The 115,343-nt window shown below is 67.5% G+C and carries 86 protein-coding genes and 3 tRNA genes (1 of these 89 running past the window's edge); 24 read left to right on the forward strand and 65 right to left on the reverse strand.

Annotation, left to right across the window (positions count from 1 at the left end):
* From ABIC94_RS14670 to trpE, 12 genes are all read right to left on the reverse strand, one after another.
* Positions 1 to 90: GTP-binding protein (locus ABIC94_RS14670; RefSeq protein ID WP_038111923.1), on the reverse strand; the 90-nt coding region annotated here is incomplete at its 3' end.
* A 73-nt stretch (positions 91 to 163) separates the two neighbouring features.
* Positions 164 to 238: transfer RNA gene (locus ABIC94_RS14675), tRNA-Thr, on the reverse strand.
* Between the two features lie 39 nt (positions 239 to 277).
* Positions 278 to 351, reverse strand: a tRNA-Gly gene (locus tag ABIC94_RS14680).
* 66 nt (positions 352 to 417) lie between these two features.
* Positions 418 to 503 (reverse strand) — tRNA-Tyr (locus ABIC94_RS14685).
* A gap of 105 nt (positions 504 to 608) precedes the next feature.
* Positions 609 to 1,316, reverse strand: coding sequence for a uracil-DNA glycosylase (locus tag ABIC94_RS14690; RefSeq protein ID WP_354373737.1), 708 nt, complete (start codon positions 1,314 to 1,316; stop codon positions 609 to 611).
* The gene (gene trpC, locus ABIC94_RS14695) at positions 1,313 to 2,113 is read right to left on the reverse strand and encodes an indole-3-glycerol phosphate synthase TrpC (RefSeq protein ID WP_354373738.1); all 801 of its coding nucleotides are present in this window, start codon (positions 2,111 to 2,113) and stop codon (positions 1,313 to 1,315) included. The genes ABIC94_RS14690 and trpC overlap by 4 nt, the downstream gene beginning before the upstream one ends.
* A 36-nt stretch (positions 2,114 to 2,149) precedes the next feature.
* Positions 2,150 to 3,172, reverse strand: coding sequence for an anthranilate phosphoribosyltransferase (trpD, locus tag ABIC94_RS14700; RefSeq protein WP_354373739.1), 1,023 nt, complete (start codon positions 3,170 to 3,172; stop codon positions 2,150 to 2,152).
* A gap of 20 nt (positions 3,173 to 3,192) precedes the next feature.
* Positions 3,193 to 3,852, reverse strand: a complete 660-nt coding sequence (locus ABIC94_RS14705; RefSeq protein WP_354373740.1) for a LysE family translocator — start codon at positions 3,850 to 3,852, stop codon at positions 3,193 to 3,195.
* 16 nt (positions 3,853 to 3,868) lie between these two features.
* Positions 3,869 to 4,927 (reverse strand): low-specificity L-threonine aldolase, encoded by a 1,059-nt coding sequence (gene ltaE, locus ABIC94_RS14710; protein ID WP_354373741.1) that lies wholly within the window; start codon positions 4,925 to 4,927, stop codon positions 3,869 to 3,871.
* Positions 4,928 to 4,933: 6 nt separating this feature from the next.
* On the reverse strand, positions 4,934 to 5,518 hold the full coding sequence (locus ABIC94_RS14715) for an aminodeoxychorismate/anthranilate synthase component II (protein ID WP_354373742.1): 585 nt from the start codon (positions 5,516 to 5,518) through the stop codon (positions 4,934 to 4,936).
* Positions 5,515 to 5,907 carry a GxxExxY protein gene (locus ABIC94_RS14720; protein ID WP_354373743.1) on the reverse strand — a complete coding sequence of 131 codons (393 nt, stop codon included), beginning with the start codon at positions 5,905 to 5,907 and terminating at the stop codon, positions 5,515 to 5,517. The genes ABIC94_RS14715 and ABIC94_RS14720 overlap by 4 nt, the downstream gene beginning before the upstream one ends.
* The gene (trpE, locus tag ABIC94_RS14725) at positions 5,904 to 7,406 is read right to left on the reverse strand and encodes an anthranilate synthase component I (protein WP_354373744.1); all 1,503 of its coding nucleotides are present in this window, start codon (positions 7,404 to 7,406) and stop codon (positions 5,904 to 5,906) included. The genes ABIC94_RS14720 and trpE overlap by 4 nt, the downstream gene beginning before the upstream one ends.
* A gap of 325 nt (positions 7,407 to 7,731) precedes the next feature.
* Between trpE and ABIC94_RS14730 the strand changes: the two genes are divergently transcribed.
* Positions 7,732 to 8,331 (forward strand): chalcone isomerase family protein, encoded by a 600-nt coding sequence (locus ABIC94_RS14730; protein ID WP_354373745.1) that lies wholly within the window; start codon positions 7,732 to 7,734, stop codon positions 8,329 to 8,331.
* Between the two features lie 42 nt (positions 8,332 to 8,373).
* On the opposite strand, the gene gph is transcribed toward ABIC94_RS14730, so the two are convergent.
* The 3 genes from gph to ABIC94_RS14745 form a co-directional block, all read right to left on the reverse strand.
* Positions 8,374 to 9,102 carry a phosphoglycolate phosphatase gene (gene gph, locus ABIC94_RS14735; RefSeq protein ID WP_354373746.1) on the reverse strand — a complete coding sequence of 243 codons (729 nt, stop codon included), beginning with the start codon at positions 9,100 to 9,102 and terminating at the stop codon, positions 8,374 to 8,376.
* A gap of 208 nt (positions 9,103 to 9,310) precedes the next feature.
* On the reverse strand, positions 9,311 to 13,600 hold the full coding sequence (locus ABIC94_RS14740; protein WP_354373747.1) for an OmpA family protein: 4,290 nt from the start codon (positions 13,598 to 13,600) through the stop codon (positions 9,311 to 9,313).
* 20 nt (positions 13,601 to 13,620) lie between these two features.
* Positions 13,621 to 21,666 carry an SdrD B-like domain-containing protein gene (locus ABIC94_RS14745; protein ID WP_354373748.1) on the reverse strand — a complete coding sequence of 2,682 codons (8,046 nt, stop codon included), beginning with the start codon at positions 21,664 to 21,666 and terminating at the stop codon, positions 13,621 to 13,623.
* Between the two features lie 222 nt (positions 21,667 to 21,888).
* Between ABIC94_RS14745 and ABIC94_RS14750 the strand changes: the two genes are divergently transcribed.
* Both ABIC94_RS14750 and ABIC94_RS14755 read left to right on the forward strand, forming a co-directional pair.
* The gene (locus tag ABIC94_RS14750) at positions 21,889 to 22,728 is read left to right on the forward strand and encodes a helix-turn-helix domain-containing protein (protein ID WP_354373749.1); all 840 of its coding nucleotides are present in this window, start codon (positions 21,889 to 21,891) and stop codon (positions 22,726 to 22,728) included.
* A gap of 10 nt (positions 22,729 to 22,738) precedes the next feature.
* A complete protein-coding gene (locus ABIC94_RS14755) occupies positions 22,739 to 25,048 on the forward strand; it encodes a sensor histidine kinase (RefSeq protein WP_354373750.1) in 2,310 nt (769 codons plus the stop codon).
* A 99-nt stretch (positions 25,049 to 25,147) separates the two neighbouring features.
* On the opposite strand, the gene ABIC94_RS14760 is transcribed toward ABIC94_RS14755, so the two are convergent.
* Positions 25,148 to 25,630, reverse strand: coding sequence for a ferritin-like domain-containing protein (locus ABIC94_RS14760; protein WP_354373751.1), 483 nt, complete (start codon positions 25,628 to 25,630; stop codon positions 25,148 to 25,150).
* A 290-nt stretch (positions 25,631 to 25,920) separates the two neighbouring features.
* Here ABIC94_RS14760 and ABIC94_RS14765 point away from each other — a divergent pair, with 290 nt between their 5' ends.
* Positions 25,921 to 26,148 (forward strand): hypothetical protein, encoded by a 228-nt coding sequence (locus tag ABIC94_RS14765; protein WP_354373752.1) that lies wholly within the window; start codon positions 25,921 to 25,923, stop codon positions 26,146 to 26,148.
* Positions 26,149 to 26,179: 31 nt separating this feature from the next.
* Here ABIC94_RS14765 and ABIC94_RS14770 read toward each other — a convergent pair whose 3' ends face one another.
* Positions 26,180 to 26,632, reverse strand: coding sequence for a hypothetical protein (locus ABIC94_RS14770; protein WP_354373753.1), 453 nt, complete (start codon positions 26,630 to 26,632; stop codon positions 26,180 to 26,182).
* A 23-nt stretch (positions 26,633 to 26,655) separates the two neighbouring features.
* Complete coding sequence (locus ABIC94_RS14775; RefSeq protein ID WP_354373754.1) at positions 26,656 to 27,006, reverse strand: hypothetical protein; 351 nt, start codon at positions 27,004 to 27,006, stop codon at positions 26,656 to 26,658.
* Between the two features lie 279 nt (positions 27,007 to 27,285).
* On the opposite strand from ABIC94_RS14775, the gene ABIC94_RS14780 reads away from it, so the two are divergent.
* Positions 27,286 to 27,591 (forward strand): hypothetical protein, encoded by a 306-nt coding sequence (locus tag ABIC94_RS14780; protein WP_354373755.1) that lies wholly within the window; start codon positions 27,286 to 27,288, stop codon positions 27,589 to 27,591.
* A gap of 30 nt (positions 27,592 to 27,621) precedes the next feature.
* On the opposite strand, the gene ABIC94_RS14785 is transcribed toward ABIC94_RS14780, so the two are convergent.
* A complete protein-coding gene (locus ABIC94_RS14785) occupies positions 27,622 to 28,293 on the reverse strand; it encodes a response regulator transcription factor (RefSeq protein WP_354373756.1) in 672 nt (223 codons plus the stop codon).
* 247 nt (positions 28,294 to 28,540) lie between these two features.
* Here ABIC94_RS14785 and ABIC94_RS14790 point away from each other — a divergent pair, with 247 nt between their 5' ends.
* Both ABIC94_RS14790 and ABIC94_RS14795 read left to right on the forward strand, forming a co-directional pair.
* Entirely contained in the window at positions 28,541 to 29,881 is a 1,341-nt protein-coding gene (locus ABIC94_RS14790; RefSeq protein WP_354373757.1) for a DotU family type IV/VI secretion system protein, read from the forward strand.
* A 19-nt stretch (positions 29,882 to 29,900) separates the two neighbouring features.
* Positions 29,901 to 31,007 carry a type VI secretion system protein gene (locus ABIC94_RS14795; RefSeq protein ID WP_354373758.1) on the forward strand — a complete coding sequence of 369 codons (1,107 nt, stop codon included), beginning with the start codon at positions 29,901 to 29,903 and terminating at the stop codon, positions 31,005 to 31,007.
* A 17-nt stretch (positions 31,008 to 31,024) separates the two neighbouring features.
* Here ABIC94_RS14795 and tssJ read toward each other — a convergent pair whose 3' ends face one another.
* Positions 31,025 to 31,537, reverse strand: a complete 513-nt coding sequence (gene tssJ, locus ABIC94_RS14800; RefSeq protein ID WP_354373759.1) for a type VI secretion system lipoprotein TssJ — start codon at positions 31,535 to 31,537, stop codon at positions 31,025 to 31,027.
* Between the two features lie 71 nt (positions 31,538 to 31,608).
* Between tssJ and tssA the strand changes: the two genes are divergently transcribed.
* The 5 genes from tssA (at position 31,609) to ABIC94_RS14825 (ending at position 35,981) form a co-directional block, all read left to right on the forward strand.
* Positions 31,609 to 32,646 carry a type VI secretion system protein TssA gene (tssA, locus tag ABIC94_RS14805; RefSeq protein WP_354373760.1) on the forward strand — a complete coding sequence of 346 codons (1,038 nt, stop codon included), beginning with the start codon at positions 31,609 to 31,611 and terminating at the stop codon, positions 32,644 to 32,646.
* Positions 32,647 to 32,705: 59 nt separating this feature from the next.
* Complete coding sequence (gene tssB, locus ABIC94_RS14810) at positions 32,706 to 33,218, forward strand: type VI secretion system contractile sheath small subunit (protein ID WP_354373761.1); 513 nt, start codon at positions 32,706 to 32,708, stop codon at positions 33,216 to 33,218.
* A gap of 40 nt (positions 33,219 to 33,258) precedes the next feature.
* The gene (gene tssC, locus ABIC94_RS14815; RefSeq protein WP_354373762.1) at positions 33,259 to 34,755 is read left to right on the forward strand and encodes a type VI secretion system contractile sheath large subunit; all 1,497 of its coding nucleotides are present in this window, start codon (positions 33,259 to 33,261) and stop codon (positions 34,753 to 34,755) included.
* Between the two features lie 151 nt (positions 34,756 to 34,906).
* Positions 34,907 to 35,386 carry an Hcp family type VI secretion system effector gene (locus tag ABIC94_RS14820; RefSeq protein ID WP_157611803.1) on the forward strand — a complete coding sequence of 160 codons (480 nt, stop codon included), beginning with the start codon at positions 34,907 to 34,909 and terminating at the stop codon, positions 35,384 to 35,386.
* An 82-nt stretch (positions 35,387 to 35,468) separates the two neighbouring features.
* A complete protein-coding gene (locus ABIC94_RS14825; RefSeq protein WP_354373763.1) occupies positions 35,469 to 35,981 on the forward strand; it encodes a peptidoglycan-binding protein in 513 nt (170 codons plus the stop codon).
* A gap of 119 nt (positions 35,982 to 36,100) precedes the next feature.
* Here ABIC94_RS14825 and ABIC94_RS14830 read toward each other — a convergent pair whose 3' ends face one another.
* From ABIC94_RS14830 to phnD (ABIC94_RS15000), 35 genes are all read right to left on the reverse strand, one after another.
* Positions 36,101 to 36,895: a PP2C family protein-serine/threonine phosphatase gene (locus tag ABIC94_RS14830; protein ID WP_354373764.1), complete on the reverse strand. Its 795-nt coding sequence runs from the start codon at positions 36,893 to 36,895 to the stop codon at positions 36,101 to 36,103.
* A gap of 36 nt (positions 36,896 to 36,931) precedes the next feature.
* The gene (tagH, locus tag ABIC94_RS14835) at positions 36,932 to 38,653 is read right to left on the reverse strand and encodes a type VI secretion system-associated FHA domain protein TagH (RefSeq protein WP_354373765.1); all 1,722 of its coding nucleotides are present in this window, start codon (positions 38,651 to 38,653) and stop codon (positions 36,932 to 36,934) included.
* A gap of 132 nt (positions 38,654 to 38,785) precedes the next feature.
* Positions 38,786 to 40,039 (reverse strand): TIGR02270 family protein, encoded by a 1,254-nt coding sequence (locus ABIC94_RS14840; protein ID WP_354373766.1) that lies wholly within the window; start codon positions 40,037 to 40,039, stop codon positions 38,786 to 38,788.
* 11 nt (positions 40,040 to 40,050) lie between these two features.
* Positions 40,051 to 40,761, reverse strand: a complete 711-nt coding sequence (locus ABIC94_RS14845; protein ID WP_354373767.1) for a hypothetical protein — start codon at positions 40,759 to 40,761, stop codon at positions 40,051 to 40,053.
* Positions 40,733 to 41,647 carry a type VI immunity family protein gene (locus tag ABIC94_RS14850; protein WP_354373768.1) on the reverse strand — a complete coding sequence of 305 codons (915 nt, stop codon included), beginning with the start codon at positions 41,645 to 41,647 and terminating at the stop codon, positions 40,733 to 40,735. Before ABIC94_RS14850 ends, ABIC94_RS14845 begins: the two co-directional genes overlap by 29 nt.
* Positions 41,648 to 41,658: 11 nt before the next feature.
* Positions 41,659 to 42,561 (reverse strand): DUF4150 domain-containing protein, encoded by a 903-nt coding sequence (locus tag ABIC94_RS14855; protein ID WP_354373769.1) that lies wholly within the window; start codon positions 42,559 to 42,561, stop codon positions 41,659 to 41,661.
* Between the two features lie 3 nt (positions 42,562 to 42,564).
* Positions 42,565 to 43,632, reverse strand: a complete 1,068-nt coding sequence (locus tag ABIC94_RS14860) for a hypothetical protein (RefSeq protein ID WP_354373770.1) — start codon at positions 43,630 to 43,632, stop codon at positions 42,565 to 42,567.
* A gap of 2 nt (positions 43,633 to 43,634) precedes the next feature.
* Entirely contained in the window at positions 43,635 to 44,687 is a 1,053-nt protein-coding gene (locus ABIC94_RS14865) for a DUF2169 family type VI secretion system accessory protein (RefSeq protein WP_354373771.1), read from the reverse strand.
* Between the two features lie 13 nt (positions 44,688 to 44,700).
* Entirely contained in the window at positions 44,701 to 45,192 is a 492-nt protein-coding gene (locus tag ABIC94_RS14870; protein ID WP_354373772.1) for a DUF6484 domain-containing protein, read from the reverse strand.
* Between the two features lie 3 nt (positions 45,193 to 45,195).
* Positions 45,196 to 47,541 (reverse strand): type VI secretion system Vgr family protein, encoded by a 2,346-nt coding sequence (locus tag ABIC94_RS14875; RefSeq protein WP_354373773.1) that lies wholly within the window; start codon positions 47,539 to 47,541, stop codon positions 45,196 to 45,198.
* Positions 47,542 to 47,607: 66 nt separating this feature from the next.
* On the reverse strand, positions 47,608 to 48,003 hold the full coding sequence (locus ABIC94_RS14880; RefSeq protein ID WP_157611791.1) for a DUF4150 domain-containing protein: 396 nt from the start codon (positions 48,001 to 48,003) through the stop codon (positions 47,608 to 47,610).
* A 10-nt stretch (positions 48,004 to 48,013) separates the two neighbouring features.
* A complete protein-coding gene (locus tag ABIC94_RS14885; RefSeq protein WP_354373774.1) occupies positions 48,014 to 48,667 on the reverse strand; it encodes a DUF3540 domain-containing protein in 654 nt (217 codons plus the stop codon).
* 36 nt (positions 48,668 to 48,703) lie between these two features.
* On the reverse strand, positions 48,704 to 49,756 hold the full coding sequence (locus tag ABIC94_RS14890; RefSeq protein ID WP_354373775.1) for a pentapeptide repeat-containing protein: 1,053 nt from the start codon (positions 49,754 to 49,756) through the stop codon (positions 48,704 to 48,706).
* On the reverse strand, positions 49,753 to 52,407 hold the full coding sequence (locus ABIC94_RS14895; protein WP_354373776.1) for a DUF2169 family type VI secretion system accessory protein: 2,655 nt from the start codon (positions 52,405 to 52,407) through the stop codon (positions 49,753 to 49,755). The genes ABIC94_RS14890 and ABIC94_RS14895 overlap by 4 nt, the downstream gene beginning before the upstream one ends.
* Before the next feature lie 43 nt (positions 52,408 to 52,450).
* Positions 52,451 to 55,312 (reverse strand): type VI secretion system Vgr family protein, encoded by a 2,862-nt coding sequence (locus tag ABIC94_RS14900; RefSeq protein WP_354373777.1) that lies wholly within the window; start codon positions 55,310 to 55,312, stop codon positions 52,451 to 52,453.
* A gap of 41 nt (positions 55,313 to 55,353) precedes the next feature.
* The gene (gene tssH / locus ABIC94_RS14905; protein WP_354373778.1) at positions 55,354 to 58,059 is read right to left on the reverse strand and encodes a type VI secretion system ATPase TssH; all 2,706 of its coding nucleotides are present in this window, start codon (positions 58,057 to 58,059) and stop codon (positions 55,354 to 55,356) included.
* A 39-nt stretch (positions 58,060 to 58,098) separates the two neighbouring features.
* On the reverse strand, positions 58,099 to 59,250 hold the full coding sequence (tssG, locus tag ABIC94_RS14910) for a type VI secretion system baseplate subunit TssG (protein WP_354373779.1): 1,152 nt from the start codon (positions 59,248 to 59,250) through the stop codon (positions 58,099 to 58,101).
* Positions 59,247 to 61,139, reverse strand: coding sequence for a type VI secretion system baseplate subunit TssF (tssF, locus tag ABIC94_RS14915; protein ID WP_354373780.1), 1,893 nt, complete (start codon positions 61,137 to 61,139; stop codon positions 59,247 to 59,249). Before tssF ends, tssG begins: the two co-directional genes overlap by 4 nt.
* A gap of 10 nt (positions 61,140 to 61,149) precedes the next feature.
* A complete protein-coding gene (gene tssE, locus ABIC94_RS14920) occupies positions 61,150 to 61,665 on the reverse strand; it encodes a type VI secretion system baseplate subunit TssE (RefSeq protein ID WP_354373781.1) in 516 nt (171 codons plus the stop codon).
* Positions 61,658 to 62,500, reverse strand: coding sequence for a type VI secretion system accessory protein TagJ (locus ABIC94_RS14925; protein WP_354373782.1), 843 nt, complete (start codon positions 62,498 to 62,500; stop codon positions 61,658 to 61,660). Before ABIC94_RS14925 ends, tssE begins: the two co-directional genes overlap by 8 nt.
* 25 nt (positions 62,501 to 62,525) lie before the next feature.
* Positions 62,526 to 63,092, reverse strand: coding sequence for a type VI secretion system tube protein Hcp (locus tag ABIC94_RS14930; RefSeq protein WP_354373783.1), 567 nt, complete (start codon positions 63,090 to 63,092; stop codon positions 62,526 to 62,528).
* Between the two features lie 45 nt (positions 63,093 to 63,137).
* Entirely contained in the window at positions 63,138 to 65,162 is a 2,025-nt protein-coding gene (locus ABIC94_RS14935; protein WP_354373784.1) for a caspase family protein, read from the reverse strand.
* A 125-nt stretch (positions 65,163 to 65,287) separates the two neighbouring features.
* Positions 65,288 to 66,460, reverse strand: coding sequence for a hypothetical protein (locus tag ABIC94_RS14940; RefSeq protein ID WP_354373785.1), 1,173 nt, complete (start codon positions 66,458 to 66,460; stop codon positions 65,288 to 65,290).
* A gap of 28 nt (positions 66,461 to 66,488) precedes the next feature.
* Complete coding sequence (locus ABIC94_RS14945) at positions 66,489 to 67,238, reverse strand: hypothetical protein (protein WP_354373786.1); 750 nt, start codon at positions 67,236 to 67,238, stop codon at positions 66,489 to 66,491.
* A 30-nt stretch (positions 67,239 to 67,268) separates the two neighbouring features.
* Positions 67,269 to 68,891: a murein transglycosylase A gene (gene mltA, locus ABIC94_RS14950; protein WP_354373787.1), complete on the reverse strand. Its 1,623-nt coding sequence runs from the start codon at positions 68,889 to 68,891 to the stop codon at positions 67,269 to 67,271.
* Positions 68,892 to 68,944: 53 nt separating this feature from the next.
* Positions 68,945 to 70,852: a serine/threonine-protein kinase gene (locus ABIC94_RS14955; RefSeq protein WP_354373788.1), complete on the reverse strand. Its 1,908-nt coding sequence runs from the start codon at positions 70,850 to 70,852 to the stop codon at positions 68,945 to 68,947.
* Positions 70,853 to 71,483: 631 nt separating this feature from the next.
* Positions 71,484 to 72,116 (reverse strand): type VI secretion system-associated protein TagF, encoded by a 633-nt coding sequence (tagF, locus tag ABIC94_RS14960; RefSeq protein ID WP_354373789.1) that lies wholly within the window; start codon positions 72,114 to 72,116, stop codon positions 71,484 to 71,486.
* Positions 72,113 to 75,712, reverse strand: a complete 3,600-nt coding sequence (gene tssM, locus ABIC94_RS14965) for a type VI secretion system membrane subunit TssM (protein WP_354373790.1) — start codon at positions 75,710 to 75,712, stop codon at positions 72,113 to 72,115. Before tssM ends, tagF begins: the two co-directional genes overlap by 4 nt.
* On the reverse strand, positions 75,709 to 77,061 hold the full coding sequence (locus ABIC94_RS14970) for a DotU family type VI secretion system protein (protein WP_354373791.1): 1,353 nt from the start codon (positions 77,059 to 77,061) through the stop codon (positions 75,709 to 75,711). The genes tssM and ABIC94_RS14970 overlap by 4 nt, the downstream gene beginning before the upstream one ends.
* Before the next feature lie 32 nt (positions 77,062 to 77,093).
* Entirely contained in the window at positions 77,094 to 78,425 is a 1,332-nt protein-coding gene (tssK, locus tag ABIC94_RS14975) for a type VI secretion system baseplate subunit TssK (protein WP_354373792.1), read from the reverse strand.
* A 136-nt stretch (positions 78,426 to 78,561) separates the two neighbouring features.
* A complete protein-coding gene (locus tag ABIC94_RS14980; protein ID WP_354373793.1) occupies positions 78,562 to 81,168 on the reverse strand; it encodes an XVIPCD domain-containing protein in 2,607 nt (868 codons plus the stop codon).
* A gap of 15 nt (positions 81,169 to 81,183) precedes the next feature.
* Entirely contained in the window at positions 81,184 to 81,804 is a 621-nt protein-coding gene (locus ABIC94_RS14985; protein ID WP_354373794.1) for a hypothetical protein, read from the reverse strand.
* A gap of 45 nt (positions 81,805 to 81,849) precedes the next feature.
* Positions 81,850 to 82,452 carry an AAA family ATPase gene (locus ABIC94_RS14990; protein WP_354373795.1) on the reverse strand — a complete coding sequence of 201 codons (603 nt, stop codon included), beginning with the start codon at positions 82,450 to 82,452 and terminating at the stop codon, positions 81,850 to 81,852.
* 344 nt (positions 82,453 to 82,796) lie between these two features.
* A complete protein-coding gene (phnD, locus tag ABIC94_RS14995; protein WP_354373796.1) occupies positions 82,797 to 83,855 on the reverse strand; it encodes a phosphate/phosphite/phosphonate ABC transporter substrate-binding protein in 1,059 nt (352 codons plus the stop codon).
* Between the two features lies 1 nt (position 83,856).
* Positions 83,857 to 84,957 (reverse strand): phosphate/phosphite/phosphonate ABC transporter substrate-binding protein, encoded by a 1,101-nt coding sequence (phnD, locus tag ABIC94_RS15000; RefSeq protein WP_436318017.1) that lies wholly within the window; start codon positions 84,955 to 84,957, stop codon positions 83,857 to 83,859.
* Between the two features lie 162 nt (positions 84,958 to 85,119).
* On the opposite strand from phnD (ABIC94_RS15000), the gene ABIC94_RS15005 reads away from it, so the two are divergent.
* The 4 genes from ABIC94_RS15005 (at position 85,120) to ABIC94_RS15020 (ending at position 91,067) form a co-directional block, all read left to right on the forward strand.
* Positions 85,120 to 87,012 (forward strand): ATP-binding response regulator, encoded by a 1,893-nt coding sequence (locus tag ABIC94_RS15005; protein WP_354373797.1) that lies wholly within the window; start codon positions 85,120 to 85,122, stop codon positions 87,010 to 87,012.
* Between the two features lie 191 nt (positions 87,013 to 87,203).
* Complete coding sequence (locus ABIC94_RS15010) at positions 87,204 to 88,271, forward strand: ABC transporter substrate-binding protein (protein ID WP_354373798.1); 1,068 nt, start codon at positions 87,204 to 87,206, stop codon at positions 88,269 to 88,271.
* Positions 88,268 to 90,262, forward strand: coding sequence for an ATP-binding response regulator (locus tag ABIC94_RS15015; RefSeq protein WP_354373799.1), 1,995 nt, complete (start codon positions 88,268 to 88,270; stop codon positions 90,260 to 90,262). The genes ABIC94_RS15010 and ABIC94_RS15015 overlap by 4 nt, the downstream gene beginning before the upstream one ends.
* 34 nt (positions 90,263 to 90,296) lie before the next feature.
* A complete protein-coding gene (locus ABIC94_RS15020) occupies positions 90,297 to 91,067 on the forward strand; it encodes a hypothetical protein (RefSeq protein ID WP_354373800.1) in 771 nt (256 codons plus the stop codon).
* Between the two features lie 10 nt (positions 91,068 to 91,077).
* Here the strand turns inward: ABIC94_RS15020 and ABIC94_RS15025 are convergent, their stop codons facing one another.
* From ABIC94_RS15025 to ABIC94_RS15045, 5 genes are all read right to left on the reverse strand, one after another.
* Entirely contained in the window at positions 91,078 to 94,893 is a 3,816-nt protein-coding gene (locus ABIC94_RS15025; RefSeq protein ID WP_354373801.1) for a beta strand repeat-containing protein, read from the reverse strand.
* A gap of 1 nt (position 94,894) precedes the next feature.
* A complete protein-coding gene (locus tag ABIC94_RS15030) occupies positions 94,895 to 96,643 on the reverse strand; it encodes a ShlB/FhaC/HecB family hemolysin secretion/activation protein (protein ID WP_354373802.1) in 1,749 nt (582 codons plus the stop codon).
* Positions 96,640 to 98,790: a CHAT domain-containing protein gene (locus tag ABIC94_RS15035; protein ID WP_354373804.1), complete on the reverse strand. Its 2,151-nt coding sequence runs from the start codon at positions 98,788 to 98,790 to the stop codon at positions 96,640 to 96,642. The genes ABIC94_RS15030 and ABIC94_RS15035 overlap by 4 nt, the downstream gene beginning before the upstream one ends.
* Positions 98,791 to 98,934: 144 nt before the next feature.
* Complete coding sequence (gene katE / locus ABIC94_RS15040) at positions 98,935 to 101,121, reverse strand: catalase HPII (protein WP_354373805.1); 2,187 nt, start codon at positions 101,119 to 101,121, stop codon at positions 98,935 to 98,937.
* A complete protein-coding gene (locus tag ABIC94_RS15045; RefSeq protein ID WP_354373806.1) occupies positions 101,118 to 101,285 on the reverse strand; it encodes a hypothetical protein in 168 nt (55 codons plus the stop codon). Before ABIC94_RS15045 ends, katE begins: the two co-directional genes overlap by 4 nt.
* A 329-nt stretch (positions 101,286 to 101,614) precedes the next feature.
* Here ABIC94_RS15045 and ABIC94_RS15050 point away from each other — a divergent pair, with 329 nt between their 5' ends.
* On the forward strand, positions 101,615 to 102,433 hold the full coding sequence (locus ABIC94_RS15050; protein ID WP_354373807.1) for a transglutaminase-like domain-containing protein: 819 nt from the start codon (positions 101,615 to 101,617) through the stop codon (positions 102,431 to 102,433).
* A gap of 21 nt (positions 102,434 to 102,454) precedes the next feature.
* Here the strand turns inward: ABIC94_RS15050 and ligD are convergent, their stop codons facing one another.
* The 3 genes from ligD to ABIC94_RS15065 all read right to left on the reverse strand — a co-directional run bounded on the left by ligD (position 102,455) and on the right by ABIC94_RS15065 (position 105,502).
* Positions 102,455 to 103,357, reverse strand: a complete 903-nt coding sequence (gene ligD / locus ABIC94_RS15055; protein ID WP_436318019.1) for a non-homologous end-joining DNA ligase — start codon at positions 103,355 to 103,357, stop codon at positions 102,455 to 102,457.
* An 8-nt stretch (positions 103,358 to 103,365) separates the two neighbouring features.
* On the reverse strand, positions 103,366 to 104,412 hold the full coding sequence (locus ABIC94_RS15060) for a Ku protein (RefSeq protein WP_354373808.1): 1,047 nt from the start codon (positions 104,410 to 104,412) through the stop codon (positions 103,366 to 103,368).
* Between the two features lie 97 nt (positions 104,413 to 104,509).
* Positions 104,510 to 105,502 carry a succinylglutamate desuccinylase/aspartoacylase domain-containing protein gene (locus ABIC94_RS15065; protein ID WP_354373809.1) on the reverse strand — a complete coding sequence of 331 codons (993 nt, stop codon included), beginning with the start codon at positions 105,500 to 105,502 and terminating at the stop codon, positions 104,510 to 104,512.
* 158 nt (positions 105,503 to 105,660) lie between these two features.
* On the opposite strand from ABIC94_RS15065, the gene ABIC94_RS15070 reads away from it, so the two are divergent.
* A complete protein-coding gene (locus ABIC94_RS15070) occupies positions 105,661 to 105,933 on the forward strand; it encodes a hypothetical protein (protein WP_354373810.1) in 273 nt (90 codons plus the stop codon).
* Between the two features lie 7 nt (positions 105,934 to 105,940).
* Here the strand turns inward: ABIC94_RS15070 and rpe are convergent, their stop codons facing one another.
* Complete coding sequence (gene rpe / locus ABIC94_RS15075; RefSeq protein WP_354373811.1) at positions 105,941 to 106,636, reverse strand: ribulose-phosphate 3-epimerase; 696 nt, start codon at positions 106,634 to 106,636, stop codon at positions 105,941 to 105,943.
* Positions 106,637 to 106,707: 71 nt separating this feature from the next.
* Here rpe and apaG point away from each other — a divergent pair, with 71 nt between their 5' ends.
* The 4 genes from apaG (at position 106,708) to ABIC94_RS15095 (ending at position 111,724) form a co-directional block, all read left to right on the forward strand.
* The gene (gene apaG / locus ABIC94_RS15080; protein ID WP_354373812.1) at positions 106,708 to 107,103 is read left to right on the forward strand and encodes a Co2+/Mg2+ efflux protein ApaG; all 396 of its coding nucleotides are present in this window, start codon (positions 106,708 to 106,710) and stop codon (positions 107,101 to 107,103) included.
* Between the two features lie 138 nt (positions 107,104 to 107,241).
* Positions 107,242 to 109,224, forward strand: coding sequence for a site-specific recombinase (locus tag ABIC94_RS15085; protein WP_354373813.1), 1,983 nt, complete (start codon positions 107,242 to 107,244; stop codon positions 109,222 to 109,224).
* Positions 109,221 to 110,492, forward strand: coding sequence for a cation:proton antiporter (locus tag ABIC94_RS15090; RefSeq protein ID WP_354373814.1), 1,272 nt, complete (start codon positions 109,221 to 109,223; stop codon positions 110,490 to 110,492). Before ABIC94_RS15085 ends, ABIC94_RS15090 begins: the two co-directional genes overlap by 4 nt.
* Positions 110,489 to 111,724 carry a YbdK family carboxylate-amine ligase gene (locus ABIC94_RS15095; RefSeq protein ID WP_354373815.1) on the forward strand — a complete coding sequence of 412 codons (1,236 nt, stop codon included), beginning with the start codon at positions 110,489 to 110,491 and terminating at the stop codon, positions 111,722 to 111,724. Before ABIC94_RS15090 ends, ABIC94_RS15095 begins: the two co-directional genes overlap by 4 nt.
* Before the next feature lie 21 nt (positions 111,725 to 111,745).
* Here the strand turns inward: ABIC94_RS15095 and ABIC94_RS15100 are convergent, their stop codons facing one another.
* Positions 111,746 to 112,723, reverse strand: coding sequence for a GlxA family transcriptional regulator (locus ABIC94_RS15100; protein ID WP_354373816.1), 978 nt, complete (start codon positions 112,721 to 112,723; stop codon positions 111,746 to 111,748).
* 104 nt (positions 112,724 to 112,827) lie between these two features.
* On the opposite strand from ABIC94_RS15100, the gene ABIC94_RS15105 reads away from it, so the two are divergent.
* Together ABIC94_RS15105 and ABIC94_RS15110 are read left to right on the forward strand one after the other, a co-directional pair.
* Positions 112,828 to 113,454: an isochorismatase family protein gene (locus ABIC94_RS15105; protein WP_354373817.1), complete on the forward strand. Its 627-nt coding sequence runs from the start codon at positions 112,828 to 112,830 to the stop codon at positions 113,452 to 113,454.
* A gap of 585 nt (positions 113,455 to 114,039) precedes the next feature.
* Positions 114,040 to 115,343: the 5' end (the start) of a two-partner secretion domain-containing protein gene (locus tag ABIC94_RS15110; protein ID WP_354373818.1), read on the forward strand. Its footprint extends 7,693 nt past the window's final position; 1,304 of the gene's 8,997 nt are visible here — the first part of the coding sequence; the start codon lies at positions 114,040 to 114,042; the stop codon falls past the right edge of the window.

The following is a 115,343-nucleotide window of genomic DNA, read 5'->3' on the forward strand; positions in this document are numbered from 1 at the left end:
CGCCGTCAGCGTGGTCTTGCCGTGGTCAACGTGACCGATCGTGCCCACGTTCACGTGCGGCTTGGTGCGGGTGAATTTACCTTTTGCCATTTTTCGACTCCGAAAAAAACGATTTCAACGTATGCAGATGGGTTGCAAACCTGCCGTTGCAACCCCCAAAAACTGGTGCCCTTTGCGGGAATCGGACCCGCGACCTCTCCCTTACCAAGGGAGTGCTCTACCACTGAGCCAAAAGGGCTTTGTCTAACCAATCGCTTCCGGCGTCGAACCGGGTCTCTGGAGCGGGAGACGGGAATCGAACCCGCGTCATCAGCTTGGAAGGCTGGGGTTCTACCATTGAACTACTCCCGCATTCGGGGGCACTCAAAGGCACCCAAAGCGCTAGATCCAATCGCTCTTAGAAACCAAATTCATCGCTGGTGGAGAGGGCTGGATTCGAACCAGCGTACTCGTAAGAGGGCAGATTTACAGTCTGCTGCCATTAACCACTCGGCCACCTCTCCGGCGAACCTCGAAATATAGCACGGTTTTGTGACTTCACAGAACCTCCAGCACCAAGAAGACGCGGGAAATGCACGAGGCGAGGACCTCGCGCATTATCCGCGAATTCAGCCGCCCGACTGGTACGCCTCCCGCCAGGCACGGGCCTCGCCGAAATGCCCGCAGCCGATGAAGGGCACGGGCGGGCGCAACGCGGAAAGCGGCGACGGATGATTCGACATCAGCACCTTGTGGCGCTTAACGTCGATCAACGCGCGCTTACTTTGGGCATGCGAGCCCCAAAGCATAAAAACAACAGGTTTTGCACCGTCGGATACGTGGCGGATGACCGCATCGGTCAGTACTTCCCAGCCGCGTCCCGAATGGCTGGCCGGCTGCCCCTCTTCCACCGTGAGGCAGGTGTTGAGCAGCAGCACGCCGTGGGTTGCCCATTTCACCAAGCTGCCGCCCGGGTTCGGAAACGGAGGCGGAGGCGTTCCAAGGTCGCGCTGGAGCTCCTTGAAGATGTTGCGCAGCGACGGCGGCAGCGCCACGCCGGGAGCGACGGAGAAAGCGAGCCCCTCCGCCTGGCCGCGCCCGTGGTACGGGTCCTGGCCGAGGATCACGACGCGCACGTCTTCGGGCGGCGTCAATTCCAGTGCCCGCAGCGGTTGCGGCGGAAAGATCACGGCACCCGCGTCAAGGCGCTCGCGCAGGAAACTCAGCAGCTTCTGCCCCACGATGCCGCCGAAAAATTCGTCGACCAGCGGCTGCCAGCCCGGCGCCACAGGCCAGTCGGCGGGATCGCCGCTCGACAACTGATCCGGCCGGCTCATTTGAACAATGCAGCGAGCGCCTCGCCGGGTTCCTTGGCACGCATGAAGGCCTCGCCGACCAGAAAGGCATGAACGCCCGCCGCGCGCAGGGTGGCCACGTCTTCGCGCGTGGCAATGCCCGACTCGGTAACGGCCAACCGGTCGGCCGGCAAGCGGGGCAGCAGATCGATGGTGGCCTGGATCGACACCTCGAAGTTGCGCAAATTGCGGTTGTTCACACCGATGAGCGGCGTCTTGAGCTTGAGCGCGCGGTCGAGTTCTGCCTCGTCGTGCACTTCGACCAGCACCGCCATGCCCAGCCCACGCGCAATGGCTTCATAGTCTTTCATCTGCGCATCGTCGAGGCATGCCGCAATCAACAGGATGGCATCGGCGCCCATCGCACGCGATTCGTACACCTGGTAGGGGTCGACGATGAAGTCCTTGCGCAGCACCGGCAGCTCGCACGACGCGCGTGCCTGCTTGAGGTAGTCGACACCGCCCTGGAAAAACTGCTTGTCGGTCAGCACCGACAGACAGGCGGCGCTGATTTCGCCGTCACCCTCCGCATAGCTCTGCGCGATATCGGCCGGAATGAAGTCTTCGCGCAGCACGCCCTTGCTCGGGCTGGCCTTCTTGACCTCGGCAATCACCGCGGCCTGGCCGGCGGCGATCTTGGCGCGCAGGGCGCCTTCGAAATCGCGCGTCAGCACGCGGCTCTCGGCGTCGAAGCGCACGGTTTCGAGCGGGCTTTTTTTCTGCGCCGCAGCAATTTCCTGCCGCTTGACCGCAATGATCTTGTCGAGGATGTCGGACATGTTCTGTTTTCCTGCCTGTCTGTCTTTAGCGGTTCTTCAAACCGTTGTGGAGGCCTTGACCAGTTCGGCCAGCTTGGCCCGCGCCGCGCCCGATGCAACGGCTTCGCGCGCGCGCTCGATGCCCACGGCTATCGAATCGACCACATTGGCGGCATACAAGGCCGCGCCAGCGTTGAGCAGCACGATGTCCAGCGCCGCGCCGGCCTGATTGTCGAGCACCCCCAGCAGCATGGCCTTCGACTGCTCGGGCGTTTCCACGCGCAGCACGCGGTTGCTCGACATGGCAAAGCCGAAATCTTCGGGGTGCAGTTCGTACTCGCGGATTTCGCCATCCTTGAGCTCGCCCACCATCGTGGCCGCGCCGAGCGAGATTTCGTCCATGCCGTCGCGGCCGTACACCACCATGGCGTGCTCGGTGCCCAGCCGCTGCAGCGCGCGCACCTGGATGCCCACGAGGTCGGGGTGGAACACGCCCATCAAGATGTTCGGCGCGCCCGCCGGATTGGTCAGCGGGCCGAGGATGTTGAAGATCGTCTTGATGCCGAGCTCCTTGCGCACCGGCGCGACATTCTTCATGGCCGGATGATGGTTCGGCGCGAACATGAAGCCGATGCCCACCTGCTCGATGGAGCGCGCGATCTGCTCCGGCTGCAGGTTGATGTTGACGCCCAGCGACTCCAGCACGTCGGCGCTGCCCGACTTGCTCGACACGCTGCGCCCGCCGTGCTTGCTCACCTTGGCGCCCGCCGCGGCCGCGACGAACATCGAGCAGGTCGAGATGTTGAAGGTGTGCGAACCGTCGCCGCCGGTGCCGACGATGTCGACCAGGTGCGTGGTGTCCTTCACCGGCACCTTGGTCGATACCTCGCGCATCACCTGCGCAGCCGCGGTGATCTCGCCGATGGTTTCCTTCTTGACGCGCAAACCGGTAATCAGCGCCGCCATCATCACCGGCGAGCACTCGCCGCTCATGATCAGCCGCACGATGTGGAGCATCTCGTCGTGGAACACCTCGCGGTGCTCGATGGTGCGCTGCAGCGCTTCCTGGGGGGTGATCATGGAAAGTCTCCTCGGTGTTTTCAGTGGCCGGCGCGGCCGACCGGCGCGTCCGTGAATGCAAGCTTGAGGCCGAAGCCGATGAACAGCACGCCTGCCGCGCGATCGAGCCAGTGCATGCCCTTCTGCACGGCACTGCGCCGCGCCATCCAGCCCGCGAACGCAGCCCATCCCACGATGACGGGAATGGAATTGAGATTGAACAGCACGCCCAGCAGAACGAAGTACAGGCTCTTGTTGTCGGCGCCGGGCGCGATGAACTGCGGCACGAAGGCCAGGAAGAACAAGGCCACCTTGGGGTTCAGCACATTGGTCCAGAAACCGCCCAGAAAGATGTCCTTGAGCCGGCGCTCACCGGACGCCGCGGCGACCTCTTGCAGATCGGCTGGCGGCCTGGCGCGCGACAGCACCATGCGCACGCCGAGGTACAGCAGGTAGGCCGCGCCGACATACTTGAGCACGGCAAAGGCCGCCGCCGAGGTGGCCAGCAGCGTGCCGACGCCGATGGCGGCCGCGAAGATATGAACGAAGCAGCCGGTGAGAACGCCGAACCCGCCCACGATGCCGGCGCGTACGCCCGACCGCAGCGAATTCGTCACGATGTAGAGCACATCGGGCCCCGGCGTCAGGTTCAGCAGCCAGCCTGCGGCAATGAAAGCGAGCAGATGCGGAAGATCGGGCATCGCGGGCTCCTCTGCCTCAGGCGTTGAAGAGGCCGCGGATGGCGGCGACGGCGCGGTCCACGCCCGCTGCATCCACATCGAGATGCGTCACGAAGCGCAGCCGATACAGCCCCGTTGCGAGAATGCCCTGCTGGTTCAGGTGCGCCAGCAGCTCCGGCGAACGCGCCTGCGCCGCACCGTTCAGATCGACGAACACGATGTTGGTGTGCGGTGCCTCGACCTTCAGCCCCTCGATGCCCTCGAGCCCCTGCGCGAGGCGCTGGGCCAGTGCGTGGTCGTCGGCAAGCCGGTCGATGTGATGGTCGAGCGCGTGCGATGCGGCCGCCGCAAGAAGCCCCGCCTGACGCATGCCGCCGCCCGCCATCTTGCGGATGCGATGCGCCCGCGCGATGAACTCGCGCGAGCCGGCCAGTGCCGAACCGACGGGCGCACCCAGGCCCTTGCTGAAGCAGACCGACACGCTGTCGAAGCACTGCGCGATGCGGCGCGCCTCGGCACGGATGTCGCTGCGCTTGTTCAACGCAGCCTGTGCGGTGGCGGCATTGAAGAGACGCGCCCCGTCCAGATGCCGCTGCAGCCCCTTGCTCTTTGCCAGGTCGGTCGCAGCCTGCACGTACTCGAAAGGCAGCAGCTTGCCGCCCAGCGTGTTCTCCAGCGCCAGCAACTTCGTACGCGCGAAGTGCGCGTCGTCGGGCTTGATGGCCGCCTCGATCTGCGCGAGCGGCAGCGTGCCGTCGGGCGCGTGGTCGAGAGGCTGCGGCTGCACGCTGCCGAACACCGCGGCACCGCCGCCCTCCCAGCGGTAGCAATGCGCCTGCTGGCCGACAATGTATTCGTCACCCCGCCCGCAGTGCGAAAGAATGGCGCACAGATTGCTCTGCGTGCCGGTCGGCACGAACAGCGCCGCCTCGAAACCCAGCAGCGCGGCGATCTTTTCCTGCAACGCGTTCACGGTCGGATCGGTGCCGAAGACGTCGTCGCCGAGCGGCGCTGCCATCATGGCCTCGCGCATTGCCGGGGTGGGTTGCGTGACGGTGTCGCTGCGCAGATCGACGATGGAGGAGCGGTCTGTCATGGCGGGTCAGTCCAGGAAGTTCTTGAGCATCGCGTGGCCATGCTCGGTGAGGATCGATTCCGGGTGGAACTGCACGCCTTCGATGCGCACGTCATGCGCAAAACCGGTGTGCCGCACGCCCATGATCTCGCCGTCGTCGGTCCACGCGGTGATGGCCAATTCCTTCGGGCAGCTCTCGCGCTCGATCGAGAGCGAGTGATACCGGTTGACGATGAATTTCTCCGGCAGCCCCGCGAACACGCCCTCCTGGGTCGTCGTGATCTCGCTGGTCTTGCCATGCATGAGTTGTTGCGCGCGAATGATCTTGCCGCCGAAGGCTGCGCCGATGGCTTGGTGGCCGAGGCACACGCCAAGAATCGGCAGCTTGCCCGCGAAGGCCTCGATGGCCGCCACCGACACGCCCGCCTCCGCCGGCGAGCAAGGCCCCGGCGACACCACGAGCCGCGTCACGCCCGAGGCGATCAGCTCGCCGATCTGCGCCACGGTGATCTCGTCGTTGCGGTGTACCTGCACATCCGCACCCAGCTCGCCCAGGTACTGGACGATGTTGTAGGTGAACGAATCGTAGTTGTCGATCATCAGCAGTTTCATGGCTTGCTCACAATCCGGTGCACGCCCTTGACGACGGGGAACACGTTGAAGTTGATCAGAAGGCCCAGCTTGAGGCCCGAGAGCCGCAGCGCGGCGAGCACCTGCGCGCGGTGCAGGTCGGTCAGCACGTCAACCGCCTTGAGCTCCACGATGACCGACTGCTCGACCACGAAGCCCGCGCGGTACACCTCGCCGAGCGAACGGCCCTTGTAGCTGGCCGACAGCGCCACGCCCTGCGTGAAGCCGATCTCGCGCTCGGCGAGTTCGATGGCCAGCGCCGCGGCGTAGGCGTCTTCGCTCAGGCCCGTGCCGAGCACGCGCTGAACCTCGACGGCGGCACCGATGATTTCATGCGAAAAATCGTTCTGAATGTCGGGTACGTTGCTCATTCCAGGCCTTCCTCGACCAGTTCGGCGGCGCGCAGCAGTGCGCGCGCCTTGGCCTCTGTTTCTTTCCATTCCAGCTCGGGCACCGAGTCGGCGACCACGCCGGCCGCGGCCTGCACGTGCAGCATCTGGTCTTTCACGATGCCGGTGCGAATGGCAATGGCCACGTCCATGTCGCCCGCGTAGCTGATGTAGCCGCAGGCGCCGCCGTAAAGGCCGCGCTTGGTGGGCTCCAGCTGGTCGATGAGCTCCATCGCATGCACCTTGGGCGCGCCGGTGAGCGTGCCGGCCGGGAATGTGGCCTTGAGCACGTCGATGGCGGTCATGCCGTCTTTCAGCGTGCCTTCGACATTGCTCACGATGTGCATCACGTGGCTGTAGCGCTCCACCGCGAAGGCCTCGGTCACCTTCACGGTACCGGTCTTGGCGATGCGGCCGATGTCGTTGCGCGCAAGGTCGATCAGCATCACGTGCTCGGCGCGCTCCTTCGGGTCGTTGATGAGTTCTTCCTCGGCCGCCTTGTCGAGCTCCAGCGAAGCGCCGCGCGGGCGCGTGCCGGCCAGCGGGCGGATGGTGATCTTCTGCTCGCCATCGCCCGTGTTTTCCTGGCGCACCAGGATTTCCGGCGAAGCGCCCACCACATGGAAATCGCCCAGGTGGTAGTAATACATGTAGGGCGACGGGTTGAGCGAGCGCAGCGCGCGGTACAGCGACAGCGGCGACTCGGTATACCGCTTGCTGATGCGCTGCCCCACCTGCACCTGCATGAAGTCGCCGGCGGCGATCATTTCCTTGGCGCGCTCCACGGCCGCGAGGTAGTCGGCCTTGGCAAAACTGCGCTCGGGCGGATGCGGCTGCGTGGGCTTCACGACGGGCGCGCTCACCGAGTACTTGAGCTTTTCCTTCAGCTCGCGCAGGCGGCGCTTGCCTGCCGCATAGGCCTCGGGCTGCTTCGGATCGGCATAGACAATGAGGTACAGCTTGCCCGACAGGTTGTCGATGACGGCGAGCTCTTCGCACTGCAGCAGCAGGATGTCGGGGCAGCCCAGCGTGTCGGGCGGGCAGCTTTTTTCGAGCTTGCGCTCGATGTGGCGCACCGTGTCGTAGCCGAAGTAGCCCGCAAGGCCGCCGCAGAAGCGCGGCAGGCCCGGCCGCAGCGCCACCTTGAAGCGCTTCTGGTATTCGGCAATGAAGTCGAGCGGGTTGCCGGAAGCGGTCTCCACCACTTGCCCGTCGGTCACCACTTCGGTCACCGCATCGGCACCGAAACCGCTGGCGCGCAGCAGCGTGCGGGCAGGCAGGCCGATGAAGCTGTAGCGCCCGAAGCGCTCGCCGCCCACCACCGATTCGAGCAGGAAGCTGTGCTTGCCGCCGCCTTGCGAATGAGCCAGCTTGAGATAGAGGGAAAGAGGCGTTTCGAGGTCTGCAAAGGCCTCGGCCATCAGCGGAATGCGGTTGTAGCCCTGGGCGCTGAGGCTCTTGAATTCAAGTTCGGTGATCACGGATTCGTTCTCCAGTTGCCTGCCGGCGCTTCTTGGGCCGGTGGCAAGGTCATTCACTGGTGGTCCGGAGTCTGCAGCGATCCGGTACCGCGGGCGCACGGCGTGCGCCGTGCAATCAAACAGTCAGCGATGTATGGCTACGCCAGGGCCAGGCTCCCCGGCTGCCTTCACCTGTTTGAATGATGTGATGAACGAACATGGAGCGTGGAGTTTAGCCCACGAAAACGCCGCCGCGTGCAACGCACGGCTTCAGGGTTCCCCCGAGGGCCGGGAGTAAAACGAAAAGATACATTCGAACGATCGTTCGCAAATCGAGGAGATCCACTTGCCTGCCCTTTCGCTCCCGTCCCTGCTCTCCCGCCTTGCCGTGCTGGCCTGCGCCGCCACCGCACTCGGTGCTTCGGCCGCACAGGTCGACGTTGCCGGCGTCAAGCTGAACGACACCCTCGACCTGCGCGGCAGCACCCTGCAGCTCAACGGCGCGGGGGTGCGCTACAAGGCCGTCTTCAAGGTGTACACCGCCGGCTTCTACGTGGGAAAGAAAGTCTCCACGCCGGAAGAGGCGCTGGCGGCGCCGGGTCCCAAGCGCGTGGCCATCACGATGCTGCGCGACATCGAGGCCAACGAACTCGGCAAGCTCTTCACCAAGGGCGTGGAAGAAAACTCGCCCAAGACCGAAATGGTCAATCTCATTCCGGGGCTGCTGCGCATGGGGCAGATGTTTTCCGACCAGAAGCAGCTCAAGGCCGGCGACACCTTCACCATCGACTGGCTGCCCGGCACCGGCACGCTGATTACCGTGCGCGGCGTGCCGCAGCCCGACCCGATCAAGGAGCAGGCGTTCTTCAACGCGCTGCTGCGCATCTGGCTCGGCCCGGTGCCGGCGGACTGGAAACTCAAGGACGCGCTGCTCGGGAAGCAGTAAGCCGGCAAGCGCCCCGCCCTTCTCCCTTCTTTCTCTCGGGCCTCAGGCAGCCGTGCGATCCAGTTCGGCCAGCGAGTCCAGGAAGCCGTCGGCATCGACGCCGCGCACCGGCTCGCCGTGGTTGTAGCCGTAGGTCACGAGCACCACCGGACAGCCGGCGGCGCGCGCGGCCTTGGCGTCGTTGCTCGAATCGCCAATCATCAGCGTGCGTGCGGGAGCGGTACCAAGCGCCTCGCAGGTCTTCCATAGCGGCAGCGGGTCCGGTTTCTTGCGCGCGAAAGCATCGCCGCCGAATGCGAATTCGAAGAATCCATCGAGCCCTTTCGCGGCCAGCAGCGGCTTCGCGAACGAGGTCGGTTTGTTGGTAAGGCAAGCCAGGCGCAGGCCGCGCGCCCGCAGCGCCTTCAGCCCCCCGTCCACGCCGGGATAGACCGCCGAGTGCTGCCCGTTGATGGCCAGGTAGTGATGCTGGTAGCGCTCCCAGGCCCGGTCGAAAAGCGCTTGCGCCCGTGCGTGCAGCGCATCCGCCCCGGCGGCCGAAGCTGCGCCGCCGACCGGCGCCATCACATGCACGAGCGCGGAAAGAATCAGGTGCTCCGAGCCCTTGCCCACCATTTTTTCGATGGCGGCTGACGGCACCGCCGGCAGCGAAAGGTCGTCGAGCATGTGGTTCAGCGACACGGCGAAGTCGCCGAGCGTATCGACCATGGTGCCGTCGAGATCGACGATGGCGGCATCGAAGCGGGTGAGGTCGAGGCGGGTGGAGTTCAAAACAAACTAATAGAGTTGCGAAAACTGCCCATCACTTTACAGAGCATCAAAGATAGAGTTCAAAACACCTCCAAGACCCTAGATGGAAGGAGAAGGTGTCAGCAAGTGGCCTCGTGTGACGAGCGCCTCTGCGATGCCGACCAAGAGCACGATCAGGTCGGATTCATGTCGTTCGCGCATGCATCGTTCTTCCGTGCTCTCGTCCGCTTCAGAACTTTCCGAGCACGTTCAGGAACCACCCCTTGCTGCGATAGCTCATGTCGGTCAGGTTGTCGGAGTAGTCGGTGAAGTTGTAGCCCACGCCCACCTTGAGGTTCTCGTTCACGTGGTAGTAGGCGGCCGTGACCCAGCCGCTCTTGCGGTCCTTGAGTTCCTTGGCGCGCAGCGAGCGCCACTCGACCATCCAGTCCCAGTTGCGCACCAGCTTCCAGTCGACGCGCAGCACCGCCAGTTCGGCCGAGCTCTTGAACCACGGCGACGAGTTGTCGCGGCTCGCGCGCAGTTCGCCACGGCGCCATGCGTACTTGCCGCCGACGGTCCAGCGCTCGTTGATGTCGTAGGTGGCGTCGATCGCGAAGACGTGGCTGCGCTGCTGGTAGTCGATGCCCGTGGTCGACACGGCGCCCAGGCTCGAATCGAGCCCACCCGCCGACACCACCTGGCCCGGCGAAGACAAGTCGTACAGGTAGGTGTACTTGAAGAGCAGGTTGAGACGGTCGTCCAGCGCCGGGCGCAGTGCGTAGCCGAGCATCGCCTCCGTGTACTTGGCCGCGGCCAATGCACCGGTGCTGCTGTCGCTGTCGGCCCAGTTGAACTTGCCGACCCAGCGCGCGTCGTCGTTCACCTTCCACGAGAACGAGTTCTTCACGAGCCAGCTGGTGCGCGCTTCCGCCGTGGTTCGGTCCTTGCGGTACTCGAGGCCGCCGCTGTACTTGAGGCGCTCGCTCGAATAGCCGGCGGTGAGCGCCACTGCTTCGCGGCGCGTGGCGCCCAGCGTTTCGGCGCCGACCCAGCCGTTCTCGAAGTTGACGCCCAGCGTCCAGTTGGTGTCGGGCGCGTACTGCACGCCGTAGGCATGCGTAAGGCCCGGCTGCGTGCCGGTGGCATGGCGGTGCTCGGTGAACATGGTGAGCCCGTCGGCCACGCGCGAGCGCACGCCGGTTACCAGGCTACCGCCGCGGCCGATGAGGTTCTCGTCGGTGCGGCCGGTGTCCGCCACATAGGTCATGTAGAGGTTGGAACGGTCGTCGAACTGGTAGTCGACACCGGCCTTGCCCGCCAGCCCGCCGTCACCGGTCGAGAGTTCGCCGCGCAGTGCGAGCTTGTCGCTGACGCGGTAGCGCCCGCCAAAGCCCAGCCGGTCGTTCTCCAGCCGCGTGCCGGTGCGCCGCAGCGTCTTCTGCGCAAAGCCGTAGAGGCTCCAGCGGTCGTTGCCGGTGTATTCCAGCTGCACGGCAGCATCGGCGCGCTCGCCCGAAACCGCTTGCGTGCTGGGCAGCGAAGGGCTGGTGATGAGCGAGTCGCCGGTCTTGTCGTCGTAGCGCATGCCAAGGCCCAGCTTCCAGTCGGGCGACAGGCGCAGGCCGTATTGGGCATCGAGCACGCTGCTGTTGTAGCCGTCGCGTTCATCGCGTCGGTCGGCCTTCAGGCGCAGCTCGCCGCCCTCGCCCTTCTCGCCGAAAGGCACCGCGGCCGACAAGCCGACCTGGCGCGTGGCGTTGCTGGCGTACTGGCCCGGTGCCGAGAAGCCGGCATCGCGCGACTGTGCATAGGCGCTGATGCGGCCGCCGCCCTTCATTTCGAAGTCGGCCAGGTCGGCCTGGCCTTCGAGGCGCCATGCGTTCGCATTGCCGGTGGGACCGTTGCCCAAGGTCGTGCCCAGGGCGCCGCTGCGACCGCTGAAGCTGAAGCCGCCATCGAGCGAGTCGAGTTGGGCGGTGCCCGGGCCCTTGCTGCGCGCGAACTCGCCCTTGAGGTAGGTGGTCTCGGTCTTTCGCAGCGTGATGTCCGCACCCGCCAGCCGCTGGTCCGCGCCGATCTGGTCTTGCCGCGACGCGGTCACGCCGACGCCCACGTGGTCGTTGGCCCACCACGACACGCGTCCGCCAATGGCGAGCGTGTCCAGCGAGCTTGCGATCGGCGTGTATTCGTAGTCCACCACCAGGAAGGTCGGCATGCCCGTGAGGCCGCCGGCACGCACCAGCGAGCCGTCGTCCGACAGGCTGGGCAGCGGCGCGGAGAGCAGCACGCGGCCCTGCAGGTAGTCGATCTCGTAGTCGGAGCTGGGCACGAGCTGCGTGCGCTTGAGCACAAAGCCGGAGTCGCGGTCGCGGATTTCGATGTTCACGCGCTCGGCGCCGCGCGTGATGTCCTGGTTGCGCAGGTAGTACAGCGAGCCGCCGGTGCCGCGGAATTCCTCGCGCGCCGCCAGCGTGCCCGGCTCAGCCGCGAAGGTATCGACCTTCAGGCGCGCCTCGCCGAACGAGGTCGACTCGTCGCCCAGGTACCGGCCATGGAAACCATAGAGGCCGCGGCTTACGCGGGTGAGTTCGGTGTCGCCGAAGTTGAGCTTGAAGTTGCCCCACATCGCCTGCGAGCGGCCGTCGTCCACGCGCAGGTAGAAGCGGCCCTGCGTAGGCGCATCCTCGATGGTGGTGGAGTCGTCGCCGAAAGTGGTCCACGAATCCTCGGGGTCGAAGCGGCGGAACAGCGAGGTCGGGTCCTTGCGGTCGAGGTTGCGGAACAGGTCCTTGAGCGGACGCTCCTCGGTGTCGACGCTGGCCGTGAGCGTCCAGCGGTCGTTGAGCTGGCCCTTGGCATAGCCCGCGATGCGGCCTTCGCTCCAGCCGCCACCGCCGTAGCGGTTCTTGTCGTTGGTCATGATCGCGGCCGGGCCGCTCACGCTGTTGCTTCCGACAGTCAGGTCGGCCTGCCCCACGAAGAACCAGTCGCTTGCGGGCAGGTCGAAGTCGCGGCGGTAAGAGCGCGTGGCGCCCTGTGCATCGGTGACAGCAATCTCGCCGGTCTGCACGCGGCGCGGCACGAGCTGCTGAAACACGAAGCGGCCGCTGTCGTCCACCGGCACCGCAAAGCCGAGCGCGCGCACTTTCTCGCCGGGGCGAATGGCCGCGCCGCTGGCGGTGACGGTGCCGGCCGCCAGCGGAATGTTGGCAATGGCGATGTTGTTCTGGCCGTAGGCACGCAGCAGCTCACGCGCCGGGTCGGGCGTGGTCGTTTCGGGCGCGTGACGCTCGGCCACGGTGAGCGAAAGATCGTCGGTCTCGTCGAACCGCCCTTGCCTGTCGTACACGCGCAAGCGGTAGTAGAGCTTGCCGCTCGCGCCGTCCGCCAGGCGGTCGAGCAGGCCCGCGGGCACCTGCCATTCGCCGCGCATCGCGGTGTCGAGCGGCAACGTGGCGAGCAGGCGGCGCTGCATCACGTCGTTAGCCGTGAAGATGCGCAGCTCGGCCTTGGCGGTAAACAGCAGGTAGTTGCTGTAGCCCGCAAAACGCACGGTGTCGCCGGCCACCACGGTGGTGGGCCAGGCGGATGCGCTCAGGCGGCGCGGTTGCGAAAGGTTGTCGTATTGCAGGCGCAGCTGGTTGCGCTCGAGCTGCACGTCCACGCAGCGCTGGCGGTCGGCGCTGGTGGCGCCTTCCCCGCCCGGCGCCGCGGCGCCCTTGCCGTCGAGCAACTGTCCGTCCACGCTCAGGCGCAGCGGCGCATCGTCGGTGCCGATGGCGGTGAAGGTGCGGCACACGCCGGGCTCGGCCGGCGCCGCGGCGGGAGCACTCGCTGCAACGGGCGCCGCATCGGTCCAGTACACGCGCACTTCGACGCGCCGGTTGGCGGGCCAGTTGACGGGATCGGAGGCAGGCGCTGCAACGGGTTCGTCAGGGCCGCGGGAGCTTGCCGCCGCAGCCAACTCGGGCAGGCCGAGGCGCTGCGTGAGATAGCGCGCCACCTGCTGCGCACGTGCCAGGCCCAGCGCGTGGTTGTCGGCAAAGCGCTCGCGAGACCTGGCGCTCAGCGGCTGTGCGTCGGTATGGCCCACGATCTCGAAGCGCAGCCTATCGCGGCCCTTGACCTGCTTGGCGATGCGGTCGAGCTCGGCCCGGTCCGCTGCGGCCAGAAGATCGGAGCCCGATGCGAACTGCGGGGTCTCGGCTTCGCTGCGCTCCGTGGCTGCAGCTGCGGCCGATGCGGCAACGGCCGCCGGGGTTGCCGTCGGCTCGCGTACATCGCCGAGCAAGAAGGTCGCCTTGGGCAGTTCGCGCTCGCCGCTGCGCGGCAGGTGACGCGCGCCGTCGATATCCACGGCGCGCGGGTCGGCTGCTGCATGGTCGAGCATGCGGCCGCGCACGGCGGTTTCCTGGGCCGCGGCAAGACCCACGGCCATGCAGGCGGCGGTGACAGCGCCCGCAAGGGCGAGACGCTTCGGAAGCTTTCTCATATCGGCTCGCTTGAACGGGTTCTTCGGTGTCAGGGGGCTTTTCATGGCGTTCACTCGTTCTCGCGTCATGGCTTCACCGCGGGCGTGGCAGCGGGCACCAGCTCGACTTCGATGTCCAGGTTGAAAAGCGGCGGCTCTTTGCGGCTCTCGCGCTGCTCGCCCAACTGCTTCCAGCGCGAGAGCACGGCGGCCTTCACCGCATCAGTGCGCTGGCGGCCGAGCGCTTCGGCTTCGCCGGGCGCGGCCTTGTAGGCCAGGCGCAGCACCGAGGCCTTCTCGGCCAGCACGCTCACCATGCGGTCGAGCTCGGGCACGAAGCCGGCGCGCAGCGCGGCGCTGCCGTCTTCGAATGCAGTGCCCTGCAGCGCGAGACGCACGACGCGGTGCACCGTGGCGCCGAAGTTCACCTTCAGCACCTTGCCGCGGGTGGCGCGCTCGGCGGCCGGGTTCTCGCTGGTGGTGCGGTAGCCCGAAGGCAGCGTACGGTCGTCGAGCTTGAGCACCAGGTTGCTGCCGGTGCCTTCCTTCGGAATGGCGGCGCAGGCAATGTGGTAGCGGCCCTCGGCGTCGGTGGTCACCAGCACGCCGTTCACGGTGGCGATGCGCACGTTGGCGAGGCCTGGTTCGCCTTCGTCCTGGTAGCCGTTGGCGTTCTTGTCGTCGTAGACCTTGCCGATCACGTCGGTGCAGTCGAACAGCGCGTCAGGCACCACGCGCACGGTGGCGGTGGCCAGGTTCGACAGCACGCGGCCGCCCACGCCCTGCGTGGCGATGACCTGGTTGACGAACTCGCCTTCGCCCACGCCGACCCCCACGCCCGCGACCATCAGGTATTCCTTGGTCTCGTTGGGCGCGAAGTTCTGGCCGGGCACCACGACCTGGCGGCCGTTGATTTGCGGCACCACCGGCAGCGCGACGCCACCGGGCATGGTGCGCACGGTGAGCGAGCCCTGCACATAGCGGAAGCCCGGCGGCAGCGTGTCGACCACGGCCACGCCCGGCACGGGGTTGCCGCGGGTGTTGCGCGCCGTGATGCGGTACGGCAGCAGTTCACCCTTCTTCACCGTCAGCTTCGAGCTGGTCTTGCGCAGCTCGATGAGCGTGGCGTCCGACGGGTCGAGCGGAATGTTGTTGGCCACCACGTGCTGGCCGCCGCCGCCCGGCATCTGGAACGCCAGGTAGTAGCCGGCGCCGGGCACCAGCCCCGCGCCCGGGCTCACCACGCACGGGTTGCTCTGCGCGGGTGCGGGTCCGTTCGCCGGAGCGGAACACGACTGCGTGCCGAGTCCGCCAGCCGCCGGCGGGTAGATGGACGACGGCAGGTAGCTGCCCGGCGGCGTAACCGCCAGGCGGTACTCGCCCGCCGGAGCGCCCGGCAGCACGAAGAAGTCGTAGTAGCCGCCGGGGCCGGTGGTGTAGGTGTCGCGGCCGTCGAGCAGATGCTGCGCCGGATCGAAGCCGGGCGGGCCGACCAGGCGCACCACGGCGCCGGGCACGGGCGTGCCGCTCACGCTGTCGTACACCACGCCACCCGGGTCGTACGGCAGGTCTTGCCGCTGCACGTTGGCGCCGGGGTCCACGCGCACTTTTATGGAGAAGCGCGGATCGCTCGCGGCGGGCGTGGGATATGGCCCATTGGCACCGTTCTGCCCAGCATCGGTAGGCCACACGCCGCCGACGGTGCGGCCGTCGGGTGAGCGGAAGCGCACGCGGTATTCGCCGGGCGTGAGGTCGCCGAAGCGGTAGCTGCCGTCCGCGCCCGTGGTCACGGTGTAGAGCACGGTGGCCGCGGTTTCGGGGCAGGCGTTGCCGCCATCGGCACAGCGCATCAGCTCCACGGTCCAGCCTTCGCCCTGGCCTTCGCCGCTTTCGCGGCCGCGGTTGTGGTTCTGGTCGAACCACACGGTGCCGGTCAGCGAAGCAGGCAGGTTGTTGTGCTCGTTGAAGTCGTAGCCCGTGCCGTTGGCCGCCAGCGTGGTGAAGTTCACGCGGATCTGGTTGGTGCCCTGCGCCGAGCCGCCGAGCGTGCCGGGAATGGCAATGCCCTCGTCGTAGCCGCTGGGCTGCGTCTCGGTGACGGTGTAGCCGCCGGTGCCGGGTAGCGGCAGGCCGGCCAGCTCGTAGCGGCCGTCGGGGCCTGTGACGGCGGTGCGCGTCACAGGATTGCCCGCTGCGTCGGTGCCGGTGAGCGTGATGGTCACGCCGGCAATCGGAAGGTCTTGCGGTTCGCGCGTTCCGTTGCGGTTCGCGTCGTTGTAGACGGTGCCCGCAAGGGATGCGCCGCGCTCGCCGAAGTTGTAGTCGTCGCCGTTGCCGCCGCGGTACATGATGCCGGAGAGCACGTCGTTGCCGGGCTTGCCGACGGCAGTGCCGTCGAGCGAGCCGACCGAGTCCAGGCCGTCAGCAAACGTCACGGGTTGCGTCTCGCGCACGGTGTAGCCGGTGGCGTCGGCCGGCAGCAGGCCGGTAAAGACATAGCGGCCGTTCGCATCGGTCACCACGGTGGCATTCACCGCCAGCCCGCTGGCCGAGCGGCCGGTGAGCGTGAGGGTGACGCCCGGAATACCCGGCTCGCCCGCCTGGCGGATGCCGTCGTTGTTGGTGTCGACATACACCCAGCCCGCGATCTGCCCGCCGCGCTCGCCGAAGTTGTAGTCGATGCCGGCGTCTTCCGATGCGAGCACCAGGGAGCCGAAGCGGTCGTTGACGCTGCCGGGGTTCAATGTGCCGCGCGGCGCGCCGCCCACGGTGCCGAGCGACTCGGGGCCGTCGGCCACACCGTCGGGTTGCGTCTCGTCCACCTGGTAGGTGCCAGGCAACAGCTTGTCGACCAGGTAGCGGCCATCGGCCGCGGCCTGCACCGTGTGCGTGACCGCATTGCCGAGAAAGTCGGTGCCGGTCACGCGCACGGTAGTGCCCGCAATGCCGGGCTCCGCGGTGTCGCGGGTGCCGTTCGAAGGAGCGACGTCGGCATACACGTAGCCGGACACGCTGGCCGGACGCACGGCCGAGAAGTTGTTGGCGGCCGAACCCGCACCCGCCGCGGCGAGCACGATGTTCTGGATGACGTTGGCGTTGGAGCCGTTGGGCCCGTTCAGCACGCCGTTGCCGGCCGTGGGCACGGAGCCCGGCGTGCTGCCGGCGCCGCTCACGTTGCCGGCGCGCGTGATGCCCGGTTCGTAGCCCGTGGGCCGCGTCTCCGTCACGGTGTAGGTGCCGGGGGCGAGGTTCGCGAAGTTGTAGTCGCCGCTGGCGTCGGTGGTGGTGGTGCGCGTCACCGGCTGGCCGTTGACGTCCGTGCCCGTGAGCGTGATGGCCACGCCCGCAATGCCGGGCTCGGTGGCCGGCGCCCCCTGCGCGCCGTTGCCGTCGCGGTCGTAGTACACGCGGCCCGAGATGCCCGCGGGCAGCAGCTCCCCGAAGTAGTACTCGCCCTGCGTGAGCGGCGGGTTGGTGCCGGCCACGGTCACGCCCGTGATGCTGTTGCCGCCGCCCTGCGCCGCGCCCGGTTGGCCGTTCGCGTTGGCCTTGCCCGGTGCGTAGTTGGTGGGCTGCGTTTCGGTGATGGTGTAGCCGCCGGGCGCCGAGGGCGGCACGTTGCGGAACTCGTAGCCGCCGGCCGGGCCCGAGGGCACGGCGACGATGTTGACGGGGTTGCCCGCGGCATCGGTGCCCGTGAGACGCAACTCCACGTTGGGAATGCCGGTGTCGCCCGCCTGCGGCACGCCGTCGTTGTTGGCGTCGACAAACACGCGCACCGGAATGCGGGTCAGCAGTTCACCGAAGTCGTAGCCGGTACCGTTCACGTCCGAGCGCAAGGCAATGGCGCTCACCACGTCATTGCCTGCGGTGCCTCCGGCCGTGCCGGCCGCATCGCTGCCGTCCGCGAAGGCGGCAGGCTGCGTCTCGGTCAGCACATAGCTGCCGGGCAGGAGGTTGTTGAACGCGTAGTTGCCGGTGCCGCTGGCCGTGGTGGCCGTGGTCGACACGGCGTTGCCGAACATGTCGGTCCCGGTGAGCGTGACCGTCACGCCCGCGATGCCCGGGTCACCCGCGCTCGCGGCGTTGTTGTAGTCGGCATCGCGGTACACGCGGCCGGCAAGGCTCGCGGGGCGCACTTCGCCGAAGTTGTTGTTGGTCGAAGTGCCGCCCGCGCCAAGCACGATGGTGTCGATGCGGTTGGCATTGGAGCCGTTGGGCCCGTTCGAGGTGCCCGCCGGCACGGTGCCGGCGGTGCTGCCCGCGCCGGTCACGCCGCCTGCGCGGGTGATGCCCGGCTGGTAGGCGGCGGGCTGGTCCTCGGCAACGCTGTAGGTGCCCGCGGGCACGGTGAAGCCCCAGCTGCCGTCGGTGGCCGTGGTGGTGGTCAGCGAGACGGCGTTGCCCAGGCTGTCGGTGCCGGTCAGGCGCATCGTGACGCCGGCGATGCCGGGCTCGCCGGTGTCGATCTGGCCGTCGCCGTCCAGGTCTTCATACACGCGGCCGCTCAGCGCGCTGCTCTGCACGGTGATGCTGCCCTGGTTGAAGTTGTTGCCCGCGTTCGGATCGGCACCCCCATCGGTGTCGCCCGAGCCGGTGGTGACCAGGTGCGCACGGTTGGTGAACTGCGTGCCGTTGACGGGCGTGGTGCCCGCGGTGGTGCGCACCGGAATGCGCACAGTGGCCGTGCCGTTGGCCGGCATGGAAGTGATGGCGCAGCTCACGCTGTTGCCGCCGGCCGCGCCGATGCAGGTGGGCGCAGCGGGTGTGAAGCTGCCGCCGGTCACGGTGAACACCGGCGTGCCTGTCAGCGTCAGGCCCGTAGGCAGCGTGTCGGTGAAGCTCGTGGTCTCGGCGCTGTCGGGGCCGTTGTTGCGCAGCTGCACGAGCCAGTCGAAGCCCTGGCCGGTGGCCACGGTGGTGAGCGGCGTGGCGGTGCCGGTGGAGACGGCCGTCTTGGAGACCACCTGCACGTCGGCCTTGAAGCGGAAGGTGGTGTTCTCGGCGACGGTGTTGTTGCCTTGGCTCGTGTCGAAGGCATTGCGCGACGCATCCACGAAGTCGACCGCCGCGCGGTTCTGGAACGTGCCGCGCGAAACGCCGCGCAGAACCACCTGGAACTGCAGCATGCTGGGTTCGCCGGTCGCTCCGGAGCCGGTGCCTCCGATGGCGGGGATGGTGAACACGATCTGTCCGCCGGACGAACCGGCCGCGGGTGTCGTGACGCCGACGCCTGCGGGGGCGCTTGCCGACACGAACGTCGGCGCCGGTTCACCGTTGGTTCCCGCGGTCGGCAGGTTGTCCACCAGCCGAACCCCCTCGGCGGTCGAGGCGCTGTTGTTCGAGACCGTGATCGTGTAGGTGACGTCGTCGCCCACGTTCACCGGATCGACGTCGTCGCGCTTGGTCACCACCAAGTCGTACACGGGGGCGATCACGCTGGTACCTGCCGTCGCCTGGTTGTTGGCGGCGTTGCCTTCCGGCGTGGTGGTTGCGACGGCGACGTTGTTGGTAATGGTGGTGCCGTTGATCGCGTAGAGCGGACGCACCTGCACCGTCACCGTCTGCTGCTCGTTGCGCACGAGCGAACCCCAGGAGCACACGAGCTGGTTGTTGCCGGGGCCGGTCGGCTGCGCGGCATTGGGTGGGGGGGTACAGCTGCCACCGTTCGAGGCCACGGCGCTGATGAACATGAGGCCTGCCGGCAGGGTGTCGGTCACCTGCACGTTGTAGGCGCGGCTGAAGCTGTCCTCCTGAACGGACCGGTTGCGCGCGGTAAGGGTGTAGGTGAGCACCTGGCCGACGGGCACCGAGCCCGGGCTTGCGGTCTTGGTCACCGTCACGTCGGCCACGGCGTTGAAGAAGCCGGTGGCGGAGCCGCTGTTGGTCACGCCCGCGTCGTCGAGCACGGGGTCGGCCGGCATGGCGGCGATGGCGCTCGCCTTGTTGGCGATCTGGAAGGTGTGGTCGGAAGCCGAAGCGCCGTCGCCGTAATGCCGGGCCTGCACGCTGATCACCGGGCACAGCGGCACCGCCGTCACGGGGTCGGTGCTCGCGCGGCACACCGGAAGCTGGGAGATGTTGCAGTTCGAAAGCGATGTGTTACCCGCGCCGCCCGATGGTGCGGGCACGGTGCAGGCGCCGGCAAAGGTCGCGGCATTGGCGGTCTGCGACACCACGGGCGTGCCCACCACCTGCAGGAAGAGGTCGCTGACCGCGACACTCTGCGCCACCGAGGGCCCGCTGTTGACCACCTCGATCTCCCAGGTGATCGCCTGGCCCGCCGTCTGCCGGTTGCCCGCGCTGTTGCCGATGCCCACCACGCGCTTCAAGACCTTGACGTCGGCATAGTTGGCACTGTCGTCCACGCCGGTGCCCAGGTTCACGCAGTCGTTGCCGGTGTTGGCGTCGGGGTCGGAGCCTGAAGTGGGTGTGCTTGCGGGCAACGCCACGTTCACGCACATGCTGTTGACGATGGGGGCGTTGCCCGCCGGCACCGCGGGGATCGTGACATTCACCGTCACGAAGCCGGCATTGCGCGCACTGCCGCCGCTCGAGGTGTCCACCGGGATGTCGGAAGCCAGCGTGCGCGTGCAATTCACCGTGGCAGGCCCATCGACCGGAACCGTAACGGTGGAACCGCCCTTGGTGATCGTGCAGGTATAGCTCCCCGCCCCGAGGCCGTTGATGCGCACGCCGGCCGGCAGATCGTCGACCAGGTTGACGGTGCTGCCCGCCAGCAGGCGCGTGCCGCCCAGGTTGGTAGCGCCCACCTGGTAGTCGAACGGCTGGTTGATCGGTACGTTGTTCTGCGGCCAGCCACGGCGCTTGTCGGCGCGGAAGTCGGTGGCGGAATTCGCCACGTCGGCGGGCACGCTGCCAGTGGCCGATGTCGCTACCGGGCCGGCGGCATTCACGGTCGCTTCATTGACCACGCCCGTGCCGGCGGTTATGGCAGTGACGGGAACGACGATGTTGCCGAGCGACTGGTTGGCACCGCCTGCGCCACCGAAGTCGGTGCGCGTACAGCTCACCGTCTGGCCCGAGACCGAGCAGGTCCACCCCGGGTCCGCGGTCACCGGGGGATTGATCTGGAAGTTGGCCGGCAACGTATCGGTCACCGTCACGCCCGTGGGCGCGCTGCCGCTGAAACGCGGCGTCAGCGTGAAGTTGAAGCGCTGGCCCACGAGCAGCTGGCCGCCGTTGTGGGTCTTGGTCATCGAGAGCAGGGTGCCCGCGGTAACCGTGGTGTTGGCGGTTGCGTTGTTGTTCGTGGGCACGCCGTCGCCGATCGAGCCTGCGGGTGCAATCGCCGGCTGGTGGGTGATGGTGGAGCCCGCGGCCCCGGTGACCACGCCGTTGACGGTGATCGTGCGACTGCCGTTGAGCGAAAGGACGCCGACGTTGCAAGTCAGCTGGCTGCCGGCAATCGAGCATCCCGAAGGCAGGCCGCTGCCCGAGACTGAAAGGCCCGTGGGAATGTTGTAGGTCAGGGTCGAACCTGAACTCGCATCGGGCCCATTGTTGGTGAGTGTGAAGACGATCGGCACCGTCGCGCCGCTGGAGGCCGTGGCAGGCGCCGTGATGGCCAGCGCCACATCGGCCCCCTGGTTCACGGTGATCGTCTTGGTTTCGCTCGCGCCCCCGCCCGCCGGAGCGGCCGTGACGCTCAGCGTGCCTTGCGCAACCGTGCGCAGCCGCAGCTCGAAATCGCGGGTCTGGTTGGCCGCGAGCGTGATGCCCGAGCAGGTGACTGTGCCGGGCCCGGCCTCGCCTACGTTGACCGTCGAGCTGCAACTGCCCACCGGCACCGCGCCCGTGCCCATGTATATGCTGTTGGCCGGGATCTCGTAGGTGAACGAGGTGCCCGGCGCGCCGATCGGCAGGCTGTCGGTCTCGGCGATGGTCACGGTGCTGGTGACCGTGCCGCCGGCCGGAACGATGTTGGGCACATGCACCAGGCTGGAAACCTGCGGTATCGCATGGGCGGCCGTGGCCAGCAGCAAGCCCGCGAGCGGAACGGCGATGAGCGCGGGCATCCGTGCCATGCGCCCGCGCATGGCCTGCCGCGCAAGCTTGAAGAAATCGCTCGGCGCTTTCGCGTCCGACAAGATCGTTGGGGTGTTGGGCATCCCGTCCCTCGTAATGGCTCTGATGGCCCCGGCACCGTGCGTTCGGGCGCCGCGGAATGCGGCGCAGGTGTCCAGGAAAGAGCGCGATTCTTCGAGGGGGCCGACTTACATACTTTTGCCGGTCAGTACGAAATGTTTCCTTAAGCAGACATCTGTTTACGATTGCAAAGGAACGTGAATTCCGTCACACGCGTTTTCCCGGGGCCGCCCTACGCTAGACGAATGTCTTACTGGTCCTCCACTCCACCCCGGCGTGCGCACATCCTCTTGGTCGACGACAACATCGACGAACTCCAGCTTCTGCTTGCGGCATTGCGGGGCGAGGGGCACCGCATCAGCATGGCTTTCGACGCCATGCAGGGCTACAGGCGGGCAACCGCCCTGAGGCCCGACCTGATCCTGCTGGACGTGCGCATGGGTGGCGCCGACGGCTTTGCCGCCTGCCGGCTGCTGAAGGCCGACCCATCCACCGCGCACATTCCGGTGATCTTCGTGACATCGTCCTGCTCGGTGGAGGAAAGGCTGACAGGCCTGCACGAAGGTGCGGTCGACTACATCCTCAAGCCGTACGAACCGGCCGAAGTACTGGCGCGCGTCTCCGTGCACCTGGTGCTCGCCAGCAGCAAGCAGGCGCGGGCAAACGGCCCCGGCGCGGAAACACCGCCCGCCCCCGAGAGGGAAGCCGGCACCGATCGAGTCATCGCGTTGGCAGCCCAGCGGATCGTGATGTCGGACCTGGCGAACGTGCCCTCGCTGCCGGAGTTGGCCATGCGCGTGGGTACGCATGAAAAGCGTCTGTCGCGCGTGTTTCGCGAGCTGACGAGCCGCACGGTGTTCGAGTTCGTGCGTGAAGCCCGGCTTTCGGAAGCACGCCGGCTGCTGGCGGAATCGGCGCTCAGCATCGAGGACGTGGCCTTGGCGGTCGGATTCTCGAGTGCCGCCAATTTTTCGACTGCATTCCGCGAGCGCTTCCAGGCAACCCCGAGCGGCTTTCGCAGCACGCTTGGCGGCAAGACCGCATCGTTGCCCCTGCCCTTGCCTCTGCCTGTCGCCGAGGCTTGAGGCGGCCGTGATGGCGGTGCGCACCGTTTCGTTGTTGTGCGTGGCCTTCTTCATCTGCCTGTGGGTTCAGCCTCTGCAGGCCGCAACGGTGCGTCTGCGCGATGCCGAGCAACTGCCGATCGCGCTGGACGACAAAGTCGAGATACTTGAAGACCGCAAAGCGGAACTCTCGCTCGAGGCCGTGGACGCGGAGAACAGCAACCTATCGGACGGCTTTGTGCCGGGAACGCGGGCACGTATGCGGCCGGGCTTCTCGAACTCGGTGTTCTGGCTGCGCTTTTCGGTAGCGAACGACAGCAGCGCCGTACGCCCGCTGCGCCTGGTGCTGAACACGACGTCGCTCCAGTACGTCGACTTTCACGTGCAGCAAGTACAGGTCGGCCAGACACCCCCGGGAACATGGGCGCATGAGGCGGCCGGTATCTCCATGCCTGGCAACCGCAAGGCCAACCGCGTGCCGACACTCGCGCTGGAACTGCAGCCGGGCGAGCATGCCACCGTGCTGGTGCGCGCGCAAAGCCGTAGCGCCGTCAAACTGGCGCCGGAGCTGCACACCTCTGACACTTGGCGCGAGTACGAGAGCAGCCACGCACTGGCCGACGGGCTGCTGATCGGCGGCCTGCTCGTGCTCGCGGTGTATTCGCTGGCGGTGTGGGGCATCTCGCGCAATGGGGCGCTGGCTTCACAGAGTCTCGGGTTCGCCCTGGTCGCACTTTATGAAGCCACCTACCGGGGCTATGCGCGTCTGCTTTTCTGGCCCGAGAGCACCGAATGGAGTTACCGCGCGGCGGGCTTCATTGCCGGATGTTGCGTGCTGAACATGGTGCTGTACCTGCATGCGCTCTCGCGCCGCGGCCCGGTGCGCCAGCCGGGACTGTACGTGCTGGCCGGGTTGACCGCGGCGCAGGCATTGGTAACGCTCGGAACCCTGGTGGGAGACTATGCGCTTTTCGCTCAGGCCGGCCTCTTGAGTGCATTGGCGCTGGTGCTGGCTCTCACGATCAGCAGCTTCGTCTACATGCGCCGTGCCGGGCCGGGCGGGCGGCTGGCTTTTCCGGTGATGGTGGCCATCAGCACGGGCGTGTGCCTGCGGCTTACTGAGCTGTCCCCGCCCGAACACGCAATTCCCGGATTCGATGCCTATGTGCTCGGCTTTCCTGGCTTGCTGATCGGCCTCGTGGCACTGGCGGCATGGACGCATCACCTCTCGCACCAGCGGCACTCCGCGCAGCGCAAGTTGGTTCAGTGGCAAGCGCGCGAGCAGCAGAGGCTGCAGAACGAAGTAGCACGCAAGACCCGCGCACTCAACGCCGCGCTGGAGCAAGCCGAACAACGCGCGCGCGAGCAAACGCGGCTCATGGCTTACATCAGCCATGACCTGCGCGCGCCGCTGGCCACCATCGTGGGCCACGCTCGCATGCTCCAGGGCAGCGTGGAGGCGTCGTCGCAGCAGCTCCAGGCCATCGAACGCAGCGCGACCTACCAACTCGCCCTGGTCAACGACCTGCTCGAATATGCCAAGGGCGAGCTGCTGCCGCTTGCACTGGACCCGAAGCCAGTCCGCCTGCCAGCGCTGATCGAGGACATCGCGCAATACGCCTCCGCGCTGGCGCAGCGCCAGAACAACCGCTTCCTGCTCGAAACCAGAGGAACGCTACCGCCTGCGGTGCACCTGGACAGCAAGCGCTTTCAGCAATTGCTGCTGAATCTGCTCTCGAACGCGGCCAAGTTCACGCACGACGGGCAAATGGGATTGCGGGTAGAGGCACACCCTGCCGACACGCAATGGCGGCTGAGCCTCGAAATATGGGACAGCGGCATCGGGATCGACCGCAAGGATCAGCGACGCGTCTTCCGGGCATTTACGCAAGCCGACCCGGCCGCCGATGGAAGCGGGCTGGGCTTGGCGATCGCACGACGGATCGTTCAGCGCATGGGTGGTGAACTGCAACTCGACAGTCGTCGGCACTTGGGCACGCGGCTCCGGTTTTCGGTCGTCGTGGACGCTGCCTTCGAAGACGAAGCTCCTCCTCCCCTTACTGGTGCTGCGATGCCCCCATCGCAAGTACCTGTCGAGACACCTCGACGCCATGCGCGGCCGGTGCCTGAAATTGCACCTCTGCCCATCAACGTGCGAAAGGAACTCGAAACGCTGGCGCGTGATGGTCGATGGTCCGACCTGCACGAATGGGCCGATCGACTTTCGGCGGACCAGCGTCATGAAGCTCTGGTGAAAGCAGTGCGGCAAGCGCTGGAGAGCCTCGATTTCGACCACATCAGCCACTTGGCAAGAGCAACGCCCCACGCGATACAGGACTGACTGCTGCCCCGGGTGTTGGATTCCGCCGGGGGCTTCCAGAAAAAAAACGCGTTCCACCCCGCCGGATGAGTCGCGGCCCGGCGAGGGCCGCGACGCGCCTTACTTGGCGGCGCGCATCTGGTCGCGCAGCTGCTTGATCTGGTCGTGGTTGCGCTTGGCGCCTTCGGCTTGCTGCTGCACGATCGCCTGCACGTCGGCAGGCAGGTCTTGCTTCAGCGCCTTGCGGTAGCGCGCCACGGCGGCGTCTTCACCCCGCTCGCACTCTTCCAGCATGGAGAGCGCACTGTTGGCGCCGACGGAACCCTTCACGTGCACCCAGCCGCGGTGCATGGCACCGGTGACCGTGCCGCCCTTGTCGGGCGAGCCGCCGAAGCGCGTGATGAGTTGAACCAGTTCTCCAGCCGCCTTGGCGCATTCCGCCGAGCGGTTCTGGAAGACCTGTTTGAGCTGCGGCGACTCGACTTCCTCCGCGCAGGCGCGGAAACCGTATTCGCCGTCGCGCGTGTTCTCGAGCAGGTCGTTCAGCACATCGACGACATCTGCGCTGTTCGCAGTTTCGGCGGTGTTCGTGTAATTGGCCATGGAATGACTCCTTGGTTGGCCTCGTGTCACCGAGGCGGGTTGAAAATAAATTAAATCACCGGCGCGTGCAGTGCCCGAAGGCGGCTGTTCCTTGCGCTGGTCTCAAGGGAAATGGTGTTCGCGCGAGTGGGGATCTGTGTCGGTTTCGCCCGACGTCCGCTGTAAGCGTTCTTCGGTGCGTGCCTGCGCTCTGGCATTCCTGCGAAAGCGCGCGGCGCCGTCCCACGCGCAGCGGCCCCGCTGCGGCCTCACGCTTGCATCGTTCTTTCAACAACAAGAGGTGCAGTGCCATGACTTCCACCACGCAGATCGACGCCCGCATCGCCGGCCCCGTCGAATTTCGCGCGGGCGACGGCCCGCAGCTGAAGATTCCGGAGGGCAACTGCCAGATCCTGATGGCAGACGACAGCGTCGTCCTCACCTGGACCGAGAACGGCCAGTCGCTGACGGCAGCCATTCCGAAGATCGAGTTCGACCGCTATATCGAAACGGGCGCCATCGTGCTGGGGCGGGCCTGAACGCGCGGGCCTGAGGCCAGCACGCCCGATCTCAATCGCGCACCTTGGCCAGCGTGTAGATCGCCTGGGCGTACGAGACGGCTTCTTCCTCGGTCATGGAGCCTTCCAGTTCAGACAGCTCCAGCTGTTCGAAATCGTAGGAAATCCATTCGAAGAGGTGGGACTTCGGCATGTCGTCAAGGTTTTCGCAGTCGCTCCATGACTGCAGCCGTGTGGGCGCGCTTTCCAGCAGCATGCGCAGATACAACGCCCGTGCAACCTTGAGTTCGGCAATCTGGCGCGGGTCGTCGAACACGACTCGCAACTGCGCCAGCGCCTGTTCGCAGTGCAGCACGCGGCGGTGGGCTTCGCCGACGAGCACGTCGGGCTCCTCGAGACCGTTCGGCCGCGCACTCCAGGCGCGGTGGAATTCGCGTGCAATGCGCGCGTAAGCGAGTTGCTGGAGACCCTGGAGCGCGCAATCGAGATGGCAGTGCATGGTCATGGCGGTATGCAACAGGTTGGGCTTCAACCGCGCCTGTCTTCGCTGTCTTCGTCATCTTCCGGGTCGATGGAGGCGGCCACGTCGGCCGCGCTGCCCGGAACAATGCCCGTGCGGTCCGGCAGGATGTCCGCGTCGAGCTCCAGCGGCGGGGCGTCGGCCGATGCACGCTCGCCGGTTCCTTCGGCGTCGCTGCTGCTGTCGTGTGGCACCGGAACGGCGCCCTCGGCGGCATCTTCGGGAATGGCGGAGCGCTCGCGCGAGGTGCGCACGTCGCTTCCGCTGTCGCTCGTATCGCTGGGGCCAAGGCTGTCGACGTCCGTTCCCTTCGGTTCCATCGGCGGGGTGTCGCCTCCCAGGATGCTGCTGGTGGCCATGGTTTCCTTCATTTCTTGAAAAGCATTGACAAGAGTGGCTGGGCCCTTCCGGACAGCGGCACTGCAGGCGCCGCTGGAGCCACTGGTTTCTTCCATGGAGACTGAACAGTCGGGGCTTGGCCGTGCGTAGGAAATGCGCGCATCCGGGGCGCAGTCATTCCCGGAGATTTCGCATCGGCGCGACGGGAGGTTGGCGCTTATTCCTACGCGACGGACAACCGGGGCCGGTAGCCTGACTTTTCACCCCCTCAACCGCCCTCGATCCGGAACCCCCAACTCATGAAGAACTTCAGCTACCTGAGCGGTGGCTGGGCCCAGTTCTATACGGGACGCAATTTTCAGGGCGACATGCTGACGCTGGTGGGGCCCGCCGAAGTGCAGAGCATGGACCGGGGCACTGCAAGGCAACTCAAGCGCGACATCGACAGCGTGAGCGTCGGCCCGCGTGCGACGCTCCAGGTTTCCGAACACGCGATGTTCAGGGACCGCACCGTCGACTTCCCGGCCAACAGCCGCGAAGGCGGCCTCATGCGCAAGCTGGGCTTTGGCGGACGAATCGAGGCGATGAAGCTCAGCTGCTCCTGAGCGCGGCCATTGCGGCCGGCATAAGAAGCCTCAGGCTTGCGCTTCGGTCAGGGCCTGCGCGGCCACCACTGCTTCGGTGCGGTTGCGCACATTGAGCGCGCGAAAGATTGCCGCGAGGTGAATCTTGACCGTGCCCTCGCTGATGCCCAGGCTGCGGCCGATGAGCTTGTTGGGCTTGCCTTGCGACAACAGCTGCAGCACCTCGACCTGGCGCTCGGTGAGCACGCTGCGCAGGTGCTCCAGCGTTGCCGATGATGCGCGTGCGTCGCCGTTCTGCGTGGGCGGCACGCCGGCCACGATGCCGGGCGGCAGCGCCGTCAGCATCATCGGCGGCACATACACGCCGCCCGCCAGCACCAGCCGCACGGCCGACAGCATCACCTCGGGCGAATAGGCCTTGGGAATGAAGCCGAGCACGCCGCGTTCGAGCGCGCTGCGCATGATGGCCGGGTCTTCATAGCCGGACAGCACGATGACCGGCACGGCCGGATGGCGGCGGCGGATTTCGTCGATGTGGGCCTGGCCGTCTGCACCAGGCATGTTGAGATCGATCAGGGCCAAATCGAGCTCGTCGGTTGCTCCGGCAAACAGTTCGTCGACGCTCATCGCCAGGACGAACTCAATGCCGGGTTCGAGCTCCGACAACTTGGATTTGACCGCCTCGATGACGAGCCGGTGGTCGTCGGCGATCAGAATTTTCATGGCATGTCCCAGTGTCCCAGCGTGCATTGAACTCAGCGGAAGCCGAAGATACCGGCGATTGCCTCGCGCAGCAAGGCCGGTTTGACCCACGAACGGCATAGACCCCAAGCGATATGGCGCCCGCCGCCTCGCGTTTGGAAGAATGAATGCTCATTCGAAGGAACCGGGGACATAGGCATGCGCCATTGCTGCAGACGCCGGTGCAAGGCATCCTTCACCATGCAAGCGCAGTGAGCGGGCTCGGTTCATGACCCGCCTGCTCGACAGTTTCTCCGCATTCGTTTCATTCGGCCTCGCCCTCGATGCGTCGATTGCGGCATCGGCTGCCGGCGGCCGCGCCGCACTTTCCCATGATGCTGCACAGCAGCAGGCCCGCAGCCTGCTCGACGCCGCGCGTGCCGATGCCGGCGCCTCGGGCACGCCCGCGGCGCAGATCGAATCGGCGGCCTTTGCCATGGTGGCCTGGATCGACGAAATCCTGGCGCGCCACCCCGGCGCCGGAGGCGATGCCGCGCCGCTGCAGATGCAGCTCTTCAACTCGAACAACGCCGCCAGCGAGTTCTTCCATCACCTGTCGGCGCTGACCGCGCAGGACGACGAGGTGCGCGAGGTCTACTGGCATGCGCTGGTGCACGGCTTCAAGGGCCAGTACTACTTCGAGAGCGGCGATCAGGGCGAACTCGCCAAGCTGAAGGAGCTGCACAGCCGGCAATTGCTGCTCCAGCCTCTGGCGCTCGGCAGCCTGGTGCAGGACCACATCACACCCCAGCCCTACCGCATGGCAGACCCGCCCGGCCCGCACGGCACTCGGCGCCGCGACCAGGCGTTGCTGCGTGCCACGGCTTCGCTCACGCTGCTGCTGCCGCTGCTCTACCTGCTGTGGTGGCAATGGCTTGCCGGCCCCTCCACCGCCGAGCCGGCCCCGGCCCAGCGCATCGAACAGCATCTGCAAAGCTATGCATGTGCCGATCTCGCCGCCACCGCCGGCAAAGACGGACGACTGCGCGTGAGCGGCTTCGTCTCGCTGCCCGAGGACCTGGAACGGGTCGAACGCGAGGTGGCCGCGATGCCCGGCGTCGAATCGCCCGCGTTCGACGTCGAGCTGCGCGTGTGGCCGCACTGCGAGGTGTCCGCCATCCTGAAGCCCTACCAGCTGCGCAACCGGGGGAAGGCCCAGGGGCTGGCCGTGGAGGCCCCCACCGCCACGAACGGCCAGCTCCGCGAAGGCGACAACGTGCGTGTGCAGGTGGCCGCACCCAACCACGACAGCTACCTGTGGATCGACTACTACACCGCCGACGGATCGGTGATGCACCTCAATGCGGGGCAGGTGGCCACGCGGCTGCGCGCCGGTGAAAGGCTCGATCTGGCCCGCGACATCCCCTCGAGCTGGCTCGTGGGCCCGCCGTTCGGACGGGTGCTGATCACGGCGATCTCGTCGCCCACGCCGCTCGGCGAAACCGCCGACCGGCCGCCCTTCGAGCTCGCATCGGCCTATCTGCTGCGGCTGCGCGAAGCGCTGGCGGCCAGCAAGGGCGGCGAGCGGCTGATTGCCGATTTCGTGTTTCTCGAAACCGTCTCGCGCTGAGAAGCGCCACGCCGCCGCCATGACCGCCGTGCTCTCGCCCTCGCATCTCTTCTGGCTCCTGCTTGCGCTGTGCCTGATCGGCTTCGCGCTGCTCTACGGCATGGTTCGCGACGCAGGCCGCGGTGCGCGCCGCCGCGCGGTGCAACGGCGCATCGACGCACTCGGACCATGGGCCGCCGAGACCGACGAAGCCGCCGTGGAAGCAATCAGGGAAGCCATGTCCCAGGCCCGCCAGGCCCTGCGCCAGCCGCCACGGCAACGCAGCGCGCCGGTGCCATGGTTTCTCTTCCTGGGCGATGCGGCGGCCAACCTGCCGGGGCTGCTGGCGGCGGCGCATGCCGAACGCCTCGCGCCCTCAGGCAGCGAGCCCTTCGGCGAACCCTATTGGCATTGGTGGCTGACGGGCTCGCTGGCCGCCATCGAACTCCATCCGGCCGCGGTGGGCGAGGCGGCCACGGTGCCGCACGCGCGCGCCCTCTGGCTCCAGGCGCTGCTGGCGCTGGCCGAGCGGCGCGACCGCCTGCCGCTCAACGGGCTGGTGGTGGGCGTCGCCGCGAGCAAGCTGCTGCGCACGGACGCTGAAACCGTGAAGCCGCTGGCAGCCAGGATGCGCCGGTTGCTCGACGAGGCCGGCGACACCCTGCGCCTGCAGCTGCCGGTTTACCTTGTCGTGACCGGGCTCGAGCAATTGCCGGGCTATGCCACGCTGCGGGGCGCGTTGCCGCCCGAGGTGCTGGCACAGGCCATCGGCCATCGCCTGGCCGAACCGGCCGCGGCCGCCGACCGGCTGGACGCCGTGTTCGACCCGATGGCGCAGCGGCTGCACGCGCTGCGCATGGCTCTGCTGCGAGAGCAGCCCGGTGCATCGGGCCGGCTCGCGATTCATGAGTTCATCGAGGCGATGTGCGCGCTGCAACCCGCGCTGCGACAGGTTGCGGATGCCCTGTTCGAAGGCCATGGGCGAGGTTCGCGCGCGCCCCGGTGGCGCGGCCTCTATTTCACGGCCGCCGCATCGGACGCAGCCGGCGGTGCGTTCGCGGCCGATCTGTTTGAACACTTCCTGCCCGCCGACCAGCCGCTCGTGCGGCCGGGGCGGCCATCGAACGGAAACGCGGTGCCCTCGTGAACAGCGCGCGGACGAGCCTACTTGCTCTCGACGCGGATCTGGCGGGCGCCGAAGGTCACCGTCATGGCCTGGGCCTTGCCGGTCTGCACGGGGCGCACTTCGCGCCAGCGCGCACGGTCGAGGTCACGGAATGCCGCCATCACACCGATGGCCTTGGCGTCGGGCGGCAGGGTGAGATCGAGCTTGCGGGTCTCGCCGGGGCGCAACAACACCTCTTCGCGCTGGACGAGCTCTGCGCCCAGCGTGGCCTGGTCTTTTTCGAAAAGCGAGAAGAAGTCTGCGCCTTCGAACGGGCCGGGCGACTTCAATGCATAGACGCGCACCGTGAGCGGCGAAGCGCGGCCGCGCGCATCGGGGTTGGCATCGGCACCCGCAACCAGCGTGACCGACACCGTCGTGACCACGGGCTTGGGTGCGCAGCCTGCGAGCAGCGCACCCGTCAACACCAGGCCGGAGGCCAGTGCAAGGCGCCGCGAGACCGCAGCGAGAGAGCGTCCATAGGACGAATGGCGTGTACCCAGCGTGCGCATGCTATTCCCTTCGTTGCATTGACCGGTTCGGCTGCATCTTTGATTATCACCAGCCAACTCGAACAGGCAACATGCTGACCAACGAACTTGTCGAAGCCCTGCTCACGCCCATCGGCGAGGCATCGCCGTGCGGTGACGATCTGGAGTACGACGCAGCCTTTACCGCGCTGGCGGCTGCTTCGCAGCGCAAGCCCGAGCAGCAGTTCGGCGACACCGTCATTCCCGCGGTGGAGCCGGAGTGGCGCGACGTGGCCGAGCAGGCCGACGCCATCCTGCGCCGCAGCAAGGACGTGCGCGCCGCGGTTCTGCTCCTGCGCGCTTCCACGCGGCTGCAGGGCGTGCCCGGCTTCGTTGCGGGCCTTCAATTGCTGATCGGCCTTTTCGACCGCTTCTGGGACGGCATACATCCAACGCTCGATGCCGACGACGACAACGACCCCACCATGCGCCTCAATGCGCTGGCACCGCTGTGGGACGAGAACATGGTGCTGCGCGACCTGTACGACGCGCAGGTGGGCATGGCGCCCGGCGTGGGGCAGATCCGGGTGCGCGACATCGCCATTGCGCACGGCGCGCTGAACGCCGTGGGCGGCGAAGCCACCTACTCGATGTCGCAGATCCAGGGCGGCCTCGAGGCGATCCAGGCGCACCAGCCCGAGCGCCTGCAGGCCGCGATGGAAGTGCCTGCGCTTGTCGAGAAGCTGCAGGCGCTGCTGGTCGATCGCACCGGTCGCTCCGACGCTATCAGCCTCGGCGTACTGCGCACCATCGGCCGCGTGCTCACGAAGGCATGCAGCTCCGCCTCCGGCGCGCCGGATGCGGGCGAAGCCGATGCGGCGGGCGAAGGCGCGGCGTCGCAGGGCACAGGCACCGGTGGTGGCCGTCCGGCGGCCATGCGCGGGGAGATCCAGAGCCGCCAGGACGCGCTGCAGATGCTCGACCGCGTGATTCGCTACCTCGAGCAGACGGAGCCCGGCAATCCGGCGCCGCTACTGATCGACCGCGCCAAGAAACTCATCGGCGTGAGCTTTCTCGAGATCATGGCCAACCTCGCGCCCAACGCGATGGACACCATCGAAAACGTGACAGGCAAGCGCCCGTCCGAATAGGCCCATCCCGTCCTTTCAGTTCACAACCCCGTCCCATTCATCCCGCAAGGAGCATCGCCATGGCCAAGAGCAGTCAGAAATTCATCGCCCGCAACCGGGCGCCACGCGTGCAGATCGAATACGACGTGGAACTCTACGGTGCCGAGAAGAAGATCCAGCTGCCGTTCGTGATGGGCGTGCTTGCCGATCTTTCAGGCAAGCCGGCCGACCCGCTCGCCTCGGTGGCAGATCGCAAGTTCCTGGAGTTCGACGTCGACAATTTCGACTCGCGCATGAAGGCCATGAAGCCGCGCGCCGCCTTCGCCGTGGAGAACTCGTTGACCGGCGAAGGCGACCTGAAGGTCGAGCTCACCTTCGACAACATGGAGGACTTCTCCCCCGCCGCCGTCGCCCGAAAAGTCGGCGCGCTCAACAAGCTGCTCGAGGCACGCACGCAGCTGTCGAATCTCGTGACGTACATGGACGGCAAGGGCGGCGCGGAAGAGCTGCTCGCCAAGGTGCTCGAGGACCCGGCGCTGCTGCAGACGCTGGCCGCCAGCAAGAAGCCCGACGACAGCGCGCCCGCCGCCTGATCCATTTCGCCAGACACACCGGACTCCGAGGAGAAACACCATGGCCGACGCACTCGAACAACAGAGCGCACTGAAAGACGTTGCCTATGCAGGGAGCGACTTCTCGTCGCTGCTGCAAAAGGAATTCAAGCCGCGCAGCGACGAAGCCAAGAGCGCCGTCGAAGCCGCGGTGCTCACGCTCGCCCAGCAGGCGCTGAGCAACAGCACCGTGATCGGCAAGGACGTGACCAAGTCGATCCAGGCCATGATCGCCGCGATCGACGCCAAGCTCACCGACCAGGTCAACAAGATCATTCACCACCCCGACTACCAGAAGCTCGAGAGTGCATGGCGCGGCCTGCACTACATGGTGAACAACACCGAGACCGACGAGAACCTGAAGATCCGCGTGATGGACATCTCCAAGCAGGAGCTGGCCAAGAACCTCAAGAAGTTCAAGGGCGCGGCCTGGGACCAGAGCCCGATATTCAAGAAGGTCTACGAACAGGAATACGGCCAGTTCGGCGGCGAGCCCTTTGGCGCGCTGGTGGGCGACTACCACTTCGACCAGAGCCCGCCCGACGTCGAGCTGCTGGGCGAGATGGCCAAGATCGCCGCATCCGCGCATGCGCCCTTCATCACCGGCGCCAGCCCCAACCTGATGCAGATGGAATCGTGGCAGGAGCTCGCCAACCCGCGCGACCTGACCAAGATCTTTCTCACGCCCGAGTACGCCGGCTGGCGCTCGCTGCGCGAATCGGACGACTCCAAGTACCTGGGCCTGTGCATGCCGCGCTTCCTCGCGCGCACGCCCTATGGCGCCAATACCAATCCGGTGGAAGAGTTCGATTTCGAGGAAGACACTGCCGGCGCCGACCACAGCAAGTACGCCTGGGCCAACGCGGCCTATGCAATGGCCACCAACATCAACCGCTCGTACAAGCTCTACGGCTGGGGTTCGCGCATCCGCGGCATCGAGTCGGGCGGCGCGGTGGAGAACCTGCCGCTGCACACCTTCCCGAGCGACGACGGCGGCGTGGACCAGAAGTGCCCCACCGAGATCGCGATCAGCGACCGGCGCGAGGCCGAGCTCTCCAAGGCCGGGCTGCTGTCGATGATCCACCGCAAGAACTCCGACTTCGCAGCCTTCATCGGCGCGCAGTCGCTTAACAAGCCCGCGGAATACGACGACCCGGACGCCACGGCCAATGCCAACCTGGCGGCGCGCCTGCCCTATCTCTTTGCCTGCAACCGCTTCGCGCATTACCTCAAGTGCATCGTGCGCGACAAGGTCGGCAGCTTCAAGGAGCGCGAGGACATGCAGCGCTGGCTCAACAAATGGATCATGAACTACGTCGACGGCGACCCGGCCAACTCGTCGGAGATCACGAAGTCGCAGAAGCCGCTGGCGGCCGCCGAAGTGGTGGTGGAAGAGGTCGAGGGCAACCCGGGCTACTACACGTCCAAGTTCTTCCTGCGCCCGCACTACCAGCTCGAAGGTCTCACGGTCTCTCTGCGGCTGGTCTCGAAGCTGCCTTCGGCCAAGGGAGCCGCCTGAAAAGTTCTCCGGATTCTCTTGAAATTCTTGATTCCGTTTCGTTCTCTCAGTAGCTGCCGCGCATCGGTCCTGTTTTCAAGTTGCCGGCAGCCTTTGTCTTCATCTCGATCATCAACCGCCCGAACGCAAACGGGCCCCAAGGAGTAGGAACATGTCATCTGACTTTCACATCAAGCTCGACGGCGTCAAGGGCGAGGCTTCCCACAAGGACCACAAGGACGAGATCGAGATTTCGTCGTGGTCCTGGAACGTGAGCAATGCATCGGGCGCAGGCTCCGGCGGCGGTTCGGGCAAGGGCAAGGCCACGCCGGGGGAATTCCACTTCACCCACGCCTACGACAAGGCATCCCCCGTGCTGGCCAAGAACTGCGTGAGCGGCAAGCACTTCAAGGACATGGTCATGACCTGCCGCAAGTCGGGTGAAGGCCAGCAGGAGTACCTCAAGGTCACGCTGAAGGAAGTCTTCATCTCCGGCGTGAGCCCCGGCGGCGCGCAAGGCGGCGATGTGCAGGAACAGGTGCTTTGCTCGTTCAAGGACATCGAGTTCGCCTACAAGGCCCAGGACGACAAGGGCGCGGGCGGCGGCGAGGTGAAATTCGGCTGGAACGTGCCGACCACCGAAACCCGCTGAAGGGCAACGGATTCGTCAAGTCCGGACTCGGGCACACCATGCCCGAACCCGGTACCCGCGTTTCCCCCAACGGAGCAATGCAATGGCATTCAGCACCCCAGTTATCGGCAGCAGCGGCAGGCTGCTCACCGCCTACAACATCGATTGGTCGGTCGGCCATATCGGCTCCAACACGCGCGAGGACGTGATGCTGGTGCAAGCCCTGTTCAAGATCTTCTATTACGAACTGATGGGCTTCAACCACGACTTCGACCCGCCTCCGGACCAGACCGAGGTGATCGTCGTGGACGGCTACAAGGGGCCGATCACCCAGAAGCACATCACGCACTTCCAGGCGCAGATGGTTGCGCGTGGGCAAAAGGTCCTGGCGGACGGCATCTTCGATCCGTTCCGGGCACCCGGCGCGTCCAGCACGGTCAGCAAGTCGCGTTACGCGCTCGACCTGCTCAACAACGGCTGCGGCAACTTCTGCGAGGAGCAGGGCATCGACAACTACAGCAACCTGCCGAACCGGCAAGACATGCCCCAGTTGCTGCGCAGCGCGTTGAAGCGGGTCAAGAAGACGGCCAGCAAGTACAGCTACGCCACCGCATGAATGTTCCCGTCGCGGGCGGCATCTGAACTGCTGCCGCCCGTCCTGGCAACAACCAGGGGCTGAAGCCTCCGTCGCGTGGACGGTGCTTCAGCCCCTGGTCTTTTTTTGCTTGGCCGCCATCAGGAATCCGTCGACACGACGCTCTCCGGCAGCAGCCGCGTCACGTCGTCGCCTTCATCCTCGATCACCCACAGCGTGAGCGCCGTGTAGTTGTCGTGGCCCGGCTTGGCGTTCGCCTTGATCTGCGCGTCGAGCAGCTCCGTCCACTGGCTGGGCGTGCGCGAAGCGTGCAGCGTGTCGACCAGGCACTCGTCGCCCAATGGTTCCCAGACGCCGTCGCTGCACAGCAGCAGCACGTCGCCAGGCAGCAGGCGCATGCGGTCCGACACCGTGATGTCGGGCGCCTCTTCCACCGAGCCGAGCGCCGACAGCAGCATGTTGCGCTGCGGATGCAGGCGCGCGCCCTCTTCGTCGAGCATGCCGCCGGCCACCATCTGCTGCACTAGGCTGTGATCGTTGGTGCGCGCCACGATGGCGCCGCCGCGAAACAGGTAGGCCCGGCTGTCGCCGCTGTGCACCCAGGCCAGGACCTGCGTTTCGAGGTCGATGGCGGCGAACACCACCGTCGAGCGCATGCCGGCCAGCTTGCCGCCTTCGGACTGGCGCGCGACCACGTCGAGATTGGCCTGCTCGACCAGCGCGCGGAGGCCGGCTTCGTCCAGGCCCGGCGCCGCCGAGAAGCCGCCCAGCATGCTGCTGCGCGCCGTGGCGGCCGCCACGTCGCCGCCGCCATGGCCGCCCGCGCCGTCGGCCACCAGGCAAGCGACATAGCGCTCGTCATGCCAGTGGCCATGCACGTCTTCGTTGTAGTTGCGGCCGCCCTGCCGGGACAGCGTGACGATTTCGATTTCCAAACGCGGTGCCTTTTGCTTTGATCGATCGTTGGAGATTCAGTGGCCGGACGGCGCATCGGATTTGAGCCGCGCCATCTGCTCTTCGTAGGCCTCGAGAAAGGCTTTGCCGAAGAGGTTGTGGAAATCGTCTTCCGCCTCGCTCGCAATGCCGCCGTAGAGCGCCACGAACTGGTCCCAGAGCTTGGCCTTGCGGTTGGCGGCAAACAGCGTGTCGAGCGCCGACTTGGCGCTGATCTTCTTCTCGAGTTCGTCGGGCTCGAAGCGCGCAATGACATGCGCCAACGCCGCGCGCATGCCCACCATCACGCCGAACTGGTGCGCACGCAGGTCGTTGAAGGCATCGCGCATCGCGGTCTCGGGCGGCATGAAGCCGCGCACGCCAGGCCCCAGCAGATGGGCCAGCGCGACCTCCACCGTGGGCGAGAACTTGAGCGGGTTGTTCGCCTGCGAAGCGATCATGGTGACCTCGGCGCGCACCTCGCGCTTGAACTCCTGGCGCGTGAGCAGCAACTGCAGCGTGCCCTCGGTGGCGCTGCGAAGAATCGTGCCGATGCGCTCCATGAGGCCCGGCGTGAGCATCTCGGGCGCCTGGTGGGTGCTGGCGAGGCCCCGCAGAAAGGCGGCAAGCAGTTCGTCGTCGGAGGCGGTGCGCTGCATTGCGGGTGCTGATGTTGCCTTGGCGACCGGTGCCGACGTGGGTTGCGGCTGTGGCCGCGACGGCGGCGGAGGTGGCGAGAGCGGCGCCAGCAACTCGAGCGGCTCGATCGATTCGCCGAGCGAAACCTCCGGTCCGCTGATGCGGATCGGTTGGCCCGTGATGTCGTCGAACTGCGGCAGCTGCGGCTTGAGCATGGCCGGCGGTGGCGGCGCGTCGATCGCCCTCGGTGGGGTGAAGCCGAACTGATCGATGGGCAAATGGTCGGCCCGCGGTACCGGCGTGGCCGGCGCGGCGCGTTGCAGTGCCGCCAGCGGATCGGCATCGGAAGCCGTGTTGGGCTGCAGCAGCGGGTCCGCCAGCGCAGAGAGCGCGAGCGGGTCGCCACCGATGCCGCCACCGCCGCCCATGCCGCCGAACAGCTCGTCGATGCCCGCAGCCTTGCCGCTCGCGGGCGGCGCACCCAGATCGGAAAAATCGTCGAGCGCGCCGAGCCCGGTTGTAGGCGCCGAAGAAGACTCGGATCCCAGCAGATTGGCAAAGGGATCGATCTGCGCGGCTTGTGCATTGCGCGAGCCGCTTTGCATCGGATCGGGGAACATCAACGAGTCGTCGGACGCTTTGGAAGCAGACGGCGATGGCCTGGCCCCGGCAGGCGACCCGGCAGCAGGCGCTGGCGGTGCAAGCCCCGCCAGCAGGTCCGCAAAGGGGTCGTCGCTCGACACCGCTGCGGTGGAAGCGGGCGCTTTCATCACGGTGTTCGGCACGGCCAGCGAAGGGGCCGCGGCGCCGGCCATCACGCGCACGCGAAGCTCGAAACTCCCCACCACGAGCTGCGTGCCATCGGTGAGCGCCGCTTCCTTGCCCGAGCCCAGCGGCACGCCGTTGCACTGCATCGGATTGCTGCCCCGGTCGATGACGAAATACTGGCCGTCGCGGCACAGCACCTGCGCATGCACGCGCGACACCGTGCGGTCCGGGTCGTCGAGCACCAGCGTATTGGTGTCCGCACGCCCGATGGTGCCCCCGTTGGGGCCGAAGTCGGCGGCAATGGCCTGCCCCGCCGGGACGCCTTGCCGGGTGATGACAGCGATATGAATCATGAATCGGCCCCCGGGGCTGCGCCCGAACATGGCTCGCGCAAGCACGAGCCCAAAAACTCAGAAGGAGTATTCATTCCGGGGGGCCGCTTGGCAATCTCGCCTTAAGAGGTATGCCTTTATTGCAGTGGTGTTTCACGCCACGCTTTCGAGCCAGCGCCGCTGCCGCCAGGCGGGCGCACTGGTGGCGAACAACGGCGCGCGGGGTTCCAGCAGGCACAGGTGCAGCGCGGCCGCCACGCGCTGCCGCTGGAAGCCCTCGCGCAGCACGTTCGTACAACCCTCGGGGGAGACCGGGTGCCCCATGAAGAGCCGCACTCCGGGCGCGAAGCGATCGCCATTCTTCCCCCACCATGCGCGAACCTTGTCGATGTCCGGCCAGGGCAAGGCGATGTCCTCGGGCAACTCGACGTTGTCGTCGTCCGGGTCTTCGGTCGGCCCGTCCTCGAAGCCATCGGGCGGTGGAACCTCCATCTGCGCGAGGTTGAAATCCACGCCGGTGATGGTCACGAAGGCCTCGGCCGCGATGCGCGCCGTGGCCGGCTGCGCCATCTGCTCGATGAGCCAGGGCACATAGCGCGCGTCGCCGATAAAGCCCGAACCGATGATGCGCAAGCGCTGCACCTCGGGCAGTCCGCCGCTATCGAGCAGCAGCGCGTGGCCCGGCACCACCTCCACTGCCTGCAGCGCCAACTGGAAGGCGCGCGGCTGGCGCGGCCCGCTCTTCAGTGCGAAAGCCGCGAGCGCATCGAGCGCCTGGGCCCGGTCGCCCAGCAGCACTGCCGCCCATGCGGCCCAGAAGCGCAGCTCGGGCTTGGCCTCGCCAAGCAGCGACTGCGCCTGCGGCAACAGGTCGGCGCGGCCCAACTCGCCGGCCGCGCGCAGCGCGCGGATGCGCACGCTGTCGGGCGCATCCACGAGCAGTTGCCCAAGCAATGCCCCCGGATCGCGCCGATGCACCGCGCAGGCCGCGACGCCAAGCTTTTGCCGCAGCGGCGAGGCGTCCTCGAACAAAGCCTTGACACGCCCGCCGAGATGCTCCGGCTCGGCCCAACCGAGCGCCGAGATCAGGCCGGGCACGACCTCGGGAACCTCCTTGGCACGCTCGACCAGATCGTCGAAGCGGCCATCGACCGCTTCGGTGGCAAGCACCGCGGCGACGAAGAAGTCTTCAGGGCCTTCGTTGTCGGTGAGCGCGAGTGCATGCTTCCAGCCCTCTTCGCCGGCGACGCGCAGACCGTCGATGTGAGCGGCAAGGCGTTCGTCGAGATCGGCGAATTGCTGGGGCGAGTAGTTGGGCGCGTGGACCGCGCTGGCGCGCTGGAGCCAGAGGAAGGAGGCTTCGTCTGCGTGTTCGGCGACGATGGAAGGCAGCGTTTCGGCGTCCACGGAACAAGCTCCTACTCGAAATGCAACCGCACGATGGGCAGCTTCTCGTGCCAGGCGCAGCAGAGGTTGACGATGAGATCCCACGCCTCGGCGTCTGCGTTGTCCCAGACCCATTCGTGATAGTGGATCGTGCGCGGATCGTTGAACATGGCCTGCGCGCCGCTGACTTCCACCGCCTCGTCGGGATCGTTGGGATACGCAAGCGTCAACGCGTCCCACAGCGCAAGGGTTTCGAGCAGGCCCTGCCGGACTTCGGGCGGCACCGGCTGCGCGAATTCGATCTCGACCAGCAATGCGTAGTTGCCGCCCATGTCCTCCGGGAACTCGACTTCGAAAGGCGGCTGCTCCGGAGCGGCCGGACGCACGCCCCTTTCGCTCAGCAAGTCAAGCTCGCGCTGGCCCAGCACGGCACGCGCCGCGCGGAAAAGGACTTCGTGTTGACGGCAATCCGCCAGCATGCCGCCCAACACATCCAGGGCCGTGACAGGGAGATCCTCGACTTGCAGCTGCGCCTGCACCGACGTGCCGGCGGCGCGAAGCTCGACCGGCGCCGAAGGAAGCCGCCTCCCCGGGAAGAAGAACCCCGCGTCGACCGCATCGAGAAAGACGCGAATGCGCCGCTCCACGAGTTCGACCGCTCCCTCGGGACCACGCTCCAGCGTGGCCTGAAGCAGAACCGGGCCGCTGTAGCGCTCAGACGAAGAAGCGTCGAAGCCAGTCATGCGCCGCCTCCTCGGACATGCCTTTGATGAATATCTGGTCCAGCGCCTCGTCGGGCGCCACCACGTCCGCGATAAGCTTGCCCACGGCGCCATAGATCGGCACGGTCTCTTGCCGATTGACGTCACCGATCTGCGGCGCATCGCCGGCGCGCAAGATCACGCCGGCCTTGCCGAGCGCAAGCGCGGACACCCCCACGGGCGCACTCCGCTCAAGGGCCGCCAGACCGCCAAGCGCCGCCGCCGCCTCGGCCCCGAGGAAGGTCAACCAATTGACGGCCGCGACACCATGCTGCGCCCCATTCGACATGCGCACGGCACCGCCATAGCCAAGGCCCGGATACCGCAGCATCAGCGGAACCGACCATTGGAGGACTTCCCGATCCACCAATGAATCCGAGTCTTCCCAGAGCAAAGAGTAGCCGGCATACCCACTGCTGAGCGGGAATTCGGCGAGCGCATCCTGGGCCAGCGCGATCACCTGATCGGGGTGATCGCCCCACTCGATGGGTAGCGCTATCCGCAGCACAAAGCACGGCGGATCCAAAGGCCCCAGTAACGTCATCTTTATCGCTGGCGACTGAATCTGGTCGGCTTTCTTCCCCGAATGCGCCCGGTAGCCCAGTATTTTGGTTGCGAGTATGTCCGGGTCCGAAAACCAGTGATTCGGTCCCTCGATCGCCGTGGCATCGTGAACGCGGAAACGCTTCATGTCGCCAGTGCGATAGAACCGCTGCTGATTGCCAAAGGCGTCCGTGTACGCGCGCAGAAATCGCGCAAGGCCCGCTCCAATGTTCTCGGGCAGCCCGTAGGCAAATGCGACGATCTCGACGCAGGGCGTCGCCACGCTCTCGCCATCGTCCGTCAGGGTGAACAGGGACTCATTCATAAATTTTTCCTTCAGGTACACAGGCAGTCGGCGCCTTTGGCGTCCTTTGCCCCTTTTTTCCTGACCTTCATCTCCGTCAGCTTCTTGTCCGTGTCCGGGTGCTTTTGTCGCAACGCTTCCTGATTGTCCGTAGGCGAGTCATTGGGAAACTTCACCTCGACGATACGGTCCACATTGGCAAGCGTCAGCGCTTTTTTCCCAACGGCTTTCGCTGCATCGACCAGCAGGATGTCCCACCTGGCATATCCCAAACCGCTGTTGATATCCATGCCATGTTTGCCGATGAGTTTCCCACTCTTTAGATCCTGCGAGACCTCCGTGAGCAGGCCTGGTTTGCCGCCACGCGGCTTGGGATCGACGATGTTGCGCATCCGACGCTGGTATTGGTCAGTGGAAGCCTTCCCTGGCGGTAGTTTGGCGTCAGCCGCCTCCTTGTCTTTCAGGGCCTGGCACGCGGCTTCGCAAAGCTCTTGCGCCAGGGCATCCCCCAGGGCATCGATCAACGGCTGCTGCGCCTCCCCGCCCAGATTCGCCGCGTTCTTCGAGTTATGGAACATCTTGTCCGTGAGCCGGGCCGCGTTCTTCCCGTCCATCTTCACGTCGAAGGAGTAGAGGATCCAGGTCGCCTCCTTCATGAAGGTGCTGGACTTCACTCCCCCGGCCACACCCGCGTTGTCGCCGTTGGAAATGGCGAACTTCGAACCCTTGTTCGCGGCCATCGCCTTGTCACCCTTGACGGTGCTGGTGCCGCTCGACAGCGTGATCGAGTTGGCAATGTTCGGATAGGGAACCGGCACGGGCCCACCGGGGCTCGGTGTCTTGCACACGTCGGGAATGGTCGCGGTGCTGATGCCGATGCTGAACTTGTGGACCAGCGTGAGACTGGTGCCGTTGACCCTGATGGTGACTGGCACGGCTCAGCCTCCCATCGATTCAGTGCAGCGCACCAGCACTGCCCCGCGTTCGCCAGACTCGGAACTGCCCCACACCATCGACAGCGGTCCCTTGGCGTAGCGCTTGCGATGGGCGATGACCGCCAACGCGACGTGCAGCAGCGAGCCCGCCGCACCCACGTCGCCCCAGCAGTCGGCTGGCGCGACAAAGTCCGACGCTGCACGAAAGTGCTCCCCGGTGCGCAGCGTGGCAAAGCCGAACTCGTCGGCCCGGTAGGGCTCGCCGTTGAGATCGCAGAACACGTTGTGCACCTGCTCGCCGGGCGCAAGGACTTGCAGCGCCGCGCGGAAGGCCTGAGTCAGGCCCTCGCCGACGCACACCTCGTCGGTCTTGATGAGCCTGGACTCCATGCCGATGCCGACCGACACCAGTTCACCCAACGGCGCGATGCCGCACAACTGCGCCAATCGGGGCGTGCCGAATAGCACCGCGCCAGCGGCCTCGCCGGGAATGAAGCCCCAGGCATTGTTGAGCGGGCCGCCGCCGTGAAGCTGATCGCAGGCTTCGACCCATTCGAGCGTCTCGGGTGCGAGGTACGAGTCGGTGCCCGCCACCACGCACGCATCGAAGGCATCACGCGCGCAACCGGCCTCGGCGGCGGCCATGGCCATGTGGCCCGCCGCATGGCCGACCTCGAAGCGCGCGATGCGGACGAATCGGTCCTCCATGCGCTCCCGGATGGCCGCCAGCACGTCATCGGCCAAGGCATCAGGCTGCCCGGGGCGCGGCGGCGGCAGCGCCAGTGCAAGGCCGATGCGCGGCGTCAGGTTTCCGCCAAGCTCCGTCAATGGTGCCAACGCCTCCTCGATGGCCGGCAGCAGCAGCGCGCCCAGGCGTGCGGCACCGTCGAGGCCCACGTCGAGCCAGGGTGCCCGCGCGATGCGCATCGACTCGCCGGCCGTGTCGACCACGTACGGATGCTCGGAGAAGCCGCACACGCCGGCCCGCGCCGCCGCGGCGCTGGCCCATGCATCGCGCCCTATCGGGGTGCTGGCGCCGAGCCCGAGGATCTGCAATGCGTTGCCGGCCATGCTCAGGCCTCCACCGCCTGCCCGGGCGCCGTCTCGCCCAGGCGCAGCAGCCGTTTCTCGACGATGCGCGTCTTCAGCAGCTTGTGAACCTTGGGATGGCAAGGCAGCGCGCTGTGCCAGACCAGCGAAACACGCATCGCTTCCGGCTCGAGGATCACGGTGTGCAAATGCGGCCGCTCATGCAGCACCTGCGTGTCATCGGAGAAGAAGGTTTCGAGGCCCAGCAGCACGCGCGGCAGCGTGAAGCGGATCTCGGGCTGCGGCGCCAGATGCACCATCAACACCGGCTCGTCGCCCGCAAGGAACTGCGGCGCCTGCTGGTCCACAGATGCGCACTGGTAGTGCCGGTCATCAAAGTCCACCGGCAGCAACGGCAACCGATCCCGCTGCCACGCCTCGCCATACGTTCCCGCGAACCCCGCGCGCGGCTGCCAGTGGTTGCACAGCGGCCCGAATCCGGCGGGCTCGGGCCGGTCGCTCCATGTCTGCACGCACTGGTCCGGATACTCGATGTTCGGCAGCCGCACGCCTTCCGCATGCGCAGCCTCCGTCACGAAGCCCGTTCCAACCGGGTTGCGTACATCGAATTGCGGCAATGGTGCATCGCGCGTCCACGGGTCGACGCCGCCATACGCCCGCTCCCACACCAGCGGCATGGCGCTGAAAGGCTCGGGCTCCGATGGCACGCCGCCGAGCCATACGCGGTCGCCGGTCACGCGCAGGCGCTTGGCGACGGGGCCGACGCGCAGGCCCACGTCGAGCTGCGTCACGGGCACGCCGCCGGGCGCATGCGCCTGGCCGATCAGCAGCACGTCGGTGGTCAGCTTGGTGCGCACCAGGTCCATCTCGTAGAGCAGGCTCGGCTGGGGCGCGGCCTCGTCGACGAAGACGGGTGCCTGCGCGACAGGCGGCTGTTCGGCCGCGACACTCGTCTCGCCTTCGGGCGAAATGTCGAAGCTGCACTTCACCGCAACCAGCCAGATCTCCGCGCCGTTGCGGTCGCGCACCCAGGTGCGTTCGGCGGCATAGGGCGTGCGGTTGTCGAGCTGCCACATGGCGCATGCCTTTTCAGTTGATGCCCACGTAGGCACCCTTCACACGGTTGGCGCCGCGCGAGCGCGAGAGCACGTAGGTGCCGTTGATCAGCACCTTGCCCGCGCGCGTGAGCACGATGCTGGCATCGCCGCAGCGCAGCTCGATGCGCTCGCGCGCCTGCAGCACCACGCGCTCGCCGTCCACGTTGGCGTCCACGCGCGCAGCATCGGCCGCCGGTGGTGCTTCGGTGTGCAGCGGCTGCACACGCCCGACGATGACGGGGTGCCGCGCCTCGCCCTTCTCGAAGGCCACGACGACGGCCGCGCCGGCATCGCCGGGCGCGAGGCCGACAGTCGACAGCGCCTGCACCGGCGCCATGCCTTCGCCCAGCGTGACAAGAAAGCGCCCCTCCGCATCGAAGCCGGCAAAGGTGGCCACCGCCACGCCCTGGCCCGACAGCTTCGACCATGCGGCCACGCTGTGCAGCAGGCTGCGCGCGCTCTGGAGATCGGTGTGGTCTTCCACGGCTCAGTCCTCCCCCAGGTTGGAGCCCTTGATCTTGATCGAGCCCCCGGCCTTGAACGATGCGCTGCCGTCGGCCTTGATGGTGATCTTGGCGCCCTTGATGGTGATGCCGCTGGCGTTCATGACGATCTTGCTGCCGCCCGCCTTGAGCATGATGGTGGGCGCCTCGACCATGCAGATGGCACCGGCCTTGATCTTGATCGGCCCCTTCGATGTTTCGGAGATCACCGCCGCCGAGAGCTTGTGCGGGCCGCCCACGGTGATGGACTGCAACGCACCCACGCTCACTTTCTGCAGGCCGCCCACGCTCACCATCTGCGCGCCGCCCACGCTCACGGTCTGCACGCCTCCCACGTTGATGGCCTCGCCCGCACCCACGCTGTGCATGCGCCCGGCGCCCACGGTGTGCGCCTCGGCCACCGAGATGGTGGTGGTCTGCACGCCGTTCACGGTATGGCTGCGTCCACCGTTGATGGTCACGGTTTCGCCGCCGTTCACGGTTTCGGTCCGGTGGCCGCCGATGGTGATGGTTTCGGTGCCGCCCACCGACTCCTCGCGGTTCGCGCCGACTGAAATGGTCTGGTTGGCCCCGATGCTCTGGGTCTGGTTGCTGCCCACGGTCTCCGAGTCGTCGACGTCGACGGCGTCGGTGCGGTTGTTGTGCACGGTGGTGGTCTGGTCGTGCTCCACCGTGGTGTTCATGTCGTACTGGCCGTGGATGGTCACCTTCTCCTTGCCCGCGGTGTCGTCCATCGACAGTTCGTTGTAGCCCTTGCCCTTGTGCGTGTTCGACTTGATGCCGCTCACCACGGCGCCCGCCGGCAGGCCGAAGGGCGCCATCGATTCGCCGTTGTAGAAGCGACCGACGATGACGGGCTGGTCGGGGTCGCCGTCCAGAAAATCGACGATCACTTCCTGGCCGATGCGCGGAATGCTGACCGCACCCCAGCCCTTGCCGGCCCAGGGGTGCGACACGCGCACCCAGCACGAGCTGTTCTCGTCGTTCTTGCCGTAGCGGTCCCAGTGGAACTGCACCTTCACGCGGCCGTGCTCCTCGGTCCAGATCTGCTCGCCGCTGCGGCCCGTGACGATGGCACTCTGGGGGCCGGGCATGGTGACGCGCGGCGTCAGGCGCGGCGGACGCCATGGAATGTTCAGCGGAATCAGCGTGAGCAGAAAGCCGCTGCTCGCACGCTGGCCGTTGCGCAGCGCCGGCGTCTCGGCGATCAGGTCGCCCACCAGCTCGCCCAGCCCGGTGTTGACGGGGTCGTCGGCCAGCGCGTCGTTCAGCACCACGTCGATGGGGCGCTGGCTCTCGGTAATGTCCGCGCCCTCGTAGCCGGGGTGGCTCGCGACGAAGGTGCAGGCTGCGATCAGGTAGTCGCCGTCGTGCTTGCCGTCGGGGTCGCCCTTGAACGCGAAGCTGCGCCCGGCCGTCACGTCGGGCCAGGCGGTCAATGCCCAGTGGCGCTGCCGCCGGCCGATGAGCTCGTCGAGCCGCAACTGCGCCAGGTTGTCGGTGTCGTCGCCCGAGGCATAGCCGCCCGGGAACTCGAACACTTCCAGGTCCGACAGCTCGTGCGTGTCGGGGTCGCCCTTGTCCGCGTACAGCTGCTTGCTGATGACCTTGAAGTCCCGGTCGCGCGATGCGAACTTGCCCGATTCGAACTGGCGCGAACTGATCCAGCGGGTGATCTCGTTGAAGCGCCCTTCCGACGCATCGCGCTCGGCATGGTGCAGCGTGTCGGCAACGGGCAGTTTCTCGTGCGCCAGCGTGCTGGTGTCCGACAGGTGCAGGGTGCCGGGTGCGTCGTGCGCGTCGAACCAGTAGTAGATGCCCTCTTCTTCCAGAAGGCGCGAAAGAAACTGGTAGTCGCTCTCCCGGTACTGCACGCAATAGCCGTGGGGCGGATGGGGGCCGACCACGCCGCCCGACTTGATCTTCTTGAGACTCCCGACGGGGCTGTCGTCCAGCACGGCGTCGATCACATCCAGCACCGGCTTGTTCTGCAGGATGCGCGCGTTGACGCGCTTGCTCAGCAACCAGAACCACGAGCGCAGGCTGATGCGGTATTCGATGAAGCGCCCGCGGTGCCCCACGCGCGTGAAGCGCACCGCGTGCCCCTGGCAATGCCGCTTGTGCGTGCCGCCGTCGGCATCGGCGAACTCGATCGCAACATCGAAAGCGCGGCCCAGCACGTCCGCGGCATCGATGCTTTCCTTGTCGGTCAGCACGGTGAGTTCGTAGGCCGACGGGCGCGCCAGCACCTCGTGGCCCACGATGCGCCAGAACATGAGCTTGTCGACGATGGGCGAGTCGCCCTGGATGCTGAACGTGTGATCGGTCATGCTTCCCATCCCTTTTTACGTTCTCCCTCCCGAACCTCGCCGCCGTTCTTCCGGCGGGCCGTGCGCCTAAGGCGCCAGCAGCAGCACCAGCGCCTGGCTCGGCACGAGCCGCACTCCCGGGCAGTTGGTGCTGTTTTGCAGCGACACGCTGGTCATGCGCGTGGCCGGCATGCCGTTGAGCAGCACGGTGAACGCGCCGGTCACATGCCGCGATGGCCCCATGACGGTGCCTGAGGCCACGCCCATGTTCACGCCCGAGTTGTCGCCGTTGGTCATGGGAATGGTGGTCCCCAGGTTGTGCGCGGGCATGCACATGAAAAGAATCGTTGGGCAGTTCGGAATGGCCATCGGCCCCATCGCGATGTTGGGGTACGGAATGGGCACCGGCCCCGCGGGCGTGGGCGTGAGGCACACGTCGGGAAAGCCCATGTCGGTGCCCATCATCTGGCAGTTGGCGAACATGGCGGGCCTCCTAGCCGAAGTGGATTTGCGCGCCCCGCGCCTTGACCAGCTGCTCGCCCTCGATGAGGGTGTGCTCGCCGTGGACCTGCAGCAACTGGCGTGCCTGCAGCTCCATGTGCCCGGCCTGCGTGCGGTCCAGGCCGTCGGTGCTGCGCATGTACTGCTTGCTGTGGTGGTGCACACGGTCGAACAGCGTCGACAACGTGGCGCCGATCGCCTTGATGGCGCCGCCCACCAGGTTCAGGCGCTCGCCCATCACGTCGGCCTGCTCGCAACTCAGGCGCACCTGCGGCGCGGCCATGTGCAGCACCTCCCGCGCATTGGCACTGACGGTGGGCGCGCTCAGTTCGAGCCTGCCCTGGCTTTGCAGCACCACGTCCTGCGCGCCGCTGCGCTCGAGCACCGCCATCACCCACCATTGGCGCCGGTCGTCGAGCAGGGCCGCGACGGTGTCGCCCGCCTGCACCGCCACCAGGCAACTGAAGGCCTGGCGCGCGCGGACCTCCTGCGCGCCCTCGTCGTCGACGCGCAGGCGCAGCCCCTGCGCGGGCTCGGCAAGCACGATGGCGCGATGCCAGCCGGCTTGCGCCGGCGCCCCTGCTTCGGTGTGCTGCGTCGGCTTGGGGCGTGCCGTGGCTCGGCGTGCGGTGAAGGTGGCGGTCATGATGGCCTCATAGGTGGATGGCGTTCGCGCGGCGCTTCAGGCGGCAGCCCACTGCTCGGCGCGCGCCAGATCGGGATCGGTGCCCAAGGCCCGGCTTCTGTCGGTGGCCTGCACGTCTTGCAGCTGTGCGCGATGGAAGACGGCGCGAAACAATTCGGCGTCGCGCAGGTCGGCGCCCTGCAGGTCGGCATGCCGGAAATCGGCATAGGTGCAGTCGGCCCCCGCGAACACCGCGCGTGTCAGCTTGGCCTGCGCGAAGTGGCACTGGTGCAATTGCGCGGCGCCGAAATGAGCACCCGGCAGCGCGGCCTCGGTGAAGAGCGCCTGGCGCAACTGCGCCTTGGTGAAGCGCGCGCCCTCACCCTTGGCGGCGCAGAAGACGGCTTGCGGCGCCTGCGCGCTGCTGAAGTCGCAGCCATTCAGGGTGCTGCCCTGAAAGTTGCATTGCCGCAGCTTCGCACCCGCGAAGCTGCTGCCGCTCAGGTCCGCATCGGCGAACTGGCAAGACTCGTAGCTGCCGCCATCGAAGCGCATGTTCTGCAAGCTCGATTTCGAGAAGACCACGCGGGTCATCGGCGCACCCGCCCAGGTCATGAGGCTGAGGTCGCACCCGGTTAACACCGTGTGCATCCACTGCGAGTGGTCGGCGTTGACATCGATCAGCTTCGACTGCGAGAAGACCGCGGACTCGAGGTTCGCGCCCTGCATGCCGGCATGGTCGAGCGCGCAGCCATGGAACCTGGCCATGGCCATCGACGCCTCGCCGAACTGCGCATGCGTCATCTCGCATTCGTTGAAGGTGGTGGTGTGCAGGTTGGCGCCGCGAAAATCCGCGTGGCCGAGCTTGCACCGGTTGAACACCGCATGGCGCAGGTTGGCGCCCGCGAACAGCGTGCCGCTCATGTCGCACTGGTCGAACACCGCTTCGCGCGCGTCCGCCTCGCGCAAGTCGGCGCCGCTCCAGCGGCACTGCGTGAAGATGCCGCCGCCCAGGAATACCCTGTCGTAGTGGCCGCCGCTGAAGTCCTGGCCCTCGAAGGCCTCGCCCAGGCCGGCGCCCAACGAAAGGAGTTCGGCGCTTACCTTCATGCCGCCCCTCCCCCGGCGTTGCCCGCCGCCGCCGCATCGCGCGCCGCGGCGACGGCCTGCTGCTCGGCGCTCAGGCGCGGCCAGGTACGGCTGCGCGTGAGCAGCGCACCGTCGAACTGCGTGTCGCCGCTCAGCGCCACCCGCGTGAGATCGGTGCCGAAGAGGTTGGCGCGCCGGAAGTCGGCGCCGATCAGGTTGGCGTAGCTGAAGACGGCATCGTGAAAGTTCGCACCGGCCAGCCGCGCACGGCTGAAGCGGGTCTTGCGAAAGAGCGCTCCCTTGGCCGAGGCCAGCCGCAGGTCGGCGCCCTGCAAGTCGGCCATGCCGAGGTTTGCTCCGTCGAACAGCGCCTTGGGCGCGCGCAGGCCGATGGCACTGCATTCGCCGAGGTTGGCGTTCGACAGGTCGGCGCCGCTCGCGTCCAGCCCGTCGAGCACGGTGTTCTTCACGAACACCGCGCCCTTGGCACGCGCGGCAACCATCCGCGCGCCCTGCAGTTGGCAGGTGACGAAGGTGGTCGACTGCAGCAACGCGCCCGAAAGGTCCACGCCGCGCAGGTCGCACTCGATGAAATTGGCGCTGCTCAGGTCGGCTTCGCGCAGGTCCAGGCCCTGCATCGCGAGCTTGTAGAAGACATTGCCGGCGAGCTGCGCGCCGCTCCAGTCGGCAACGCCCCACTCCGTTTCGAGCAGGTTGGCGCCGGCCAGGTTGGTGCGCCGCATCTGCGTGCCAGCCAGCGGCGTGTGCATCAGCATGGCGCCGCCGAGGTTGGAGCGGTCGAACACCGCACCGGCGAGCCGCGCACGGCCCAGGTTGGCGCCGGTGAAGTCCGCCTCGATGGCCATGCAGCCCTGCATGTCGGCATGCGCAAGCACCGCGCCGGCGAACTTGCAGCCCGATATGTTGGCCTTGCTGAGGTTCGCGCTCTCCAGCCAGGCGCCCGAGAAATCGAAGCCGTGCAGGTCGAGCCCGGACAGGTCGACACCGGTGAGATCGATCCACGGCAGAGTGCGGTGTCCTTTCTCGGCCAGCCATTGCACTTCTTGCCGGCGCCTGGCCCCCTCCTCGCCCTGGAGTGCGAAGGCCGGCGGCTGCATGTGGGCCGACTGCAGGTAACCCAGGCGCTCCGCGCCCTGGCGGTCGCGCAGCTTTTCCAGCAACTGGGCCTCGGGCATCGGCAGCTTGCCGAACTGGGCCTTGAGTTCGGCCAGTTGCTTCTCGGCGGTGTAGAGCGGCGGGCCGCGATGAACCAGCTCGGCCATGCGCTTCCTGTCACCGTCGCTCAGGGCCAGCAATTTCTCGAGCTGGGTCAGCATGTCTTGCGCCACCGCGAGTTGCTGCGCGTGGGCCTCCTTCTGGCTGGCCTTGACGTAGGCTGGCAGTTCGGCCAGGGTCGGCGGCTTCTCGCGCACCGGCGGCTTCAGGCCCAGTGCGTCCGGGTCCTTGCCGAAGGCCACGGCCTTCTCGCGCGCAAGGGCCACGTCGATCTCCGCGCGCCGGAACTGCGCATCGGCCTGGAGGCCGTCCATCTTGTAGACCTCGGAGGCCTTTTCGAACTCGGGGTCGAGGGTGTCGATGTCCTCGGGCACCAGGTCGGCATCGTTCAGGCTTTCGACGCCGCCATGAACCGGGTCGGTGCGCCGGGCGAGCACGTCGGCATAGTGGGCGTCGCCCCTCGGCTGGCCCAGGCGCTCGACGGCCGTCATCAGGTGATCGATGTCGCTGCCGTCGTACTCCGCCACTTCGGCCAGGCCGTGCCAGATCAGCAGCATGCGCTCGACCTCGGGGAAGAACCACACCGTGGTCAGCCGCATCGGCACTTCCTTGAACTTGTGCGGCTCGGCGCCCGCTGCCACCTGCTCGGGTGGCAGCCTGTAGTTGGCGAACACGCGCGCCCGAAGCCCCGGCAAGCAGCCCTCCAGCAACGGCTTGGAGGGGTGGAGATTCTCGAGCGCGAAGGCCTCGTCGCCGCGCAGGGGCGCGTCGAGCCACTGGTCGCGCGGCGCCATGTTGAAGTGGCGCCAGTCCACGTCGGGCGGAAAACCCGGCGCGTGCAGCTTGAGGTAGTTCTCGTCGTAGGTGCCGCGAAATGCGGCGCGCTGCGGGTGCATCAGGTCGAGCGCACCGAAGCCGGCGGGCTGCACCACGTCGCCCGGCGCGGTGATGCGCGAGTGCGGCAGCTCCAGCGGCGGCAGCCAATGCACGCCGCCCAACGCCGCGGCGCCCATGCCCAGCGGGTTGTCTGCCACCGACGGGCCGCCGTACGCATTGGCCCAGTCCAGCGCCACCGGCTGGTAGACCTCCGACTGCACCAGGCGTGCGCCGTCCCAATAGCGCGGCGAAAAGGCCATCACCGCCTTGCCCGCGTTGCCCAGGCGCACGCGCGCCACGGTGCCGCGCGAACCGGCCTCGCCCGCATGCACGCGGCCGGTCACCAGGTATTCGGGCGTGAGCTTGGCCACGCCTTCGTCGACCAGCGGCACCGCCATCAGCTTGGTGATGCAGTCCCACATCGACTGCTCGCGCAGCAGGCCGCCGCCCTCCGGCGACATCGGTGCGAACAGCATCGTGCTGACGCACAGGCCGGCCTTGGACCGGTACTCGATCGGCCGAAAGCTCAGTGCGGCGACATGGGGCTTGAGTATCTGCATGAAGAACGGGTGGTTTCCTGCGCGCGGCTGTGCGGAGCAGCGCTCAATCGGCCGACGCCGGCGGCGTGGGCAGGCCCTTCGATGCGGCCGGCTGGGGCGCCGCGGTGGGCATCTTCGACGAGCCCGCGGCTATCTTCGAGCCATTGCCCACAACGGCATCGGGCGGTGCGCCCAGCTGCTTGTCGTCCGTGTATTGCGCGGCCTTGTCGGCCGGTGCCGAATGCAGGCGAATGTTGTCGGGGTTGGCCCAGCCGTTGTCCCTGCGGGCTTCGGCAATTCCCTTGGCGGCGTTGAGGCGCGATGCCATGCCGTTCAGCCCGAGGGCCTTCGCCTGCGTCGCGGCCTCTTCCAACGCGGCCGCCGCGTCCGTGTACTGCTGGTTGGTGGCCTTGATGTCGGTGTAGGCGGCCGCAATCGAATAGGCGACCGCGCCGATTGCAGCGCCGATGGACGCGCCCATGGCAAACGCCCCACCGGCTCCACCGCCGGCACCGCCGCCGGGCATGATGACCTTGGCCTGCCGCTGCTCCACGTCGACGGGCGAAATGCTCAGGTCCACGCCCGCGAAGCCGAGCTTGAGCGCCGCCGCGGTTTCCATCTGCAGTGCCAGGCACGAAGCCATGCTCAGGCCCATCATCGTGTCGATCGACAGCCCCATGAAAGTCGAGCGCGCCATGCCCATGTTGGCTTCGCTGTTGACGCCGATGTAGCCGCTGGAGTTGGGGCCCAGCACGGTGGTGTTGGAGCCATTCGACGTGGCGTTGATGTTGCCCACGGCGAACATCTCGAGGTTCGAATTCGACACCGCCTTGATCGAGTTGGCGAAGATGCTGTGCGCGCCGACGCTCGCGTCCACGCGGTCTGCGTTGGTGGCCAGCTTCAGCTCGCCGACTGAACTTATTGCGATGTTCGCACCCGAGGTCAGCGCAACCGCGCCCACCGAATTGACCGTCATCGACGCCGAGGTCTGCGAGAACGCGCCCACGGTGGTGAGGGTGTAGGTGCTGTTGGTGTGCGAAGTGACCGCACCGTTGACCACCGTGTCCTGCTTGCCCTTGGTGCCGACGGTCTGGTTGCCCAGCGTGGTGGTGAAGGTGTCGGCGTCGAACTTGTTGGTCTGCGCCTGAACCACGTGGTTCATCTGCGTCTTCATGACCGTGTGCTCTTCCTTGCCCTTGACCATGATCGTCCGGTGGCGGTCGACAGTCAGGCTCTGGTCGTGCATCACATGGGTGGAGTCGTCGTTCTCCACCGTGGTCGCCATGTTCTTCTCGGCGTGGATGTTGAGGAGCTCGTGCCCCTTCTTGTCCTCGAACATGATCTCGTTGTAGTTCGCGGGCCCGCCGCCCGGCGTGGAGCGCGTCTTGAAACCGCTCTGCGTGGGCGACTTGTACGGAATGGGCTGGTCGTCGTTGTAGACGCGGCCGGTGATGACCGGCCTGTCGGGATCGCCGTTCATGAACTCGACGATCACCTCCTGCCCGATGCGCGGCGTGAAGTAGCCGCCCCAGCCCTTGCCGGCCCACGGCTGCGAACAGCGGATCCAGCAGGTGGCCTTGCCGTCTCCGTCGTTGTAGCGGTCCCAATGGAAGTGGACCATCACGCGGCCCTCGTCCACATAGAGCTCCTCGCCTTCGGGGCCGCAGACGATAGCGCTCTGGGGTCCCGGCATCGTCACGCGCGGCGTCAGCCGGGGCGGGTGAAAGGTGCGCTCGACCGGCAGCGCGGTGACCAGGAAGGCGCTGGCACCGCGCGTGCCGGTGCGCAGCGACGGATGCCGTTCGATGAGCTCGGTGAAGGCAGCCATCGCATCGGCATTGACCGCGTCGTCGAGGATGGCCTCGGACAGCAGCGCTGCGACCGATTGCGGCGCCCCGGCATCATCGGCGCCTTCGTAGCCCTGATGGCTCGCCACGAACACGCAGCCGCCGATGACGTACTCGCCGTCGCGCAGGCCGCCGCGGTCACCCTCGAACTGGAAGCTGCGGCCGGCCGCCACGTCGGGCCAGCCGGTGATGCCCCAGTGGCGCTCGCGGCGTCCGTCGAATTCCTCGAGATGCACCTTGACCGCGGCGTCCACCTCTTCTCCGGTGAAATAGTTGCCCGGGTACTCGAACACCTCGAGATCCGAGAGTTCGCTCCTCTCCTGCACGTCCACTTCCACGCTCAGCGGCTTCTTGATCGCCTTGTAGTCGACGTCGCGCGAGGCGTATTTGCCGCTGTCGAAGCGGCGCACGTCGATCCATTCGCTGATCTCGTTGAAGCGCGCTTCGCTCACGTCCGGAGATGCAAAGCGCAGCTTGGCCTCCACCGCGAGCTTCTCGTGGGCGATGCCGCTCGCGTCGGAGAGGTGCATGGTGCCGGGCGCGTCGTGCGCATCGAACCAGTAGTAGATGCCCTCGGCCTCCATCAGGCGCGAAAGGTAGTTGTAGTCGCTCTCCTGGAACTGCACGCAGTAGCGCCTGGCCGGATGCGTACCCACCACGTTGTCGGTGCGCGTCTTCTTGAAGCGCTTGATCGGACTGTCCTCGAACACCGCGTCCAGGATTCCGAGCACCGGCTTGTCCTGCAGGATGCGCGAGTTGGTGCGCTTGGTCAGCAGCCAGAACCACGAGCGCAGCCGTATCTGGTAGCGGAAGTAGCGCCCCACCTGCTGCCCGCGGATAAAGCGCACCGCATGCCCCTGGCAGTGGCGCTCGTGCGTTGCCCCGTCCGCATCGGAGAACTCGATCACCACGTCGAAGGCATGGCCGAGGATGTCCTTGGCATCGACGAAGGCGTTCTCCGAAAGCACCGTGAGCTCGTAGGTCGAAGCCCTCGCCAGCGCCTCATGGCCTGCGATGGACCAGAACATGAGATCGCCCTTGGCGGGCGACTCGCTCTCGATGCGGAATTCATGGGACATGTGTTGTTCTCTTCAGGCGTTGCGTCCGGCGGCAAGAGGCGCTAGTCGAAGGCGTAGGTAAAGTCGGAGTCCTTCACGTCCAGCGCCACGCGGCGGATCTCGCCGCCCGACGCCAAGCGTTGCAGGTACTCGACCGAAATCGTCGGCAGCACGGTGTTGGTCAGGATCGCGTCGATCACGCGGCCGCCGGACTCCGGGTCCTGGCAGCGCGCAACCACCTGCTCGACCACCGCCTCGCTGTACTCGAAGGGCACACCGTGGTTGGTTTCGACACGCTTCTTGATGCGGCCCAGCTGCAGCCGAACGATCTTCTTCATCATCTCGGGCGACAGCGGGTAGTAGGGAATGGTGACGATGCGGCCCAGCAGCGCGGGCGGAAACACCTTCATCAGCGGCGCCTTGAGCGCATCGGCCAGCGCGTTGGAATCGGGCAGCAGCTCGGGATCGCGGCACATGCTCATCACCAGCTCGCTGCCCGCATTGGTGGTGAGCAGGATGATCGTGTTCTTGAAATCGATCATGCGGCCCTCGCCGTCTTCCATCCAGCCCTTGTCGAACACCTGGAAGAAGATCTCGTGCACGTCGGGATGGGCCTTTTCCACCTCGTCGAGCAGCACCACGCTGTAGGGCCGGCGGCGCACGGCTTCGGTGAGGATGCCGCCCTCGCCATAGCCCACGTAGCCGGGCGGCGCGCCCTTGAGCGTGGAGACGGTGTGCGCCTCCTGGAACTCGCTCATGTTGATGGTGATGATGTTCTGCTCGCCGCCGTAGAGCGCCTCGGCCAGTGCCAGCGCGGTCTCGGTCTTGCCCACGCCCGAGGTGCCGCAGAGCATGAAAACGCCGATGGGTTTCTGCGGGTTGTCCAGCCGCGCGCGAGACGTTTGAATTCGGCGCGCGATCATCTCCAGGCCGTGCTTCTGGCCGATGACGCGCTGGTTGAGCGTGTCGGCGAGCTTGAGCACCGCCTCGACTTCGTTCTTGACCATGCGGCCGACGGGAATGCCGGTCCAGTCGGCGACCACCGAGGCCACGGCCTGCTCGTCGACCGAAGGAAGAATCAGCGGCGACTCGCCCTGCACGGCATGGATCTTGTCTTGCAGCTCATGCAGTTCGGCCAGCAGAGCCGTGCGATCTGGAGAGGCGGCAATGCCATTGCCTTCCTGGCCGCCTTCGGCCGCCGATGCATCCACCGGCTTGTTGCCCGCGCGTAGCTTGCTGCGCAACTCAAGCAGCCGGTCGACCAGTCCTTTTTCTTCCTGCCAGCGCGCATTCAAGCCTTCGAGCTGCAGCTTCGATTCGACCAGCAGCGCTTCCACCTGCGCCGAGCGCTTGGTCACGTCAATGCCGATGGTCGCCTCGCGGCCGATGATCTCCTGCTCGACCGTGAGCCCCTCGATGCGGCGCATGCAGTCTTCCACCTCGGGCGGCGTGGCGTGCTGCGACACGGCCACGCGGGCACATGCCGTGTCGAGCAGGCTCACGGCCTTGTCGGGCAGCTGGCGCGCGGGAATGTAGCGGTGCGAGAGCTTCACGGCCGCTTCGATGGCTTCGTCGAGCAATTGCACGCGGTGGTGCTTCTCGAGCACGCTGGCCACGCCGCGCAGCATCAAAATGGCCTTCACCTCGTCGGGCTCGGGCACCTGCACGACCTGGAAGCGCCGCGTGAGTGCCGGGTCTTTCTCGATGTATTTCTTGTACTCGGCCCAGGTGGTGGCGCCAATGGTGCGCAGGTTGCCGCGCGCCAGCGCCGGCTTCAGCAGGTTGGCCGCGTCGCCGGTGCCAGCCGCGCCGCCCGCGCCCACGAGCGTGTGGATCTCGTCGATGAAAAGAATGATGGGCGTGGGCGATGCCTGCACCTCGTCGATCACCTGACGCAGGCGCTGTTCGAACTCGCCCTTCATGCTCGCGCCGGCCTGCAACAGGCCGATGTCGAGCGTGAGCAGCTTCACGTCTTTCAGCTGCGGCGGCACGTCGCCGCGCGCAAGGCGCTGCGCGAAGCCTTCGACCACGGCCGTCTTTCCGACACCCGCCTCGCCGGTGAGCAGCGGATTGTTCTGGCGGCGGCGCATCAGGATGTCGACGATCTGGCGAATTTCTTCGTCGCGCCCGGTGATCGGGTCCATCTCGCCCTTCTTGGCCTTCTCGGTCAGGTCGACCGCGAACTTCTTCAGCGCATCGCCCTTGCCCATGGCGGCCGGCGCCATCGCGCCCGAGTCTTCGCCCGGCGCGCCGCTGCCCATGCCGGTGCCGTCCTGCGCGCGCATCTGCGATTCGGGCGAAGGGTCGCAGATCTTCACGAAGTTGTCGGCCAGGTCCTCGACCTTGATCTTCTCGAACTGCTTCGACAAACCGAAGAGCGGATTGCGCAGGCTCTGCGTCTTGAGCATGCCCACCAGGATGTAGCCGGTGCGCACCTGCGCCTCGCCGAACTGCAGCGTGGCATAGGTCCAGGCGCGCTCGATGGCGTTCTCGATGTGCGGCGAGAAGTCGCTGATGGCGGTGGCGCCGCGTGGCAGGCGGTCGAGCGCGGTGGTCATGTCCTTGGCGATGACCGACACGTCGAGCCCGTAATGCTGGATCACGCGGTGCAGGTCGGAGTCTTGCGCCTGCAGCAGCTGGGCGAACCAGTGCTCCAGCTCCACATAGGGATTGCCGCGCATCTTGCAGAACACGGTGGCGCCTTCGATGGCCTTGTAGGCCAGCGAGTTGAGTTTGCCGAAAAGGGCGGTGCGGCTGATTTCACTCATGGAGGACTCCGTATCTCTTCAAGACGAATGAAGCTGGGTTTATTGAAGTGGAAGTGGCAGTGCGTTCGCCCGCCGGTTCGCTCCCGCCGGCTGGCTTGCGATGCGGACATCCGCCGCGTCGCGCGAGCGCGGCCGCTGCCCGAGCCACGCGGTCCATCCGAGGCGCGGCGCATTGCCCTTCGCCTGCCCCAGGCGCGTGGGCGGCACCTGCGCGCCCTGCAGTGCAAGCTGTGCATCCCACTCGAGCTCGTCGCCGAGCAGTTGCTGCATCCAGCGCTGCAGCACGGGCTGCGCATCGCCGATGGGAAGGAACATGCGGTACTGGTCGAGCGTGAGCGGGCCCACGTGCAGGCGCACGCGGTGCTGCCGGTCCCACGCGCGGGTGCCGAGCATGGCGCCCATGCCCATCGAACGCGAGGTCTCGCCCTGGCCAAGCCGCGTCAGTTCGCCGGTGGGCAGGCTCATCCAGTGGCCGACCCATCGTTCGAGCTTCACGGGCACGCCGAAGTAGCTGCACAGCACCGCCTGAACGCCTTCGACGTTGTGCACCCGCCGCGCCAGCCAGCCCGAAAAATGCAGGCGCGCGTCGTCGTGCACCTCGTCGCGCCCGATGCGCCCCGGCGCGCCGATGCCGACCAGCGCGCCGACCTGCAGCCTGAACCGGTCTTCATCGGGCCGGTCGAGCGCCACGGCCGGACGCGACTGCGCCCAGGCCCGATAGAAGTGCAGCGAGAAGCGGTGCGAAAAGCTGTCGAGAAAGGCCAGCCACGTCGGGTCGCCATGGTTGATGCTGCGCTCGCGAATGAAATCGCTCAGGTGCACGGGCAGCGGACCGTTGGGGCCGATGTAGCTGAAGAAATGCTGGCGCAACCGCGGCGGCGAGTCCGCGGTGGCCGCCTCGAAGCGGCTGAAGCTGGCCGGCGCGAACGAAAGCGATGGCTCCTGCCCCACGCGCACCGGCTCCGCGCTGGGCAAGAGCGCGCGGCCCCAACGCGGCGTTGTTCCGGCGATGGACTCCAGCCGGCGAAGCACCGCGAAATAGTCGAAGGCCCACGGCTCGGCCGACCACCCGCGCAGCGCGTTGTCGACGCGAACGTTGACTGGCTCCCCCGGGCTCGCCGCTTCGCGGACTTCGCCTCCCCCCTCGCGAGCGAGGGGGCGAGCGCCTTCGGGTGGCCGAGCGGCGCTCACAGAATCTGGCGTGTCCCGCACAGCGGCCTCCAGCGCATGATTTCTCCCTTGCCCGCAATGCGGAGCACGGCCTCGACGAAGTGGTTGACCTCCACGTGGCGCGCCAGGTAGTGCGCCATCACGGCACCGAAAAGAAAAACGCTGTGGCCGTGGAATGCGTCCTTGTCGACTTCGAGCGTCACTTCGAGGCCGCGTCCGAACGCGATCGGTCCCGGCAGCGGCAGCCTGCGCGCCACCGGCTTGCTCTTGACCGACAGCAGGCCGCGCACTTGTCCCTGGCGCATTTCGTCCGCGTGCGCGGCGTAGAGCATCAAGGTCTCGCGCAACGCGGCCGCCCCCTGCTCGGGCGTGCTGTCCGAGAGCGACAGGTAGTTGAGTGCCAGGTGGTCGACCACGCGCCAGCCCAGCCCCTGGCTGACCACCGGCGACACCGGCCGCGAAGGGCCGCGCACCATGCGCACGCGCTGCGCCGGAAAGGAGTCGATGCAATCGAAATCGTTGTCGCGGCCCAGCGGCATCAGCAGCGCCAGGTCGCGGTTGGTGCACAGCGCCGTCACCGCCAGCTGCCGCAGCGCAGTGGCGTACGGTGCCTGCTGCGGATCGACAATCTGCATGTAGACCTCGGAGCCGATGTGGCTGCTGCGATGCCCCTCGGTGCGCTGGCGCACCGAGAGCATGCGCGGCTCGCGCGTGGTCGTGTAGTAGGCCGGGTGCGCATGGCGGCTGCCATGAAAAGCCGAGTAGAACGGACGAAACGACTGTTCGGCCGCGGCCTCCGCCACGCCGGGCGCACCGTGGCCGGTGACCTCGGTCACGGTGTGCACCTCGAAGTCTTGCGGCCGCGTGCGGTCGGGCACCAGATGGAACTGGCTCACGCCCTCCGACACCGGCACGCGGTCGAGCCGCTTGCTGAAGAGGTTGACCACCGGCACGCAGTGCAGCTGCACGTTGTCGGCGCTCACCAGCTTTTCGAGCGCCGCATCGCCGCGCGAGAACAGCAGCACGATTTCAACTTCCGTCACGGCCATGTCCGCCAGAAGCGGCAGCAGGCCGCCGATGCGGGCGAACTGGAATCGCTGCGGAAACGCGAAGTACTCCTGCAGCAGCCTGAAGCCCGAGAAGCCGGTGGCCGTGACCGGCAGCAGCGCCTCGTCTTCCTCGAAGCCCACTGCCTTGATGGCGCTGCCGGGCAGCGTCTTCATCGCGCCCTGCATTGCGCCGCCAGCCGCCATCGGCCGCACCAGCACACCCACCGGCTGCCCGAGCGCGCACTCGTGCAGTTGCCATGCAACATCTTCGGCGCCGCCGAAATGCAGCACGAGCTCGTCCATGGCAATCTGGCTGAAGTTCAGCCCGGCCGTCGCGCGCAGCGCAATGCGCAGCCCACCGCGAATCGCACGCGACTGCGGGTGCGCATTCAGCGGGAGGTCCGGCGCGTAGGTGAAATACTGGGCCCGCAAAACTTCGATGGGCCAGACGCGCAGCGCGCTGGCGGTACGAAATTCGCAATGCGTGTTCTGCCCCACGGCCTGCCGCGCGCGCAGCCCGCTGCCGCGCGGCAGCGTCGGGCCGGTGGCGAGCTTGGCGTCTTCGGCGTCCGGCACCACCGACACGATCGCCATGGCCGGCGTCGGCGCCAGGAAGTGCGGATAGACGATGTCGAGCAGGTGGCCGGTGAAGCGCGGGTATTCGGCGTCGAGCTTCAGCCCCACGCGCGCCGACAGGAATGCCGTGGCCTCGATCAGCCGCTCGACGTACGGGTCGGCCACTTCCTGGCCTTCGATGCCGAGGCGGTGCGCAATCTTCGGAAAGGCGCGCGCAAACTCGGAAGAGCTCTCGCGGAAGTAGCGCAGTTCCTGTTCGTACAGGCTCAGCAACCGGGGGTCCATGGCGGCGGACTTATCTTTGGGCTTGCGCCATGTCCACGATCTCTATGCGGCCTTCTTCCAAGTCGACGCGGCTGCGCATCAGGAACTCGAGCGGCACGGGCTGCGCCCACAGCATGCCGCGAATCTGCAGACCGATGCTGTTGTGGGAGTCCAATGCCGAGCCTTCCATGACGAGTTCAACTTCGAGAGTGCGGGACAGGATGCGTGGCTCGAACTGCAGGATTGCGTTCTTCAAAGCCTGCTCCATGCTGACACGCTGCACCGACGAGGTGTACTGGCCAGACAGCATAGGCAATCCGTAATTGATGACGGAGCGCGCCGCATTGGGAAAGCGCTTGTCGTCCATCGCGAGCCCATAGCCGGTGGCGTTGAAGAGCCAGCCGAGGTCGCGCAGCACGGCCTGGCGCAGCGCCTGCTTGGTCAGCGTGCGCTTGTCGTCGCTCTCGAGCTTCTCGTCCGGCGCATGGTCGACAAGGCGGTCGAGCAGCGACGGCTGCAGCCGTTCCTGCGCGGTGAGTTCAGCCATCGGTGCCGTCCTCCGACGGCGTGCTGGCTTCCGCGGTGGCCGTGGTGGCCGGCGTGAACAGGATCTCGCGCACGTCCATCAGCGCGTACTCGCCGGCATCGCTGCCCAGCACGCGCTGGCCGCTGCCGATCCACACCTCGGGCCGCAGTTCGCGCCATTCGGTCTTGCGCGCAAGCTGCAGTTCGCCGTCTTCGCTTTTCTCGCTGCCCTCGTAGCGCGTGGGAATCAGCGCGAGCGTCTCGCCGCCGTTCTCGAACTCGAGGTGCGCGGGCATCCAGACGCAATCGCGCAGGTCTTCGGGCGGCTCGATCTTGATGTGCGCAAGCCGCGCGTAGGGAATCCAGTAGTACTTGCCGTTGACGAAGGCTTCGAGCACCGGGCCCAGCCGCATATCGGCGTCGGCCAGCCACTCGAAGGGTGCGCCGTCGATGGTGCCGCCGATGGCCGGCGCGGCCTCGAAGGCGCGCTGGCGCAGGTCTTCGGCCATGGCCTCGTCTCCGCGCCCCTGGCGCAGCAGCGACTCGATCAGCAGCGCCAGCCATTCGTCGGGCTGCCCGAACACCATGGGCGTGCGCTTGCCCGCGAACACCTCGGCGCGCAGGCCCTCGCAGCGCACGGCGTCGCCATACACCTGCTTCATCGGCACGGCCAGCGCGTCGAGCTCGGCCGCCACGGTGAGCTGGTTGAGCGCGCGCTCCCACTGGCCGAGCACGCAGAGCAGCTGCGCCATGAAGACGCGGTGCTTGCTGTCGGACGGCTTCGCGCGCACTTCGTCGCTCAATGCCTGGAGCGCGGCCGCCGGATCGGCGGCCTTCAGCAGTTCGGATGCGGTCATGGTGTGGTGCCCAGGTTGGTGTCGATCACTCGGCGGACTCGAAGACGCACTCGCGCACCGCGCCGCGTGCGCCTGCGTCCCTTTGCGGTGCCGAGCGGATGCTGAAGCGCCTGAATGCGAAGCTGATGATTTCCGTCGGTACGCCCAGCACGGTGTTGGTGAGCAACATGTGGCTGGTCACCCGCACCTTCTCCATGGTGAACTCCAGCATGGCCTGGGCCTCGGTCGACTTGATATCGCCGCCCGACTTGTAGACGCTCACGATCACCTTGCCGGCTTCGGCATTGACTCGCAGCAGGCTCGCGATGGAGGCCGTGGCCGCATCGGTCCGACGCACGACGATGAAGTTCGTCAAGGCGCGCGCCGCCGCGGCCCGGCCGGATTGCGAGTTCTGATGCCCGCCCCAGAAATAGCCGGCGATTTCCATGCGCGGCTTGCCGTCTTCGAACTGGCGCGCCAGCTCGCCCTCGATGGGGGTGCCCGAGTGCTCGATCATCATCACGAGGTCGCAGCCGCTTCCCGCTCCCAGCGCGAGATCGAGCATGCGCAGTGCGTCGTCGGGATCGGGTACGCCGTTGGAAGTCATGGACATGTGCTTCTCCTTGTCTGTGTGTGATTCGGTGGATGTGTGTGTGGGTCAGGGTGTGGCCGCGCTCGTCCATCGCAGCATGGCGCCGTACACCTGGCGCTCGCGCTCGGGCGTCAGTTGGCCGCGCACCCGCAGCTCCGCGGTGTTGGTTGCGGCCTCCGCAGCGCCGACGCCGAACAGCCGCGGTGCGCTGCGGGCCTGGGCCGGCGTTGCCAGCACCAGCAGCCTGGCCGCGCGGCCGGGCTTGAGCCACGGCAGCGCAAAGCGCTTGGAGGCCGGCGACTCGCGCGTGCCGCGCTCGAAACGATTGGCTTCGCCGAGGTCTTCGGGATAGACGGATCGCAAGACGCCCTCTGCATCGACGCCGATCACCACGAGGTCGATCGATTGGCCGCTGCTGTTGCGAACCGTGAGTTCGGCGCGCTCCCCCGGCCTGAGCTGCAAGGCGGTGCCGGCCGTGTCGCGCGCGTTCGCGCTGCGCAGCACGCGGCTCTCGTCGCGCACTTCGAGCACGGCGTCGAAACCGTCGAGCCGCCCGTCCTTCGCCAGATCCGAGAGGCGCGACATCCATTTGAGTTGCGCCAGCGCCTGGAGCCGCGCCCGCGCTTCGGCCGGGTCTCGCACCACGATGCCGGCCGGTGCAGTGCCCGGTTCCGCAGGCGCCGCGAGTGCGGGAGACAGCACATCGAAACGCCCGCCCGCTGCACCCAGGTCGACCCAGCGCACGTCGGCCTGCCCCTCCCCCGCGGCACGGATGGATGCGGGGTAGTCGAGGCTGAGCCCGCCGGGCAAGGCCGAATCGCTGCGGACCCGCAGTGCCGCGGAGGCCGGCTCCGCCATCGGCGTCACGCTCCACGAGGTGGCCTGCGCCAGTTCGCCCAGGGCCGCGGGAACAGGCAGCCGCGCGCTGCCGGTATCTACCTGCACCAGCCTGCCGACCGCCGTGCGCTGAATGCCATCGGCGAGGGTGGCGACGATGCGAACGTCCTGCCCCGACTCCAGCCCGTCGAGCAGGCCGACCTTCAGCGTGAGGCTGCCGCCCGCGCGTTCGGCACGCCAGACGGGGCGCGTCGACAGGGGTGCGGCGGCGTTCGAGAAGATCGGCAAGTCGAGGTTGCCTTCCGCGACCGGCGACGGCAGCTCGCGCGCGGGGAAGCGCGACTCGAGCTCTTCGATGACGGGCGGGTAGAGGTCCAGCATGCCGTTGAACAGGTCGCGCCAGGTCGCCGGTTTTTGCTGCAGGGCTTCGGCCACGGCCCAGGTCAGCAAGCCCTGCGGGCGCGCGTTGCGGGCCTTGCGCGGCAGGCGCAGCTCGGGCGTGACCTGATGGCTCTCCGAGGCGAAGAAGGCCACATAGCGCGCGCGGGGCACGGCGGCTGCGGTCTCGGGCAGCGCCTGTGCCGGCATGGATGCGGCGATGGGTGCCGGTCCGGGCCCGCTCGCCGCCAGCTGGTTGGCGCGCACGCCGCGAAAGCGCACTTCGTCGTCCGCGGGGCCGGCGTCTTCCATCGGCCGGGCCGCGCCGCGCGTCATCGAGGCCGCGGAGCAGGTGTCGAACACCGACCAGACGAACACGTTCCTGGCCAGGAAGGCGCGTATCCAGCGGTCGAAATCGACATCGCGCAGGCCGCCCGGCAAGCCGCTGCCGGATGCGTCCACGCCTCGGGCATCGCGCGCCAGAAAATTTTCCGCCAGGCCGTCCGGCTCCTGATAGCGCTTGGTGCTGTCTCGCAGCCGCGTGCCGTGGCCGGAGAAATAGAGCATCACGAAGTCGCCGCTTCTGGATTGCGCGAGCAGCCGGCCGAGCGCATCATGGATGGCCTGCGATTCGGGCAGCGCCGCGCCGCTCACGCCGTCGGCGAGCACAGTGATATCGGCGGCCGCGAAGCCCTGCTTCTGCAGTGCGTCGCGCATCAGCATCACGTCGTTACGCGGCGCCTGCAGCCAGAGCGGCTGCGGCTGGTTGACGAGCTCGGAAACGCCGACGAGCAAGGCCCGCTGGGTTGCAAAGGCGGCGTTGCCGAAAACCAGCAGCACCAGCGACAACAGCAACTGCAGGCTACGCGATCGCATCGCTCCTTCCCCTTCCGGGGGAAGGCTGGGATGGGGGCAGGCAGAGCGCCCGATGGATACGCCGCGCGCCCCCACCCCTGCCCTCCCCCGGCGGGGGAGGGAGAAAGACAGGCGCGCCGCGCAGGTCATGGGCGCTCCGAAGCCGGCCCGGCCGACTCGACCAGCGGAGATGCCGCGAGCACCGCAAGGCCGCCGACCGGATCGGCCGCGCGCAGCCGCCAGAAGCCGCTCGCACCCGGCCCGCCGACCACCTCGGCCGGCATCGAGCGCAGCAGGCGGTCGACCTCGTCGATGCGCACGTCGTCCTTCCAGCGCACGACCAGGTTGGCCTGCGTTGCAACGGGCGCAGCGGGCACGGCGCGGAATCGCACCTCGTCGTCTTCCGCGCGCTGGCCGAGCAAACCGGCGTTCTGCACCACGACGACCAATGCAAGCACTGCGAAGGCGGGACGCATCCAGCCGTCGGCACCGAACCAGCGGCGGATGCTGCCCCACCAGCCGCCCTCGGGCCCGGGCTGCGGCTTGGCGCGCGCTGTGCCCGGCGCGGCCGATGCAGCCGATGCCCTGTTCGAACCCGGCTGCAGCGCCGTGCTCAGTTGCAACGCGGCATCGCGATAAAGCGCCTGGTAGTCGGCGCGTGGGTCTTCCATGCCCAGCGGCGTTCCGGAGAGCACCGAGAACACGCCGCCCACGGTGCGCAATGCGATGTGCCCGGGCTCGGGCGCAATGGCCAGCGGCGCTTGCGCGGCCCACTCGTCGTGCACCGCGCGGATCGCGGCCAGCCGGGTGGCCGAGACTTCGCCGAGCACGCGCGCGCAGAGCTGCGGGCTGGGTTCGAGCGTGAGCACGTTCCAGGCCTGCACCAGCCCGAAGGCGGGCTCGAAAGGCTCGTCGTCGGGCTCGAGCAGCACGTCGTACGCGCCGGCCCAGTCCGCCTCGCCCGCGGCCATCCAGCCCTGCCAGAGATTGCCGTGGATGCAGCGGTCGAGCAGCACGCCGAGCAGACGCCCTTCGTGCACCACGCTCAGAAGGCGGCCCGGCGCCCAGCGTGCCGTGAAGGCACGCTGGGCAACAGCCTCGCGGCGCCGGGCCAATTCGGTCAGCGGAAGCAGAAGGTCGAGCACGGCACGCGGCGGCGCAGCCGCGGTGCCTTGCGCGGCGCGGAGTGCCGTTCCCGGCATGGCCACGGTGGCCGTGCCGGCTTCGTGCCCCGAGGCATCGGGCATCGCGGGCACGACGCCCCCGGCCTGGAACGCACTTCGGATCACGCTGAGGGGGGGCCAGAGTTCGGTGTTCATGGCGGTCTGTTCCTGAATGGCTATGTCTTCAGGCATAAGACGCTTCAGCACCGAGGATTTTGAAAACCTGCAGGATCGCGGCCATGTTGTCGGGCTCGATGGCAATGCCCAGCGTCTGCTGGATCCAGCCGCCGAGGCGGGTCTTGGCGTAGTCGGCGGTGAGCCCCTCGCGCTTGTGCACCAGGCCCAGCCGGCCCGCGCGATAGTGATAGGAGGCAATGGCGTGGCGCGAGGCAATGCCCGACAGGCCGCCTTCGGCTTCCTTGCCGAAACCCTCGCAGAGCAGGATGCGCTCGGGCTCGGGCAGCTCGGCAATGAAGGCGCGCGCGGCCAGCTGCACTGCGCCGGCGCTCAGGCCGTGCTCCGCCAGGCAGCTGTCGAGGTTTTCGTCCGCCCCGAGCACGTCTTCGAGCTGCGCCTCGGTGACCTGGTCGCCGATCGAGAGCTTGCGGCGGAACGCGCTGGCGCGCGTGCAGTCGATCAGGTAGCGCCGGAAGTAGGCGCACAGCGCAAAGGCGCTGGACGGCGCGCTGTGGCTCGCACGCTCGTCAGCCTCGTCGGGGTCGGCATCGAGCCGCAGCACCTTCACGTAGATGAACTGCGCCACCAGCTCCTGCCGGCCTTCGCCCAGCACCTTGAGTTCGGGCGGATTGCAGGCCACCAGCGCATCGCCCACGATGCGGTACATGGTGCCCATGTCGTTCGAGGACAGCGTCTGCCGGCGCCGCCAGAGGCGGACGAGTTCAACACTTTCCGCGGACGACAGCGTTTCCTGCATGAGACGACAAGGATTCGGAAGACAGCCGGGCTAGTCGTCCACGCACACGCCTTCGGTCGGCACCAGGCACTGCGGCAGGCCGGCGCCCACCGGGCCGCCGCGCGTGCGAATGGCCGAAGACACCGCCGCCGAAGCCACGGCCAGGCCGCGCGGCAGCAATATCCAGAGCTGGCCGCGCTCCTTCATGCGGCGCGCGTTGGTGGCGGCCTGCTGGCCGTTGCCGAAGAAATAGTCGGCCCGCACCGCGCCGCGAATCGCACCGCCGGTGTCCTGCGCAATGGTCAGCCGCTGCATCGGCGCACCGGTGCCGGGCGCGCGGGTCGAGACGAACACCGGGTAGCCGAGCGGCGTGCTGCGCGGGTCCACCGCAATCGAGCGGCCCGCCGACAGCGGCACGCCGAAGGCGCCCACCGGTCCGCCCGCGGGCGATGTCGATTCCTTGAAGAACACATAGCTCGGGTCCTTGATGCCCGAGCCGATGACCGGGCCGGCCGCGCGACGCCCCGGCACCACGACCGCGCCGCTGGCGGTGGGCCGCGCGAGCGTGAAGCCGCGCGTGCGGATGGTGCTGGTCGAGGTGCCGCCGACGTCGTCGTCATCCTCGCCGTCGTCGAGCTCCAGTTCGATGGACGAACCGCGCACCTTCACCGGGGTGCGCGGCTTGCCGTTGGCCGCCTGCGCCAGCGTGGGGCGGAAGGGCTGGCCGTTCTGCTCGGCGTAGGCCACGCGGATGGTGTCGCCATTGGCCAGCTTGATGCGGCCCGAACCCTGGATCTGCATTTCGTAGAGCGCAGTGGCGCTGCTCACGAAGGCCAGCACCTTGGCATTGGGCGCACCCTTGGTTTCGATTTCTTCGCGCGTGTAATACGGCAGTAATTGCTTGCCCTCGATGCGCAGGCGGACCTTGCGGTCGAGCGTATCGCGCGTGATGGCCGAGAGGTCGAGTGCATAGAGGCCCGGCGCGCCCATGTCGCGCGTGCTGAGACCGGTCTGCACCACCACGTTGCGGCCTTCGACGCGCGCCGCCACGGTGCCGCTGCCGGCCGGCAGCTTGCGCGCGTCGGCAAACAGCATGTCTTCGGGCTGGCCGTACACCGGGTAGATGAACGGCGCCGCGTACTGCCGGCTGCCCGGTATCTCGGGCTCGAAGTAGCCGGTGACCACGCCGTCGGGCTTGCGGTCGTCGTCGCGGATCTGGTAGGCCGAGAACTCCTGCTCGAAGAAGGCGCGGATGGCGGTGCTGTTCTTGCTGTCGACCCTGAGGGCGCGCGCGCACACATCCTTCCACTCGGCGCCGCGGCCGGTGAGCACCTTGCAGCTGCCGAGAAACGCCGGCCAGCTCTCGGAGAAATCGTCGCGCGCCCAGCCGGGCACGGCGTCGAAGCTCACCGATGTGTAGGTGGCCAGCTGGGTGGAGAAGGTGCGCGCCTGGCCGGCCACGCTGGAGCCGACGGGGGCCGGGCGCGATGCGGCCGCGGGCGTTCCGCTTGCCATGGCGCCCGAGCCGGCAGACCCGCTGCTGGCGTTGACGTTGGCGTTGGCGTCGGCGGTGGCGGCCGGCGGCGTGTTGACGCAGCCCGCTGCGAGCACGGCCGCGGCGGCGGCAGCCCAGCGAAGGGCTGAAAAAATGAAAATCGGCGACTGCGTGTACATGAAAGCCTCCTTGTCCGGAAAGACGGCCCAGCGGGCCAACGCTCTACAGACGATTACTTCTCGACGATTTTGAAATTCGCGACGCCGTAGACGTCGTTGCATGGGGTGTTGGGCGCGCAGACCGGCTTGCCCAACAAAGGCGACGGCCCCGTGCCGCGGGTGGCTTCGAGGGCCGCCAGCACGGGCAAGGGAAACTGCGGAAACACGCCGTCGTTCTGGACGCCAGAGGCGCCGAAGTCGCGCTCGTGCTCGCTCACGAGCACCGCGAACTGGTTGGTGCCGGCCGGACCGCCCGCATCCATCGGCCAGGAGGCACGCGGCAGCGAGAGCGGGCTGCCGGCGGTGATCTTGTTGTACTTGTCGAGCAGGTTCGGGAACAGCAGGAACATCTCGCCGCCGCTCGACAGCAGGAACACGTAGACAAAACCTTCGCGCTTGCTGCGGACCTCGAAGGCCAGCTTGTCCTTGCCGATGGCGACTTCGGATTTCTTCGGCGTGGCCGTCACGTCGAAACCGGGCGCCGCGCCCGCGGCGAGCGACTGCAGCGAGTCGAGCGGTGTGCGGGGTGCCGGCGGGGGAGGAGGCGGTGGCGGTGGAGGCGTCGCGGTCACGCGCGTCTCGGGCGGCGGCGGAGGCGCCACGACCGCCTGCTTGCCGCCGCTGTTGCTGTTGTCCACCTCCGCGACCGTGCGGCCCTGGTACCACCACCAACCGCCGCCCGCCACAACGGCAGCCACCGCCACCGATGCAATGGCGGCCACGGCCTTGCCCTTTCCGCCGCCACCGCCGCCGCTATCGGTGCCCGGCGCGGGTGCCTTGCCGCGGCCGATCACCGTCGGCGCGTCGGCATTGCTGTTGCTCTTGTTTCGCGCGCCGGAGGAAACCGGCGGTGTGGTGCGCGGCGTCGGCGCGAGGCTGTGGCCCGTTTCGAGATCGAGCGCAGCGCGGAACTCGGCCATCGACTGCGGCCGCGACTCGGGCCGCACGCCCAGGCCCGCGTCGATGGCCTGCAGCAGCCGCAGGCTGTAGCGCTGGCGCAGGATCTCGTTGCCCGCAAGCGGCACATAGCTGTCGGACAACAGCCGCGCCACCGAAGGCGGCGGCGCGCGCCCGCACACGGCCACGTGCATCACCGCCGCGAGCGCATAGACATCGGTCCATGCGCCCTGCGACATGTCGGGCATTTCGGCGTATTGCTCGATGGGCGCATAGCCCGGCTTGAGGATGACGGTGATCGCCTGCGTCTTGTCGGTGATCACACGCCGCGCGGCGCCGAAGTCGAGTACCACCGGCCGGCCGGAGCCTTCGAGCAGGATGATGTTGTCGGGCGCGATGTCGCGGTGGTAGCAGTTGGCGCCATGCATTACCGCCAATGCTTGCGTCACGCCGTCCATGATGCGGATCAGCCACGCCTCGTCCACGCCCGCGGGAATGGAAACCAGCGCCTGGCGCAGCGTGTCGCCGCGGTAGAACGGCATCACCATGTAGGTGGTTCCGCGCTCCTGCCAGAAGCGGTAGACCTTCAGCAGCGAAGGATGGTCGAACTGCGCGAGCAGGCGGGCTTCGTTCATGAAGCTGCGCATGCCGAGATCGAAGGTTTCGCGGTGCCGCTCCGACAGGGGGACCACTGCGCCGTCGTGCTGTCTTGCCGACAGCGAAGTCGGCAGGTATTCCTTGATGGCGACGACGCGTTCCAGCGTGTGGTCCCAGGCTTCGTAGACCACGCCGAAGCCGCCTTGCCCGACGACTCTGGTGATTTCGAATTCTGCGAGGCGGCTGCCTACGGGGAGGAGGCCGGCTTCGTTGGTTTCCGATGGGGGGCTGGATGGGGCGTTGGACAGGCTTGTGGGGCTGGCAGTGATGACCGTGACGGAGGTGTCTTCGGATTTTTGAGCTGGCCTTGACATGACCTGCGTGCGGTCGTCTTCTGGGGGCTTGTTGGAGTTCGGAGCTTCGGTCATTGACAGGCTCCTTTTTGTTTTCTTTGGTGGGTTTGCTTTCCGAGGCCGGGTCTCGCCCCGGCGGGCGACCTACTTTTCTTTGCTTCGCCAAAGAAACGTAGGCAAAAGAAAGGCGACCCCACTGTCTGCGACCCCTGCGCTGCGCTACGGGGCAACCTGCGGTGCTCGCGTTTCGCGGGGTCCGCAGAACTCGCTTCGCTCAAACAGCTGCGGCCCTGATCCGCGAAACCCTCCGCTCCTCGGCGCATACAGAGGGGCTTGGAAACCGAACGGGCCTTTGCTTCGCTCGGCCACCAAGCCACCGCGGCGCTGCGCGCCGTGGTGGTTGGCATCGGCTGTTGGATTGGCTGTTGGGACTGGGGCCGAGCGAAGCGATGGCCTGTCGGCTCCCGCCCCTTCTGTATGCGCCGAGGAGCGCAGATGGAGGCGGGATCAGGGCCGCAGCTGTCTGAGCGAAGCGAGTTCTGCGGACCCCCGCCGGAGTCGAGCACCGCAGGTTGCCCGCAGCGAAGCGTAGGGACGCAGACAGTAGGGGTCGCCTTTCTTTGCTTACTTTCTTTGGCGAAGCAAAGAAAGTGAGTCGCCCGCCGGGGCGAGACCCGGCCTCGGAACACAAAAAGAAGCAAGGAACTCATTCCCCACCCCCAAGAAACAAAGCCTCGAACTGCGCATCCAAAGGCAGCCCCACCACAACCATCCGAACGCCATCCACCGTCCGCGGATCGCCAAGCCACAAAGACCCCCCCGCCCCCGGCAAAGCCAGCGACTCCAAAGCCCCCTCACCCACCTCACCACTCTCCGCAACAAACAACCGCTCGAGCACAGCATCGAACCGCAGCGCATCCAGATCCCCCTCGAGCCCTTCCAGCGCAGCCTGGGTCCCGTTCGCCCACCACTGCAACGCACTGCGCAACGCATCCCCCCGCAACATCTCGCCAACAGAAGCATCGAGCTGCACCGCCAGCGTGAACGGAAAGTACCGCCCCACCCCATCGACCGAAGGCATCAACACACCAATCCAGGCCCCCTCCCCCGCCACCTTCGGCCCCAGCGCAAAACACCAGATAGGCGCCTCGAGGTAATGCTCGGTCCAGTCCGCATGCCGGTCGCGCAGCCGCGCCAATCCGCGCTGCAGCCACTGGTCCCACACCGAACGAAAAGACTCAGGCAAGCGCCGGTGCGCAAAGTCCCCCATGCCCGGCAACTTGCCGAACCATCCGGGCAATGCAGAAGCAGAAGAAAGAAAAGCGGCTGCGTCGCTCACAACCCCTCCGGACAGGAAAACTCGCGCAGTTCCTTCAAGCGGATCGGATGCTGCACGCTGTTCGTCGTCACTTCGAAGCGCGTCTTGCGCGGACCGACCTGGAAGGTGATGAAAAACTTCTCGGGTGCATCGCCGGCTTCGAGCTGGCCGTCGTCCAGTGCGCGGAACAGCGCCCACGGCCCATCGACCGCGGAACCCGAGCTGCCGGTGGTCGAAGGCGGGCTCACCTGGATGCGCACCTGGTTGCTACCCTTCGGCCCGGGCCATTGCACGGCCATGGGCACCACGGGGCCGTGCGCGTACTTCACGAGCTGGCCGTCCACGTCCAGAATGAATTGCGTGATGCCCGCGTCCATCTCCACCGGCTTGAAGTCGAGCCGCATCGAAGGGCCTCGGCCGCCGCCGCGGAAAAAGATGTCCTTGATGCGCGCGGCGCGCTCGAACTGCGCCAGCGCCTGGGTGGTGACGGCGCCTCGCTCGGCCACGGGCTTGTAGCGCCACGGCTTCGTGCTGGTGTCGACCAATGCGGCCAGCCGCTTCTGGAAGAACTCGTCCATCAGGCCACCGGCACCGAACATCTGGCCGAAGTCTTCGGGCAGCACGTCGCGCTTGCTGCTGCCTACGAACGGATAGCGGCCCGCGATGGCGCGGTTGCAGAACTCGGTCACGGGGCGCAGGTCCTGGCTCAGGTTGCCGCGCTCGGCCACCTGGGCCTGCGCCGCGCCCGACTGGCTCAGGTTTTCGACCATGGTGCGCACCGGCTCGGGCAGGCGCCCCGCGTCGGACTTGAGTTTGCCGGCCACATCGCCGGGCGGCGGCGAGGTGCGGCCCTTCACGGCCGTGTCGACCGCATTGAGGTACACGTACACCTCGTTGAAGAGCTTGAGCGCCTCGTCGATGGGCGCGGGCTGGTTCGGCCCGGCAGCGGTGACGAGACGGCGCAGCGGCTCGAAGCGGTCGTCCACGATGCTCTCGATGCGCTTGCCGCTGGCCACCGGCTTGGTGGGGTCGCCGCCGAACAGGTCTTCCAGGCCCTTGCGGGTGTTGGCGACGGTGGCGGTCGCCTTGCTCACCACGTCCTTGGGCTGGTCGGCCGGAATGAGCGTGGTTTCCTTCACCACCGCGCGCAGGAAGTTCGCGAGCGGGGAGCCCACGCCCGAAAGAATGCGCGCGGCCTCGATGTTCTTCTCGAGCCCGCTGGCGCGGATCAGCCGCACGTCGGCCAGCAGCGCCTCCCACACCTTGACGTATTCCGCCAGGTAGAGCCGGCGCACGCGATCGGTCAGCGCGCCGAGGGCAGCCGCGTCGCGCATGCGGTCGGTGGCGCTGCGGTCCTGCCCGAGCACCCACGGGTCTTCCTGCGCGAGCAGGCCGGTGAGCACGATGACCTCGTTCTGGAAGCGCTTGTGATAGCCGTCGTAGGTGAACATGCCCGGCACGCCTTCGGTCAGCGGCTTGCCGCTGATGCGCTCGAACACCAGCGGCGCCGAGGGGCCGGCGGCGGTGGCAATGCTGAAGCCCGGAATGTCCTTGGTGGCGCGCTGGCGCTTGAGGCGGCTGAACACGCGCTGCTCCAGCGGGTAGCTCGCGAGCACGGCGCGCACGCTGCGCACCAGGTTCTCGTCCATCTTGAGCGGCGAGCGCGGCGGGCCTTGCGCGATGAGCACGTCGAGCTGGTCTTCGAGCGCCTGGCGCTGGTCTTCGGGAATGCCGCGGTCGAGGCTGCGCGCCCAGTCGAGCGTGATCCAGGCCTTGAGCGCCTCGGCGTCGAAGTGCTCGGGCTGGTAGAGCATGAGGTAGCTCTTCAGCGCCTCGTAGGTGTACTCGAGGTTGTCCTTCTGCGCGGTGCGCAGCTGGTCTTCGATGCGCTTGGCGATCTGCGGCAGGAAGGCGTCGTTGAGCGCGCGCTGGTGCGTGAGCATGGCGGCGGCATCGAGCTTGTCGCCCTGGTAGAGGCCCAGCGTCATCGACAGCGGCTCGTCACCCCGGCGGTTGTCGGGCGTCTTCCAGATGTCGCGCAGGCCCTGCAGCACCGGCGCCACCTCGACCAGGTTCTGCACCCGCGAAGGCAGGGCCGCGAGGGTCTGGCGCGCGGGCTCGACGCGCGCCTCGACCGACTTCAGGTAGTTGACGTTCTGCAGCGTGCTGTAGCCCCAGCCCGCGAGCAGCGCGAGCGTGACCAGCGTCATGGCCGCCACGCCCGTCACGCGCAACGCATGGCGCCGCCGTTCGAGCTTCACGTTGGCACCGGCCAGGCGCTGCTCGGGGAACACCACCTCGCGCAGCAGCGCGGTGAGAAAGTAGCTGCGGCCGCTCGACTTCTGCGGCGCGAGCATGGCGCGCTCGAGGCCGAAGCTGCGCGCGAGGCTGCCCATCACGCGGTCGATCGGGCTGCCTTCCTGCGTGCCGCTGGTGAAGTACACGCCGCGCACCCACGGCGGCTGCGCGAAGCGCGAGCCCGTGAAGACCTGGTCGAGCAGGTCGGACAGCATCGAGCCGATGGAGCCGAACTGCGCCGGAAAGCCGAAGATCGCCGCGCGGCGCGTGCCGTCGGTCTCGCGCTGCATGCGCGCAATGAGCCCGTCGTTGACGCGGTTGTGCAGCAGCGCGAACTCGCGCTGGAAGGCGATGGAGAGCCCCTTCTCGTCGGCCTGCACGTTCTCGTCGGCCGGCAGCGTGAAGCCGAAAACCTGCGCGCGCTGTTCCTTGCCCAGGTCGTCGAAATAATCGGTAAAGCCGTAGAGCAAGTCGCTCTTGGTGACGAGCACGTACACCGGCAGCCGGGTGGTGAGCTTCGCATCGAGTTCGAGCAGCCGCGCGCGAATGGATGCGGCCAGCTGCGTGCGTTGCTCGGGTCCCTGGCTCAGCAGGTCGGCCACGCTCACGGTCAGGAACACGCCGTTGAGCGGGCGGCGCGGGCGCGCCTTCTTGAGCAGGCCCAAAAAGCCTTCCCATGCGCTCTTGTCTTCCGACTGGTGGCTGTCCTGCGTGGTGTAGCGGCCGGCGGTGTCGATGAGCACGGCTTCGTCGGTGAACCACCAGTCGCAGTTGCGCGTGCCGCCCACGCCGCGGATGGCGCCGGGGCCGAACTTCTCCGCCAGCGGGAACGAGAGGCCCGAGTTGACCAGCGCCGTGGTCTTGCCCGCGCCGGGCGCACCGATGAACACGTACCACGGCAGGTCGTACAGATAGCTGCCGCCGGAGATGGAGAGCCAGTCGCGCCAGCCGGGCTTCTTGCCCGCGGCGTGCAGCCGCATCTGCTTGAGCGTGGCGACGGCTTCGCTGAAGCGCGTGTCGAGGATCTTCTGTTCGCCGTTGACCGGTGCGTCGGTCTTGGCGGCGGGCGCCTTCATGAGGCCGTCTGTCAGGTGCTGGCTCGCACGGCGCGCGCGCCACCGGCGATAAAGCACGCGCAGCAACACGATGAGCACGATGGCGCCGATGAGCAGCGCGCGTGCCAACTCGCTTTCGAGCGGCGCCAGCGCGCCGATCTTCACCAGCGGGCCGATCCACCAGATCAGCAATCCGACGACGACCAGCGCCAGGATGGTCAGCAGCACCGGGCTGAACAGGAAGCCGAAGAATTTCTTGATCATTTCGTCGCTCCCGTCGCACCGGCCGTGCCGGTGCTTGCGGCTGCGACCCGGTCCGGCTCGGACAACAGCACGATGTCGACGCGCCGGTTGCGCGCCCGGTTGGCCGGCGTGTCGTTGGCGGCCACGGGCTCGGCGTCGGCCTTGCCGTCGGAGCGCATGCGCGCCGGATCGACCAGCGTCGTGAGCGAGCCCTTCACCGCATCGGCACGCGCGGCCGACAGATGCCAGTTGGACGGATAGCGCAGCGAGCGGATCGGCTGGTTGTCGGAGTGGCCGGTGATCAGCACCTCGCCCTTCACCTCGGCCAGCGCCTGGCCGATGCGGCGCAGCACCGGCAGCGATGCGGCCATGGGCTCGGCGCTGCCGGAGCCGAAGAAGGAATCGCCGCGCAGGCGCACCACGCTGCGGTCGGCCTCGTCGGTCACCGTGACCAGGCCCTGCTTGATCTCGGGCTCGAGAAAACGCGCGAGCCGGGGCGTCTTAGCCGGCGCGGCGGGCGGCGCGATCTGGAGGTTGGGCACGCGCAGGCCCGACACGGCGGCATAGGTGGTGTCGGAGCGGTAGTTGAGCGTAAGCCGCAGGCCGAACCACGCCAGAGCGAGCAGCAGCGCGAAGCCCGCCGCGAACACCCACAGCGGCAGCGATTCGCGCAGCCGCACCGTGCCCGCGCCCTGCCCGCGCCAATGCGGCGAAAGCTCGGCCTCGAGCGGCGGACGGTCCTTGGCGATGAGGTCCGCCAGGCGCTGGCGCACCGAGTCGAGCTGCGCGCGGCCGTTGTCGACCACGCGGTAGCGGCCTTCGAAGCCGAGTGCGAGCACGCTGTAGATCAGCTCCAGCAGCTGGCGGTGCGTGGGCACGTCCTGCGCGAGCTTGGCGAGCAGCTGGAACACTTTCTCTCCGCCCCAGGTCTCGTTGTGGAACTGCACCAGCAGGCTCTGCTTGTTCCAGCCGGCCTGCACGCCCCAGGGCGTGTTGGCCACGGCTTCGTCGAGCGCGGTACACAGCACATAGCGCGCGGCCAGAACCGATTCGTTGCTCACGCCGGCGCGCCGCGCGGTGGCATCGAACTGGTTCACCGCCTCGGCGGTAGAGGCGCGCAAGGCCGGCACGTTGGGCGGCTGCGCGAGGTTGCGCAGCTTGCCGATGAGCACCAGCAGCTTGCCCGCGGCCGAAACCAGCGGATTGAGCAAGCCGATCTCGCCGACTTCGGTGACGGGCGTCGGATCGGCACCGCCGAAGAAAGGCGCGGGCGCAGCAGCAGGCGGCGGCGTGCCGGCGGGCGTACGCGGCTTGGGTTTGATGACCGTGCGCTCCGACTCGAAAGCGGCGAAGGGGTCTGGTGTGGTCATGATGGAGTTCCGTTTCCGTCAGCCGGGTTCGGCTAGGAACGAATGGCCCAGAACGCGAGGTCGAGGCCGGGAAAGTCGCCCGCGATGTGCATCGCAATGCCGCCCGATTGCTCCAGCTGGCGCCAGAGGTCGCTGTTGCGCGTTTCGAGCTCGAAGTAATTGGCGCCGGTATGAAAGGGAATCTGGCGCGGCGCCACCGGCATGGGCGTGAGCGTGACGCCCGGCAGCGCGAGGTTGACCAGGTCGCGGATGCGCTCGACCGGGCCGATCTTCACCTGCGTGGGGAAGCGCGCGCGCAGCGCTTCGCTCGGCATGTTGGCATTCACCGCGAGCACGAAGGTCGCCTTGCGCTGCAGCTCCACGTCGGTGACCATCGCCACGCGCACGCCGTGCTTGCGGTCGTGCAGCTCGATGCGGATGGCCGACTGCTCCAGCACCATCGAGAGGCTGCGCCGCAGGTCGTCCATCAGTGGGCGGAAGCTCAACGCCAGGTCGTCGTGGATATAGGGACCGAAGCGCGTGACGCGGCGCGAATCGCGAAAGCTCGCCAGATCGCCGGCCAGCCCGAGCGCATGCTCGAAGAAATGCTGCGGGTGCAGCATCGCGCTCTTGGCCAGGTGCGCGAACACCGCCTCGTTGCGATTGACCGTCTGCAGCAGCATGAAGTCCGCGATTTCGGCCACGCCGCCGGTGCCGCCCTGCGTCATGCGCCCGGCCAGCGCCTCGCCGCGCTGGCGCATGAGGCCCAGCAATTCGTCGAGCCAGGAGCGGATCACGGCATGGCCCGCCACGTCGAGCAGCGGCGGCAGCATCGCGCGATCGAGCTGCACCTGGTTGTCGACCCGGCGCTCGAGCACGCGGGCCACGCCCAGCGTGGTCCAGGCATCGGTCGCTTCGCTGGCGCGCATCAGGCGGGTATGAAGCTGGCCCAGTTGCAGCATGGCGGTGCGCTCGCCGGCGGTGTTGGAGTCCGGCACTTCAGACTCGAGCACGCGGTGGCGCACCAGCTCTTCGTATTCTTCGGCATCGGCCTCGCGGGCACCGGCGCGGCGCACCGGCAGCGCCAGCATCACGGCCTCGTCGCGCATGGTGAGCGGAATGTCGATGGGCTCGGGCAGCGGATCGACCGCCGGCATGTCGAACACCGTGCCGTCGCCGAAGATGCCCACCGCGCGCACCAGTGCGAGCTTGCCCAGCGTGAGCGCGGCCTGGTCGATCTCGATCTCCGCGAAACCCCAGGCATAGGGCGTGGTGGAACGCAAAAGCACATGCCGCGCATGGTCGCCATGACGCTCGCTCTGCTGCAGGTGCTGGGGCTGCAGCAGCATCCCCTCGCTCCAGACCACTTTAGTTCGCCAACTCATCCGCACTCCGTCAAAGGCAAGGGCTGCCCGAAAGAAGCACGGAGTTTCCGGCGCGCAAGGCCGGCGGCAAATCCGCCTAACGGCCTAGGCGGAGGGATTTGGAGCTACGGCGAAGGGACTAGGCGGGCGCCCGGTCCTATCCGAGCGACATGCTCCTGCCTTGCCCCTGGCTTTGCTGCGCCTCTTGCGCCAGCTTGTGCTGCCATTGCTGTTCAAACCGCTGATCCAGCGCTTCGCGCTGCTGCTGGTTCTGAACGAAGGTTTGCGAGCTTTGCGCCAGCGGGGCGTCCATGAACGGCATGACCTCCCCACCGGCCACCTTCGAAAACACCGAGCCCGGCTTGCCCTGCGCCGCAAAGATCTTGCTGCCATCGGTGCGATCGTTGCCATCGGTGCCCAGGCACACATGGTCGATGCGCGTGATCCCTTCCAGTGCGGCACTCGCCGCCAGGCCGGCGGCCAGCTTGTCGGTGCGCTCCTCGCTGAGGACGATGCCGTGGTTGGCGTTGAGTTCGACCAGGCCTCTTCGGGCCTGCTTGAACATGTCGTGGCCGGGATGGCCGGGCTCGTCGATGCGTTCGGGCCTTTGCTGCTGTGGCCGGGTCGATGGCGTCGACGGGCTCAAGGACTGCTCTGGCCTTGCCTGCGCTGTCTGCTGAGCGCGCGGTACCTCTGTGGCTTGCGCTGGATGGTCGGGGTCACCTTGCCCCAGTCGCGCAGCGGCGGACGGTGGTTTCGATGCGGCCGGTTCTCGTGGGAATGTGGCTGTTGGCTGCACTTCGGCGGCGACTGGCGCAGGCTGTTTCTGCACGGGCGCCTCGTCCGGCAGACGCCTTTGCGTACGCTCCTGCGCGCGCTCCACCGAAGGCTGCAGCGTCCTTTGAGCGCTCGGCTCGTTCCCGAACCGCTCCCTGTCCTGCGCCAGCGCAATCCCCAGGTCACGCATATGGGCCTGCTCCTGCGCCTGGTGCATCCGGTACAACGGGCTGCCCTTGTCCATCTGGGATGTATCCAGTTTGCCCACGGGCCGCAACGAGCCCGGGGAAATCTGCTCGGGTTCGTCGCGGCGCTTGTGCGCCTCGGCGAAGCTCGTGCCGCCCGGCGTGGGCACGATGCGCGATTCATGCGTCGTGATGCGTTCGATCTGCTGCGGTGTCAGGTGGCCGCTCGCGGGCGGCGGCGGTGCGGGCACCTGCTGGCGCGTGGCATTGGGCTCCTCGCGCACAGGCCCTGGGGCGGCATTGGTGACGGCGGCCGGCACCGGGCCGTGCTGCTTCCATCCATGCTGAGCGTAGGCCTCCTGATAGCGCTGGGCGATGCCTTGCGGGCTGTGGACGATGTTGTCGGCGACGGTGGCTTGCGCGGCACGTTCCAGTTGCTGGGTCTGCTCCGGGGTCGCCGTGACGGTGCGCTTCACCGGCATGCCGTGTGTCATGGGCGTGGCCGGCTCGATGATCTGGCGCGTCCAGGTTTGACTTTGCGAATCGCGTATCCACGGGTGGTTGGCACCGATCACGCCTGCTCGCACCGCTTCGCCGATGCGCTCGGGCGCCTGCCTGAACGGGTCTTGGGGTGCGGGTGGGTGGGCCAGCGCCAGTTCGACAGCGGTGCTGCTGGCCTTGTAGTTGAGTTCGCTGCTCAGACGGGCATCGGCGGTGCTCGTCTGGGTCTGGACCACCGGCATGCCCAAGGCGACCTTGGGGCGGCCCTGCGCATCGAGTGCGCGCACTTGCTCGGTGCGGCTCCAGCCTTGCTCGGGGTGTTTCTCGTCGTAGTGCCAAAGGTTGCCGTCGCTGCCGCGTTGGTTGTAGATGCGGGCGCGGTCTGCAGCGTCCATGATCTTGTCGCCGGCCACGGCGCCCACGAAGCCGCCGACCAGGCCGGTCACCACGGCCCCGGGTCCGGTCCAGGAGCCGGTGGCCGCGCCGTAGGCAGCGCCGGTGGCCGCACCCGCGAGCGCACCGCCCGCCACGCTGGCGCCAAAGTGCATGACTTGCGACTGGGCGCCAGTGACGTTGCCCTGGTCGAGCTGGTGGATTGCTTCGCGCGTGGTGCTGATTCCGCCATAGACCACCCCCGCAGCACCCAGAGCGCTGCCGCCTTTGACGAGGGCTTGAAAGCCGGGTTTGGCGGCGATGCGGGCGTCGGCGGCGCCCAGGTGGTCCAGCACGCGGGGTGCGGGGCCGTCGAAGGTGGCCAGGCGCTGGCTGTGGCTGGCGCTGGCGGGTTTGAATTCGGGAACGGCTGCCTGGTAGCGGGCCTGGGTTCTGCGGTATTCGGCGTCGGTGATGAACTGGCTTTCGCGCATCTGGTCGAGCAGTTGCGAGGTCTTGACGGGCTCGGCGCCCTGCGCGCCGCGCATCTGTTGCGGATTCTCGAAGAATTTGTCGTCGGACCAGATGCGCGTGCTGCGGCCATGGGGGTGTTCTTCGGCGGCCACTTCGAGCATGGAGGCTTCGCCGGCGTTCTTGCCGGAAACTTGGCCGGTTTCCAATTGTCGTTCGAGTTTTGGGGTTGGGAGAACTTTGATGTCTTTGTCGGCGATGTAGCGGCCGAGTTCTTGCTTCAGCGGGCCATCTTTAATTTCACGCGCAACTGTCTTTGTGATGGCGAAGTCACGTCCTTGCTCTTCTGCAAACCTGAAATAGGTATCGAGCTGCCGGGTGCCGCCTGCGCGGTAGGCGTACACGAGGCTGTTGGCGTCGGCGAGGAAGTATCCGTTCGGCGAGGTGGGGGCGGACATGGTGCGGCCTCGCTGTCAGATCAAATGGGCTTGGGCGTAGTCGCGGACTTTGACGAACAACTCGTCGTAGTCATCAATATCAAGTCCCGGATGCCATTTCTCTTCCAGGCGGCGCATATCCCACGAAAGATCGGCATCGATCTGCCGACCGTTGCGCTCTTGTTGAAGGTACTCGGCGTACATCTGCGGCGCTTCCTGTTTGAAGTGCGCGATGAAAGCGATCACCTCGTCTTCGCGCCATTTGTACAGGCGCTCTTCCCGAAGGATTCGCATCGCCCTGGCCTCCAAGCGGCTGAGTGCTCGCCAGTCGAAAAGATCCTCGGGCGTGATGGGGAACCTTTCGGAGTAGTTGTGCAGATAGCGAATGATGTCGGTCTTCCAAACCTTGTCGGTCATCGCATCGATCCTGGCCAGCAGTTCCGGGGCGACGTTTTCTCGCCATTGGAGCGGGTTGGCATCCCACTGAGCGTCTTTTTCTTTCAAGGGGTGCAAGCTGCCTCTCGAGCAGTACACGAAGACTTCCTCGTCGTCGGGGCGCTGTTCTCGGGGGAGTGAGAGCACGTCCATGATTCTTTTTTTCAGGGGGTCATAAGCCAGTGAATCAATCTTGGCTTGCAGTTCAGGGCTGATAGGCATGGTGTTTCCCTTTGCTTTTTTTGGGTTCAAATGGCTTTGCTGCGCTCAAGCCGCAGCTTGCGCCAAGCACTCTTGCACGACCCAGTTGACATGAATGGGAGCGGCCCAGTAGGACGACACGTTGTCGCCGCGATTTGCATGTTGCGCTTCACAGCTGTCTCGATCTGTCGCGAGCGCCTGGACCTCGACTAGATACCCAACCTTTTTGAGCGAGTTGATGAGCGTGACGATTTCATCTTGGTCATGTCCTGGTGTTTCCACGACAACGCTCAGCTTTTGGCCGATTGCTGCCTTGGTCAGTGCGCGGCCGATGTGTTCAATTTCACTGGCAAATGCATCGGGAAAATCGAGTGTCGCGTCGCCACGTGAAAGCTCATGAAATATGTCAGCGCTGTCAATGTGAACATAGCCAGAGCCAAGGTGCGTCTTGCGGTGCGTAGTTTTTCCTGCTGCGATGGGCCCCATAACGATGACAGCAACGGGTGGGGTTGATGGGCAATGCAAGGCTGATTCGAGGCGAGAGTCAATGAGGACTTGAAGATCCGCGACAACGCCTCCTTTACCCAGTGATGAAGTCGTCTCGCCTCCTTGGAACAGCTTGAGCATCCGGGCCCAGTACCCACGGGCGCTGATAGACAGCTTGTTCATAGCGTCTCGCGCAAGAACTGCGGCACAGGGGGCTGGAGAATTGAATGTGTCCAGATCATGAATTTCCCTTTCCGCGCTCACTCATTGGCGCAGCTGTTTTATTGATGGATGTGTGACGATTAAGCGTACATCCGAGAAGACGCTGCACGATCTCATCGCCTGCCCACCAGCCGCGTTGCGCGGATGGATTTCACGATCACGATCAATCGTTCATTGGCGCGAGTAGGTTCCAGATCCCGATAGGTCCGATGCCGTCAACGGAGCTACCCAGCCAACTCCCGCTGATGGTTATCTGGGTCCGGCTCAATCCGGGCAAGCCGGGGTCCAGGCCTCGCGCGCCTTGCTCAGCGCGGGGCGGTGGAAGCCGCGCGCAATGCCTCGACCTGCTCCTTGTACGCCTGCTCGATGCGCAGCAGCCGCTGCTCGCGCGCCGCATCGTTGACCCACGCGGCGGCCATGGCGCGTTGTTTCCCCAGCTGGTACTCGAGCATGGCCTCGGGCAACAGCGCGCTGTCGTCGGCCGGGGCATAGCCGTAGGCGGCGCGCAGCGTCTTCAGCACTTCGCGTTCGGCATCGGCGCGCGGGCCCTTGCCTTGGCCGTAGCCGACCAGGAACGCCTGCAGCCGGGTCTGGAACGCGGGCGGGTAGTCGCGCCGCACCACCATCTGCGCGCCGGGCGGCGGTTCGGACTCCCACACGATGTGAAGCCGCGCGGCCTCGACGGGAAACTGCTCCCTGAAGCGCTCGAAGTCGGTGGTGTTGTTGGTGGCCACGTCGGCATCGCCGTTGGCCACGGCCAGTGCGGTGGCCTGGTGGTTACCGACGAACTCGCCGCGGAACTGGGTTTCCATCTGGATGTTGCGCGGCAGGAAAAGCTGGCTCTGCGGCATGAGGAACCCGGTCACCGAGCGGCTGTCGCCGCGCGCGAGCCGCCAGCGTTCGGGTTCGGCAAGCACCGCTTCCAGCGTATTGGGTACGCCGGTCTTGCGCGTCAGCAGCACCGCGCGGTGCGTCGGCATGCCGGGCCGGCGCGCGATCTGCGCCACCACTTTCATGCGCCGCTGCATCACGGCGTCGAGCGCGATCTTGGCCGAGAGAAACGCCATGTCGACTTCGTCGCGCCTGATGGCGCGGTCGAGCTCTTCGTACGACGCCACCGAGTAAGCGCTCACGGGCAGGCCGATGGCCTGGCTCATGTCGGCCAGCAGCGGCGTCCACAAGGCGCGCGATTCGACCGCGCCTCCCAGCGGCAGCACGCCGAAGCGCACCGTCTTGACGGGGGTGCCCGCCTTTTCGGCCGCGCCGGCGCTGCCCTGCACCCACAAGCTTGCGGCAGCGACGAGCACAGGCAGCAGCGCCGCGGCGAACCATCGGGCAGCGCGAGGAAGCTCGCGGGCAGGCATGTCAGGGCGACAGGTCCCGCAATACGGTGACCTGCTCCGCATAACCGCTTTCGATGCGCTTGAGGCGCGCCTGCCGCGCCTCGTCGTTGACCCATTGCGCGCTCATGGCGTTCTGTTTGGCCAGCTGGTAGGCGAGCTTGGCGGCCGGCTGCAACGAGCTGTTGTCGGCGGCCACGAAGCCGGCCAGGTCGTGCAGCGACTTGAGCACGGCGCGCTCGGCATCGCCCCGCGGGCCCTTGGCGCGCCCGTAGCCGATCAGGAAGGTCTGCACGCTCCTGCGCAGCTCGGGCGAATATTCGCGCCGCACGACGATCTGCGCATGCGGAATGAGTTCGGATTCCCACAGCACCTGCAGCCGCTGCGCCTCGGCCGGAAAGCGCAGCTTGAAGCGCTCGAAATCGGCGGTGTTGTTGGTGGCTATATCGGCCTCGTTGTTGGCCACGGCCAGCGCGGTGGTCTGGTGGGTGCCCACGATCTCGCTCAGGAAGCGCGTCTCCATCGCGATGTGGTTGGGCAGAAAGAACTGCAGCTGCGGCACGATGAAGCCCGACACCGACTGCCGCTCGCCGCGCGCAAGGCGCCAGCGCTCCGGCTCGCCGAGCAGGCTTTTCTTCGTATTGAACGGCGGCGTCTTGCGGGTCAGCAGCAGGGCGCGGTATCCCGCCAGGCCGTCGTGCCGCACCACCTGGGCCACCACTTTCATGCGGCGCTGCGTGACAGCATCGAGCGCCATCTTTCCGGAGAGAAACGCCATGTCGACCTCGTCGCGCTGAATGGCCTGCTCGAGCGCTTCGTACGAGTTGACCGACAGCACGCTCACGGGCCGGGCGATGGCGCGGCTCAGTTCGGCCAGCAGGGGGTCCCAGTCGCTGCGCGATTCGAAGGCGCCGCCGAGCGGCAGGATACCGAAGCGCACCGGCGCATCCGGCTGCAGCGCAGGCTGTGCGGCCGCCAGCAGCGGCAGGCCGGCGAACAGCGTCAATAGGAGGGCACCGCAGCGCACCACGGCGGCAGCACGCCTGAACCGCGGGCAACGGCGGGGGGCGCGAAAGGCGTCAGGAGCGCCGGAAGCCTTCTGGACGCGGCGTAGGGAGGCCTGCATTTTTTGACACGGAGACATGGGGCCGCTGCGGACCAGCGGGTCTAACATGGGCAACGCGGACGCAATTAGATATCAAATACAAGTTAATTTCGTGATGTTTTTCCCATCTTTCGCTCCGCAACCCGGCCCCGTAAGCTTGATCTTCATGCGCCAAATGCCCCCATGAACTGGAACTTCCGCGTCGCCCGGGGGCTTGCGCGCCTCACCTTCGCCCAGCAACTGATCCTGCTGGCGCTGGTGCCGGCGACAGCAGCCACGCTGGCGGCCATTGCCGTTCTGACGCGCCAGCATCTGGACAACCTTACCGAGTTGATGCGCGCCAACGCGCAAACGGTGGCCATGCAAGTTGCCACCGCGGCGCAGACGCCGCTGGTGCGCATGGACCGCCGCCTGCTGCAGCGCACGGCCCAGTCGGGCACCTACCAGCCGCACGTGCAGCAGGTTCAGATCTGGTCGGACGACGGCGAGATCGTCGCCAACTCCGAAACCGCCGACCGCGCCCGCGGCGAGGGCCTGCAGGTGGTGGTGCCCATCGTGAGCGAAGAGGGCAAGCACAACGGCAAGGTCATGGTCGAGATGAGCCTGGACGCCGTGCGGGATGCGCGGCGCTCGGTGTGGCTCAACGTGGTGCTGGTGCTGGCCATCAGCCTGGTGGGCGTGGGGCTGGCGGGCTGGTGGGCCGCGCGGCGCATCAGCGAGCCGATTCGCGCGCTGGGAAAGGCCGTCGACCGCCTGGGTGCGGGCGAGGCCGCGAGCGTGACCATCGAGGGCACCTCCGAAGTGCGGCACCTGCAGCACGGTTTCAACCAGGCGGCGCGCGCGCTGGCCGAAAGCCACCGGCTGCTGCAAAGCCGCATCAGCGAGGCCACGGCCGAACTCGCGCGCAAGAACCAGCAGCTCGAAGTCGCGAGCCAGGCCAAGACCCGCCTGCTGGCCGCAGCCAGCCACGACCTGCGCCAGCCGCTGCACGCGCTCACGCTGTTCTCCGACGGCCTGGCCAACGGCGAAACCGACCCGGTGCGGCTGCAGCGCATCGGCCACATCCGCGAGTGCGTCGACTCGCTCGACCGGCTGTTCTCGGAGCTGCTCAATCTTTCGCAGCTCGATGCCGGTGTACTGCAACCGCAGTGGGCGGACTTTCCGCTCGACCAGCTGTTCGACGAAATCAGCCGCAACTTCCGCCCGGTGGCCGAGCAGCAGGGTCTGCGGCTGGTGGCGCGCAAGACCGACCTTTGGGTGCGCTGCGACTACGTGATGCTCTCGCGCATTCTCAACAACCTGGTGTCGAACTCGCTGCGCCACACCATCGAAGGCGGCGTGCTGATCGGTGCCCGGCGGCGCGGCAGGGGTGTTCGCATCGACGTGCTCGACACCGGCGTGGGCATCGACGTGCAGCACCAGGCACGCGTGTTCGAAGAGTTCTACCAGGTGGAGGCCACCGGCCGCCAGGCGCCTCGCGGGCAGCGCGGCATGGGCCTGGGGCTTGCCACGGTGCAGCGGCTGGCCGAGCTGCTCAATACGCGCGTCGAACTCACGTCCAAGCCGCACAAGGGCACCTGCGTGCGGGTGCTGGTGCGTTCCGCGCCGGCCGGGCTGCCCGTACTGGATGCAGCGGCGATGCCCGACGCCGCCGAAGAAGAAGCCAGCTTCGAACAACTGCGCATCCTGGCGATCGACGACGAGCGCACGATTCTCGAAGGCTTGACGGTGGTGCTCACCAACTGGGGCGCCGAGGTCATGGCGGCGCAGACCCGCGCCGAAGCACTTGCGCTGGCCGACGCGTGGGAGCAGCCGCCGGACGTGGTGGTGAGCGACCTGCTCCTGCAAGGCGGCGACAACGGGCTTGACGTGATCGCCGCGCTCGAGCGCCATCCGCGCGGCATCGGTCCCGGCACGGCGCGCCTGCTGGTCACGGGCGAGACCAAGCCCGACCGCCTGCGCGAGGTGGCGAGCGCCGGCATCGCGGTGCTCTACAAGCCGGTTTCTCCGCGCGTGCTGCGCCAGGCCATCCAGGCGCAGCGCGCGGCTGCATTGCTGCTGAACGCCGACGCCTAGCGTCCGTTCGCGACCCCTTCCATAGCGTTAACAGGCCCTAGTCCGTCGGACATAGGCCAAGCAGCCGCCGCGCTGTGCACTTCATCACGCTGCCGAGCGGTGACGAGTGCCGACATAAGCCCTCCGCCTTATCGCGCAAAGCAGAGGGCTTCCGTACATTGGGTGCAGCTCTCTTGCTGCGGAAGCAGTCCATGTTTGTTGCCGTGAACCCTTTCATCTCGCTCTTCCGAAAACGGCTGCACCGCGGCGCGCACGTCGCGCTCGCACTGTTCTTCGGCGCGGTGCAACTCGCCGCCAATGCCTCGGCGAACGGCCTCACGGTGCTGATGGGCGACGACCTCGCGGCGCACTCGGAGTTCGTGCAGCACGTTCGCGCGGGCCAGGAGCCCGGCGGCCGCTTCGAACTGGTCCGGCTGTCGCCGGGCGGCGTGGACACCCAGCAAGCCGTGGAGGCGGCCGCCGCCGAGCCCGACCGCGGCGCCACCGCCGGCGTGCGCACGCGCGGCCTGCGCACGGCACCGGCGGACGCCACCCTGACCATGGCGGTCGGCGTGCCGGCCGCGCGCGCCGCGCTCGAACGGCCGGGCCAGCAGCCGCTGGTGCTCGCGATGCTGAGCCGGCTCGACTACGAGAACCTGCGCGCCAGCAGCCCGGCGCTGCGGCGCGGCGACCGGCGTGTGGGCGTGCTGCTGCGCGACCCGGCCATGGCCGACCAGCTTGCGCTCGTCGGCGCGGTGCTGCCGCAGAAATATCGCATCGGCGTGGTCGCCACGCCCGAATCGGAGCCTTTGGTGCGCGAGCTGCAACGCGCGGCGCAAGGCGCTAACCCGGCGTGGGACCTGCAGGTGGAATACGCGCCCGACGCCAAGTCGCTGGCCGCGGCGTTGCGTTCGGTGGTGCCGCGCAGCGATGCGCTGATGGTGCTGCCCGACCTGATCGGCGACAGCCAGGCGGCCACACTCTCGGTGCTGCGCGCGGGTGCGGGAGCGGGCCTTCCGGTGTTCGGCGCCAGCGAAGGGCTGGTGCGCTCGGGCGGGCTTGCCGCTGCGGTCTCGACGCCCGCGCAACTGGCCCAGCAGGCGAAGCTGCTCGGGCAGAAACTCGCGAGCGCCGGCGGCACTGCCGGCACTGGCGGCAGCCCGCTGGTGGAGTCGGCCACGCCCTCCACCGTGCGCGTCAACACCACCGTGGCGCGCGGACTCGGATTGCGCTTGCCGGAGGAGCGGGAACTGACCGAGCGGCTTACCGTCACGCGATGAACGACAAGGGGACGCCCGAAGGCACGCGCGCCGATTCGCCGCAGCCCCTGTCCACCCCCACGCTGATGGTGCGCGGCAACCTGCAAAACGACCTGTTCCGGCTCGGCGTGGTGCCGTGTGCCGCGGTGGCGCTTGCGCTCACCGCCTGGTTCACCCACAACCGGCTGCAAACGCTCGAAGCGGCTTTCGATGCCGAAGGCCAGGCCGTGGCGCGCCAGGTGGCGGCCATGTCCGACCTGAGTCTTTATGCCGGCGACCTGCCGGCGCTGCAGAACGTGGCCAACGCCGCGCTGCGCGGCGGACAGGTGATGCGGGTCGAGATCAGCAACAGCGCCGGCGTCTATGTGACGGCCGGCCCCAAGGCGTCGGCGCTTGCGCAACTGCGCATGTTCACATCGCCGGTCACGCTGCGCGAGGCGTCGCGCGCCAGCGCCTTCGCGCCCGCGGGCTCCACCGCCGCGGGCGAAACGCCCATCGGCCTGGTGCAGACCTTTCGCGACACCACGGCCTATGCGCGCGAGCGCAGCCGCTCGCTCATGGCCGGCATCGGCATTGCGATGGTCGCCCTGCTTGCGGCATGGGCCTCGGTGCGCCACATGGCGCGCACGGTGGCACGGCCGCTGCGGCGCGTGTCGCGCACGGTGGCCGCGCTGGAGGCTGGGCACTTCGAGGCGCGCTGCGACGTGGTCGAGGGCGAGTCGCGGAGCGCTCTCGCGGCGGCGTCCGGCAAAGGCCACGCGCACGAGCTGGCGGTGCTTGCGCACGACATCGACCGGCTGGCCGAGCGGCTGCAGCGCAACCGCCAGATCAGCGAAGAACGCGTGCGCGAGGCCACCGCCGTGGCGCTGCAGCGCATGGCCGAGGCCGAGCAGGCGGCGCTTTCGCGCGCGCGGTTCCTGGCCGCGGCCAGCCACGACCTGCGCCAGCCGCTGCATGCCATGGGGCTTTTCATCGACGGCCTGCTGCCCAGCGCCACCGATGCCCAGCGCCCGGCCGTGCTGCGCCTGCAGGAGAGCACCGAGTTCATGGGCGTGCTGCTCGACGACCTGCTGGAAATCTCGCGGCTCGATGCCCAGGTGCTGACGCCGGCGATCACCAAGGTGCCTTTGGCCGCGCTGTTCGACCAGCTCGATGCGCAGCATGCCCCCACCGCGGCCGAGACCCGCGTGCGGCTGCGCTGGAGCGACCGCGGGCTGGCGGTGCGCAGCGATGCGGCACTGCTGCAGCGCATCGTCGGCAACCTGGTGGCCAATGCGCTGCGCCATGCGCCTGCCGGCGGCACCGTGCTGGTGGCGGCGCGCCGCAGCCGGGCCGACGGGGACGGAGGCAGCGTTCGCATCGAAGTGCGCGACAACGGCGTGGGCATTGCGCCCATTCATCAGGGCCGCATCTTCGAAGAGTTCTACCAGGTGGCCAACACCGAACGCGACCGCCGCCGCGGCTTCGGGCTGGGCCTGGCCATCTGCGCGCGCATCGCCGCGCTGCTCGGCACCCGCATCACGGTGCGCTCGGCGCTGCAGGCGGGCAGCACCTTTGCGCTCACGCTGCCCGCGGCCCATGCCGCCGAAGCCGCGACACCCGAGCCCGCGCCCATGGCACCGGCGGCGCTGGCGGGCCTGCACTGCATGGTGGTGGACGACGACCCCGTCATTCTCGACGGCAGCCGCGCGCTGCTGGAGCAATGGGGTTGCCGGGTGGAATGCATCACCACCGGCGCCGAGGCCATTGCCCGGCTGGGCACGGGCGACCTGCATTTCGACGCGGTGCTGTGCGACTTGCAGCTGGCCGGCGACGACGACGGCATGGACGTGATCAACGCCGCCAAGCGGCTGCAACCCAATGCGCTCGCCGTGCTCGTGTCCGGTGCCACCGGCCCCGAAGTGCTGCAGCGCCTGCGCCATGGCGGCGTGATGCTGTTGACGAAGCCGGTCGCACCGGCCAAGCTGCGCGCACTGCTTTCCACGCGGCGGCATGCGGCTGCCGCGGCCTGATAGACAGACAAACAGACAGACGGGAGCCGCTGCGATGCTCGACCTTGCCGCACTGAAAGACATCCGGCCCTTCGTTGCGACGCCGAGCTACGGCGGCGCGCTGGCGTCGATCTACGTGCGCAGCCTGCTCGGCCTCGTGAACCTCGCCTGGACCCACGGCTTTTCGATGCAGACGCGCTTCCTCGACGGCGACAGCCTGATTCCGCGCGCACGCAACCGGCTGGTGGCCGAGTTCATGGCCGACACGCGCTGGACGCATCTGTTCTGGATCGATGCCGACATCGGCTTCGAGCCCGCAGCGGCACTGCGGCTGCTGCTGGCCGGCCGCGACGTGGTGGCCGGCGTCTATCCGCTCAAGGAAGACGGCTGGCCCGCCGGCGGCCTGCGCGAGGCCTTGCCCGCGGGCAGCACGCGCGCCGACTTCGAGGCGCGGCATGCGCGCTTTCCGGCCAACGCATGGACCGGCGGCGCGCACGCGGTCGACGCCGACGGTTTCATCGAGGTGCTCGACGCGCCCACAGGCTTCATGCTGATCGCGCGCCCGGTGTTCGAGCGCCTGGCCGAAGCCCGGCCCGACCTGCGCTACACGCCCGACCCCTCGCGCGATACCGCGGCGCAGGCCTGGCCGCACTACCGCTTCTTCGACCTGCTGGCCGAGCCCGGCAACGGCCGCTACCTGAGCGAGGACTATGCGTTCTGCCGGCGCTGGCAGGCGCTGGGCGGCAAGATCCATATCGATGCGCAGTCCGACCTGGCGCACCAGGGCCTGCGCACCTACACGGGCCGCTTCGGCGCCGCGGGCTAGCCGCGAGCCGCTAGAAGTCGGCGCAGCCGTTGCGCTTCTCGGTGTCGACGCAGCTCGTGAGATTGGGCCGCGAGCGCACGCGCGACCATTCGCGCGCCAGCACGTCGTTGCCCTGCGAGGCGCGGTCGCCTTCGAGCGGGCCGGTCGCGAAGCAGATCGGCGGCGGACCGATGTTGCGGTCGTAGAGCCAGGTGGTCGGCAGTTCGCGGACCACGTCTGGCTTCGGAATCTGCGGAAAGCCGCCGACCGTGAGCGTTCCCGGCACCACGTTGACCAGATAGCCCTCGGCCGAGGTGAAGCTGCCGTTGATCGCATAGGCGCCGGGCAAGCTCGACCGCGTGGCCGCGGTGCCCACGGCACCGCTGAAGCCGGCGCCGCTGTCACCGAGGATCAGGCCGGTGATGCTCCAGGTGAAGAACGGGTTGTCGAAGCCCGCTGGCCGCGCGGCATTGCCGATCACAACCGTCGCGGTCGGCCGCTGCGCATAGATGAAGTGGTTGTCGCCCGGCGACACGCTCACGCCGCACAGGCCCAGGTAGGCGCAGTTGTAGAGGTTCGGCAACAGGCCCGAACCGGCGATGCCGCCGCGCGTTTCGCCGACCCAGGTGTTGGCCCACACGCGCCACGACGCGCCGCCCAGGCTGGCACCGCCGACATTCTGGAAGCGCGCCGCGGCCACCAGGTCGGCGCCCGACGTGCTGCTCACCGCCGTGCCGAGCTGCAGGTCGCCGCTCAGCGTGCGCACGAACACCGTGTCCGCGGCCATGGAGCCGGCCGACACCACCTGCGGCGCGTTGCCGGCCGCGTCGTAGCCGATGACCGACACGGGGCCGATGCGCAGTTCGTCCACGTCCTGGTAGCGGAACGCGCCGGCAGCCCCGCCGCCCAGCGTGCTCGCGCTCACGTTGTTGGCCGCCTGGTCGAGCAGCACGCTGCCGCCGGTGGAACGGGCCAGCAGCGTGCCGGCCGTGATCGGCGCGGCCGCGGTCTGCGTGATGTTGCCGGCCGACGCCAGGCCCACGCGCGGCGCCGTGATGGGGGCTTGCAGCACGATGTTGCCGCCGCCTTCGTTCTGCAGCGTGAGGCCCGAGGCCAGCGCGAGCGGGCCGACCACGTTGATGTCGGCTGCATGCGCGTTGCTGCCGGCCACGATCGCATTGCCGGCCGAGATGCGGGAGAACTCGTCGGCCGACACGGCGAAGCCCGTGTTGGCCGTGCCGCCGAGCGTGATCGGCGTGGCGACCTGGTCGAAAGCCGTGCCGTCCGCAGCCACGCCGCCGGGACGAAGGTTGACGACGTTGCCCGCAGTCACGGTGCCGTCGATCACCAGCGCGTCGGTGCCGCCGCCGTTGCTTGCGCGCAGCACCACGTTGCCGCCGGCCGACGAGACGGAGACCCCCGCGAGCACCGTGGGGAACTGGCCCGGCACCGGCGCCACCGGGCCGAGGCGCACGCCAGCGCCGCCGCCGTCGGCCTGGCCGGTGAGCTCGATGTTGCCGGTACCGGTGGTCGCAATCCGCGAGCCGTTGCGCAGCAGCACGCCGTCGCCGCCCGTGCCCGGGTCGCCGGCGCCGGACTGGCGCAGGCCGCTCACCGCGATGTCGCCGTCGACCGAGCGAAGCACCGCGTGGTTGATCACCACGCCATGGCCCGGGATCTCGCTGCTGTTGCCCGTGAAGTTGCCCACGCCGCTCACGTTGATGTTGCCGCTGGTCGTCGAGATGTCGGTCTGCCGGTTCGGAAAGCCTGTGCCCGTGAAGCGCGAGCTGAGCCGCACGCCGCTGGTGTCGGTGCCGATGCCCGTGATGTCGACGTCGCCGGTCGAGGTGGAGATCTCCACGCCGCTGATGTAGACGGCTGCTTCCGTGAAGCCGCCGCCCGAAGGCCCGGTGCTGTTGCCGTTGATCGTCACGGAGCCGCCGGCCCCGGCATCGGTGCGGCCGACGCGCGTGTCGATGACGTTGCCGTTGAGGCTCACGCTCGGCCCCGCCCCCGCGGCCGACCAGGCGCCGTTCATCACCACATTGCCGCCGTTGGTGTAGATGTCGCCGCTGTAGCTCACCTGCCCGCCGCCGGTTGCGGCACCGCCGCCGTTGACGTCGGTGTTGAACACCACGTTGAGCGGCCCGCCGGCGCCCGAGGACTCGATCACCACGTTGTTGTCGCCGCGCACGCTGCGGTGAGCATCGAGCTGGAAGGTCAACGGCCCGTTGGCCGTGTTGTAGTTGATGCGCACGCCGTTGAACATGCGGATGTCGCCATCCGTGGGCGAACCCGCACCGGGGTCGCCGGTGGTGATGCGCACGCTGGTGCCGCCATTGAGGGCGGCATTGATGTCGCCGTCCTGGATGGTGCTGGCCGCGAGCGGCTCGAAAGGATTGGTCGGCAGCGTGCCGGCCGCGGCACCGGGAACGATGTCGACATTGAACGGGTCGATGAGCCAGGTGCCGGCGGTGCCCGCGGGCGCGGCGGCGTCCACGCGCAGCCCGTCGATGCTGAAGCCGCCGCCCAGACCGTCGTCGGGCGCGGCGAAACCGCCGGAAGTTTCGATGAAGCCGCCGTTGCCGCCGCCCGCGCCGCCGCGCGCCGAGATGCTGCCGTAGGCACGCAGGGTGCGTTCGGCCAGCACGCGAACATCGCCGCCGTTGCCCGACGCGACGGCGTCCGCGCGCAGGATCGAGCCCGCGCCGAGCGCGATGGCGCCGGTGTCGCCGAGTTCGCCCACCGCGTTCGCATAGAGGCGGATGCGCCCGCCGCCGGCACTGCCGCTCGCGTCGATGACGCCGCGGTCGTCGTTTCCGGGTGGCGGCGGTGGTGGCTCCACGGGTGCGGAAACGTCGATGATGAGCGGAGGCGTGTAAGGCACGAGCCCGATCGCGCGGCCCTTGATGTCGATGGTGCCGCCCGTGAGGCCGGCGCCGTTGCCAGCCGCGGACACCAGGCCGCCGGTCATGCGCACGCCCTCGGGAGAAAGGCCGCTGTCCAGGATGATCTCGCCATCGCGCGAGGCCATGGAATCGGCCCGCAGCACGCCGCGGAAATTGACCACGCCGTTCGAGACCTCGAACCCGCTGGTCGCCACCAGCGCCACGCGGCCGCCGTTGGCCTGCATGGTGCCGCCGTTCGCCACGCCGCTGTAGAGGCCGGGCGTCACCCGCAGCGTGGTGAGCCCGTCGCCGGCAAAGTCGAGCGTGACGGTCTCACCCGACGCCAGGGCGGCCGTGCCGCCGTCTGCAACGATGCTGCCGCTGTTGAGCACCTGCGGTCCGATGAGCGCCGCTGTGCCGCCGCTGCCCACGAGCGTGATGTTGCCCTGGTTGTCCACGGTGCCGAAACTGCCGTCCGGCCGCCTGAACTCGAGCTTGGACGCGCCGGCCATGAAATCGGCGTTGCTGGTGGACATGTCCAGTGTCGATGCGACCAGCCCGCCGACGCTGACCGAGGAACCCTTAGAGAACGTCACGCCGGCCGGGTTGACCAGGAAGACGCGGCCATTCGCATTGAGCGATCCGGCAATGGTCGAGGCTTCTCCGCCGATCACGCGGTTGAGCAGCACGCTGCTGGCGCTCGGCTGCGCAACGTTGACCGTCGCGCCTGTCGAAATGGAAAAGGTGTTCCATTGCGCGATGGCGCGGGCCGTCGTCTGGTTGATGTTCATCGTCGCGGCGTTCGGCGTCGCGACAGACACGCCTCCGAGAATGGCCGAGAACCCGGTGGGCAGGGTCTGGGCCAGCGCGGGCGCCAGGCCCAGGCACACCAGCGCGAGCGCGACCGGACGCAGTTGCAGGCGCGGCTGGAATCGTGGGGAACGGTTGTGCATTGCCATGTCAGAACACCTTTTGCGCCTGCACGTACAAACGCGGGTTGCGGCCGCCGCCATCGGTCTGCGCCGGCCGGGTGCCGTCGCGCCAGGCGAGCGTCGCGTTGATCGCAAAGTTGCCGGGCCGCGCCCACGAAATGCCGATGCCGAAGCCGCGCAGGCTGTGGCGGTTGGGGCCGGTGTCGAACGGCGAGGGGTCGCGCACGATCTTTCCGCGCGCCGCGTCGTAGAACACGAAAGGCGTGAGCTCCGCGTTGAGCGACCAGCGCCATTCGACGGTGCCGATGGCGCCCTCGTCCACCAGCAGTTCGCCGGACGGATAGGCACGCACCGCGCGCGCACCGCCGAGCGAGAGCTTCTCGGAAGCGTCGAGGTTCTTGCTGGCCCATTGGCCGCCGAGCGCCACATAGAGCGAATGGTTCGGCACGATGGCCTGCAGCCGCGAGAGCTGGAAGCTGAGCTTGGTGTAGCCGCCCTCGGTGCGATGGCCCGCAATGCTCTGGTCGAAAGCGCGGCTCTGCTCGTCGCGAATGGAGAGGTCGCCGCGGTAGAGCGTGCCCGAGCTGGCCCAGTAGCCACCGCCGAACACGTCGTCGCGCCGCTCCCAGGCCCAGCCCAGGCCGAGGCCGTGCACCCGCTTCTTCGAGGTGAAATCGACCGCATTCATCTCGTCGGTCAGGTTCTTCACGTCGGCGCCAAGGCGCAGGAAGAGGTTCTGCTGGCGCTGGCGGATCAGCGGGTAGTTGAGCGAAAAATCGAGCACATCGGCCCTGCCCTGCGCCCCGAGTTCGGCAAATTCACCGCCAAGCTCGTAGTTGACGCGCGCAAGCCCGATGCCGGCGCGCAGGCCGCTGGTGCCGATGGGCGCCTCGTAGGCCACGCGGCCGAACTGCAGCGCGTTGCTGTTCGACACCATCAGCCGCATGTCGAGGTTGTCGCCGATGCCGAAGGGACTGAGCCAGCGCGCGGTGCCCCCGACGCGAAAGCGCCCCGATTCCTTGGTGCCGTGGTTGTCGCCCTCGGCCGTGAAGGCCCAGCGCGGCCCCGCGGCGACTTCGACCGAAAGGTCGGTGGTGCCGCTCTGCGTGCCTTCCTGCAGCCCCGAGGAGACGCGGATGCCGGGCTGGTCGGACAGCAGCAGCATCGCGCGTTCGTAGGCCGGCGCATTGACCGCCTCGCCGGGCTGCAGCGGCGCAAGGAAGCCGCGCACCCGCGCTTCGCTGATGGGGGCGTCGGGCGCGACCAGCACGTCGACCTTGCCGAGGCGGCCCTCGATGACGCTGATCTCCACGATGCCGTCGCGCACGGTCTGCACAGGCACGATGGCCTGCGCCAGGAAGTAGCCGCGGGCGCGGTACTGCCCGGTGATGGCTTGCGCCAGCGCCTCGAGGTCGCCAAGCGTCACGTCGCGGCCGATGTAGGGCTGCGTCACGCTTCGAAGCTCCTCGTTCGACAGCGCCTGCGCGCCGCTCAGGCGCAGGTCGTTGAGGCGGAACGCGCCGACGGCCGGTGCGGGCGCCGCGGGCAACCCCTGCGAAACCGCGGCCGGGCCTTGCGCGAGCGGGCGGTCGCAGCTGCTGCAGGGGTTGGCGGTGGGCAGCAGCACGGCGGCATCGGCATCGGCCGCCTGCGCGCGCTGCGCCGCGAGCGCCAGCGCGGCGGCCACCAGCGAGGCTGCGGCCAGCGCGACGGGACGCAAGGGCCGCGCCATCGAGGCCGGCAGCGGCAGCATGCGATCGTGGTGCGTGCGCCTCATGCCGGGCTCCCGACTTTCAGCCGCCAGTTGCCGATCAGGTTGAACGGCGCCCAGAAGAACGGATGCGACATCTTGGGTTCCTTCAATACGGCCAGCTGGCCGGCCTGCATGGCCTGCTGCACGTCGCGGCCCTTGGCCAGTTCGGCGTACAGCGTGCTCATCAGGATCGCGGTGGCGTCGTCGGACACGGGCCACAGCGAGGAGATCAGGCTCGAGGTGCCGGCCGAGAGAAAGGAGCGCGTGAAGCCCAGCACCTCGTCGCCCTGGGCGATGCGGCCCAGGCCCGACTCGCAGGCCGACAGCGTGACCAGCGCGGTGCCCTGCATCGGCAGGCCGATGATCTCGTGGGCTTCCATGAAGTTCTGCCGGCCGCCCTCGTTGGCCAGCAGGATGCGCGAGTAGAGCGGATCGACCTGGTCGGCCTCGGCATGGGCGGCGACGTGCATCAGCGGCGCGCGGGCCGAGGCTTCGCGGAACTGCGTCTTGGTGGCGGCGGCGCCCATGTAGACGGTGTTGCGCGGGAACAGCCGCGCCAGCTCCTTGACCTCGACCTCGGCGCCGGGCAGGTCGTACTTGTCCTCGATGCGCGGGTTGCCGAAGGCGGTGAGTGCGCCCTCGACGCGCGGCGAGCGCTGCGCCAGCTGCACCGCGATGCTCATCGATGGCGCCACCGACACCGGATTCGTCTCGATCACGTAGCGGCCCTGGATCCGCAGGGCCTGGAACGGCAGGTAGTGCAGCGGCCCGTGGGGCACCACGATCAGCCGCTGCCCCGGCGCCAGGGCCAGCGGCCCGAGCAGCGCCGCGCCCAGCTTGTCGGCATTGGCGATGGTCGCGCGGCGGCCGCGCACGATGGAATTGCGGAACACCTCGACCAGTTCGGTCAACTCCTCGCGGCGCACCGCCACGGTCTTGGCCTCGATGCCGGCGGGGCTGACGACCCACACCAGCAGACGGTCGGGCAGGGAGTGGAACTGCACCACGCGCTCGTCGGGTGCCAGTGCGCCCTGCAGCGTGGCCAGGTCCAAGGTTTTCGCGGCCTGGTCGCTGATCTTCGCGCGGCCGCGCACCGCATCGAGCAGTGCGCGCGAGCGGCTGCGCTCGCTCACTTCGAAGGCCTGGCGCGCATCGCCCGCATCGCTGTAGATCGAGACGCCGCGCTCGAACACCGATTGCAGGTCCGAGAACAGGCCCATCTTGAATTCCTCGCTGCGGAACCTGGCGCGCACCTGGTCGATCCCGCCCAGCGCGCGTGCCATGGCTTCAGCCGCGGCCTGCTTCTGGCCAAGCGCGAGCTCGCTGCGCGCCACGCCGTCCCAGGCCCAGAGGCGGTAGTACTCGGTGTCGGTGCCCACCTGCCGCGCGGTGAGCGCGCGGTACATGTCGCGGGCTTCGGCCGGCTTGTTCTCGGCCAGGAGCAGCCGTGCGCGGGTGCGGTCGAGCTGCGCGGTGAGCGGTGCATCCTTGGGCGCAGGCATGCCGCCGAGCACTTCGCGCGCCCTGGCGGCGTTTCCCGCTTCGATCAGCGCATTGACGAGCGAGGCCTGCACCAGCGGGGCATAGCGCGCCGAGCTGTTGGTCAGCGCCTCGTCATAGCTGATCACGGCGCCGGCGTAGTCGCCGCGGCGCGTGCGCACGTCGCCGATCACCTTCTGCACCGGGCCGACCACCAGCTTGGGGTCGCGCGCCTGGTGCTTGAGCGCTTCGCGTGCGAATTCCTCGGCCTTCTCGAGCTGGCCCGAGTAGCTGTAGACGATGGCCAGGTCCCGGTTGGCCATGGCCATCAGGTTCGGATCGCGCGTGGCATTGGCCAGGTGCAGCGCCTTGCTTGCGGCACGCACGCTCTGGCGGAATTCGCCGGCCTCGGCCAAGGCGACCGCCTGGCTGCAGTATTGATAGCCCGAGAGCTTGACCGCGTCTTGCCCGTAGAGCACCGCGCCCTCGCTGGTCAATGCCAGCAAGGTGTCGGTGTCGGCAAGCCGGGCCTGCTCCGCCTTGCTGGCCGCGGCCTCGGCGTTGGGCGCCTGCGGCTGTGCCGATGCCCATGGCCCGTGCCCCAGTAGAAGAATGCCAGCCAGCCCGAGAGCACCCGCGACTCCTGCACGACGTGCCGAGCGCTCCCATCCCGTTCTCGAAAACCACGTCATTGGACCCCCGCGCGCGGCCCGTGTACCCGCAGTTGCGGGAGTCGACGCCGCGGAAGTGCGCGCCGTTCAGGCCTCGTGGGGAAAGTCTAGAAGCGCCCCTGCGCCGCGCCTATTCGCAAGAAGGTCTAGCGCAAACGGACTACATCAGGCGGGGACCGAATCGATGTCGGTCCGCTCCCAATGGCGGTGCTTCGCAATCGCGGCGATGAAGTCCTGCGCGATCTGCGTTGCCGCCGTGGTGTCGCCGAGGTTGGTGACCGGTGTGGCCGCGACCACGACGCCGGGCGGCAGATCAGCGGCTTGTGCATCTGCGGCAATGCCGAGTTTCGACAGCAGCTGCACGCCCTCGCCCACCGTGCAGATGGCCTTGCAGTGCTTGTACGCCTCGAGCACGAAGTGCACGGCATCGCCCATGCCCGCGAGCGCCGCGGCGCCCTGGCTGCCGCCGGGCACCAGCACGGCGTCGAACATGACCGAAGGCGCATTGGCGAAGGTCATGTCGACATCGATCTGCCGCTTCGATGCGCTGGCAATGGTGCCCAGGCGCGGGCCGACCACCTTGCAGCGCGCGCCGGCCTGCTCGAGCGCATCGCGAATCGGCTTGAGCGAAGCGGAGTCGATGCCGTCCACCACCAGGATGGCGATCTTGCGCGTGCGGATGGAACCGTCGCCCGTATCGGCCATGCTGAGCGCGGGCGACTCCTCGATCGGCAGCGTCATGCGGTGTTCGCGATAGCCCGCGCGGCCCGCGGCGGCCTTGGCATCGGGCGCACCAATGCCGAGCGGCTCCGCCACGCGGCGCGCGAGCTTCTCGTCCACGTGCGCCAGGTTGTCGACCATGCGCTGGCGGATGGCCGGCACATCGACCTTCGAGAGCTCGAAGCGAAAGCCCGCGACGATGTGCTCTTTCTCGGCCGCGCTCTGGCTGTTGAAGAAGAGGCGCGCCTGCGTGAAGTGGTCGTCGAAGGTCGGACTGCGGCGGCGCACCTTGGGCGACTCCATCTCGTCCGGGTAAGACTGGAAGCCGACGCTGCCGCCGTCGACCCGAAACTCTTTGCCGTCGCCCAGCGAGTTGGGCTCGTAGGCCACCTGGCCGCGCGCGATGGTCTGGCGGTGCATGCCGTCGCGCTGGAAGTTATGGAACGGGCACACGCTCTTGTTGATGGGCAGCTCGTGAAAGTTGGCACCGCCGAGCCGCGAGATCTGCGTATCGGTATAAGAGAACAGGCGCCCTTGCAGCAGCGGGTCGTTGCTGAAGTCGATGCCGGGCACCACGTGCCCCGGGTGAAACGCCACCTGCTCGGTTTCGGCAAAGAAGTTGTCGGGGTTGCGGTTCAGCACCAGCCGGCCGATGCGCTGCACGGGCACCATTTCTTCGGGGATGAGCTTGGTCGGGTCGAGCAGGTCGAAGCCGAGCGAGTTCGCCTTGTCTTGCGCAATGAGCTGCACGCCGAGTTCCCATTCGGGAAAGTCGCCGTTCTCGATGGCTTCCCAGAGGTCGCGCCGGTGAAAGTCCGGGTCCTTGCCCGCGATTTTTTGCGCTTCGTCCCATGCGAGGCCATGAATGCCGAGCTTGGGCTTCCAGTGGAACTTGACGAAGTGGCCCTCGCCGCGATGGTTCACGAAGCGGAAGGTGTGAACGCCGAAGCCTTCCATCATTCGCAGGCTGCGCGGAATGGCGCGGTCCGACATCGCCCACATCAGCATGTGCGTGCTCTCGGGCATGAGCGAGGCGAAGTCCCAGAAAGTGTCGTGCGCGCTCGCGGCCTGCGGCATCTCGTGGTGCGGCTCGGGCTTCACGGCATGAATGAGGTCGGGGAACTTCATCGCGTCCTGGATGAAGAACACCGGAATGTTGTTGCCCACGAGGTCGTAGTTGCCCTCGCGGGTATAGAACTTGACGGCAAAGCCGCGCACGTCACGCACCGTATCGGCCGAGCCGCGGGAACCTGCCACGGTCGAAAAGCGCACGAAAACGGGCGTCTTCGCATCGGGGTCCTGCAGGAAGTCGGCAGAGGTGAACTGCGACATCGACTTGTAGACCTGGAAGAAGCCGTGCGCCGCGGAGCCGCGTGCATGCACCGCGCGCTCCGGAATGCGCTCGTGGTCGAAGTGCGTGATTTTCTCGCGCAGGATGAAGTCTTCGAGCAGCGTGGGCCCGCGCAGTCCGGCCTTGAGCGAATTGTGGTTGTCGGGAATCTGAAGACCCTGGTTGGTCGTCAGATTGGGTGCATGATCGATCGCGAAGCCATCGAGTTGCTGTTGCTTGGCATTGCTGCCGTCCGTGGCCTTCGAGCGGCGTCCGGCGGCGGCCTTGTTCTGTGGCGTCATCGCGGGTCTTTCATGGGGGGATCAACTTCGTTGTCGAGAAAAAGGTCCAGCACGTTCACCAACGCAATCAGGCAGATGAAACCCGCCACGGCGGCCACCACCCAGAACAGGATTTCATCCCCCCACGTACCGGTGAGTGCATCGAACAACGCTGAGATATTCATGATTCGCTCCAGCAGATCAAATTGGACAAGTCGATGCTTGCGCTGCAGCCGGCCAGGGCGATGGGAGCCGATTTGAAGGCGTTGCGAGCGATGCGAAAGGTTATGTTTGCCGCAGACTGTTACCCGTAGTGGCTGCTCGCCCACGCTTGTGGGAGAGGCGATCCGTACGAGGTAGGAGCGCACCGACAGCACCGGGCCGGCACCTACGCGGCTTTGCGCGTCTGCCCGCGTCCGGCCGGGCGGCGCCACCGATAGCATGGGGCGAAGACGGCACGAAGCCTGCTTGCGCACTCCAGAGAACACATATTTCGCACACAGGGAAGAACGACATGCAGATAGAGATCGGTTTCGACATTGAACTTGCCGTCACGGCGCCCACGGCACTGATCTACATGCTGCAGGTCCATCCTTCGCGCGCAGCGGATCTGCAGAACGGCGAGCACATCACCGTCAGCCCGCCACTGCATACGGACTACTACATGGACAGCTTCGACAACCATTGCGCCCGGGTGCGGATTCCCGCGGGCGTGACGAGCGTGCGGCTGCGCAACCGCGCCGTGGTGTTCGATCCGGGCTGGTCCGACCCGGTGGATTTCAGCGCCATGGAGCATGGGGCGGCCGACCTGCCGGTGTCGGCGCTGCCCTTTCTGCTGCCCAGCCGCTATTGCGAAGTCGACAGCGAACTGCTGCAGTTCGCCTGGAACAACTTCTCCCGCGTGACGCCCGGCTGGCACCGCGTGCAGGCCATTTGCGACTTCGTGCACGAGCACCTGCGCTTCGACTACCAGAGCGCGCGCGCCACGCGCACGGCGCTCGAGGGCTTTCGCGAGCGCACGGGCGTTTGCAGGGACTTCGCGCACCTGGCCATCACGCTGTGCCGCTGCATGAACATTCCGGCGCGCTATGCCACGGGCTATCTGGGCGACATCGGCATTCCGCCCGTGCCGTACCCGATGGACTTCAGCGCCTGGTTCGAGGTGTACCTCGGCGACCGCTGGCACACCTTCGATGCGCGCCACAACAAGCCGCGCATCGGCCGCATCGTGATTGCGCGCGGGCGTGATGCAGCCGACGTGCCGATCACCATGGTGTTCGGCGCCAACTCGTTGCAGCGCTTCGAAGTGACGACGGCCGAAGTGCTGCAGTAGAGCGCTTCAAGCAAAACGCCCTCACGAAGGCAGGTAGCCCAGCATCTCCATCGCGGCGCCCAGGCCCGTGCGGCTGTCCTCCATCGCGTCCCACGGCGTGTTGCCCACGGCGAGGCGATCGGCGATGTTGGCCACCGTCCAGTGGGCGGCACTTCCCAGGTCGGGCAGTTCTTCCCACGCCAGCGGCACCGACACGCCCATGCCCGGCCGGGCGCGCGCCGACCAGGCACTGGCCGTGGTCGCACCGAAACCATTGCGCAGGTAGTCCGCGAAGATCTTGCCCACGCGATTGCGCGGCCCGCTCTTGGCGACGAAGCGGTCCGGAACGATGCGGGCCAGGTGTTCGACGATGGCCCGCGAGAAGCCCCGCACCTCGTCCCAGCCGAGCTGGCGCCGAAGCGGCACCACCACGTGCAGGCCCTTGCCGCCGCTGGTCTTCAGGAACGAAGGGAGGCCGAGTTCGTCCAGCAGCACGTGCACCAGCAGCGCCGCCTCCTGCATCTGCTGCCAGTCGACGCCCTCGCCGGGGTCGAGGTCGAAGGTCATGCGATCGGGCTTGCCGATGGCGCGCGAGGTGGCGTTCCAGGTGTGCAGTTCGATGGTGTTGTACTGCGCCGCACCGATCAGCGCCCTGGCCGTGTCGATCTGCAGCAAGGGGTCGTGCCCCGGGTCCAGCGCGGGGTCGAGCAACTTGATGCCGGCGATGTCGCTGTGCTGCGCGTGCTTCTGGAAGAACAGCTCGCCGTCCACGCCCTCCGGTGCGCGCACCAGCGCCACGGGCCGCCCCTTGAGGTGCGGCAGGATGAGCGGCGCAACGGTGGCGTAGTAGGCCGCCAGATCGCCCTTGGTGACGCCGCTGGCGGCGTCGATCAGGCGCTCCGCATGCGTGATGCGTGGAGCCGTCGTCTCCAACCGGTCGTTCATTCGGTCGCTCATGCCGCGCGGCGCCTCGGGGTGGCGGCCTTGGCCGCGGTGCGCTTGCGTGTGGCGGTGCCGCCGGAGCTTCTGCTCTTCACGGTGGTCTTGCTGTGTGCCTTGGCCTTCGGCTTTGCCTTGGTCCTGGCGGGCGCCTTCGCGGGCTCTTCTTCTTCGTCGTCGTCTTCTTCGGCTGCGTCGCCTGCCTTCGCGGGGGCAGCCGTCTTGGCGCCGCCACCCTTGCGCAAGCTGCGCTGCAGCAGTTCGGTCAGGTCGATGATCTTCGCGCCGCGGCTTTCGGTGGCCTGGCCCTCTTCGGGCTCGGGCTGCGTCACGGTCTCGGTCTGGCCGGCGGCCACCTTGCGATCGACGAGCCGCAGGATCTCGTCCTTGAACTCGTCCTTGTATTCGCCCGGGTCCCAATCGGCGCTCATGTCTTCCACCAGCTGCTCGGCCATCTTGAGTTCGCGTTCGCTCAGGCCGGCTTTCTTCGCGTCCTCCGAGGGCAGCGGCAGTTCGGTCCAGGGCCGGATGTCGGCTCCCCAGCGCAGCAGGTTCAGCACCAGCCCGGGCCCGACCGGCACGAGGGCGGCGAGATGCTGCTTGGTCTGGATCACCACGCGCGCCACGCCGATGCGGTTGCTGCGCTGCAGCGTTTCGCGCAGCAGCGCGTACACCTTGGCGCCGCGGTTGATGGGCGCCACGTAGTAGGGGCGCTCGAGATAGACGAACGGAATGCCGTTGGCGGGCACGAAGGTCTCGATCTCGATGGTCTGCGTGGTCTTGGGGTACGCATCGGCAATTTCCTTGTCGCTCAGCACCACGTATTCACCGTCTTCGTACTCGATGCCCTTGACGATGTTTTCGCGCGCAATTTCCTTGCCGGTCTTCTTGTTGATGCGCTTGTAGCCCACCGGGTCCATCGTGCGCTTGTCGAGCCAGTCGAAGTCGATGCCGTGGTCGGTGGTGGCCGAATACAGCGCCACCGGAATGTGGACGAGGCCGAAGCTGATCGCGCCCTTCCACAGGACGCGCGGCGCGGGTGCTTTTTTCGAGACTGCCATGGACACACTCCTTCAGCCTCGAGACTTTGCGCCCCTGGCCCCTCGGCGATGTAGGAGTGCGGCGGCGCCTGCCGTAGGGCTCGGGCGGCGCCGGCGGCTAGGCTGCCGGCCCGAGCACGCGCTCGCTCGGACGTGCGAAGTAGAACCACTCGGCGCCGGGCAGCGCCAGTGCGTTGGGGAAGACGATGAATCCGTCGTCCGGCGCGCTCACCAGCGTGCCGTCGTGGCGCATGCCGATGGGCTCGCCGCGCTGCACCGCATCGAAGGTGGCCCAGTCGCGCACGAAGCTGTCTTCTTCATGCAGCCGGTCCGTCACGCCCGCCAGGCGCAGCAGCTGGGGCGGATGAGGCGGCGTGGCCGGTATCTCCTGCGGCAACGGCGCCATGCCGAGCAGCGCGAGCGCACGGCGAATGGCGCGCCACGCCACCTGGGGCGCCTCCGGATCCTGGTGCTGGCCGCATTCGAGCGTGACGCCGTAGCCGCCGCAGTTGCGGATGTACTCGTTGGTGCCTCGGCCGAAATCGAGCGCTTCGTCGACGACCGCCGCGCCTGTGGAACGCTGCGCGAGCCCGGCGGCATAGATGTCGAGCCAGCCTTCCACCACGATGGGCGTGCCCAGGTGCAAGGCAAGCAGCCCCTCCTCGCGGGCGCGGGCAAAGGGCTCCAACGTGCCGGAGTTGTCGCGCGGGCCGATCATCGCGAAGGCTTCGCCCTCGCTCTGGAAGGAATGCAGGTCGAGCAGCACGTCGTGCCGTTCGATGACCGGACACAGCAGATTGGTCACCCGGCCTTCGTAATCGGTGGGCCCCTCGCTCGGCTTGAACAGGCGATTGAGGTTGCGCTCGCCTTCCCGCTGCAAGCGCCGCCGCGCGAGCGGATTGGCGACGGGCACCAGCGTGAGTTGCCCCCGCTGCAACTGGAACGAGCCGCCGTCGAGTTCGGCCAGCACACGCTCGATGCCCACCGTGCCGCAGGTTTCGTCGCCATGCACCCCGCCCAGCACGAGGAGCCGCGGGCCCGGGTTCAGCGAGGCGAAGGTGTGGATGCGCAGGCTGTCGGTTGCGGCGCCGGCAAGAGGATCGGAGGACATCCGGGCGATTATTGCGGAGGCGTTCCCCTGTGCGCAAAGACGCTACTCGTTTCATAGCAGCGCGGCACGCCTACAGGGCCCGCCTCGCCTGTCCTACCGGCGCTGCTGGCCGGGCGATGCAGGCTCGATTCATCAGATGGATACGAGAGGAGCACGCCATGAGCAGCAGCAAGCCACGTTCGAAGGCCCCTGGCACGCCGGACGACCCGGTGCGGGACGCTGGCGGCGGCGACACCAAGGTCCAGCAAGGCGGCGATTCGGCGCCGCGCCTGCCGCATGAGCGCGACCAGTCTTCCGACAGCCAGGAGGCGCAGGACGGGCAGCCGAGCGAGGTGGGCCGCAAGGCGCATGACGACATCGAGCGCGGCGCCGTCGATACCGACCGCGGCCCGGTCACGGACCGCGTCTACAACGAGAAGGTGAAACGCTGAGCCGGACTTACTTCTTGCCCATGCCCGCGAGCTGCTCGCGCATGGACGAGATCACCGCGCCGTAATCCTTGGCGTTGAAAATCGCGCTTCCGGCCACAAAAGTGTCGGCACCGGCTGAAGCCACGCGCGCGATGTTGTCGGCCTTGATGCCGCCGTCCACTTCCAGGCGGATGTCCCGGCCGCTCTGCTCGATGCGCTTGCGTGCGAATTCGATCTTGCGCAGCGCCGAATCGATGAAACTCTGCCCGCCGAAGCCGGGGTTCACGCTCATGATCAGGATCAGGTCGATGTCGTCGATGGCCCAGTCGAGCGCCTCCAGGCCCAGCCCGGGGTTGAACACCAGCCCCGCCTTGCAGCCCGCGCCCTTGATGGCCTGGATGCTGCGGTTCACGTGCGGCGATGCGTCGGGGTGAAAGCTGATGTAGTCGGCGCCCGCTTCCGCGAAAGACGCGGCCAGCGCGTCGACCGGCTGGATCATCAGGTGCACGTCGACCGGCACCGGCGTGCCGTCGGCCGTCTTGGCGTAGGGCTTCAGGGCCTTGCAGACCATCGGGCCGAAAGTCAGGTTCGGCACGTAATGGTTGTCCATCACGTCGAAATGGATCCAGTCGGCGCCCGCGGCGATGACTTTGGTCAGCTCGTCGCCAAGATGCGCGAAATCGGCGGAAAGAATGGAGGGGGCGATGCGAAACGGCGTGCTCATGCGCCGATTGTCGCAGCCGGCGGAAAACCCGGAAAGCAGTGCAAGAGAAGGCTCCAGTTACCATCTCGCGCATGTCACACAGCCCCATCAGTGTCCAGGTCGAGCCGCGCTACCTGGCGGACCAGTCCTCGCCGAAGGACAAGATCTACACCTTCGCCTATACCGTTACGTTGACCAACGTGGGTGAGATCGGCGCCCAGCTCATCGCGCGCCACTGGCTCATCAACGACGCCTCGGGCCACGCCCAGGAGGTCAAGGGCCTGGGCGTGATCGGCCAGCAGCCGCTCCTGGCGCCGGGCGAATCATTCCGCTACACCAGCGGCTGCCGCCTGCAGGCGCCGAGCGGCACCATGCACGGCAGCTACTTCGTGGTGACCGAGGACGGCGAGCGCTTCGACGTGCCGATTCCGATGTTCGTGCTGGAGGCGGACATCGGCGGGGCACCTGTCTCGCGAGTCTTGCACTAGGTACTCCTCCGGCTTCGCGCACCTCTCCCGCACCTCTCCCACACTTCTCCCGCCCCTTCGCCCGGGCGACAGCACCAGAGACCGGCAAAACCGGTCCCTCGGTGTTTCTGGCATTTGATTTCTTCCTCTTATCTTTTTATGGCTGCTGCATCGCTTGACCTGCAGGGGCTGCTGGCCCGGCTCGACCCGACCGCGGACGTGGCGCAGCGCCACATCTGGCTGATCGACGTTTTCGACTGGCTGCGCGGCGACCGTGCATCGCCGCAGGCCGCCGTGGGGCGCGTGTCGCTGCTGCTTGACGCCATCGAGGCGCGGCCCGAGCTGCGCGAGCGCCTGCGCGCGTGGTGGCGCGCCTTCACGCAGACGGTCGACCTGACCACGCTGCTGGCGGACTACGGCTTTGCACCGCGCACGGCTTTCGTGAGCGAACTCTCCGAGCGCCTGCGCCGGAAAATCCTGCCCGGCACGCCTGAAACCACCGACGCATCCGATCTCTTCCGCATGGTGCTGCCCGGCGTTTTCGATGCGGGCTGGATCGCGCTGCTCGATGAAGCACAGCTCGCGCGCATCGGCGACCTGCTGGCCGACGCAGCCCTGGACGACGACGGCGCCCCGCGCTGGCGCCACACCGTGATGGACGCCGTCACCTATTGCAGCAGCCAGGTGGTGGCGGCCGGCTTCTCGCCCGAATTGCGGCTGCGCATGAGCGCGGCCAGCGAAAGCCGCGCATTCCACGCGCTGATGTCCGACCTCGATGCGCTGCGCGAAGAGATGTTTCGCACGGCTCCCCGCGACGACCGGGGCGAAGAGGCGCTGCAGGCCGCATTCGTGGCGTTCCGCGACCGGCTCGACGCCTGCCGCGCCAGCGCCTCGTCGGTCTACACGCACCTGGAAGACAACGGTATTTCGGTCGGCCTGGTGTTCCGGCTGCGCCAACTCCGCGAGCGGGTGCTGCGCATCCGCGAACTGCTCGACTGCCTGATGTCGGCCACGCCCGCGCCCAGCGTGGCGCGGCTGGTGGGCCGGCTGGTGCTGGCCGGCGGCGAGCGCAACAGCATTCGCGCGCTGATCGCGTCGAACTCGTCGATGCTCGCGGCCAAGGTGACGGAGCGCAGCGCCGAAACCGGCGAGCACTACATCACGCGCGACCGGGGCAGCTACCTGCAGATGGTGCGCAAGGCCGCGGGCGGCGGCGCGCTCACCTCGCTGACGGTGCTGCTCAAGTTCGGCATTCTTGCGCTCGGCCTCTCGGCGTTCTGGAGCGGGTTCTGGTCGGGCCTGATGTATGCCGCCAGTTTTGTCGCCATCCAGCTGCTGCACCTGACGCTGGCCACCAAGCAGCCCGCGATGACCGCGCCCGCCATGGCGGCGCGCCTGCGCGACATCAAGACCGATGCCGCGGTGGCCGATTTCGTCGACGAAGTGGCCAACTTGGTGCGTTCGCAGGTGGCGGCCGTGCTGGGCAACGTGGGAGTGGTGGTGCCGGCGATGCTGGGGCTTGCGCTTGTGGTGCAGCTCGCCCTGGGCCGGCCGCTGCTCGATGCGGCGCACGCCGCGGCCACCCTGCAATCGCTCTCGCTGCTGGGCCCCACCGCGCTCTACGCCGTGCTGACCGGCGTGCTGCTGTTCGCCGCCAGCATCGTCGCGGGTTGGACAGAAAACGCCTTTGTCCTGCACAGGCTGGACTCCGCCATGCGTTACAACCCTCGCATCGGCGCTTTTCTGGGCGCCGCCCGTGCCCGCCGCTGGGCCACCTTCATGCGCACACACATCTCAGGCTTCGCTTCCAACATTTCGCTCGGACTCATGCTTGGCCTGCTGCCCGCATTCGCGGGTTTCTTCGGGCTCGGCCTGGACGTGCGCCACGTGACACTGTCAGCCGGGCAAATAGCGGCGGCCGCGGCCTCCATGGGCATGCCGGTGCTCCAGCAGCCCGCGCTGTGGTGGGCGGTGGCGGCCATCCCGGTGATCGGCGCGCTCAATGTGAGCGTGAGCTTCTATTTCGCATTCCGTCTGGCGCTGCGCGCGCACAGCGTCAGCCTCGGTGACCGCGCGCGCATCCGCAGCGCCATCTGGGCACGCTGGCGCAGCCGGCCCGTAAGCTTTTTTCTACCTGCATGAATTTGACGAGTCTCATCAACGACCTGCTGGGCTTCTGGTCCGAGTGGCTGCGCCCTTCGGCCGGCCTGCCCACCGTGATGTGGTCGCTCCTGCTGGCCGCGGCGGCGGCTTCCGGCCACCTGGTGCAACGCTACCTGGGCTTGCCCAAGGTGGTTGGCTATTCGATCGTCGGCGCGGTGGTCGGCTTTGCCGGCTTCGAGGGCGCCATCTGGCCGCTGCGTGGCATCAGCCTGTTCCTGCTGGAACTGGGCGCCGCCGTGGTGCTGTTCGAAGCCGGCGGCCGGCTGCCGCTGCGCTGGTTCCGCCACAACCCGATGGTGCTGGTGCAAAGCCTGCTCGAAGCCACGCTGACCTACTTCGGCGTGCTGTGGGTGCTGCAGCTGCTGGGCCTGCCCGACCCGGTCGCGAACCCCATCGCGCTGATGGCCATCGTCGCCTCGCCGGCGGTGCTGAGCCGCGTGATCATGGACACGCGCGCCTCGGGCCCCGTGACCGAACGCGCCATGACGCTGGCCACGCTCAACACCTTCTACGCGCTGGCGCTCGGCTATGCGCAGGCCGGCCTGATCGAGCGCGCACCGCAAACCCTGCTGCAAAAGCTGTATCCGGTGGCGGTGGTGCTCGGCCTCTCGTTCGTGATCGGCGGCATCCTGGCGCTGGCGCTTCGCACGGCCTTGCGGTTCATGAGCCCGACGAGCGAGAGCACATCGATTCTGCTGCTGGCGCTCATCGCGGCCGCCAGCGCTCTCACGGCCCACGTCGGCGGTTCCGCGCCGCTGGCCGCGCTGATCGGCGGGGTGCTGCTCAAGACGCTCAATCCCAAGCCCTGGGCCTGGCAGCGGCAACTCGGCACCGCCGCGTCGCTGCTCACCATGCTGATGTTCGTGCTGGTGTCCATCGTGGCGGCGCAGGCCGACTGGACCCTGCCGGTCGCCAGCGTGGTGCTGGCCGTGATCGTCGTTCGCCTGTTTGCCAAGATTGCCGGGGTGGCCATTGCCAACCCGGGCAGCGGCGCCAGCTGGAAGCAGGCCTTCTGGGTCGGCTGCGCGATGTCGCCGCTGTCGTCGATTGCGCTGTTGATCGCATCCAACTTCACCACCGCGTCGCCGCTGCTCGGCACCATGATCACGCAGGTGGCCCTGCCCTCGATTCTCCTCATGGAGGTGATGGGCGCCGTGCTCGCCACCGTGGCCATTCACGCAGTGGGCGAAAGCTCGGTGCCCTGGGCGCCCCAGGCTTTCAGCACCACGGAGGACACGCAGCGATGACCGCGTCCACGGGCTTTCCCGACAGCTCCAACACCCCCCTTGTTTCGAACACGGCGGACAGCGACGACTTCCGCTCCGCGGCGCTTCCCGCGGACCCCGCGAGCCGCGTGGTCAAGCTCGAGCCGTTCAACCGCTCGGAAGCGCTGTCGCTCGGCGTGGAGCTGGAGCTTCAGCTCGTCAACACGCACGACTACGACCTGGCGCCCTATGCCGAGGACATGCTGCGGCTGATGGCCCAAACCCCGCTGCCCGGCAGCGTGGTGCCCGAGATGACCTCGAGCATGATCGAGATCTCGACCGACATCTGCCACTCGGCGCAAGACGTGATCAAGCAGCTCTCGCCCATTCGCGAGGCACTGATAAAAAACGCCGACAAGCTCAACATCGCGGTGGTGGGCGGCGGCACGCATGCGTTCCAGCAATGGCATGAGCGGCGCATCTACGACAAGCCGCGCTTTCGCGAGCTGTCGGAGCTCTACGGTTACCTGAGCAAGCAGTTCACCATCTTCGGCCAGCACGTGCACATCGGCTGTCCCGACGCCGACTCGGCCTTGCTGATGCTGCACCGCATGTCGCGCTACATCCCGCACTTCATCGCGCTCTCGGCCTCGTCGCCGTTCGTGCAGGGGCAGGACACGCAGTTCGATTCGGCCCGGCTCAACTCGGTGTTCGCGTTTCCGCTCTCGGGGCGCGCGCCCTTCACGCTGAGCTGGAAAGAGTTCGAGGCGTATTTCGAGCGCATGACCCGCACCGGCGTCGTGCGCAGCATGAAAGACTTCTACTGGGACATCCGGCCCAAGCCCGAGTTCGGCACCATCGAGATTCGCGTGTTCGACACGCCGCTTACCGTCGAGCGTGCGGCGGCGCTGGCGGGCTACGTGCAGTCGCTGGCCGCGTGGTTCCTGCAGGAGCAGCCCTTCGAGCCGACGGAAGACGACTACCTCGTCTACACCTACAACCGTTTCCAGGCCTGCCGCTTCGGGCTCGACGCGGTGTACGTGGACCCGGCCAGCGGCCAGCACATGCCGCTGCGCGACCACATCCTCATGACCATGACGCAGCTCGAATGGCACAGCGAGGCGCTCAACGCCACGCAGGCGCTCGGCGAACTGCGCACCAGCGTGGAAGCCAACCGCAACGATGCGCGCTGGCTGCGCGAGAAGCAGGGCAAGGAGCGCTTGCTGGCCGAGGTGGTGCGGCAGGCGGCGCTGCGCTTCCGCGGCGCGGCCTGAGTCCGCCGCGGCCGTTGCCGGTCAGCCGGCCACGGCCTCTTGCGAGAACTGCCTGCGGTACGCCGTGGGCGAGGTCTTGAATGCCGCGACGAAGTGCTTTCGCAGCGACACCGCGGAGCCGAAGCCCGCATCGGTCGCCACCCGTTCGACCGGACGGTCGGTGCCCTCCAGCAACCGCTGCGCCAGCGCCAGGCGCTGGTTCTGCAGCCACTGGCCGACGGTGGTGCCGGTGGCTTCGCGAAAGCGCCGCGTGAAAGTGCGCCGGCTCATCAGCGCGCGCCTGGCAAGGCTGTCCAGCGCATGCGGGCTGTGGAGATGGCGGCCCAGCCATTCGAGCAGAGGCGTGAGGCGATCGCTTTCGGCGGCGGCAGGCACCGGCCGCTCGATGTACTGCGCCTGCCCGCCCTCGCGGTGCGGCGCAACGACCATGCGCCGCGCGGCACGGTTCGCCGCTTCGGCGCCGTAGCGCACGCGCAGCAGATGCAGGCAGCAGTCGATGCCCGCGGCCGTGCCGGCGGAAGTGAGCACGTCGCCGTCGTCAACGTACAGCACCTCGGGCTGCAACGTCACCTTCGGATATTGTTTTGCGAAGGCTTCGGCCAGGTTCCAGTGCGTGGTGGCCGGCCGGCCGTCGAGCAGGCCTGCTTCGGCCAGCACGAACGCGCCCAGGCACAGGCCGACCACAATGGCGCCGCGCCGATGGGCCGCCTGCAGCGCGCGGATCAGCGCGGGCGGCGCGGGCCGCCCGTCGTCGCGCCATGAAGGGACGACCACGATCTGCGCCCGGCGGATGGCCTCCAGGCCATGCGGCACCGTCAGCGTGAAGCCGGCATTGGTACGCAGCGGCCCCGGTTCGATGCCGCACACCAGCAGGCGAAAACGCGGGTCACCCGCTTCCGTGCGGTCTTCGCCGAAGACCATGCAAGGCACCGACAGGTGAAAGGGACTGATGCCGTCGAAGGCGACGACTGCAATGGTTTCCACAGGTTTCTTGGCCATGGCCCGATTTTATCGATGAATGGCTTTCGGGCCACTTTCTCTGATGCGCCCGGGCGGGAAGAATCACCCCATCTCAACACAACCATAGCCAGGAGCCACGCACCATGAGCAACCCCACACCGCGCCGCGCCCTCGTCGTGATCGACGTGCAGAACGAGTATTTCGAAGGCGGCGGCCTGCCGATCGAATATCCGCCCGTCGAACAATCGCTGCCGAACATCGCCAAGGCCATGGACGCAGCCCGCGCGGCCGCCACGCCCGTGGTGGTGGTTCGCCATCACGCGCCCAAGGGAGCGCCGGTGTTCCAGGCCGATACCCACAACGGCGAACTGCATCCCGAAATTGCCAAGCGCCCGCGCGACCACCTGATCACCAAGGCATTCCCCAGCGTGTTCACCGGCACCGACTTTGCCGACTGGCTCGCGCACCATGAGATCGACACGCTGGCTGTGACTGGCTACATGACCCAGAACTGCGACGCCTCGACCGTGTTCGAGGCCATGCACCGTGGGCTGAACGTGGAGTTTCTTTCGGACGCGACCGGCGCGCTGCCTTACTCGAATGCCGCAGGCAAGGTCAGCGCCGAGGAAATCCACCGCGTGTTCAGCGTCGTGTTCCACAGCAATTTTGCCGCCGTGACGAGCACCGAGGCGTGGATTGCCGCCCTGCAAGCCGGAATCCCGATCGAGAAGGACAACGTGGTGATGTCGAACCGGCGCGCGCGGGGGTGAGCACCGCCCGTGCGATGAGCATCGTGAACGAGACAAACCACGTCGACTCCTGCAATGCCGATGAGGGGACTGTCTCCTATTGCTTTTGAAGACTGAGAGAAAGCAAGCACCGGCGGCGGCGCTGATCAGAATGAACCGCGCGGTCAAACCGCGTATGAGCGACGCAGCAAGAAAACAATTCCATGACTGAGCGGCTCGCTCACAGGGGCTCCGCGCCGGCATGAAGCTCCATGCCGCTGCAAAAAGAGAACCCGCCGCGACGAGATTCGTCGAGGCGGGTCAAAAAGGTAGCCTCACTCAGGGAGGAGGGATTCGCGTGACTCATGGCTACCTGCCCAAATCGTAGCCGGCGAACCACGGCGCAATCGTGTTGATGACAACTTAATGACTCATCGCCATGCCCCGGCGCGTGAGATATGTGGCGCTTCCAACCTGAATCTGTGAGCACTCAGATTCTTTGACATTCCTTACAGCAACGCGCACCCAGAATCCGGGCCTGCCGACGTAGACGTCGGCAATTCAACATGCCGCCTTTCACGCCGCGTGTTGCTGCTGTCACAGGAACGATCAGGGAAGAAGAACGCCATGAATAAAAAATTCAATCGGGTAATTTGGAGCGCGGCGCGCGCGATGCGGGTGGTCGTTCACGAGGCCGCGGCCACGACCGGCAAAGGCTCATCCAAGGCCACCTCGATCACCAAGGGCGCGCTCGCCGGCGCCGCAGCTGTTGCCCCGATGCTCGTGGGCGCCGCATTCGCGGGCATGCTGTCAGCCTCGCCTGCTCAAGCCCAGATCGTCGGTGCCCCCAACGTTCCGGGCAACCTGCGCCCTACCGTGATGGTCGCGCCCAACGGCGTGCCACTCGTCAACATCCAGACGCCCAGCGCCGCCGGCGTCAGCAGAAATATATTCAACCAGTTCAATGTTGCCCCCAACGGGGCCATCCTGAACAACAGCCGTGTCAATGTAGCCACGCAGCTCGGCGGCATCGTCCAGGGCAATCCGTATCTCGCGACCGGCCCCGCGCGCATCATCCTGACCGAGGTGAACGGCGGCAGCCCGAGCCAACTGCGCGGCTACATCGAAGTCGCGGGGCAGCGTGCCGAGGTGATCATCGCCAACCCTGCGGGCATCAGCATCAACGGCGGCGGCTTCATCAACGCGTCTCGCGCCACGGTGACCACGGGCACGCCGCAATTCAACGCCATCGGCGGCCTCGATAGCTTCCTCGTGCGGGGCGGCACCGTCACCATCGATGGTGCGGGCCTCGATGCCAGTAAGACGGACTACGCAGCCATCCTCGCTCGCGCCGTGCAGCTCAATGCAGCGATCTACGCCACCGACCTCAAGGTGGTCACCGGTGCGAACCAAGTCAGCGCCGACCACACGCAGATCACGCCCACCAGTGGTACTGGGACGGCGCCCACCTTCGCTCTGGATGTGGCCGTGCTCGGCGGTATGTACGCCGGCAAGATCACGCTCATCGGTACCGAGGCCGGCCTGGGTGTGCGCAACGCCGGCAACATCGGCGCCAGCAACGGCAACCTCATCGTGACCTCGGCAGGGAGGCTTGAGAACACCGGCACCCTCGAAGGCCAGAGCGTGCAGCTTGCCAGCACCGGCGGCGACATCGACAACCGCGGCGGCACCATCCGCCAGACCAGCAGCGTTGCTTTGACCATCGCCGCACCGACGCTGAGCAACACCAGCGGCGGCGTGATCGGGCTCGAGCCCGCACCGGCGCCGGCCGGCGGAACGGGCAGTACCGGCACGGGAGGCACCTCGGGCACCGGCACGGGATCGACCCCCTCCGGCGGCACTCCATCGACCTCCGGCGGGACCACAACAACAAGTGGGCCGGCCCCCGCGCCGGCACCCATCGAACCAGG

The organism is Variovorax paradoxus (assembly GCF_040544635.1).
Taxonomy (GTDB): Bacteria; Pseudomonadota; Gammaproteobacteria; order Burkholderiales; family Burkholderiaceae_C; genus Variovorax; species Variovorax paradoxus_R.

Bases quoted from the DNA above. Each gene is read 5' to 3' on its own strand.
- ABIC94_RS15090 (WP_354373814.1), top strand. From the start codon at position 109,221: ATGAATTTGACGAGTCTCATCAACGACCTGCTGGGCTTCTGGTCCGAG.
- apaG (WP_354373812.1), top strand. From the start codon at position 106,708: ATGTCACACAGCCCCATCAGTGTCCAGGTCGAGCCGCGCTACCTGGCG.
- ABIC94_RS14690 (WP_354373737.1), bottom strand. From the start codon at position 1,316: ATGAGCCGGCCGGATCAGTTGTCGAGCGGCGATCCCGCCGACTGGCCT.
- ABIC94_RS15105 (WP_354373817.1), top strand. From the start codon at position 112,828: ATGAGCAACCCCACACCGCGCCGCGCCCTCGTCGTGATCGACGTGCAG.
- ABIC94_RS14880 (WP_157611791.1), bottom strand. From the start codon at position 48,003: ATGTTCGCCAACTGCCAGATGATGGGCACCGACATGGGCTTTCCCGAC.
- ABIC94_RS14885 (WP_354373774.1), bottom strand. From the start codon at position 48,667: ATGACCGCCACCTTCACCGCACGCCGAGCCACGGCACGCCCCAAGCCG.
- ABIC94_RS14925 (WP_354373782.1), bottom strand. From the start codon at position 62,500: ATGACCGCATCCGAACTGCTGAAGGCCGCCGATCCGGCGGCCGCGCTC.
- ABIC94_RS14770 (WP_354373753.1), bottom strand. From the start codon at position 26,632: ATGACCATGCACTGCCATCTCGATTGCGCGCTCCAGGGTCTCCAGCAA.
- ABIC94_RS14945 (WP_354373786.1), bottom strand. From the start codon at position 67,238: ATGCAGGAAACGCTGTCGTCCGCGGAAAGTGTTGAACTCGTCCGCCTC.
- ABIC94_RS15060 (WP_354373808.1), bottom strand. From the start codon at position 104,412: ATGGCAGTCTCGAAAAAAGCACCCGCGCCGCGCGTCCTGTGGAAGGGC.
- ABIC94_RS14785 (WP_354373756.1), bottom strand. From the start codon at position 28,293: ATGAAAATTCTGATCGCCGACGACCACCGGCTCGTCATCGAGGCGGTC.
- ABIC94_RS14795 (WP_354373758.1), top strand. From the start codon at position 29,901: ATGACCGCCGTGCTCTCGCCCTCGCATCTCTTCTGGCTCCTGCTTGCG.
- katE (WP_354373805.1), bottom strand. From the start codon at position 101,121: ATGACGCCACAGAACAAGGCCGCCGCCGGACGCCGCTCGAAGGCCACG.
- tssJ (WP_354373759.1), bottom strand. From the start codon at position 31,537: ATGCGCACGCTGGGTACACGCCATTCGTCCTATGGACGCTCTCTCGCT.
- ABIC94_RS15065 (WP_354373809.1), bottom strand. From the start codon at position 105,502: ATGTCCTCCGATCCTCTTGCCGGCGCCGCAACCGACAGCCTGCGCATC.
- ABIC94_RS14715 (WP_354373742.1), bottom strand. From the start codon at position 5,518: ATGAAACTGCTGATGATCGACAACTACGATTCGTTCACCTACAACATC.
- ABIC94_RS14935 (WP_354373784.1), bottom strand. From the start codon at position 65,162: ATGCGATCGCGTAGCCTGCAGTTGCTGTTGTCGCTGGTGCTGCTGGTT.
- ABIC94_RS14790 (WP_354373757.1), top strand. From the start codon at position 28,541: ATGACCCGCCTGCTCGACAGTTTCTCCGCATTCGTTTCATTCGGCCTC.
- tssH (WP_354373778.1), bottom strand. From the start codon at position 58,059: ATGAGTGAAATCAGCCGCACCGCCCTTTTCGGCAAACTCAACTCGCTG.
- ABIC94_RS14775 (WP_354373754.1), bottom strand. From the start codon at position 27,006: ATGGCCACCAGCAGCATCCTGGGAGGCGACACCCCGCCGATGGAACCG.
- ABIC94_RS14890 (WP_354373775.1), bottom strand. From the start codon at position 49,756: ATGAAGGTAAGCGCCGAACTCCTTTCGTTGGGCGCCGGCCTGGGCGAG.
- ABIC94_RS15015 (WP_354373799.1), top strand. From the start codon at position 88,268: ATGAACGACAAGGGGACGCCCGAAGGCACGCGCGCCGATTCGCCGCAG.
- mltA (WP_354373787.1), bottom strand. From the start codon at position 68,891: ATGTACACGCAGTCGCCGATTTTCATTTTTTCAGCCCTTCGCTGGGCT.
- ABIC94_RS14940 (WP_354373785.1), bottom strand. From the start codon at position 66,460: ATGAACACCGAACTCTGGCCCCCCCTCAGCGTGATCCGAAGTGCGTTC.
- tssF (WP_354373780.1), bottom strand. From the start codon at position 61,139: ATGGACCCCCGGTTGCTGAGCCTGTACGAACAGGAACTGCGCTACTTC.
- ABIC94_RS14955 (WP_354373788.1), bottom strand. From the start codon at position 70,852: ATGACCGAAGCTCCGAACTCCAACAAGCCCCCAGAAGACGACCGCACG.
- tssA (WP_354373760.1), top strand. From the start codon at position 31,609: ATGCTGACCAACGAACTTGTCGAAGCCCTGCTCACGCCCATCGGCGAG.
- ABIC94_RS14860 (WP_354373770.1), bottom strand. From the start codon at position 43,632: ATGGCCGGCAACGCATTGCAGATCCTCGGGCTCGGCGCCAGCACCCCG.
- ABIC94_RS14895 (WP_354373776.1), bottom strand. From the start codon at position 52,407: ATGCAGATACTCAAGCCCCATGTCGCCGCACTGAGCTTTCGGCCGATC.
- phnD (WP_354373796.1), bottom strand. From the start codon at position 83,855: ATGCCTGCCCGCGAGCTTCCTCGCGCTGCCCGATGGTTCGCCGCGGCG.
- ABIC94_RS15085 (WP_354373813.1), top strand. From the start codon at position 107,242: ATGGCTGCTGCATCGCTTGACCTGCAGGGGCTGCTGGCCCGGCTCGAC.
- ABIC94_RS14985 (WP_354373794.1), bottom strand. From the start codon at position 81,804: ATGCCTATCAGCCCTGAACTGCAAGCCAAGATTGATTCACTGGCTTAT.
- tagH (WP_354373765.1), bottom strand. From the start codon at position 38,653: ATGATTCATATCGCTGTCATCACCCGGCAAGGCGTCCCGGCGGGGCAG.
- ABIC94_RS14745 (WP_354373748.1), bottom strand. From the start codon at position 21,666: ATGCCCAACACCCCAACGATCTTGTCGGACGCGAAAGCGCCGAGCGAT.
- ABIC94_RS14930 (WP_354373783.1), bottom strand. From the start codon at position 63,092: ATGTCCATGACTTCCAACGGCGTACCCGATCCCGACGACGCACTGCGC.
- tssK (WP_354373792.1), bottom strand. From the start codon at position 78,425: ATGAGTTGGCGAACTAAAGTGGTCTGGAGCGAGGGGATGCTGCTGCAG.
- ABIC94_RS14765 (WP_354373752.1), top strand. From the start codon at position 25,921: ATGACTTCCACCACGCAGATCGACGCCCGCATCGCCGGCCCCGTCGAA.
- ABIC94_RS15100 (WP_354373816.1), bottom strand. From the start codon at position 112,723: ATGGCCAAGAAACCTGTGGAAACCATTGCAGTCGTCGCCTTCGACGGC.
- ligD (WP_436318019.1), bottom strand. From the start codon at position 103,357: ATGAACGACCGGTTGGAGACGACGGCTCCACGCATCACGCATGCGGAG.
- ABIC94_RS14990 (WP_354373795.1), bottom strand. From the start codon at position 82,452: ATGAACAAGCTGTCTATCAGCGCCCGTGGGTACTGGGCCCGGATGCTC.
- ABIC94_RS14750 (WP_354373749.1), top strand. From the start codon at position 21,889: ATGTCTTACTGGTCCTCCACTCCACCCCGGCGTGCGCACATCCTCTTG.
- ABIC94_RS14720 (WP_354373743.1), bottom strand. From the start codon at position 5,907: ATGAGCAACGTACCCGACATTCAGAACGATTTTTCGCATGAAATCATC.
- trpD (WP_354373739.1), bottom strand. From the start codon at position 3,172: ATGATCACCCCCCAGGAAGCGCTGCAGCGCACCATCGAGCACCGCGAG.
- tssM (WP_354373790.1), bottom strand. From the start codon at position 75,712: ATGATCAAGAAATTCTTCGGCTTCCTGTTCAGCCCGGTGCTGCTGACC.
- ABIC94_RS15025 (WP_354373801.1), bottom strand. From the start codon at position 94,893: ATGGCAATGCACAACCGTTCCCCACGATTCCAGCCGCGCCTGCAACTG.
- ABIC94_RS15010 (WP_354373798.1), top strand. From the start codon at position 87,204: ATGTTTGTTGCCGTGAACCCTTTCATCTCGCTCTTCCGAAAACGGCTG.
- ABIC94_RS15005 (WP_354373797.1), top strand. From the start codon at position 85,120: ATGAACTGGAACTTCCGCGTCGCCCGGGGGCTTGCGCGCCTCACCTTC.
- ABIC94_RS14980 (WP_354373793.1), bottom strand. From the start codon at position 81,168: ATGTCCGCCCCCACCTCGCCGAACGGATACTTCCTCGCCGACGCCAAC.
- ABIC94_RS14875 (WP_354373773.1), bottom strand. From the start codon at position 47,541: ATGACCGATCACACGTTCAGCATCCAGGGCGACTCGCCCATCGTCGAC.
- ABIC94_RS15050 (WP_354373807.1), top strand. From the start codon at position 101,615: ATGCAGATAGAGATCGGTTTCGACATTGAACTTGCCGTCACGGCGCCC.
- ABIC94_RS14970 (WP_354373791.1), bottom strand. From the start codon at position 77,061: ATGACCACACCAGACCCCTTCGCCGCTTTCGAGTCGGAGCGCACGGTC.
- ABIC94_RS14780 (WP_354373755.1), top strand. From the start codon at position 27,286: ATGAAGAACTTCAGCTACCTGAGCGGTGGCTGGGCCCAGTTCTATACG.
- ABIC94_RS14900 (WP_354373777.1), bottom strand. From the start codon at position 55,312: ATGTCCCATGAATTCCGCATCGAGAGCGAGTCGCCCGCCAAGGGCGAT.
- ltaE (WP_354373741.1), bottom strand. From the start codon at position 4,927: ATGACAGACCGCTCCTCCATCGTCGATCTGCGCAGCGACACCGTCACG.
- ABIC94_RS14705 (WP_354373740.1), bottom strand. From the start codon at position 3,852: ATGCCCGATCTTCCGCATCTGCTCGCTTTCATTGCCGCAGGCTGGCTG.
- ABIC94_RS14845 (WP_354373767.1), bottom strand. From the start codon at position 40,761: ATGACTGGCTTCGACGCTTCTTCGTCTGAGCGCTACAGCGGCCCGGTT.
- ABIC94_RS15030 (WP_354373802.1), bottom strand. From the start codon at position 96,643: ATGAGGCGCACGCACCACGATCGCATGCTGCCGCTGCCGGCCTCGATG.
- tssE (WP_354373781.1), bottom strand. From the start codon at position 61,665: ATGGCTGAACTCACCGCGCAGGAACGGCTGCAGCCGTCGCTGCTCGAC.
- ABIC94_RS14850 (WP_354373768.1), bottom strand. From the start codon at position 41,647: ATGAATGAGTCCCTGTTCACCCTGACGGACGATGGCGAGAGCGTGGCG.
- ABIC94_RS14820 (WP_157611803.1), top strand. From the start codon at position 34,907: ATGTCATCTGACTTTCACATCAAGCTCGACGGCGTCAAGGGCGAGGCT.
- ABIC94_RS15070 (WP_354373810.1), top strand. From the start codon at position 105,661: ATGAGCAGCAGCAAGCCACGTTCGAAGGCCCCTGGCACGCCGGACGAC.
- tssB (WP_354373761.1), top strand. From the start codon at position 32,706: ATGGCCAAGAGCAGTCAGAAATTCATCGCCCGCAACCGGGCGCCACGC.
- ABIC94_RS14760 (WP_354373751.1), bottom strand. From the start codon at position 25,630: ATGGCCAATTACACGAACACCGCCGAAACTGCGAACAGCGCAGATGTC.
- ABIC94_RS15095 (WP_354373815.1), top strand. From the start codon at position 110,489: ATGACCGCGTCCACGGGCTTTCCCGACAGCTCCAACACCCCCCTTGTT.
- ABIC94_RS15035 (WP_354373804.1), bottom strand. From the start codon at position 98,790: ATGACGTGGTTTTCGAGAACGGGATGGGAGCGCTCGGCACGTCGTGCA.
- ABIC94_RS15020 (WP_354373800.1), top strand. From the start codon at position 90,297: ATGCTCGACCTTGCCGCACTGAAAGACATCCGGCCCTTCGTTGCGACG.
- trpC (WP_354373738.1), bottom strand. From the start codon at position 2,113: ATGTCCGACATCCTCGACAAGATCATTGCGGTCAAGCGGCAGGAAATT.
- ABIC94_RS14755 (WP_354373750.1), top strand. From the start codon at position 22,739: ATGGCGGTGCGCACCGTTTCGTTGTTGTGCGTGGCCTTCTTCATCTGC.
- phnD (WP_436318017.1), bottom strand. From the start codon at position 84,957: ATGCAGGCCTCCCTACGCCGCGTCCAGAAGGCTTCCGGCGCTCCTGAC.
- ABIC94_RS15045 (WP_354373806.1), bottom strand. From the start codon at position 101,285: ATGAATATCTCAGCGTTGTTCGATGCACTCACCGGTACGTGGGGGGAT.
- rpe (WP_354373811.1), bottom strand. From the start codon at position 106,636: ATGAGCACGCCGTTTCGCATCGCCCCCTCCATTCTTTCCGCCGATTTC.
- ABIC94_RS14865 (WP_354373771.1), bottom strand. From the start codon at position 44,687: ATGTGGCAGCTCGACAACCGCACGCCCTATGCCGCCGAACGCACCTGG.
- ABIC94_RS14825 (WP_354373763.1), top strand. From the start codon at position 35,469: ATGGCATTCAGCACCCCAGTTATCGGCAGCAGCGGCAGGCTGCTCACC.
- ABIC94_RS14740 (WP_354373747.1), bottom strand. From the start codon at position 13,600: ATGAAAAGCCCCCTGACACCGAAGAACCCGTTCAAGCGAGCCGATATG.
- tssC (WP_354373762.1), top strand. From the start codon at position 33,259: ATGGCCGACGCACTCGAACAACAGAGCGCACTGAAAGACGTTGCCTAT.